Source organism: Antribacter gilvus (genome assembly GCF_003946865.1).
GTDB classification, from domain to species: domain Bacteria; phylum Actinomycetota; class Actinomycetes; order Actinomycetales; family Cellulomonadaceae; genus Antribacter; species Antribacter gilvus.
The window spans coordinates 1-111,716 of sequence record NZ_QXTH01000004.1 but is presented as its reverse complement, the minus strand read 5'-3'; the positions used below and the strand labels follow the sequence as shown (position 1 = coordinate 111,716).

At 72.8% G+C, this 111,716-nt stretch carries 106 protein-coding genes and 4 tRNA genes (1 of these 110 running past the window's edge); 76 read left to right on the top strand and 34 right to left on the bottom strand.

All coding sequences use genetic code 11. The annotated features are described in order from the left end of the window. The 3 genes from D1350_RS08245 to D1350_RS24735 all read left to right on the top strand — a co-directional run. Positions 1–25, top strand: partial view of a VIT1/CCC1 transporter family protein gene (locus D1350_RS08245; protein WP_125775519.1) — the final stretch only. It extends 1,103 nt beyond the left edge of the window; the window shows 25 of its 1,128 coding nt (coding positions 1,104–1,128); its start codon lies off the left edge, out of view; it ends in the stop codon at positions 23–25. Positions 26–220: 195 nt separating this feature from the next. Next, positions 221–1,558, top strand: a complete 1,338-nt coding sequence (locus tag D1350_RS08240) for a hypothetical protein (protein WP_125775518.1) — start codon at positions 221–223, stop codon at positions 1,556–1,558. A gap of 126 nt (positions 1,559–1,684) precedes the next feature. After that, positions 1,685–1,816, top strand: a complete 132-nt coding sequence (locus tag D1350_RS24735) for a hypothetical protein (RefSeq protein WP_276313719.1) — start codon at positions 1,685–1,687, stop codon at positions 1,814–1,816. Positions 1,817–2,065: 249 nt separating this feature from the next. Here the strand turns inward: D1350_RS24735 and D1350_RS08235 are convergent, their stop codons facing one another. After that, positions 2,066–2,587 carry a gluconokinase gene (locus D1350_RS08235; RefSeq protein ID WP_125775517.1) on the bottom strand — a complete coding sequence of 174 codons (522 nt, stop codon included), beginning with the start codon at positions 2,585–2,587 and terminating at the stop codon, positions 2,066–2,068. 247 nt (positions 2,588–2,834) lie between these two features. On the opposite strand from D1350_RS08235, the gene D1350_RS24730 reads away from it, so the two are divergent. Beyond that, positions 2,835–4,877: an HNH endonuclease gene (locus D1350_RS24730; RefSeq protein WP_125775516.1), complete on the top strand. Its 2,043-nt coding sequence runs from the start codon at positions 2,835–2,837 to the stop codon at positions 4,875–4,877. 110 nt (positions 4,878–4,987) lie between these two features. Next, a complete protein-coding gene (locus tag D1350_RS08225; RefSeq protein ID WP_125775515.1) occupies positions 4,988–6,355 on the top strand; it encodes an MFS transporter in 1,368 nt (455 codons plus the stop codon). An 82-nt stretch (positions 6,356–6,437) separates the two neighbouring features. Here D1350_RS08225 and D1350_RS08220 read toward each other — a convergent pair whose 3' ends face one another. From D1350_RS08220 to D1350_RS08210, 3 genes are all read right to left on the bottom strand, one after another. Continuing rightward, the gene (locus D1350_RS08220) at positions 6,438–7,895 is read right to left on the bottom strand and encodes a flotillin family protein (RefSeq protein ID WP_125775514.1); all 1,458 of its coding nucleotides are present in this window, start codon (positions 7,893–7,895) and stop codon (positions 6,438–6,440) included. Positions 7,896–7,994: 99 nt separating this feature from the next. After that, positions 7,995–8,456 (bottom strand): NfeD family protein, encoded by a 462-nt coding sequence (locus D1350_RS08215; protein ID WP_125775513.1) that lies wholly within the window; start codon positions 8,454–8,456, stop codon positions 7,995–7,997. A gap of 68 nt (positions 8,457–8,524) precedes the next feature. Further along, positions 8,525–9,739, bottom strand: a complete 1,215-nt coding sequence (locus tag D1350_RS08210) for an MFS transporter (protein WP_240643962.1) — start codon at positions 9,737–9,739, stop codon at positions 8,525–8,527. 81 nt (positions 9,740–9,820) lie between these two features. On the opposite strand from D1350_RS08210, the gene D1350_RS08205 reads away from it, so the two are divergent. Both D1350_RS08205 and D1350_RS08200 read left to right on the top strand, forming a co-directional pair. Further along, on the top strand, positions 9,821–10,120 hold the full coding sequence (locus tag D1350_RS08205) for a GNAT family N-acetyltransferase (protein WP_125775512.1): 300 nt from the start codon (positions 9,821–9,823) through the stop codon (positions 10,118–10,120). A 39-nt stretch (positions 10,121–10,159) separates the two neighbouring features. After that, a complete protein-coding gene (locus D1350_RS08200; RefSeq protein ID WP_125775511.1) occupies positions 10,160–10,471 on the top strand; it encodes a GNAT family N-acetyltransferase in 312 nt (103 codons plus the stop codon). Positions 10,472–10,489: 18 nt separating this feature from the next. Here D1350_RS08200 and D1350_RS08195 read toward each other — a convergent pair whose 3' ends face one another. Beyond that, complete coding sequence (locus D1350_RS08195; RefSeq protein ID WP_125775510.1) at positions 10,490–10,825, bottom strand: rhodanese-like domain-containing protein; 336 nt, start codon at positions 10,823–10,825, stop codon at positions 10,490–10,492. Between the two features lie 71 nt (positions 10,826–10,896). Between D1350_RS08195 and pgm the strand changes: the two genes are divergently transcribed. After that, positions 10,897–12,573 carry a phosphoglucomutase (alpha-D-glucose-1,6-bisphosphate-dependent) gene (gene pgm / locus D1350_RS08190; protein ID WP_125775509.1) on the top strand — a complete coding sequence of 559 codons (1,677 nt, stop codon included), beginning with the start codon at positions 10,897–10,899 and terminating at the stop codon, positions 12,571–12,573. Positions 12,574–12,679: 106 nt separating this feature from the next. On the opposite strand, the gene D1350_RS08185 is transcribed toward pgm, so the two are convergent. Beyond that, complete coding sequence (locus tag D1350_RS08185; protein WP_125775508.1) at positions 12,680–12,871, bottom strand: hypothetical protein; 192 nt, start codon at positions 12,869–12,871, stop codon at positions 12,680–12,682. Between the two features lie 246 nt (positions 12,872–13,117). Here D1350_RS08185 and D1350_RS08180 point away from each other — a divergent pair, with 246 nt between their 5' ends. The 3 genes from D1350_RS08180 to D1350_RS08170 all read left to right on the top strand — a co-directional run bounded on the left by D1350_RS08180 (position 13,118) and on the right by D1350_RS08170 (position 16,260). Next, the gene (locus D1350_RS08180) at positions 13,118–13,687 is read left to right on the top strand and encodes a SigE family RNA polymerase sigma factor (protein ID WP_338068147.1); all 570 of its coding nucleotides are present in this window, start codon (positions 13,118–13,120) and stop codon (positions 13,685–13,687) included. After that, the gene (locus D1350_RS08175; RefSeq protein ID WP_125775506.1) at positions 13,684–14,745 is read left to right on the top strand and encodes a hypothetical protein; all 1,062 of its coding nucleotides are present in this window, start codon (positions 13,684–13,686) and stop codon (positions 14,743–14,745) included. Before D1350_RS08180 ends, D1350_RS08175 begins: the two co-directional genes overlap by 4 nt. A gap of 120 nt (positions 14,746–14,865) precedes the next feature. Further along, the gene (locus tag D1350_RS08170; RefSeq protein ID WP_125775505.1) at positions 14,866–16,260 is read left to right on the top strand and encodes a glycoside hydrolase family 6 protein; all 1,395 of its coding nucleotides are present in this window, start codon (positions 14,866–14,868) and stop codon (positions 16,258–16,260) included. A gap of 86 nt (positions 16,261–16,346) precedes the next feature. Here D1350_RS08170 and D1350_RS08165 read toward each other — a convergent pair whose 3' ends face one another. Together D1350_RS08165 and purB are read right to left on the bottom strand one after the other, a co-directional pair. Then, positions 16,347–16,724: a hypothetical protein gene (locus D1350_RS08165; RefSeq protein WP_125775504.1), complete on the bottom strand. Its 378-nt coding sequence runs from the start codon at positions 16,722–16,724 to the stop codon at positions 16,347–16,349. 53 nt (positions 16,725–16,777) lie between these two features. Further along, on the bottom strand, positions 16,778–18,271 hold the full coding sequence (purB, locus tag D1350_RS08160; protein ID WP_125775503.1) for an adenylosuccinate lyase: 1,494 nt from the start codon (positions 18,269–18,271) through the stop codon (positions 16,778–16,780). Between the two features lie 224 nt (positions 18,272–18,495). Here purB and D1350_RS08155 point away from each other — a divergent pair, with 224 nt between their 5' ends. After that, the gene (locus D1350_RS08155; protein WP_125775502.1) at positions 18,496–18,801 is read left to right on the top strand and encodes a hypothetical protein; all 306 of its coding nucleotides are present in this window, start codon (positions 18,496–18,498) and stop codon (positions 18,799–18,801) included. Continuing rightward, entirely contained in the window at positions 18,798–20,270 is a 1,473-nt protein-coding gene (locus D1350_RS08150) for a hypothetical protein (RefSeq protein WP_125775501.1), read from the top strand. Before D1350_RS08155 ends, D1350_RS08150 begins: the two co-directional genes overlap by 4 nt. Here D1350_RS08150 and D1350_RS08145 read toward each other — a convergent pair. After that, complete coding sequence (locus D1350_RS08145; protein WP_125775500.1) at positions 20,260–20,664, bottom strand: phage holin family protein; 405 nt, start codon at positions 20,662–20,664, stop codon at positions 20,260–20,262. The two genes, D1350_RS08150 and D1350_RS08145, sit on opposite strands and share 11 nt — an antisense overlap. Positions 20,665–20,678: 14 nt before the next feature. Here D1350_RS08145 and hisC point away from each other — a divergent pair, with 14 nt between their 5' ends. Continuing rightward, a complete protein-coding gene (gene hisC / locus D1350_RS08140) occupies positions 20,679–21,800 on the top strand; it encodes a histidinol-phosphate transaminase (RefSeq protein ID WP_125775499.1) in 1,122 nt (373 codons plus the stop codon). Here hisC and D1350_RS08135 read toward each other — a convergent pair. Then, entirely contained in the window at positions 21,797–22,723 is a 927-nt protein-coding gene (locus D1350_RS08135; RefSeq protein ID WP_125775498.1) for a DMT family transporter, read from the bottom strand. The two genes, hisC and D1350_RS08135, sit on opposite strands and share 4 nt — an antisense overlap. A 68-nt stretch (positions 22,724–22,791) precedes the next feature. Between D1350_RS08135 and pdxR the strand changes: the two genes are divergently transcribed. The 5 genes from pdxR to D1350_RS08110 all read left to right on the top strand — a co-directional run bounded on the left by pdxR (position 22,792) and on the right by D1350_RS08110 (position 29,480). Next, positions 22,792–24,279: a MocR-like pyridoxine biosynthesis transcription factor PdxR gene (pdxR, locus tag D1350_RS08130; protein WP_125775497.1), complete on the top strand. Its 1,488-nt coding sequence runs from the start codon at positions 22,792–22,794 to the stop codon at positions 24,277–24,279. Positions 24,280–24,433: 154 nt separating this feature from the next. After that, entirely contained in the window at positions 24,434–25,615 is a 1,182-nt protein-coding gene (gene pdhA / locus D1350_RS08125; protein ID WP_125775496.1) for a pyruvate dehydrogenase (acetyl-transferring) E1 component subunit alpha, read from the top strand. Next, the gene (locus D1350_RS08120) at positions 25,612–26,637 is read left to right on the top strand and encodes an alpha-ketoacid dehydrogenase subunit beta (RefSeq protein ID WP_125775495.1); all 1,026 of its coding nucleotides are present in this window, start codon (positions 25,612–25,614) and stop codon (positions 26,635–26,637) included. Before pdhA ends, D1350_RS08120 begins: the two co-directional genes overlap by 4 nt. A 10-nt stretch (positions 26,638–26,647) precedes the next feature. Continuing rightward, positions 26,648–28,111, top strand: a complete 1,464-nt coding sequence (locus tag D1350_RS08115) for a dihydrolipoamide acetyltransferase family protein (protein ID WP_125775494.1) — start codon at positions 26,648–26,650, stop codon at positions 28,109–28,111. Positions 28,112–28,262: 151 nt separating this feature from the next. Then, entirely contained in the window at positions 28,263–29,480 is a 1,218-nt protein-coding gene (locus D1350_RS08110) for a serine hydrolase domain-containing protein (RefSeq protein WP_125775493.1), read from the top strand. 38 nt (positions 29,481–29,518) lie between these two features. Here the strand turns inward: D1350_RS08110 and D1350_RS08105 are convergent, their stop codons facing one another. The 7 genes from D1350_RS08105 to D1350_RS08075 all read right to left on the bottom strand — a co-directional run bounded on the left by D1350_RS08105 (position 29,519) and on the right by D1350_RS08075 (position 37,114). Beyond that, positions 29,519–30,487 carry a hypothetical protein gene (locus D1350_RS08105; RefSeq protein WP_125775492.1) on the bottom strand — a complete coding sequence of 323 codons (969 nt, stop codon included), beginning with the start codon at positions 30,485–30,487 and terminating at the stop codon, positions 29,519–29,521. Then, entirely contained in the window at positions 30,484–31,515 is a 1,032-nt protein-coding gene (locus tag D1350_RS08100) for a VWA domain-containing protein (RefSeq protein ID WP_125775491.1), read from the bottom strand. Before D1350_RS08100 ends, D1350_RS08105 begins: the two co-directional genes overlap by 4 nt. Next, positions 31,512–32,558, bottom strand: a complete 1,047-nt coding sequence (locus D1350_RS08095; RefSeq protein WP_125775490.1) for a VWA domain-containing protein — start codon at positions 32,556–32,558, stop codon at positions 31,512–31,514. Before D1350_RS08095 ends, D1350_RS08100 begins: the two co-directional genes overlap by 4 nt. Continuing rightward, entirely contained in the window at positions 32,552–33,061 is a 510-nt protein-coding gene (locus D1350_RS08090) for a hypothetical protein (protein ID WP_125775489.1), read from the bottom strand. Before D1350_RS08090 ends, D1350_RS08095 begins: the two co-directional genes overlap by 7 nt. Next, positions 33,048–33,944: a DUF58 domain-containing protein gene (locus D1350_RS08085; protein ID WP_125775488.1), complete on the bottom strand. Its 897-nt coding sequence runs from the start codon at positions 33,942–33,944 to the stop codon at positions 33,048–33,050. The genes D1350_RS08090 and D1350_RS08085 overlap by 14 nt, the downstream gene beginning before the upstream one ends. A 29-nt stretch (positions 33,945–33,973) precedes the next feature. Then, positions 33,974–34,969, bottom strand: a complete 996-nt coding sequence (locus D1350_RS08080; protein ID WP_206074467.1) for an AAA family ATPase — start codon at positions 34,967–34,969, stop codon at positions 33,974–33,976. 102 nt (positions 34,970–35,071) lie between these two features. Continuing rightward, complete coding sequence (locus D1350_RS08075) at positions 35,072–37,114, bottom strand: bifunctional copper resistance protein CopD/cytochrome c oxidase assembly protein (RefSeq protein WP_240643961.1); 2,043 nt, start codon at positions 37,112–37,114, stop codon at positions 35,072–35,074. 104 nt (positions 37,115–37,218) lie between these two features. Between D1350_RS08075 and D1350_RS08070 the strand changes: the two genes are divergently transcribed. Further along, positions 37,219–39,378, top strand: coding sequence for a S9 family peptidase (locus D1350_RS08070; RefSeq protein ID WP_125775486.1), 2,160 nt, complete (start codon positions 37,219–37,221; stop codon positions 39,376–39,378). Positions 39,379–39,386: 8 nt separating this feature from the next. Here the strand turns inward: D1350_RS08070 and D1350_RS08065 are convergent, their stop codons facing one another. After that, complete coding sequence (locus D1350_RS08065; RefSeq protein ID WP_125775485.1) at positions 39,387–39,596, bottom strand: hypothetical protein; 210 nt, start codon at positions 39,594–39,596, stop codon at positions 39,387–39,389. A gap of 267 nt (positions 39,597–39,863) precedes the next feature. Here D1350_RS08065 and D1350_RS08060 point away from each other — a divergent pair, with 267 nt between their 5' ends. From D1350_RS08060 to D1350_RS08045, 4 genes are all read left to right on the top strand, one after another. After that, positions 39,864–40,955, top strand: a complete 1,092-nt coding sequence (locus tag D1350_RS08060) for a chymotrypsin family serine protease (RefSeq protein ID WP_125775484.1) — start codon at positions 39,864–39,866, stop codon at positions 40,953–40,955. A 221-nt stretch (positions 40,956–41,176) separates the two neighbouring features. Continuing rightward, entirely contained in the window at positions 41,177–41,572 is a 396-nt protein-coding gene (locus D1350_RS08055) for a hypothetical protein (RefSeq protein WP_125775483.1), read from the top strand. 77 nt (positions 41,573–41,649) lie between these two features. Continuing rightward, on the top strand, positions 41,650–43,776 hold the full coding sequence (locus D1350_RS08050) for an NHL domain-containing thioredoxin family protein (protein ID WP_125775482.1): 2,127 nt from the start codon (positions 41,650–41,652) through the stop codon (positions 43,774–43,776). 333 nt (positions 43,777–44,109) lie between these two features. After that, positions 44,110–45,261: a magnesium and cobalt transport protein CorA gene (locus tag D1350_RS08045; protein ID WP_125775481.1), complete on the top strand. Its 1,152-nt coding sequence runs from the start codon at positions 44,110–44,112 to the stop codon at positions 45,259–45,261. Between the two features lie 6 nt (positions 45,262–45,267). Here the strand turns inward: D1350_RS08045 and D1350_RS08040 are convergent, their stop codons facing one another. Next, on the bottom strand, positions 45,268–46,146 hold the full coding sequence (locus D1350_RS08040; protein ID WP_125775480.1) for a sugar phosphate isomerase/epimerase family protein: 879 nt from the start codon (positions 46,144–46,146) through the stop codon (positions 45,268–45,270). 40 nt (positions 46,147–46,186) lie between these two features. Next, the gene (ptsP, locus tag D1350_RS08035) at positions 46,187–47,854 is read right to left on the bottom strand and encodes a phosphoenolpyruvate--protein phosphotransferase (protein ID WP_125775479.1); all 1,668 of its coding nucleotides are present in this window, start codon (positions 47,852–47,854) and stop codon (positions 46,187–46,189) included. 138 nt (positions 47,855–47,992) lie between these two features. On the opposite strand from ptsP, the gene D1350_RS08030 reads away from it, so the two are divergent. Together D1350_RS08030 and D1350_RS08025 are read left to right on the top strand one after the other, a co-directional pair. Beyond that, the gene (locus D1350_RS08030; protein WP_125775478.1) at positions 47,993–48,496 is read left to right on the top strand and encodes a PTS sugar transporter subunit IIA; all 504 of its coding nucleotides are present in this window, start codon (positions 47,993–47,995) and stop codon (positions 48,494–48,496) included. A gap of 59 nt (positions 48,497–48,555) precedes the next feature. Then, on the top strand, positions 48,556–48,924 hold the full coding sequence (locus D1350_RS08025) for a hypothetical protein (RefSeq protein ID WP_125775477.1): 369 nt from the start codon (positions 48,556–48,558) through the stop codon (positions 48,922–48,924). Between the two features lie 10 nt (positions 48,925–48,934). Here D1350_RS08025 and D1350_RS08020 read toward each other — a convergent pair whose 3' ends face one another. Together D1350_RS08020 and D1350_RS08015 are read right to left on the bottom strand one after the other, a co-directional pair. Next, positions 48,935–50,233: an MFS transporter gene (locus D1350_RS08020; RefSeq protein WP_125775476.1), complete on the bottom strand. Its 1,299-nt coding sequence runs from the start codon at positions 50,231–50,233 to the stop codon at positions 48,935–48,937. Positions 50,234–50,259: 26 nt separating this feature from the next. Further along, positions 50,260–50,880: a TetR/AcrR family transcriptional regulator gene (locus tag D1350_RS08015; protein ID WP_125775475.1), complete on the bottom strand. Its 621-nt coding sequence runs from the start codon at positions 50,878–50,880 to the stop codon at positions 50,260–50,262. A 98-nt stretch (positions 50,881–50,978) separates the two neighbouring features. Here D1350_RS08015 and D1350_RS08010 point away from each other — a divergent pair, with 98 nt between their 5' ends. From D1350_RS08010 to D1350_RS08000, 3 genes are all read left to right on the top strand, one after another. Next, the gene (locus tag D1350_RS08010) at positions 50,979–51,521 is read left to right on the top strand and encodes a DinB family protein (RefSeq protein WP_125775474.1); all 543 of its coding nucleotides are present in this window, start codon (positions 50,979–50,981) and stop codon (positions 51,519–51,521) included. A gap of 114 nt (positions 51,522–51,635) precedes the next feature. Beyond that, the gene (locus D1350_RS08005) at positions 51,636–52,646 is read left to right on the top strand and encodes a hypothetical protein (RefSeq protein ID WP_240643960.1); all 1,011 of its coding nucleotides are present in this window, start codon (positions 51,636–51,638) and stop codon (positions 52,644–52,646) included. Between the two features lie 576 nt (positions 52,647–53,222). Further along, the gene (locus tag D1350_RS08000; protein ID WP_125775473.1) at positions 53,223–54,260 is read left to right on the top strand and encodes a pirin family protein; all 1,038 of its coding nucleotides are present in this window, start codon (positions 53,223–53,225) and stop codon (positions 54,258–54,260) included. Positions 54,261–54,282: 22 nt separating this feature from the next. On the opposite strand, the gene D1350_RS07995 is transcribed toward D1350_RS08000, so the two are convergent. After that, positions 54,283–55,287, bottom strand: a complete 1,005-nt coding sequence (locus D1350_RS07995; protein ID WP_125775472.1) for a LacI family DNA-binding transcriptional regulator — start codon at positions 55,285–55,287, stop codon at positions 54,283–54,285. Between the two features lie 166 nt (positions 55,288–55,453). Here D1350_RS07995 and D1350_RS07990 point away from each other — a divergent pair, with 166 nt between their 5' ends. From D1350_RS07990 to D1350_RS07975, 4 genes are read left to right on the top strand one after another with little or no spacing between them, the layout of a single operon-like run. Next, complete coding sequence (locus D1350_RS07990; RefSeq protein ID WP_206074466.1) at positions 55,454–57,160, top strand: HAD family hydrolase; 1,707 nt, start codon at positions 55,454–55,456, stop codon at positions 57,158–57,160. A gap of 32 nt (positions 57,161–57,192) precedes the next feature. After that, complete coding sequence (locus D1350_RS07985; protein ID WP_125775470.1) at positions 57,193–58,182, top strand: DUF8171 family membrane protein; 990 nt, start codon at positions 57,193–57,195, stop codon at positions 58,180–58,182. Beyond that, the gene (locus D1350_RS07980) at positions 58,182–59,963 is read left to right on the top strand and encodes an ABC transporter ATP-binding protein (protein WP_125775469.1); all 1,782 of its coding nucleotides are present in this window, start codon (positions 58,182–58,184) and stop codon (positions 59,961–59,963) included. The genes D1350_RS07985 and D1350_RS07980 overlap by 1 nt, the downstream gene beginning before the upstream one ends. Further along, complete coding sequence (locus tag D1350_RS07975; RefSeq protein ID WP_125775468.1) at positions 59,960–60,808, top strand: energy-coupling factor transporter transmembrane component T family protein; 849 nt, start codon at positions 59,960–59,962, stop codon at positions 60,806–60,808. The genes D1350_RS07980 and D1350_RS07975 overlap by 4 nt, the downstream gene beginning before the upstream one ends. Positions 60,809–60,908: 100 nt before the next feature. On the opposite strand, the gene D1350_RS07970 is transcribed toward D1350_RS07975, so the two are convergent. After that, positions 60,909–61,688 carry an NUDIX hydrolase gene (locus D1350_RS07970; RefSeq protein ID WP_125775467.1) on the bottom strand — a complete coding sequence of 260 codons (780 nt, stop codon included), beginning with the start codon at positions 61,686–61,688 and terminating at the stop codon, positions 60,909–60,911. Between the two features lie 90 nt (positions 61,689–61,778). On the opposite strand from D1350_RS07970, the gene D1350_RS07965 reads away from it, so the two are divergent. Next, positions 61,779–62,831 carry an SPFH domain-containing protein gene (locus D1350_RS07965; RefSeq protein WP_125775466.1) on the top strand — a complete coding sequence of 351 codons (1,053 nt, stop codon included), beginning with the start codon at positions 61,779–61,781 and terminating at the stop codon, positions 62,829–62,831. A gap of 1 nt (position 62,832) precedes the next feature. Continuing rightward, entirely contained in the window at positions 62,833–63,726 is an 894-nt protein-coding gene (locus D1350_RS07960) for a hypothetical protein (RefSeq protein WP_125775465.1), read from the top strand. Positions 63,727–63,776: 50 nt separating this feature from the next. On the opposite strand, the gene D1350_RS07955 is transcribed toward D1350_RS07960, so the two are convergent. Next, entirely contained in the window at positions 63,777–64,502 is a 726-nt protein-coding gene (locus tag D1350_RS07955) for a GntR family transcriptional regulator (RefSeq protein WP_206074465.1), read from the bottom strand. Positions 64,503–64,627: 125 nt separating this feature from the next. Between D1350_RS07955 and D1350_RS07950 the strand changes: the two genes are divergently transcribed. Continuing rightward, positions 64,628–64,939, top strand: a complete 312-nt coding sequence (locus D1350_RS07950; RefSeq protein ID WP_125775464.1) for a hypothetical protein — start codon at positions 64,628–64,630, stop codon at positions 64,937–64,939. A 105-nt stretch (positions 64,940–65,044) separates the two neighbouring features. Next, complete coding sequence (locus D1350_RS07945; protein WP_125775463.1) at positions 65,045–65,947, top strand: VOC family protein; 903 nt, start codon at positions 65,045–65,047, stop codon at positions 65,945–65,947. A 33-nt stretch (positions 65,948–65,980) separates the two neighbouring features. On the opposite strand, the gene D1350_RS07940 is transcribed toward D1350_RS07945, so the two are convergent. Both D1350_RS07940 and D1350_RS07935 read right to left on the bottom strand, forming a co-directional pair. Further along, on the bottom strand, positions 65,981–66,760 hold the full coding sequence (locus tag D1350_RS07940; protein ID WP_125775462.1) for a class I SAM-dependent methyltransferase: 780 nt from the start codon (positions 66,758–66,760) through the stop codon (positions 65,981–65,983). Continuing rightward, the gene (locus tag D1350_RS07935; RefSeq protein WP_125775461.1) at positions 66,685–67,188 is read right to left on the bottom strand and encodes a DUF6584 family protein; all 504 of its coding nucleotides are present in this window, start codon (positions 67,186–67,188) and stop codon (positions 66,685–66,687) included. The genes D1350_RS07940 and D1350_RS07935 overlap by 76 nt, the downstream gene beginning before the upstream one ends. A 478-nt stretch (positions 67,189–67,666) precedes the next feature. Here D1350_RS07935 and D1350_RS24870 point away from each other — a divergent pair, with 478 nt between their 5' ends. Continuing rightward, a complete protein-coding gene (locus D1350_RS24870; RefSeq protein ID WP_420807801.1) occupies positions 67,667–68,287 on the top strand; it encodes a Pycsar system effector family protein in 621 nt (206 codons plus the stop codon). Then, complete coding sequence (locus tag D1350_RS07930) at positions 68,221–68,973, top strand: adenylate/guanylate cyclase domain-containing protein (protein ID WP_125775460.1); 753 nt, start codon at positions 68,221–68,223, stop codon at positions 68,971–68,973. Before D1350_RS24870 ends, D1350_RS07930 begins: the two co-directional genes overlap by 67 nt. 115 nt (positions 68,974–69,088) lie before the next feature. On the opposite strand, the gene D1350_RS07925 is transcribed toward D1350_RS07930, so the two are convergent. Both D1350_RS07925 and D1350_RS07920 read right to left on the bottom strand, forming a co-directional pair. Beyond that, the gene (locus D1350_RS07925; RefSeq protein WP_125775459.1) at positions 69,089–69,709 is read right to left on the bottom strand and encodes a bifunctional 4-hydroxy-2-oxoglutarate aldolase/2-dehydro-3-deoxy-phosphogluconate aldolase; all 621 of its coding nucleotides are present in this window, start codon (positions 69,707–69,709) and stop codon (positions 69,089–69,091) included. Further along, positions 69,706–70,317: a P-loop nucleotide/nucleoside kinase family protein gene (locus D1350_RS07920; RefSeq protein WP_206074464.1), complete on the bottom strand. Its 612-nt coding sequence runs from the start codon at positions 70,315–70,317 to the stop codon at positions 69,706–69,708. The genes D1350_RS07925 and D1350_RS07920 overlap by 4 nt, the downstream gene beginning before the upstream one ends. A gap of 686 nt (positions 70,318–71,003) precedes the next feature. On the opposite strand from D1350_RS07920, the gene D1350_RS07915 reads away from it, so the two are divergent. Then, positions 71,004–71,465, top strand: a complete 462-nt coding sequence (locus tag D1350_RS07915; protein ID WP_125775458.1) for a hypothetical protein — start codon at positions 71,004–71,006, stop codon at positions 71,463–71,465. 398 nt (positions 71,466–71,863) lie between these two features. Here the strand turns inward: D1350_RS07915 and D1350_RS07910 are convergent. Continuing rightward, positions 71,864–71,937: transfer RNA gene (locus tag D1350_RS07910), tRNA-Gly, on the bottom strand. A 164-nt stretch (positions 71,938–72,101) separates the two neighbouring features. Here D1350_RS07910 and D1350_RS24360 point away from each other — a divergent pair. From D1350_RS24360 to D1350_RS07850, 10 genes are all read left to right on the top strand, one after another. Beyond that, a complete protein-coding gene (locus tag D1350_RS24360; protein ID WP_240643959.1) occupies positions 72,102–72,851 on the top strand; it encodes a TM2 domain-containing protein in 750 nt (249 codons plus the stop codon). 38 nt (positions 72,852–72,889) lie between these two features. Further along, positions 72,890–73,465, top strand: a complete 576-nt coding sequence (dcd, locus tag D1350_RS07890) for a dCTP deaminase (RefSeq protein WP_125775454.1) — start codon at positions 72,890–72,892, stop codon at positions 73,463–73,465. Positions 73,466–73,560: 95 nt separating this feature from the next. Next, positions 73,561–74,676 (top strand): hypothetical protein, encoded by a 1,116-nt coding sequence (locus D1350_RS07885; protein ID WP_125775453.1) that lies wholly within the window; start codon positions 73,561–73,563, stop codon positions 74,674–74,676. A 77-nt stretch (positions 74,677–74,753) separates the two neighbouring features. Next, positions 74,754–77,819: a Na+/H+ antiporter subunit A gene (locus D1350_RS07880; RefSeq protein WP_125775452.1), complete on the top strand. Its 3,066-nt coding sequence runs from the start codon at positions 74,754–74,756 to the stop codon at positions 77,817–77,819. Further along, on the top strand, positions 77,816–78,316 hold the full coding sequence (locus D1350_RS07875) for a Na(+)/H(+) antiporter subunit C (protein WP_240643958.1): 501 nt from the start codon (positions 77,816–77,818) through the stop codon (positions 78,314–78,316). The genes D1350_RS07880 and D1350_RS07875 overlap by 4 nt, the downstream gene beginning before the upstream one ends. Beyond that, positions 78,313–79,893, top strand: coding sequence for a Na+/H+ antiporter subunit D (locus D1350_RS07870; protein WP_125775451.1), 1,581 nt, complete (start codon positions 78,313–78,315; stop codon positions 79,891–79,893). The genes D1350_RS07875 and D1350_RS07870 overlap by 4 nt, the downstream gene beginning before the upstream one ends. Continuing rightward, complete coding sequence (locus D1350_RS07865; protein ID WP_125775450.1) at positions 79,890–80,408, top strand: Na+/H+ antiporter subunit E; 519 nt, start codon at positions 79,890–79,892, stop codon at positions 80,406–80,408. The genes D1350_RS07870 and D1350_RS07865 overlap by 4 nt, the downstream gene beginning before the upstream one ends. Then, on the top strand, positions 80,405–80,785 hold the full coding sequence (locus D1350_RS07860; protein WP_125775449.1) for an MrpF/PhaF family protein: 381 nt from the start codon (positions 80,405–80,407) through the stop codon (positions 80,783–80,785). Before D1350_RS07865 ends, D1350_RS07860 begins: the two co-directional genes overlap by 4 nt. After that, positions 80,782–81,183: a monovalent cation/H(+) antiporter subunit G gene (gene mnhG / locus D1350_RS07855; protein WP_125775448.1), complete on the top strand. Its 402-nt coding sequence runs from the start codon at positions 80,782–80,784 to the stop codon at positions 81,181–81,183. The genes D1350_RS07860 and mnhG overlap by 4 nt, the downstream gene beginning before the upstream one ends. 103 nt (positions 81,184–81,286) lie before the next feature. Next, positions 81,287–82,174 (top strand): EamA family transporter, encoded by an 888-nt coding sequence (locus tag D1350_RS07850; protein WP_125775447.1) that lies wholly within the window; start codon positions 81,287–81,289, stop codon positions 82,172–82,174. Here D1350_RS07850 and D1350_RS07845 read toward each other — a convergent pair whose 3' ends face one another. Further along, entirely contained in the window at positions 82,175–82,819 is a 645-nt protein-coding gene (locus D1350_RS07845; protein ID WP_125775446.1) for a GntR family transcriptional regulator, read from the bottom strand. Positions 82,820–82,900: 81 nt separating this feature from the next. Here D1350_RS07845 and D1350_RS07840 point away from each other — a divergent pair, with 81 nt between their 5' ends. The 4 genes from D1350_RS07840 to D1350_RS07825 are packed head-to-tail and all read left to right on the top strand — an operon-like array spanning position 82,901 to position 86,533. Further along, positions 82,901–83,650 carry a PIG-L deacetylase family protein gene (locus D1350_RS07840; protein WP_125775445.1) on the top strand — a complete coding sequence of 250 codons (750 nt, stop codon included), beginning with the start codon at positions 82,901–82,903 and terminating at the stop codon, positions 83,648–83,650. Between the two features lie 2 nt (positions 83,651–83,652). Next, positions 83,653–84,360 (top strand): 4-carboxy-4-hydroxy-2-oxoadipate aldolase/oxaloacetate decarboxylase, encoded by a 708-nt coding sequence (locus D1350_RS07835; RefSeq protein ID WP_125775444.1) that lies wholly within the window; start codon positions 83,653–83,655, stop codon positions 84,358–84,360. Next, positions 84,357–85,562 (top strand): PrpF domain-containing protein, encoded by a 1,206-nt coding sequence (locus tag D1350_RS07830; RefSeq protein ID WP_276313717.1) that lies wholly within the window; start codon positions 84,357–84,359, stop codon positions 85,560–85,562. Before D1350_RS07835 ends, D1350_RS07830 begins: the two co-directional genes overlap by 4 nt. Continuing rightward, positions 85,559–86,533, top strand: coding sequence for a VOC family protein (locus D1350_RS07825; protein ID WP_125775443.1), 975 nt, complete (start codon positions 85,559–85,561; stop codon positions 86,531–86,533). The genes D1350_RS07830 and D1350_RS07825 overlap by 4 nt, the downstream gene beginning before the upstream one ends. 61 nt (positions 86,534–86,594) lie before the next feature. Here the strand turns inward: D1350_RS07825 and D1350_RS07820 are convergent, their stop codons facing one another. Together D1350_RS07820 and D1350_RS07815 are read right to left on the bottom strand one after the other, a co-directional pair. Continuing rightward, a complete protein-coding gene (locus D1350_RS07820; RefSeq protein WP_276313716.1) occupies positions 86,595–87,230 on the bottom strand; it encodes a bacterial proteasome activator family protein in 636 nt (211 codons plus the stop codon). A 70-nt stretch (positions 87,231–87,300) separates the two neighbouring features. Continuing rightward, positions 87,301–88,278, bottom strand: a complete 978-nt coding sequence (locus D1350_RS07815; RefSeq protein ID WP_125775442.1) for an NAD(P)H-quinone oxidoreductase — start codon at positions 88,276–88,278, stop codon at positions 87,301–87,303. A 138-nt stretch (positions 88,279–88,416) separates the two neighbouring features. On the opposite strand from D1350_RS07815, the gene D1350_RS07810 reads away from it, so the two are divergent. The 5 genes from D1350_RS07810 (at position 88,417) to D1350_RS07790 (ending at position 94,421) form a co-directional block, all read left to right on the top strand. Further along, positions 88,417–92,517 carry a HAMP domain-containing sensor histidine kinase gene (locus D1350_RS07810; RefSeq protein WP_125775441.1) on the top strand — a complete coding sequence of 1,367 codons (4,101 nt, stop codon included), beginning with the start codon at positions 88,417–88,419 and terminating at the stop codon, positions 92,515–92,517. A 38-nt stretch (positions 92,518–92,555) separates the two neighbouring features. Further along, the gene (locus D1350_RS07805; RefSeq protein WP_125775440.1) at positions 92,556–93,005 is read left to right on the top strand and encodes a roadblock/LC7 domain-containing protein; all 450 of its coding nucleotides are present in this window, start codon (positions 92,556–92,558) and stop codon (positions 93,003–93,005) included. Positions 93,006–93,015: 10 nt separating this feature from the next. Further along, positions 93,016–93,432, top strand: coding sequence for a DUF742 domain-containing protein (locus D1350_RS07800; RefSeq protein WP_125775439.1), 417 nt, complete (start codon positions 93,016–93,018; stop codon positions 93,430–93,432). Positions 93,433–93,598: 166 nt separating this feature from the next. Further along, positions 93,599–94,240 (top strand): GTP-binding protein, encoded by a 642-nt coding sequence (locus D1350_RS07795; protein ID WP_420807804.1) that lies wholly within the window; start codon positions 93,599–93,601, stop codon positions 94,238–94,240. A 96-nt stretch (positions 94,241–94,336) separates the two neighbouring features. Continuing rightward, positions 94,337–94,421 (top strand) — tRNA-Ser (locus D1350_RS07790). 74 nt (positions 94,422–94,495) lie between these two features. Here the strand turns inward: D1350_RS07790 and D1350_RS07785 are convergent. Beyond that, positions 94,496–96,190, bottom strand: coding sequence for a GMC oxidoreductase (locus D1350_RS07785; protein ID WP_125775438.1), 1,695 nt, complete (start codon positions 96,188–96,190; stop codon positions 94,496–94,498). A 117-nt stretch (positions 96,191–96,307) separates the two neighbouring features. Here D1350_RS07785 and D1350_RS07780 point away from each other — a divergent pair. The 17 genes from D1350_RS07780 to pcaDC all read left to right on the top strand — a co-directional run bounded on the left by D1350_RS07780 (position 96,308) and on the right by pcaDC (position 111,396). Further along, a tRNA-Ser gene (locus D1350_RS07780) sits at positions 96,308–96,399 on the top strand. Between the two features lie 159 nt (positions 96,400–96,558). Then, positions 96,559–96,631: transfer RNA gene (locus tag D1350_RS07775), tRNA-Arg, on the top strand. A gap of 222 nt (positions 96,632–96,853) precedes the next feature. Beyond that, positions 96,854–97,876 (top strand): ABC transporter substrate-binding protein, encoded by a 1,023-nt coding sequence (locus D1350_RS07770; protein ID WP_125775437.1) that lies wholly within the window; start codon positions 96,854–96,856, stop codon positions 97,874–97,876. 369 nt (positions 97,877–98,245) lie between these two features. Next, a complete protein-coding gene (locus tag D1350_RS07765; RefSeq protein WP_164545074.1) occupies positions 98,246–99,244 on the top strand; it encodes an ABC transporter substrate-binding protein in 999 nt (332 codons plus the stop codon). Then, positions 99,241–100,032, top strand: a complete 792-nt coding sequence (locus tag D1350_RS07760) for an ABC transporter permease (protein WP_125775435.1) — start codon at positions 99,241–99,243, stop codon at positions 100,030–100,032. Before D1350_RS07765 ends, D1350_RS07760 begins: the two co-directional genes overlap by 4 nt. Beyond that, on the top strand, positions 100,029–100,871 hold the full coding sequence (locus D1350_RS07755) for an ABC transporter permease (protein ID WP_125775434.1): 843 nt from the start codon (positions 100,029–100,031) through the stop codon (positions 100,869–100,871). The genes D1350_RS07760 and D1350_RS07755 overlap by 4 nt, the downstream gene beginning before the upstream one ends. Next, a complete protein-coding gene (locus tag D1350_RS07750; protein WP_125775433.1) occupies positions 100,871–101,695 on the top strand; it encodes an ABC transporter ATP-binding protein in 825 nt (274 codons plus the stop codon). The genes D1350_RS07755 and D1350_RS07750 overlap by 1 nt, the downstream gene beginning before the upstream one ends. Before the next feature lie 23 nt (positions 101,696–101,718). Next, entirely contained in the window at positions 101,719–102,552 is an 834-nt protein-coding gene (locus tag D1350_RS07745) for a phosphoribosylaminoimidazolesuccinocarboxamide synthase (RefSeq protein WP_125775432.1), read from the top strand. A gap of 193 nt (positions 102,553–102,745) precedes the next feature. Further along, the gene (locus D1350_RS07740; RefSeq protein ID WP_125775431.1) at positions 102,746–103,555 is read left to right on the top strand and encodes an IclR family transcriptional regulator; all 810 of its coding nucleotides are present in this window, start codon (positions 102,746–102,748) and stop codon (positions 103,553–103,555) included. A 154-nt stretch (positions 103,556–103,709) separates the two neighbouring features. After that, entirely contained in the window at positions 103,710–104,915 is a 1,206-nt protein-coding gene (locus tag D1350_RS07735; protein WP_125775430.1) for a thiolase family protein, read from the top strand. After that, the gene (locus D1350_RS07730; RefSeq protein ID WP_125775429.1) at positions 104,912–105,625 is read left to right on the top strand and encodes a 3-oxoacid CoA-transferase subunit A; all 714 of its coding nucleotides are present in this window, start codon (positions 104,912–104,914) and stop codon (positions 105,623–105,625) included. The genes D1350_RS07735 and D1350_RS07730 overlap by 4 nt, the downstream gene beginning before the upstream one ends. Next, a complete protein-coding gene (locus D1350_RS07725; RefSeq protein ID WP_125775428.1) occupies positions 105,622–106,290 on the top strand; it encodes a 3-oxoacid CoA-transferase subunit B in 669 nt (222 codons plus the stop codon). The genes D1350_RS07730 and D1350_RS07725 overlap by 4 nt, the downstream gene beginning before the upstream one ends. After that, positions 106,290–107,498 carry a 4-hydroxybenzoate 3-monooxygenase gene (locus tag D1350_RS07720; RefSeq protein ID WP_125775427.1) on the top strand — a complete coding sequence of 403 codons (1,209 nt, stop codon included), beginning with the start codon at positions 106,290–106,292 and terminating at the stop codon, positions 107,496–107,498. Before D1350_RS07725 ends, D1350_RS07720 begins: the two co-directional genes overlap by 1 nt. Then, on the top strand, positions 107,495–108,349 hold the full coding sequence (gene pcaH, locus D1350_RS07715) for a protocatechuate 3,4-dioxygenase subunit beta (protein ID WP_206074463.1): 855 nt from the start codon (positions 107,495–107,497) through the stop codon (positions 108,347–108,349). Before D1350_RS07720 ends, pcaH begins: the two co-directional genes overlap by 4 nt. After that, positions 108,342–108,899, top strand: coding sequence for a protocatechuate 3,4-dioxygenase subunit alpha (pcaG, locus tag D1350_RS07710; RefSeq protein ID WP_125775426.1), 558 nt, complete (start codon positions 108,342–108,344; stop codon positions 108,897–108,899). Before pcaH ends, pcaG begins: the two co-directional genes overlap by 8 nt. Next, positions 108,892–110,211, top strand: coding sequence for a lyase family protein (locus D1350_RS07705; protein ID WP_125775425.1), 1,320 nt, complete (start codon positions 108,892–108,894; stop codon positions 110,209–110,211). The genes pcaG and D1350_RS07705 overlap by 8 nt, the downstream gene beginning before the upstream one ends. A 3-nt stretch (positions 110,212–110,214) precedes the next feature. Beyond that, complete coding sequence (pcaDC, locus tag D1350_RS24965; RefSeq protein WP_125775424.1) at positions 110,215–111,396, top strand: bifunctional 3-oxoadipate enol-lactonase/4-carboxymuconolactone decarboxylase PcaDC; 1,182 nt, start codon at positions 110,215–110,217, stop codon at positions 111,394–111,396. Positions 111,397–111,716 lie beyond the last annotated feature (320 nt).

Genomic DNA, 111,716 nt, shown 5'->3' with positions numbered 1-111,716 from the left:
GGCCTTCGGCGCGACGGTCTCATAGCCGGACCCGGCTACGGCGTGTCCCGGCGGGCGCGCCGATACGGCGTCTCACGTGCCGATTGCGCCTGCGACCAGGCGTGTCGTCTGGCGAGTTTCACCCCGAGAAACCCCGGTTCATCAGTTGCGCTCGCGGCGCGACGAGCGCAGATTGAGACCTGTTAACTTTTGTGTCCGGCGTCACAGTGCAGGGGGGCACATGGCGAGCAGCACGAGCCGCGAGGTGGGGCGTTCGCGCCTTCGCCGCTGGTTCGTGCGTGCGGCCGGCACTGCCCTCCTGTCGGCCTGCGGGCTTGGCGTCGGGATGGGCCTCGCGGCGGCCCATGGCCCTGGCGACCCGGCAGGTAGCACCACGGGTGCGGTGACGTCTCCGGTGGCCACCGCGTCGGCCCGGGCGGCTCAGCCCGCGGCGCCGACGGAACCCCAGACCGCTGCTCCGGCAGCTCTGGCTCCCGCTCCCGCTCCGGCGCCGGCGCCGGCGCCGCAGCCCGCGGATCCGGCGAACCAGGCCGCGGCGCCCGCTGCTCCTGCGGCGCCCGCTGCGCCCGTGCCCGCCGCGCCCGCGGTCGAGACGGTGATCCAGCCCGCCGTCGACCAGGTGCCGCAGACCGCGGCGCCGGTCACCGAGCCACTCGCCCCTGTCCTCGAGGATGTCGTCGCGCCGGTCGCCGAGCTCGCCGAGCCGCTTGCTCGCGCGGCCGGTCGGCTCGCCAGTCCTGTGGCGGACGGCGTACGGCCAGTCACCGACCCCGTCGTCGGCGTGGTGGAGCCGGTGGTGGCGCCCGCCGTCGGGAAGGCCCTGAAGCCGGTGCTGGATCCGGTTCTTCGTCCGGTGGGCGATGCTGTCCGCCCGGTCACCGCTCCGCTTGCCCCGGTCGTCCGGACTGCCCTAGGCCTCGTCGACGGGCTGGGCGCGCCGCAGCCGGGGCGCCCGTCTGCGCCCGGCGTAGGCGGTGGGCCGCCCGCCAGTGGGCCGCCCGCCAGTGGTGCCCCCGGCAGCGGGCGACCCGCGTCCGGCGCTCCGGTCGCGCCCGGAGTCGGCGTCGTGCCCGGAGTCGGGGTCGGGAGCCGGGCGGTGCCCGGAGTCGGGGCCGGGGCCGGAGTCGGAGTGCGAGGCGTCGCGGCAGATGTCGTCGACCGGCAGGCCCCAGCCGCTCCTGCCACCCGGACGACAGACGCCGTCGTCGCTCCCGCGAGGGAGGTCTCGACCGTTGCCGGGGCCGCCGCGGACAGCGGCACGGCAGAGCGGATGCGGGCCGCTCTCCTGGCGGCCGCCACGGTGGTCGCGAACCCGGCAGGGGAGGGGGGGCTCGGGGCCGCCAGGTACCCCGGCCCGCTGTCCTTCCCCCACGACTCGGGCGAGGTGCCCAGCAGCGGCACGTCGAGCGGTTCTCCGCTCCGTGCCGCAGGCCTCGACGTCCCGGCAGTCCTCGCGGGCCTCGCAGAGGCCGCCTCGCGCTCCTGGCTCGTCGCCTCGGCCGAGTCGCGCGCCGAGCACCCTTGCACCTTCTTCGAGGTTCCTGTCTCTCCTGCCTGACCCGGCTGGCCCGCGTCCACGGGACGCGGCACGCGGCCGACGGCAACTGCCGTCGGCCGACGCCCGAGCCGGAGCAGGAGAACCACATGTGCACATGTGCTCGACGCGCGCTGCAGGACAGCGCTCGTGGCGGGTGGCCTGCCGGCCGTGACGGCGGAGACCAGCACTCAGAGCTCGGGGCTGCCCGCCCTGGCCCTCGCCCTCGTGGCGCCGGGCCTGGCGGCGCTCCGGTTGCGCCACCGGTGGCTGCGCGCGTGACCGCGCAGGCGCCGGTCGGCATCTGACGCAGCCTTCCGGCTGCCTGCCACGGGACATCACTGGGGGGTGGCCCGCGGTCTCGGTCGGAAGGCTGCGTCAGAGGGATCTGATCGTCAGGACATCGCTGGGGGATGGCCTGACAGGAGGATCCCACCGGGAGCGGGACGGAGGTCGCCCTCGTAGGAGGACGGCCCACGTCTCTCCCGGACTGCACCGGGTGTGGTCCTGGTCCGTGGGGGCGGACCGGGATCACACTGCGGTGACGCGTTCCAGGATCTGCGCGACGATCTCCTCGGGGGTCAGTGCCAGGTCCACGACGAACCCGTCCTCGTCCGGCTCCAGCGGCTCGAGGGCCGCGAGCTGGCTGGTAAGCATCTCCGGCTTCATGAAGTGCCCGCTGCGGCCGGTGATGCGCTGCTGGAGGATCTCGCGTGCGCCGTCGAGGTGGACGAAGACCACCCGCCCCCGTGCGGTCCGCAGCAGGTCGCGGTAGGGCCGGCGCAACGCCGAGCACGTCATCACGGTGGACCTGCCGGCGTCGCTCTGCGCGTCGAGCCAGGCGCGGAGGGCCTCGAGCCAGGGCCAGCGTTCGGCGTCGGTCAGCGGCGTGCCCGCGGCCATGAGGGCGACGTTCTTCGGGGGATGGAAGTCGTCCGCCTCGGCGTAGGGGCGTCCGGTGCGTTCGGCGAGAAGCAGCGCGACGGTGGTCTTCCCCGAGCCCGCGACGCCTATGACGACGATATGGACGACTTCGTCGGTCATTGCGGTCATGCGGTCCTGCTGAGCTGATCGGTCACAGGGCCAAGCGTGTCAGATCAGAGCGCAGTCCTTGAGTAGTGCCCGGCCTGGTCGAAGTTCGGTGTCCCGGGAGGGCTCTGCTGTCGGCAGAATAGTTGTGCACAGTGCCGCATATATGTTGTCGTGGTACGGGTGTTCGACTAGGGTTGGGGGTGTCGGGCAGGGGGTCCGGCGCTGGGCCGCGTGGCGGCCCGGGTGCGGCCGGTCGGGGGTGGTCTTGGTGGGGTTCGCGACGCGTGCTGTGGTGCCCGACGGCGGCCGCCCGTCCGCCCGGGCCGGTGTGCTGGACGGTGTGCCCGCGGGGGTGCTGGACGGAGTCCCGGCGGGGCCGGGGCTGGCGGCGCTGCTGGAGTCGCTGACCGGCCCGGTGCTCGGCACGGTGGCTGGCGCTGGCGCTGGCGCGAGCCCCAGCAGCGGCACGGGCGGTGGTGCCGACGCAAGTCCCGCGCTCGGCGCCGGCGTGGGCCCGGTCGCTGGCGCTGGCCCCGTCGCTGGCCCGGTCGCTGGCGGTGGCGCCGGCGCTGGCGCGGGTGTGGGTGGCCGGGCGGTGCTGGCGGGGGTGGACGAGGGGGCGCTGCTGGACGTGGCGGCCGGGTGGGCCCGGTTGGTGGGGTGGGCGCAGGCGGCGCAGGCCACGGTCGCCGCGGAGCTCGGCCGGCGTCGGGGCTGGTCGGCCGGCCAGGCGCACGCCGCGGTCGAGCTCGGTGCCCGGTTGCGGGTCCCCACGGGTGAGGCCGACCGGGTCATGGCCCGGGGCGCGGGACTGGCCCGTCACCCGCAGGTCGCCGCCGCGCTGGTGGGCGGTGACATCGACGCGGTCAAGGCGGACCTGGTCCTGACCGCGGGCCCGACCCTGACCGTCGAGCAGCGGGCCGAGGCGATCGCCGAGGTCCTACCCCAGGCCGGTGCCCGGTCGAGGTCCTGGGTGCGGGACCGGATGCGGGCCCACGCCCGCCGTCACCTGACCCCGGTCGAGGTCGTCCGGGCCGAGCGGGACCGGCGGGCGGTGTACCTGGACCCGGTCGAGGGCGGCACCATGGCCTGGCTGTCCGCGCTGCTCCCGGCCGCCGAGGCGACCGCGGTGTGGGACACCCTGGACACCGCCGGACGCGCCCTGAAGCGCACCGGGAAGGACCGCACCCTGCCCCAGGCCCGAGCCGACGTCCTGACCGGCATCCTGACCGGCCACCTCATCCTCCCCACCGAGCCCACCGAGCCCACCGAGCCCACCGAGCCCACCGAGCCCACCGAGCCCACCGAGCCCACCGAGCCCGCCGAGCCCGCCGAGCCCGCCGAGCCCGCCGAGCCCGCCGAGCCCACCAACCCGGCCGCAGTGCGCGAGCCGACCACGGAGTCCGAACCCGTCCCGGTAATGCCGGGCGTCTCGGCAGCACCGGGCGTCCCGGCAACGCCAGTAGCGCCGGGTGTCTCGGTGGAGCCGGTCGCCCCAGGTGTGCCGGGGGCCGAGCCCGGTCCGGGCGCGGTGCGGGTGACGGTCCTGCCGGTACGTCCCGTGATCCGGGTGACCGTGGCCGCCTCGACCCTGCTCGGGCGGGACGACGAGCCCGGGTCCCTGGACGGGTACGGGCCCGTGGACGCGGACACCGCCGCCCTGCTCGCCGCCGGGACGGGCACCGCCGTCGGGACGGGCGGTGGGGGTGGGACGTGGCAGCGGCTCGTCACGGACCCCGTGACCGGGATCCTGACCGACTACTCCACCCACGCCTACGTCCCGGGCCCTGTGCTGCGCGCTGCGGTCGTCGCCCGGGACCGCACCTGCCAGTTCCTGCAGTGCGACCGACCCGGCGCCACCGCGGACCTGGACCACATCGACACGTTCGACCACACCGTCGATCCCACTACCCTGCCACCCGGAGCCCCGGGGCAGACCCGCGCCGCCAACCTGCAGGTCCTGTGCCGCCGGCATCACAACGCCAAGACCCACCACGGCTGGACCGCCCACCGCGACGAGGCGACCGGGGCCACGGTCTGGACCGCGCCGACCGGCCACACCTACACCCGCCCACCCACCCAGCCCGGCACCCCCACGACCGGCACCCCCACGACCGGCACCCCCACGACCGGCACCCCCACGACCCCCGGCACCACCACGACCGGGACCCACGCGCCCTCGAACCGCACCACCGCGAGCCTGCGCGCCCACGACAACGCCCGCCTCAACGGCCCCGCCACCAACCCCACCCACGGCCCCACCAGCGCCACGGCCCCACCACCACCGGACCCAGGCGAACCACCCTTCTAGGGACCCCGCCTCGGCCGCCGCGCAGGCACGAGCACGACCACACCGGGAGAGGCGTACATCACGCCTGGGGCGCGCGGACGGCGTCGGGCGCGGACGTAGGCTCGGTGATCATGCCTCGCCTGCTCGCCGACACCACGCCGCTGCGCGTGTCGCCCGAGTACCGGCGGCTGTGGTGGGGGCTCGGGGTGTCGAACCTGGGGGCTCAGCTCACCGTCGTGGCGGTAGGGCTCCAGGTCTACGCGCTGACCGGTTCCACGCTCGCGGTCGGGGTCCTGGGGCTCTGCTCCCTCATCCCGCTCGTGGCCCTCGGCCTCTACGGCGGTGCGCTCGTCGACGCCTACGACAGGCGGCGGGTCTCGCTCGTCGCGTCCGGTGCACTGTGGGTCGTGACCGGGGCCATCGCCGCCCAGGCGTGGGCCGGGATGAGCTCCGTGCAGCTGCTGTACGGCCTCGTGGCGTTGCAGAGCGCGGCGTTCGCGATCAACAACCCCGCTCGCTCGGCGATCATCCCGAGGCTCCTGCCCGCGACCCTGATGCCCGCAGCGAACGCACTGCAGACCCTCGCCATGAACGTGGCGCTCACCGGAGGGCCGCTCCTCGGCGCGCTGCTCGTGGCGCAGTGGGGCTATGCCTGGGCGTACACGATCGACACGGTGCTCTTCGCAGCCGCGCTGTGGGCCGTGTGGCGCCTCCCGGCGATGCCGCCGATCGCCCCCGGGCCACCGACCGACCCCGAGCGCTCCACCGACCCTGAGCGCTCCACCGACCCCGAGCGCTCCGCACCCCCCGAACATCCCACCATCTCGACCCGGAGGGTCGTGGGCCTGCGATCGGTCCTCGACGGCCTGTGCTATCTCGCCACACAGCCGAACGTCCGCACCACGTTCCTCGTAGACCTGGCGGCGATGATCCTCGCCTTCCCGCGCGTGCTGTGGCCGGCCGCGGGAGTGATCTACCTCGGCGGCGGCGAGACCACGACAGGCATCCTGGCGGCGTCGTTCGCGGTGGGCGGCATCCTCGCCGCCCTCTTCTCCGGCGGGCTGTCTCGGGTACGGCACCAGGGCCGCGTGATCGCGTGGGCGATCACGGCCTGGGGCCTCTCGGTCGCGGCCTTCGGGCTGGTGCTCGTGGTGCTCGGCCGGACGGAGCCGGACGGAATGCTCCTGGGCGGAGTGATCGCCGCCGGGGTGGCGCTGGCCTTCGCGGGCGGTACGGATGCGGTGGCGTCGGTCTTCCGGCAGAGCATCCTGCAGACCGCTACCCCCGACCACATGCGCGGGCGCCTGCAGGGCGTCTTCATCGTCGTGGTCGCGGGCGGGCCACGCCTCGGGGAGCTCGTGCTCGGCGCCGAGGCGACGTGGTTCGGCGAAGGGTGGGCCGCGGTGATCGGCGGCCTGGCCTGTGTGGTGGTGCTGTGGCTGATCGTGCGGGCCACGCCGCGGTTCTGGGCCTACGACTCGCACCACCCGGAACCCTGAGCACACCGAACCGGGTTGCCAGAAGCTCACCGGCGAATACACCGGTGAGCTTCTGACAACCCGGTTCGGGTGAGCTCAGACGTCAGACCTTGTCGGCCGGCGTCCCGTTCGTCCGGGCCGAGCCGCCCGCCAGGTTCGAGATCAGCTGGTGGATGTCCACGCCGGTGAGCTGCTTGATCACACCCTGACCCTCGCCCAGCACCGCTGCGACGTTCTTCGTGATCGCGGAGGCGCCGTCCGTCGAGATCACCGTCATGCCCTGGATCGAGGCGATGGGCTCGGCGGCGGCACGCACGATGTCGGGCAGACGCTCGATGAGCTCCTGCACCAGCGCGGCCTCGCCGTACTTCTTGAGGGCCTCGGCCTTGGCGTCGGTCGCGGCGGCCTCGGCGAGACCGGAGGCCTCGATCGCGATGGCCCGCGCCCGGCCGTCGGCCTCGATACCCGCGGCGAGCGCGACCGCGCGGTCGCGCTCGGCCTCGCCGGAGCGCCGCACGGCCTCTGCGGAGGCCTCGGCGTCCTGGAGCGCGGCGCGCTTGTTGGCCTCGGCGATCGTGGTGCGCTTGAACGCCTCGGCCTCGGTCGCGGCGTTCGAGGCGTCACGGCGAGCGTTGGCGTCCTGCACCTGCGCGTAGGCCTGAGCCTCGGCGGGCTTGCGGACCTCGATGTCGAGGCGCTCCTGCTCCACGCGCGCCTTCTCGGCGAGGGCCTCGCGCTCCAGCTGCGCCACGAGCCGGTCCTGCTGCGCCCGGGCGAGCTGGCCGGCGGCCTCGGCCTCGGCGTTCGCCGTGTCCGTCTCGGCCTTGATGACGGCCTTCTTGAGGTCGAGCGCCTTCTGGCGCTCGGCGATCTGCTCGGCGGCCTCGATCACCGCGAACTCGGACGCCCGGCGGGCCTCCGCCTCGGAGACCTCGGCGAGCTGCTTGGCGTTGGCGGCCTCGGCACGGCCGAGGTTCGCCAGATAGTCCGAGCCGGGCGTCGAGATGTCGGAGATGTTGAGCAGGTCGACCTGCAGACCCTGCTCCGAGAGGTCGGTCTTGGTGGACTGCACCACGCGGTCGGAGAGGCCCTTGCGGTCCGAGATGATCTGCTCGATCGTCATGTCGCCCACGATGGAGCGCAGCGAGCCCTCGAGGGACTCCTTGATGATCTCGGTGAGCAGGTGCTGCTGGGACAGGAAGCGCTGTGCGGCACGCCGCACGCCCTCCTCGTCACCGCGGACCTTGAAGTTGATCGACGCCTTGATCGCGATCTTGATGCGGTTCTTGTCCACACCCTCGACCGTGATGCCGATCTGGCGCTGCTCGAGCGAGATCGCGAAGCCCTGCTGCAGCACGGGCCACACCCAGGCACGCCCGCCCACCACGACGCGCTGACCGGAGGTGTCGGCCTCGGTCTTGCCGGCGCCGCGGCCGACGATGATCAGTGCCTCGTTCGGCGGCACCCGACGGATCCGGCTCGCCACGAAGGCGAGGATGATGACGATCGCGAGGATCGCCGCGACGACGGCGATCACTCCCACCAGCTCTGCGGGGAACACGGGTCCTCCATCGGTTGCATCGGTGCCCGACGGCGGAGCTCGCCCCGGGCGGTGCTCTCACCTCTCCCGGGGTTCACCCAGGAGAGGTGCCGGGCGCTGTCAGCGCGCCGGCTCGACCTTCACACGGCTCCCGTGGTGTTCGACCACGACGATCCGCATGCCCTGCTCGATGGGCTCCTCCGAGAACGCGAGGCGGTTCTCCAGCTCGGTGGCGGCGTCGAGCCGCACCTCGCCGTGACCCGGCGCCACGTCCGACGTGACGATGCCCTGCACGCCCACGAGGGAGACGGGCTCGCCGTCGTCGGACGCACCGAGGCGGCGCAGCAGGAGCTGGACGCCGAGGACCACAAGAACGCCCACGACGATCGCTACGGGGTACGAGGCGGCCACGGGCAGGCCGTTGGCCGTCACGACGGCGCCCGAGGCGCCGAAGAGCATGAGGCCCGCGCCCAGCGCGGTGCCCGACAGGGCGCCGTCCCCGAGGTCGAGGAAGTCACCGACAGTGAGGGTCAGCAGCGCGAGCGCGAGGCCGACGATCCCGATGACGACAAAGACGAGCATGCGAGCCCCGTTCATGGAGATCCTGCGAAGGTGTGCCGCAATCTACCAGCAGGGACCCACACGACATCTCAGGCGGGGCGCCGGCGCAGGGTCCGGACCGCCGTGAGGGTGACCACCGTCGCGACCCAGCCCGCGACCATGGCGACGAAGAAGCCCGCGTGCGCTCCGCCGTCGTCCACCCGGGCTCCCGCCAGGGAGGCGCCCAGCGAGGTGCCCACGCCGATGGCCGTGCCGACCCAGGCGAGGCCCTCGGTGAGCTGCTGCGGCGCCATGAGGTTCTGCACGAGCTGGTTGCCGGTGATGATCGTGGGCGCGATGGCCATCCCCGCGACGAACATGACGGCGGCGAGCATCCACAGGGAGTCGACGAACCAGAAGAGGGCGACGCCCGCGGCCAGCGCGCACATGCCGATCGCGAACCGCCGGGGCGCGGGGGAGAGCCAGTGCCGCGCACCGTACGCGAGACCGGAGATCAGGGAGCCCGCGGCGAACACGGCGAGGACCACGCCCGCCATCGCCTTGGAGCCCTGCTCCTCGGCGAAGGCGACGGTCGAGACCTCGGTCGCGCCGAAGATGACGCCGGTCGCCGCGAAGGCGACCATCAGGACCGGGACTCCCGGGACGAACACCGCCGACCGGTGCCGCCCCTCGTGCGGCGTGGCCGACACGGGCGGCTCGGTGGCGCGCTGCGCGCAGAACCAGAGTCCGCCCAGCACGGTCGCCACGGCGGCCACCACGAGGCCGGACGCCGGAGCGACCGCGGTGGCGAGCGTCGTGGCGAGGATGGGGCCCGCGATGAAGACGAGCTCGTCCACCGCCGACTCCAGCGAGTACGCCGTGTGCAGCCGGCGCGGCTCGGGGACGGCGTGCGACCAGCGGGTCCGCACCATGGAGCCGTAGGAGCCCTGGCTGGCGCCGGCCACCGCGGCGAACAGCCACAGGACGGCCTCGGGGGCGTGCAGCACCGCCGAGACCACGAGGCCTGCGAGACCCACCGCCGTGACCGCCAGCGCGGGGAGCAGCACGCCCCGCTGACCGCGGCGGTCGACGAGCCGGGCCAGCTGCGGCGAGACGAACGCCTGCGCCAGGCCCAGCACCGCGGCCACGCGTCCGGCCATCCCGTAGGAGCCGTACAGGGTCTGCACCATCAGCACGGTGCCGATGCCGATCATCGACATGGGAAGACGGGCGATGGCGGCCGCGCTCGAGAACGCGGCGGCACCGGGGGTGCTCAGGACGTCGACGTAGGGATTTCTGCGTGCTGGTGCGATGTCCTGGGCCACGGGTTCGAGTGTCGCACCAGAGGGTTGCCTGGGACGACGGATAGACGGTGATGCTGACCACCGGACGCCTACGCTGGACCGATGACGACCCCTACCGACTACACCGTCGCCGACAACACCCAGGAGTCGCGCTACGAGGCGCGCTCCGCGGAGGGGGAGGTGATGGGGGTGCTCGAGTACCGACGCGACGCGGCGGACACCTGGGTCCTGCCGTCCACCCGGACCGACCCCGCCTTCCGCGGCAGGGGGGTTGCGGGCACGCTCACCCGCCGGGCCCTCGACGACGCCCGAGCCGCCGGTGCGAGCGTGGTCCCGGTGTGCTGGTACGTGGCCGAGTGGATCGAGTCGCACCCCGAGTACGCGGACCTCGTCCGCGACTGACCGGTGGCGCCGTCCCGGCGCTGCGGCGACGATGAGCCCATGAGCGACGAGACGCAGCTGACGGTGGTGGACAACCCCGGCGAGAGCCGGTTCGACGTGCGGCTTGCTGACGGGACGGTCGTCGGCAGCGCCTACTACGAGCGCGAGCCCGGAGTCGTCATCTTCACGCACACCGAGGTGGACCCGTCGATGGAGGGCAAGGGCGTGGGCTCTCGCCTCGCGGCCGGAGCGCTGGGTCTGGCCCGGGAGGCGGGCGACCGCATCGTGCCGTTGTGCCCGTTCATCCGCGCGTACGTGAAGAAGCACCCCGAGTACGAGGATCTTGTGCTGCACCCGCACGCGGGGACGTGAACGGTCCCGGCCGGGCCGTCAGGCCTCGATGGGGAGGCCCGCCCGGGCCCAGGCGACGATGCCGCCGTCGAGGTTGACGGCGTCGAACCCCGCGGCCTCGGTGAGCCACTGGGTGGCGCGAGCCGACCGGGCGCCCGAGTGGCAGATCACGAGGACCCGCAGGTCCGGGTCGAGCTCGCCGTAGCGGGCGGGCAGGTCACCCAGGGGGATGTGCACGGAGCCCGGCACGTGCGCCGAGTCCCACTCGTCCTGCTCCCGTACATCGAGCAGCGTGGTGCCGGGCGGCACCGGCGCGGCCGCGTCGAGCTCGGTCGGGGCGATCGCCGGGACACCGGGGAACATGGGCTGGAACATACGTCCAGGGTAGGCGACGGGGTGCCGAGCCGTTCCGGCGACGGTCCACCAGACCTGGCACTATCGGTCCTATGCACCCTCGTGCCGGCACCCTTGCCCTCGAAGAAGACCTGATCGACGTCGACCGGGTGGTCGGCGCCTACTACGACCTGACACCCGATCCCGAGGACCCGGCCCAGCAGGTCGTCTTCGGCACCTCCGGGCACCGCGGCTCGTCCCTCGACCACGCCTTCAACGAGGCGCACATCGTCGCCATCACGGCGGCGATCGTCGAGTACCGGCGCTCGCAGGGCACGGACGGGCCCCTGTACATCGGCCGGGACACGCACGCACTGTCCCTCCCGGCCTGGCAGACCGCCCTCGAGGTCCTGGCCGCCGCCGAGGTGACGGTCATGATCGACGCCCGCGACTCGTACACGCCCACGCCCGCGGTGTCGCAGTCGATCCTGCTGCACAACGGCGCGGTCGCAGAGGGCGGTACCCGGGTCTCGGGGCCCGGGCTCGCGGACGGGATCGTCGTGACGCCGTCGCACAACCCCCCGCGGGACGGCGGCTTCAAGTACAACCCGCCCCACGGCGGGCCCGCCGACTCGGACGCGACCGGCTGGATCGCAGATCGCGCCAACGAGCTGCTGCGCACGGGCGGCGTGGGCGCGGTGCGCCGCCTGTCGCTCGACGAGGCGCTCGCGGCCGGGACGACGCACCGGCACGACTTTCTGACCACCTACGTCGACGACCTGTCGAACGTCGTGGACCTCGAGGCGATCCGCGCCTCCGGCGTGCGCATCGGCGCCGACCCGCTGGGCGGGGCGTCCGTGGAGTACTGGGGCGCGATCGGCGAGCGGTACGACCTCGACCTGACGGTCGTCAACCCGCAGGTGGACCCGCGGTGGGCGTTCATGACGCTCGACTGGGACGGCAAGATCCGCATGGACTGCTCCTCGCCCTACGCGATGGCGTCGCTGGTGGAGCGAATGTCCGGCGGCTCCGCGCCTTTCGACGTGGCCACCGGGAACGACGCCGACTCCGACCGGCACGGCATCGTCACGTCCGACGGGCTCATGAACCCGAACCACTACCTGGCCGTCGCCATCCAGTACCTGTACGGCGGGGCGCGGCCCTCCTGGCCGTCCGGTGCGGCGATCGGCAAGACGCTCGTGTCGTCGGCACTCATCGACCGGGTCGCCGACGGGCTCGGCCGGCGGCTGATCGAGGTGCCCGTGGGCTTCAAGTGGTTCGTCCCGGGCTTGCTGTCCGGCGAGGTGGGCTTCGGCGGGGAGGAGTCGGCGGGGGCGTCGTTCCTGCGTCGCGACGGGCGCGTCTGGTCCACGGACAAGGACGGCCTGCTGCTGGCGCTGCTGGCGTCGGAGATCCTCGCGACCACGGGCACCTCGCCGTCCGAGCATCACCGGGCGCTCGCCGAGAAGTACGGCGAGAGCTGGTACGCGAGGGTCGACGCCGCGGCGTCCCGGGAGGAGAAGTCCAAGCTGGGCAAGCTGTCGCCCGAGGCGGTCACTTCCACGTCCCTCGCGGGGCAGGAGATCACGGCGACCCTGACGAAGGCGCCGGGCAACGACGCGAAGATCGGCGGGCTCAAGGTGACGACGGCGGACGCGTGGTTCGCCGCCCGCCCGTCCGGGACCGAGGACGTGTACAAGATCTACGCCGAGTCGTTCGTGTCGGCCGATCACCTGGCCGAGGTGCAGGCCGCGGCCAAGGACCTCGTGGGGGAGGCGCTCGGAGGCTGAACCAGCCCGGAGGCTGGACGAGTGAGGGCCGGGACCGAGGCCACCACGCCTCGGTCCCGGCCCTGTGCCCGGGCGGCGCGGGGGCGCCTGACGTGTGCCCGGGGGCTTACGCGGACAGCGCGAACGCGGCTGCCGGGTCCAGGAAGGCGATCGAGAGGCTGATCGTGAGGGCGACCAGTCCGAGCGCCACGAGGATGACGATCTCTCGCCGGGTGTGCCGGGGAGAGATGGCGCGGATTCGCTCCGCGAGCAGGCCGTGCTGCGGGTGAGCGGTCGTCGCTGCGTTGCGGTGCGTCACGTCGGTCCTCCGGGGGCTGGGGTGCTCGGGGGTGATGCGTGGTGCTGGGGGTTTGGTCGCTTGTGGCCGGCGCCGCGCGCGGTGGATCGATGGTGCAGAATGCCGCCGCGCGGCGCCGTGGGGAAACTCTTCCACACTTTGCGCGACTTGTGAAGCGTTTGCCAAATGAGCGGAATCCTGGCACTTATTTTCACAAGCGTCGCCGGGCAACCCTCTCAACAGGCTGGACGTGTTCAGGGCGTGACAGTGACAGCACGAGAGCCGGCGGCGGACGACGTCGTCCTTCGGATCCTCCCGGTCCACGACCCGACGCTGGGCGGTCGTGACGCGGAGTTCACCGCCTTCATGCAGGAGGCCGAGCCGCTCCTCGCGCGCATGGCCTGGCTGCTGTGCGGTGACACGCACCGGGCCGAGGAGCTCGTGCAGCAGGCCCTCGTCCGTACCTACGTCGCCTGGCCCCGCGCCCGCGACGGCGACCCCGTCGCCTATGCACGGCGCATCCTCGCGAACGCGCGGATCGACACCTGGCGCAGACGCCGTCGCGAGGTCCTCGTCGACCCGGGGGCGCTTCGCGGTGCGCACGTCGAGTCCGCCGCCGCCGCGCACGCGGACCGCGACCGGCTGACCCGGGCGCTCGCTCAGCTGGCTCCGCGGCGTCGCCGCGTGGTGGTGCTCCGCTACCTCATGGACCTCTCCGAGCGGCAGGTCGCCGACGAGCTCCACATCTCTCCCGGAGCCGTGAAGTCGGCCGCCTCCCGCGGCCTCGCGCAGCTGCGCACCCTGCTCGCCACCGCCGACACCGAGGAGTCCCGATGAACGACACCGAGCTCGTCGACCGCCTGCGCTCGCTCGCCCAGGATCCGCCGACGATCCGCGTGGACCGCGCGGCGATCCTGACCAGTGGCCGACGCCGGCACGTCGCCAGGGCGGCGGCCGTCACCACAGGCGTGGGCGCGGTGTGTGTCGCGGCCATGGTGGGTGCCACGGCGCTGCAGCCCGGTACCGGACCCGCGGAGGTGGTGCCCGGGGGAGACCTGATGGGTGGTATGACAGCGTCGCCGCCATCCTCCCCGGCGCCGAGCCTCCCCGCGGGGCCGCCTCGCGCCGTGGTCGACGTCGAGAACGGGACCATCGGCATGCCGCTCGACCCGTGGCGGATCAGCCCCGAGGACGCTGCCGTGCTCGGCACGGCCCAGGACCACCTGCGCTACACCTGCCTGGCCGAAGCGGGGGTCGAGGGTGCGGGGTATGCCGCGCCCCGGCCCGTGGTGCCGTGGATCGACTGGACCTACGGCTATGGGGTCTGGCGCGCGGAGCAGCTGGAGGACGTCGCCCGGTACGGCTACCTCGGTGAGCCGTCCCGCGACGACGAAGCCGCGTACCCGGGGAGCCGAGGGCGCATCACAGACAGCAACCGCGCCGCCTTCGAAGCGTGCGGGCAGGCGGTGGTCGACGCGGGGCTGGCCACAGGCCAGGCCGAGGCTGACGCCCAGGAGGCCGGGACGGTGGAGGATCCAGGCCGGGTCGAGAAGGCGAGTGAGGTGGCAGCGAGGGGCGCGGCGATGGACGAGTGGCGCGCGTGCCTCCGGGTCGGGGGCGTCTCTGCGCCCGGCGAGGACGAGGGGCTGCTGCCGGGCGGGACCGATGTCTACGCAGAACCACTCGAGGGCCAGGTCCGGATCGCGGAGATCGACCTCGCCTGCAAGGAGCAGCTCGGCACGGTGCAGAAGCTCGCCGACATCGACGCCCGCCTCCAGCAGGAGTACCTCGACCGCGGCGGCCGCGAGCAGGCGGAGCGGCGGTTCGCCGCCCAGCGCCGGCAGGTGGAGTCGGCCCGGGCCTATCTCGCTCAGCACGGCATCACGGTGCCCTGACCAGGGCCGACGGCGGCTCAGCCGGGCCGCCGTCGGCCCCCTAAACGTTTCATGCGCTTTGACGTCGATGACGGGCCTTCTTAGCGTGACCGAGACATTCCCCACGAGAAGGAGCCAGTCATGCCCCAGGTACGACGACGTGCCCGCTGGGCGGCACTCGCCGCGATCGCGAGCCTGTTCACCGCCGGAGCCGTCGGCGTCAGCGTCACTACCGCGACGAGTGCCACCGCGGCCGAGGGCTGCACGGTGAGCTACCGGGTGTCGAGCCAGTGGAGCGGTGGTTTCCAGGGGGACGTGACGGTCACGAATCTCGGTGCGCCGATGTCGTCCTGGCAGCTGCGGTGGACCGCCGCGCCGGGCCAGACGGTGAACCAGGCCTGGAACGCCACCGTGTCCCAGTCGGGCACCACGGTGACGGCGTCGAGCCTGTCGTGGAACGGTGCGCTCGGTACTGGTGCCTCGGCGTCGTTCGGCTTCATCGCGTCGTGGAGCGGGACCAACCCGGTGCCCGGGTCGTTCACGCTGAACGGCGTGGCGTGCACGGGCGGCGTCGTGAACCCGACGCCTACGCCGACCGCGACTCCCCGGCCGACGCCGACCCCGACCCCGACCCCGACGCCCACCCCCAGCCCGACCCCCTCCCCGACCCCGTCGCCGACGCCCCCGGTGTCGGCGTCCAGCTTCTACGTCGACACGACCACGCAGGCGTACGCGGCCTGGACGGCGGCGAGCGGCACCGACAAGGCGCTGCTGGCGAAGATCGCGCTCAACCCGGCGTCGTACTGGGTGGGCAACTGGGCCGACGCCTCGCACGCCCGCCAGGAGGTCAGCGACTACACCTCGCGGGCCGTCGCTGCGGGCAAGACCGGCATCATCACCGTCTACGCGATCCCCGGCCGTGACTGCGGCTCGCACTCGGGTGGCGGCGTCGCCGAGAGCGAGTACGCCCGCTGGATCGACACGGTCGCGTCCGGCATCCAGGGCAACCCGTACATCATCCTGGAGCCCGACGCCCTCGCCATGCTCGGCGACTGCAGCGGCCAGGGTGACCGTGTCGGGTTCCTGAGGTACGCCGCGCAGAAGCTCACCGAGGCGGGCGGCCGCGTCTATATCGACGCCGGTCACGCGTCGTGGCTGACCCCGTCCGAGGCGGCGCGCCGGCTCAACCTGATCGGCTTCAACCACGCGGTCGGCTTCGCGATCAACACGTCGAACTACCAGACGACCGCCGCGTCCAAGTCGTGGGGCGAGCAGGTCTCGTCGATGACCGGCGGCTCGAGCTACGTGATCGACACGTCGCGCAACGGCAACGGCTCCAACGGTGAGTGGTGCAACCCGCGCGGCCGGGCCCTCGGTGAGCGGTCCACCGCCGTGAACGACTCCAGCCACCTGGACGCCCTGCTCTGGGTCAAGCTGCCCGGCGAGTCCGACGGCGCCTGCAACGGCGGCCCGGCGGCCGGCCAGTGGTGGCAGACGATCGCGCTCGAGCTGGCCCGTAACGCGTCCTGGTCGTAACCGTCCGGAGTGAGTGTGCGCGCCAGACTGCCTCCAGATCGCTCAAGCAGGGGTTGAAGCGACCTGGAGGCAGTCTGGCGCGCACCTCACGACGCGCGGCGCAGCCGCCCGCCCGTGTCCGGCCAGCCCACCGTGTACCTGTCCGTGAGGATCAGGGCCTTGCTGGCGAACGCGTTGCTCAGCACGATCCCCGAGGGGGACAGCTCGATGATCGTGAGCGGCTCGTCGGACCCGTCGAGCAGCCAGGGCTCGGCCAGCTCGCGCAGTCCGCGGTCGAGGACCAGCTCCTCCGCCTCATGAAAGCCCAGCACGCCGCCGACGGCGTGCCCGAGGCGGTTCCGGGGGACCACCTCGCCGTAGTCCTCGGTGACCGGCTCGAGGTAGCCCACGGTCTCGCCGTCCTCTCGTGTGACGGCGAGCCAGCGGTCGGTGGGCACGGCGGGCGGCGTCTCGGCGGGCGTCATGCCGTCACGGTAGCCGGGCGGGGCTGACGCGCCACCTGCATTTGCGCAGGTCCTCAGGCCAGGTGGTCCCTGACGAGCTGCTCGGCCAGGCCCGTGTAGCCGGCGGGCGTGAGCTCGCTCAGGCGCGCGGCGACGTCGTCGGGCAGGCCGAGGCCCGCGACGAACTCGCGCATGCGGGCGGCGTCCACACGCTGTCCGCGCGTGAGGTCCTTGAGCCGCTCGTACGGGTTCTCCATGCCGGGCACGCCGGCGACCGACGCCGCGCGCATCGCCGACTGCACGGGCTCGCCCAGCACCTCCCAGTTCTGGTCGAGGTCGTCGCGGAGGAGCGTCTCGTTCACGGCCAGGGCCCGGAGGCCGCGTGACACGTTGTCCAGCGCCAGCAGACCGTGGCCGAACGCCGGGCCGATGTTCCGCTGCGTCGTCGAGTCGGTGAGGTCGCGCTGCATGCGGCTGGTCACGAGCGTGGCCGACAGCGTGTCGAGCAGCGCGCACGCGATCTCGAGGTTGGCCTCGGCGTTCTCGAAGCGGATCGGGTTGATCTTGTGCGGCATCGTGGACGAGCCCGTGGCGCCCGCGACCGGGATCTGCGTGAAGAACCCGAGCGAGATGTACGTCCACACGTCGGTGGCGAGGTTGTGGAGGATCCGGTTGAAGCGGGCCATGTCGGCGTAGATCTCGGCCTGCCAGTCGTGCGACTCGATCTGCGTGGTCAGCGGGTTCCAGGTGAGGCCGAGACCCTCGACGAACGTCTTCGACACGGCCTGCCAGTCGGCCCCCGGCACGGCCACGACGTGCGCGCCGTAGGTGCCCGTGGCCCCGTTGAGCTTGCCCAGGTACTCGCCGGTCTCGATGCGGCGGAGCTGGCGGCGCAGGCGGTGAGCCAGGACGGCGAGCTCCTTGCCGAGCGTGGACGGGGTGGCCGGCTGCCCGTGCGTGCGGCTGAGCAGCGGGACGGCGGCATGGTCGCGGGCCATGTCGGCGAGCTGGTCGGCGAGTGCGGTGGCGGCGGGCAGCCAGACCTCGCGCACCGCACCCTGGACCATGAGCGCGTACGACAGGTTGTTGATGTCCTCGCTGGTGCAGGCGAAGTGCACGAGCTCGCTCACGGCCGGGAGGTTGCTGGTGCCCAGGGCCTCGGGGGCCGCGGCGATGCGGCGCTTGATGAAGTACTCGACGGCCTTGACGTCGTGGACCGTCTCCCGCTCGATCGCGGCGAGCTCCGCGATCTCGTCCGCGCCGAAGGTGGCGGGGATCCGGCGCAGGTACTCCTGCTCGTCGGCCGTCAGCGCGGTGGCCCCGGGGACCACCGGGGCGGCGACGCCCGGCGCGCCGTTGCACAGCATGATCAGCCACTCCACCTCGACGTGGATCCGCGCCCGGTTCAGCGCGGCCTCGCTGAGGTGGTCCACCAGCGGGGCGACGGCGGCCCGGTAGCGGCCGTCCAGCGGCCCGAGGGCGATGGGCGGCGTCACCTCGGCGAGGGAGATCCGGGCGGCGGTGGGGGCGGCGGTGGCGGGGGCGCTGGTCTCGGGCACGTCCTGCATTCTCCCACGGCAGGTCGCGGGACCGCCGGGAAAGACCATCCTGCAGGCGTTCCGCGGCTGCGACCCCGACCACAGGCGGCCATCCCGCCGATCCGTGCACAGGCCAGCCCCGCTGCCCGTCGGCGGCGCTCGCCTCCGGTCTAGCGTCGTCGGTGCGGGGTCGGTGCGGGGTCGGTGCGGGGGTCGGTGCAGGGTCGGGGCGGGCGAGCGGAGGGCGGACCAGGATGGGTGCGGGACAGATCGACGAGTGCCTGGCGACACTGGCGGGCCTGCGCGACCCGGTGGGACTGCTCGCCGCGGCGGGCGCCGCTGCGCTGTCGGCGCACGACGCGGGCCGGGCGGCGTCCGCCGTGGCGTGGGAGTCGCCAGGCGCCCAGGTGTTCCGCGAGGCGATGGCCGACGCTCAGGCGGCGGTGGCGCGAGACCTGGACCACCTGGACGAGGCGCTGCGGCTCGCCGCTACGTACCTGCTCGCCGTCGACGACGCCCGGCGTGCAGCCGCGGCCCGTATCGCGGGGGCTGCCGCATGAGCGACGCGGCCGACGCCATCGTGGTGACCGGCGGAACCCGCGTCACGTCGGTCGTCGCCGAGGAGGTGCGGCTCGCCGCGGCCCGGGTCACCACCGCCGCCGACCACCTTCGTACGGCGGCGGGACGGTGCTCGGAGGCGCGCACCGTCGTCGCACAGGACGTGCTGCTCTGGGCCGGGCCGCAGCCCGGGCTCCACCGGGCCAGGGCCGCGGCGCTCGAGGTGGTCGACGAGGTGGCGCGACGGCTCTGGGCCGCTGCGGAGCTGTACGACCTCCTGGGATGGCGGCTCCTCCGGGCTGCCGGTCTGTACGAGGAGGCCGAGTCCGTGGCCACCCGGATCGTGGGGGCCCTCGTGACGGCGGAGGGTTTCGTGCAGGGCGCGTTCTGGTCCGGCGGGAACCGGTGGCTCGCGGCCGCAGCAGCCGGCGGCGTGCTCGCCACGCTCGCCCGCCGCACAGGCACCCCCGCGGTGCTGTTCGACGGGGTCGCGCCGTGGGCCACACGGGCTGCGGCGCCGTGGTCGGACGAGCTGGTGGCCGGCCTCGGTGCCGGGGTGGCCTGGTCCCACCCGCGTGCCGCGGGCGGCGACCTGAGCACCAGCGGTGGCGCCAGGGTGCTCGCCGACGCCGTGCGACGCGCGCCCATCGTCGACGTACCGGCCGGGCTGACCGTGACCCAGCTCCAGGCCGGCGACTTCGGCTCGGGCGGGCTGCCGGAGTGGGCGGATTCGGGCGGGTCCCTTGCCGACTCCCTGCGCCGCGTGGCCGACCTCTATCCGTGGGCAGGCGACGCGCCCTACGCCACCGTCGCCGTCCAGCGCGTGGCCGCACCTGATGGCGGGGTCTCGTGGACGGTGCTGATCCCCGGCACGGAGTCGGTCCTTCCGGCGGACCACCCCTGGGACGCAGTCACCGACCTCGACCTCATGGCCCGGCAGCAGGACGGCGCGTCCGCCACGGTGCAGGCCGCCCTGGCGGCCGCAGGCGCCGGACCCGACGAGCCGGTCACGCTCGTGGGTCACAGCCTGGGTGGTATCGCCGCCATGGCCCTCGCCTCGGCGCCCGCGTTCACGGACCGGTACCGGCTCGGGGGAGTGGTGACCGCCGGTGCTCCCGTGGCGCAGCTCGCGTCCCCGCCCGGTGTCCCCGCGCTGCACCTGGAGACCCCCCAGGAGCTGGTCTCGAACACCGACGGACGCAGCAGCGCCGAGAACCCACGCACCGCCGACCGCGTGACCGTCGCCCGGGACCTCGCCGGGTCGCAGGACCCCGGCGACCGGGCCGCCTCGGGGAACCTGGCCGCGGCGCACGGAGTGGCCACGCACGCGCGCACGCTCGATCTGGCCATGGCGTCCGGTGACGTGCGGGTCGCCGGCGTCGTCGCCCGGATCGAGCCGCTGCTCGACGGGAAGGAGGTCACGACGACCTTCTACCGCGCCGAGCGAGCGCCCGTCGGGATCAGTCCTTGAGCTTCTTCGGCAGCAGGGCGGTCAGGACCATCTGGATGATCGAGATCACCAGTGCGCCCAGCACGAACCACCAGAAGCCGCCGTTCACCTCGAGGCCGATCTGGTTCCCGAAGAACCAGTCGGCGTTCGAGATGAGCGTGGTGATCCACAGCATCAGCGCGTTCACCAGCAGGGTGAACAGGCCCAGCGTCAGGATGTAGAGGGGGAGGGACAGGAGCTGCACGATCGGCTTGATGATCATGTTCACCAGCCCGTAGATCACGGCGACCACGAGCGTCGAGAGGACCATGCCCCCGGTGGAGCCGTCGCTCACGACATTGAGGTAGTTGCTGAGGAGCCAGGCGGACAGCCCGATCGCGGCGGCTGTGATGACGATACGGACCAGGATCTTCATGAAGGCATCGTGGCATGCTGAGGCCCGTGGAAACACCCTTGTCGTCGGCCGGTCGCGAGACCGTCGCCGCTTCCGTGCCGCTCCGTCCCGCCGTCTCCGCCCTGCCGGCCTACGTCCCGGGCGCGCGGGTCGCGCCCGGAGGCCGAGCGTGGAAGCTCTCGTCGAACGAGAACCCGTACCAGCCGCTGCCCTCGGTCATCGCCGCCATCACGGCCGCTGCGGGGGAGATCAACCGGTACCCCGACATGTACGCGTCCGAGCTCGTCGAGGCGCTCGCGGGCCACGTGGGCGTGCCGCCCGAGCAGGTCGTCGTGGGCAACGGCTCCGTGGCCGTGCTCTCGCACGTGCTGCAGGCCGTGGTCGACGCGGGCGACGAGGTCGTCTACCCGTGGCGTTCCTTCGAGGCCTACCCGATCGCGGTGGCCGTGGCGGGCGGCACGAGCGTGACGGTCCCGCTCGAGCCCGGGACCGGTCGGCTCGACCTGGCGGCCATGGCCGCAGCGGTGACGCCTCGCACCCGCGTGGTGCTGGTCTGCACCCCCAACAACCCCACCGGCCCGGTGGTGCGCGCGGACGAGCTGTCGGCCTTCCTCGCCGCCGTGCCGTCGGACGTGCTCGTCGTGGTGGACGAGGCGTACCTGGAGTTCGTGCGGGACCCGGCGGCGCCGTCGGGCACCGAGGTTCTCGCGGCGCACGCCAACGTGGTGCTCCTGCGCACCCTGTCCAAGGCGTACGGGCTCGCCGGGCTGCGTGTCGGCTACGCGGTGGCTGAGCCCCGGCTCGCCGCGGGCATCCGCGCGGTGTCCACGCCCTTCGGCGTCTCCCACGTGGCGCAGGCCGCGGCGCTCGCCTCGCTGGCCCAGCCGGCGCAGACCGAGCTGATGGAACGGGTCGACGCGCTCGTGGCCGAGCGCACCCGCGTGCAGGACGCGCTGCGCGAGCAGGGCTGGGAGCTGCCGGAGTCGCAGGCCAACTTCGTGTGGTTCGGACTGGGCCAGGCCACGCTGGAGTGCGCGGCCCAGGCCTCCGCCGCGGGCGTGCTGGTCCGGCCGTTCGCTGGCGACGGACTGCGGGTGAGCATCGGCGAGCCGGCGGCGAACGACGCGTTCCTGGCGGTCGCGAAGTCCTGGGTCTAGCGGCGACCGGAGGCGCCGGCCCGGACCCCGAGCGTCACCCCCGCGACGACCACCGCGACCCCCAGCCAGACGACGGGCCCGGGGGCCGGCTCGCCCAGGGCGATCCCGCCGACCGCTGACACCACCGGGACCACGCCGGTGAACAGCCCGGCCCGGCCCGGGCCGATCCGGCCGACAGCGGTGTACCAGAGCAGGAAGGCGACGACCGTGACGCCGAGGGCGAGGTGCAGCGTGGCGAGCAGGTGCTCGACGCGCAGCGCCGCCACAGCCCCCGGCCCCTCCGTCGCCAGGCTGAGGACCCACAGGCCCGCGGCGGCGATCCAGGCGGCGTGCAGCGACACCCCGTGCGGACCGAGCCTGCCCAGCACCGGCACGGCGAGCAGCGTGAACCCCGCCTCGCAGACCAGCGTCAGCAGCGCGTAACCGAGGCCCGCCGCGTCCGTGCGCCCGCCGCCGGTCACGAGGACGGCCCCCACGGTCACCACGACCGCGGCGGCCACGACGACAGGCGAGGGCCGAGCACCACCGAGCAGCGGGCCCACCAGCGCCAGGAGCACCGGCACCGTCGCCACGGCCACCCCGATCACGGCGGGCTCGGCGTGCGCCACGCCCCGCACCACTCCCACGTTGAACAGCACGAGCCCCGTCAGCGCGACGCCCGACACCCAGGCCCACTCCCTCCCCCGCGGGACGGGGAGCTGTCGTCCGGTGAGCCGGACCACCACGACGAGCACCAGGGCTGCCAGCGTGTACCGGACGGCCTGCACGGCGAACAGGGGAGCGTCGGCGAGCACCCCCGACACGGCGACCTGGCTGCCGACCAGCGACATGCCGAGCGCCGCGAACAGGGGTCCGGTCCAGGGGCGCTGGTGCTGGACGGACTGCGTCGGGTCGTCGGTCACGGTGGCGCTTCGCGTGGGCATGCTTCTCAGCCTGGTCGCGCTTTGGTATATCTGACAGCACCAAGCACCGGCCGAAGGAGGGGTCCAAGATGCTAGGGTCCGACTTCCTCCAGCTCGACCGCGGGCAGGCGGCGCCCGGCGGTCTCGCGACCTGGCTCGCCGACGCGTTGCGCGCGGCCGTGTCGGACGGCCGGGTCACCCCGGGGGACCGGCTCCCCGCCACACGCTCGCTCGCCGAGGAGCTCGGCTGCTCGCGGGGTGTGGTGGTCGACGCCTACCAGCGGCTCACGGACGAGGGTCTCCTGACGGGGCGACGTGCGGGAGGCACCGTCGTCCGGGCCGGGTGGGCGCCCGGGTTCGGCCCGGACGCCGTCGGCCCGGACGCCGTCGGCCCTCTGCCGACGTCGGTCCCCGTCCGGGCGCCCCGAGGTGCCCGGATCGACCTCGCTCCCGGCGTCCCCGACCTGTCGGCGTTCCCCCGCTCCGCCTGGGCCCGCGCGGAACGGACGGCGTTGAACGACCTGGCGTCGAGCGACCTCGGCTACGGCGACCCGAGGGGGCTCCCCGCTCTGCGTGAGGCCCTGGTGGGGTGGCTCGCCCGCACTCGTGGGTTCCGGGCGCACCCCGACGACATCCTCGTGGTCAACGGCGTCTCGCAGGGCCTGATGCTGCTCGCCCGCGTCCTGCGGGCCCGCGGCGTGACCCAGGTCGGCTTCGAGGATCCCGGCTCGCGGGGCGCTCGGGAGCATCTGCGCCGCTGGGACCTGGAACCCGTCCCGGTCCCGGTGGACGAGGGTGGTCTCGACGTGGGGGCGCTCGCCAGGACAGGGCTCGACGCCGTCCTGGTCACGCCGGCGCACCAGTTCCCCACGGGGGTGGTGCTCGCGCCGGACCGCCGTCGGGAGCTCGTCGCCTGGGCCCGCGCGCCGGGCCGCCTGGTCCTGGAGGACGACTACGACGCCGAGCACCGCTACGACCGGCCACCCGTGCCCGCGCTGCGTGCTCTCGCCCCCGACCACGTGGTGCACCTCGGCAGCGTCTCGAAGTCGCTCGCGCCGGCGGTCCGGCTCGGCTGGCTGCTGGCCCCCGCGGCTCTCCGGGACGAGCTGGTCGAGGCGCGGTACTGGACCGACCTGGGATCCCCTGCGCTGCCACAGCTCGCGCTGGCCCGCTTCATCACGTCGGGCGGCTTCGAGCGCCACCTGCGCCAGGTCCGACGACGTCACCGAGCCCGTCGTGACGCGCTCCTCCAGGCGCTCGCGTCTCACCTGCCGGACGCCACCGTGCACGGTGTGGCGGCGGGGCTGCATCTTCTGGTGACCCTGCCCGAGGGGATCGACGACGTCGCCGTGTCCCGTCGCGCCGCGGACGAGGCCGGGGTGGCGGTGCAGGCGCTGTCGTCGCACAGGGTGGGCGACGGACCGCCCGGGCTGGTGATCGGATATGCGGCGAACGCCCCTGACCGGCTGGATGACGCCGTTCGTGGGATCGCGTACGTTGTTGGGGAGGAGCGACGGCGTGGGTCCGTCGCGCCGCGTCGGCGGGATGCGATTCCCGTGCGAGAGCCGCAAGATTGAGGTTTCCTCCAAAGAGGAGACCGACACCTTGGGTGACACGGAGACTGCTTAACCTACGGAGCCGTAGCCTACGCTTGCGTAGGCTACGAGGACGTAGGTTGCGGCGGTCCAGCAACGGGGGCCGGCGTCCGGAAGTTGCAGCGAAGGAGACCGCGTGAAGCACGAGATCGACGGGGGCGACGTGCCCCTCCTGCAGCTCCTGACCCCCGAGGGCACGCGAGTGACGTCCCGGGGAACGAAGCCTTACCGCGAGCTGGCGGCGGGCCTCACCACGGAGCGGCTGCGCGAGATATACCGAGACATGGTCCTGACGCGCCGCTTCGACGACGAGGCGACGTCCCTCCAGCGGCAGGGCGAGCTCGCGCTCTACGCGCCCGCCCGCGGCCAGGAGGCGGCGCAGGTGGGCAGCGCCCACGCCCTGCGCCCTCAGGACTACGTGTTCCCCTCGTACCGCGAGCACGGCGTGCTGCAGGTGCGCGGCGTCGACCCCGTGGACCGCCTGCGGTTCTACCGCGCCTCGGACCACGGTGGCTGGGACCCGAACGAGCACAACGTGCACCTGTACACCGTCGTCATCGGGTCGCAGGCGCTGCATGCCGCGGGCTACGCCATGGGCATCCAGCGCGACGGCGCGGTCGGCACCGGGGACGACGACGTCGACGCCGCCGTCGTCGCGTACTTCGGCGACGGCGCCACCTCCCAGGGCGACGTCAACGAGGCGCTCGTGTTCGCCTCGGTGAACGAGTCGCCGGTGGTGTTCTTCTGCCAGAACAACCAGTGGGCCATCTCGGTACCGACGTCGAAGCAGTCGAAGGTACCGATCTACAAGCGCGGCGAGGGCTTCGGTGTCCCGAGCCTCCGCGTCGACGGCAACGACGTGCTGGCCGTCTACGCCGCCACGACCGAGGCGTTGCAGCGTGCCCGCAGCGGCGGCGGCCCGACCTTCATCGAGGCGTACACGTACCGGATGGGTGCGCACACCACCTCGGACGACCCGACCCGTTACCGCACCACCGAGCAGGAGGAGATGTGGGGCCGTCGTGACCCGATCGCCCGCCTCGAGACCCTGCTGCGCTCCGAGGGCGCCCTCGACGACGAGTTCCTGACCGAGCTCGACGCCGACGCCGAAGCCCTCGCCGAGCGCGTCCGTACCGAGACGCGAGAGCTCCACCCCGGCTCCGCGACCACCATCTTCGACGACGTCTACGGAACCCCGCACAGCATCGTCGCCGAGGATCGCGCCTGGTTCGAGGCCTTCGAGGCGGGCGAACCGCCCGCAGGCCCCGCAGCCGGCGCGACGACCCCTGCCGCACACCCCCAGGGAGGGACCCGATGACCACCACCGCCGAGCACCGGGAGACGACGACGATGTCGAGCACCCGGACCCTCACCCTTGCGAAGGCGATCAACGAGGGACTGCGCCAGTCCCTCAAGGACGACCCGAAGGTCCTGCTCATGGGCGAGGACATCGGCCCGCTGGGCGGCGTCTTCCGCGTGACCGACGGGCTGCAGAAGGAGTTCGGCGAGGACCGGGTCGTCGACACGCCGCTCGCCGAGTCGGGCATCCTCGGTACCGCGATCGGCCTTGCGCTGCGCGGCTACCGGCCCGTCTGCGAGATCCAGTTCGACGGCTTCGTGTTCCCCGCCTACAACCAGATCACGACCCAGCTCGCCAAGCTGCGCTACCGCTCCCGCGGCGCCGTGAGCGTGCCCGTCGTGGTGCGCATCCCCTACGGCGGCGGCATCGGCGCGGTGGAGCACCACAGCGAGAGCCCGGAGGCGCTGTTCGCCCACACCCCGGGTCTGCGCATCGTCACGCCCGCCACCCCGCAGGACGCGTACACGATGATCCAGGAGGCCATCACCTCCCCGGACCCCGTGATCTTCTTCGAGCCCAAGGGCCGCTACTGGTCCAAGGGCGACGTCGACCTCGACGCGCCCGTCGGCGCCGCCACGCTCAACGCGGCCCAGGTGGTCCGGGCAGGCACCGACGTCACCCTCGTGGCCTACGGGCCCACCGTCGCCACGGCCCTGAAGAGCGCGGACGCGCTCGCCGCCGAGGGCCGGTCGGCCGAGGTGATCGACCTGCGCGCCATCTCGCCGATCGACACCAGCACCATCGCGGCGAGCGTCCGCAAGACGGGCCGTTGCATCGTCATCCACGAGGCGCCCGTGTTCTTCGGCGCCGGCGCTGAGATCGCTGCGCGGGTGACCGAGGAATGCTTCTACGCTCTGGAGGCGCCGGTGCTCCGGGTGGGCGGTTTCCACACGCCGTACCCGGTGGCCAAGCTCGAGCACGACTACCTGCCGAGCGTCGATCGCGTGCTCGACGCCGTCGACCGCGCCTTCGCGCACTGAGAGGCTGTAGATGTCGAACCAGCGCTTCCTCCTGCCTGATGTGGGGGAGGGCCTGACCGAGGCCGAGATCGTCGAGTGGAAGGTCGCTGTCGGCGACCGGGTCGAGGTCAACCAGACGATCGTCGAGATCGAGACCGCGAAGTCCCTGGTCGAGCTGCCCTCGCCCTGGGCCGGCACGGTCATGGGCATCCTTGTCAGCCCGGGTATCACGGTGGACGTCGGCACCCCGATCATCGAGATCGCCACGGGCGTCTCGGCGTCGGCCCCCGCTCCGTCGGCCCCCGCCCCGGCACACGCTCCGGTGGCCGACGCCGGCGGGTCGGCCCCGGCGGCCCTGGAGACCTCCGGCTCGGTGCTCGTGGGTTACGGCACCGCCGAGGCGGCGGCCTCGGGCCGTCGCCGCCGGTACGCGGCGGCCTCGGACGCGCCGGCGGCCCCCGCCCCGGCTCTCGTCGCGGCGCCTCCGCCGCCTGCCCCGGCCGCCCCCGCCCCGGCCGCCCACCCGGCACCCGCCCTGGCGAGCGTGCCTGCCCAGGCCGACCGTCCGGCGTCGGGCACCGACACCGCCGCCCGCGCCCGCGTGCTGGCCAAGCCGCCCGTGCGCAAGCTGGCCAAGGACCTGGGCGTCGACCTGGCGAGCGTCCCCGCGAGCGGGCCGGGCGGGATCGTCACGCGGGAGGACGTCCTCGCGAAGTCGAAGGCCGCCGAGCCGCAGCAGCTGGCGAGCTGGTCGGACGAGCCGTGGCTGGCGTCGGGCACGGTGACGGCCGACGGGCGCCAGACCCGCGTCCCCGTGAAGTCCGTGCGCAAGCGCACGGCGGAGGCGATGGTCCACAGCGCGTTCACCGCGCCGCACGTGACCGTCTTCCACACCGTCGACGTGACGCGGACCATGCGCCTCGTCGAGGACCTGAAGAAGGACCGCGACTTCGCGGACGTGCGGGTCACGCCGCTGCTCATCGCTGCCAAGGCGGTGCTGCTCGCCATCCGGCGGCACCCGCAGATCAACGCGACCTGGGACGACGTCGCGCAGGAGATCGTCTACAAGCACTACATCAACCTCGGGATCGCCGCCGCGACGCCGCGAGGGCTCGTGGTGCCCAACATCAAGGACGCGCACGCCCTCGACCTGCTGGGGCTGGCCCAGGCCATCTCCGGCCTCACGGGAACGGCCCGCGCGGGGCGCACCAGCCCGGCGGACATGTCGGACGGCACGTTCACGATCACGAACGTGGGCGTGTTCGGCATCGACTCGGGGACACCGATCCTCAACCCGGGCGAGGCCGGGATCCTGGCGTTCGGCGCGATCCGCCAGCAGCCGTGGGTGCACAAGGGCAAGATCAAGCCGCGCTGGGTGACCCAGCTCGCGCTGAGCTTCGACCACCGGCTCGTCGACGGTGAGCTGGGGGCGCGGTTCCTCTCCGACGTCGCCCGGGTCCTCCAGGACCCGGCGGTCGGGCTGGTCTGGCGCTGACCAAGGCCTGCCCCCGCCGCCGAGATAGTCACCTCGTCGGACCAGGTGACTATCTCGGCGAGGCCGAGGTGCCGAGATAGTCACTTCGTCCGACGACCCGTGTCAGCGGCGTGACGGCACCGTGTCAGGACCGCCGACCAGAGTGGTGGTCATGACGAACACACCGCGAAACTCCCTGGTCACCCTCCTCACCGCGGCCCTCGTGGCCGCCGCGGCCGGCCCGGTCGGCGCAGCGCCGGCGGCTGCCCCGCTCCCGGCTCCGGACCGTCCGGAGCTGCGGCAGACGATGCACGACGTGCTCGACGTCGGCCTCACCGGCATCCAGCTCCGCGTGAACGACGACGCGGGCGAGTGGGTCGCCAGCGCCGGCGCCCGGAAGCTGGGTAGCTCCCAGGCACCGCCGACGGACGGCGTGTTCATGGCCGGCAGCGTCAGCAAGACGGTTACGGCGACCGTGGTGCTGCAGCTCGTGGCCGAGGGGCGCCTCGGGCTCGACGACCGGGTGGCCGACCACCTGCCCGGTTACGGCCTGGACCCGCGCATCACCGTCCGGATGCTCCTGCAGCACACGAGCGGCGTGCCCAGCTACACGGGCAACCTCACACCCGACGGCGCCCTGGTGCCGGGCATCCCCATCCTCACCGGGGAGTGGGCGGAGGACTATCTGGACGAGGAGTACGAGGCCGGGTGGCTGGTCCGCTACGCGCTGGGTATGCCGGCCCTGTTCGAGCCCGGGACCCGTTTCAGCTATTCGAACACCAACTACACGCTTGCGACCCTCGTCGTGGAAGAGGTGACCGGCCGGCCGTTCGTGACCGAGGCCGAGGAGCGAATCTTCGAGCGGCTGGGCATGCGGCGTACCTCCCTCCCGGACGCCTCCGTGCCGCTCGCCGGACCGCACGCGCACGGCTACTTCCGGTACGACGACGACGGCGTGGACCGTGTCGTCGACGTCTCCGGGCAGAACCTGTCGTGGGCGCCGGGCGCCGGCGACCTGGTCACCTCGACGGCGGACCTGCACCGGTTCGTCTCCGCGCTGGCCTCCGGCGACCTGGTCCCCGCACCGCTGCTGGCGGAGATGACCACGGTCCACGCCCTGCCCGCGTACCCCGACGCGACCCAGTACCTCCCGTACGGTCTCGGGATCCAGGTGATGGACCTCGGGCCGCTCGACCCGACGTGCGAGGGCGTGACAGTCCTCAACCACAACGGTGGCGCGCCCGGCTACGCGGCCCTGATGTACAGCTCGCTGGACGGCGGCACCACCCTGACGGCCTCCCTCACCCACGTGGAGGACCCCACCGCCCCCGTCGGCGGGGCCTTGGGCCCGGCGATGCTGCCGCTCCTCACCGAGGTGTTCTGCGGCTGATCCCGGCGGACGGGGGCACTACCTCGGCGGACGGCGGCTCACCAGTTCTTCGTGCCGCCCCCGCCGGACTCCTCGCCGTCCTCGTTCCCCCAGGTGTCGCGGTTCTCCTGCTGCTCCTGGTCGGCGGTCTCGGCCGCCTCCTCGTTGGACTCCTGCAGCCGCTGCTGCCGCTCGGCCTCGGCCTGCTCCTCGGCGGTCTGCCCCTCGGCCGGCGACGGAGTGGGGGAGGGCGCCGGCTCCTCGTGGTCCGGCTGGCTCCGCTCCGCCTGGGCCGCCTTCTCCTGCAGCCGCTGCTGCGCCCCCGCGTTCTGCTCCTGCTGCTCCGGCGACTGCTCCGCCGTCGAGCAGTCCGGCCAGGTGCGCACGCTCTCGGCGTACGCGTACGACTCCTCGGCCCACTCGAACCACGACTGGACGTCCTCCCGCACCTCGACGGGGTCGAGCTCGTCGCCGTCGCCGTAGGGGTCGATCGCCTCCTCGTCGTAGGGCTCGCCCGCCTCGCGGGCGGCCAGGGCGGTCTCGAGGGCTGCCAGCTCCGCGGCGTACTCCTCGGCGGTGCGCGACTCGTCGTCGCCCATGGCCTCGTACGCCAGGGCGAGGTTGGTCTGGATCATGCACCGCACCTCGGGGGACTCCTCCTCCGCGAGGTCGTACGCCTCGTGGAGCGCGTCCGTGGCGCTGTAGGGCGACGACCAGCCCTCCGCGAAGACGTCGGCCGCGCGGGCCGTGCCCGCGTTGAAGTGCGCCTTCCAGGGCTCGACGAGGTTGAGCGTCCGCTGGCCCTCGTAGGTCTCGGCGGCGTCCACGAACCTCTCGGCGTCGTAGTCACCGCGAGCGGCCGCCGCGACCGGCGCCGTGGCGGCGAGCCGGACGCCGAGCACCAGCCCGACGATCGCGAGCGGGATCGCGACCAGAAGCATCCACTGCCGCCGCCGGAGGCGGGCCAGCCGCAGCCGCGTCGCCTCGGCGGACCGGTCGCCACGCGGGACGAAGTACGGGTTCGTCATCGCCGCACCCCCGCCAGCCGACGGCGCTCCAGCGCCAGGGACCCCGCGAACGCGAACGTCTCCCAGGCGAGCAGCCCGGCGAGCACCAGACCCAGCGGCCACACGACGGGACGGTAGGACGTGACGGTGCGGCGGCCGTCGTCGGCCATCTGCTCCGGGTCGAACCCGGCCACCAGGTGCTCCACCGGCGTGGGCGCCGTCCGGCGCTCGTAGGGGACGCCGAGCTGGTCGGCGAGCCCGCGTAGCACGCCCTCGTCGATGCGCGACAGGGCGTCCGGCACGACGCCGTCGGCGGTCGTCTCCGTGGAGTCCGTCAGGTACTCCGCCTCCTCGGGCGGCACGTCCGGGTCGTACTCCTTCATGCGGCCGCCCTCCTCGGTGCCGTAGCCGAGAACGGCCCCGCCGTCGATCAGCGGCGCCAGGTCGGCGAACGAGCGGGGCTCGCCCTCCGCGGTCTGCTCGCCGTCGGACAGGAAGAACACGAGCCGCAGGCTCGCCGGGTGCTGCTCCGCCGACCCCACCAGGGCCGACGACAGCTCGTCCAGCGGCCGGTCCGTCAGGGAGCCCTGGGAGTACAGCGTGATCTCCCGCCGGAACGTCTGGGCCCAGGCGTTGATCGCCCGGGCGTCGGTGGTGAGCGGCAGCTGGCGGGTGGCCTGCGAGTCGAACGCGATCACCGAGTAGCGCGCCCCCGGGACCGCGGTGGTCAGCGCCACGACGTCGTTCCGCACGCCGACGAGCCGCTCCTGGTTCCCCTCCGGCCCGTAGTCCTCGGCGGCCATGGAGCCCGTGCGGTCCACGACGAAGAACACGTCCACGGCCGTGACCGTCGTGTCCCGCGAGGTCTCCACGACTGACGGCCCCAGGCCGGCGACGAGCAGGACGAGGCACAGCGCGGTACGCCGGAGCCAGGGCAGGCGTGAGGCGCCGCCCGACGCCGCCCCGCGGGCGAGGCACCACCCGGACAGGGCGAGCAGCGCCGCCACGACGACGAGGACGTACCAGGGGGCGATCGGTTGGAACGTCATTCGCGCAGCCTCCAGGCCGCCAGGACCAGTGCGGTCACGCCCGCCACGATCACGAGGTACCACTCACGCGGCAGGTCGGTGACGATGACCTCGGGCGCGGCGTCGAGCTCGACCGCCTGCTGGGCCACGACGTCGTCGACCATGCTCCGCACCAGGGCCGGGTCGTCCGTGCGGAAGTAGAGGCCGTCGCCCGCCTCGACCACACCCTTGTACTCCAGCTCCTCCGGGCCGCCCCAGTACTCGCGGTCGCCGCCGAAGATCCCGTACAGCGTGATGTCGCGCGACCGCACGAGGTCCGCGGCCTGGCCCAGCGAGTAGATCGGCTCGCCGGACACGTAGTTGTCGGTGGCGAGGACGATCGAGCGGGAGCGCTCGGTGTCCGCCTCGTCGAACAGGAGGCCGCAGGACGCCAGACCGTCGCCGATGAGGCTCGCCCCGTCCTGGTTGACCCAGGTGCCGGCCGTGAACTGGAGGTATTCGAGGATGTCCTCGGCGTCGCCCTCGTCCTCCGGGTCGAGCGAGTCCACCGACTCCAGCGCCTCGATGCCGCGCTGCAGCTCCTCCTGGACGAGCGTGTAGTCGTCAGTGAGCGGGAACACCGTGCGCGACGTCGAGTTGAACACCGACAGCGCGATCCGCTCGCCCTGGAAGCTGTCCACCATGCGCTGGAAGACTTCGAGCACCGCCCCGTCGTAGTCGGTCATGGACCCGGACACGTCCAGGCAGAGCACGATGTCGCGCGTGCCGAGGCGCTCCACGACGGTGTCGGTCCGGGCCGGGCGGGCAGCCAGCGCCCCGGCGCCGAGCACCGCGACCAGGAGACCCGCCGCGAGCAGGGCGCGCCACAGCCGGTAGCGGCGCAACCACGCGCGGAACGCGGGCACCTTCGCCAGGTAGGCGGAGTTGGCCACCCAGGTGGCCTCCTGCCGCGATGCCCGACGCCGGCCGCTCACCACCCAGCCCGCCGCACCCACGGCGAGGATCACCACCCCGACGGCCACCCACACCCAGGGCCACAGGATCACCGGGTCGCCTGTCACCATTCCCGGACCACCTCCTGCGCGCGGTCGAACGACGTGTCCACCTTCATGCGGCGCACGCTCGGGTCGTCGTCCTCCGCGAACTCCGGCCGGTAGTAGCGGGAGATCAGGTCCGTGAGCTTCTTGGCGCCGTCCAGCTCGGCGATCTGGGCGAGCGTGAGCGTCGAGACGTCGCGGTCCAGCCGCTCGGCAGCGAAGGCGCGCATCTCGCGTGCCAGCGCGTGGTGCACGGCGCGGCGGTCCAGCTCGCCCGACTCGTAGCGCTGCCGGAGCTCGGACAGGGTCCGGGTGTACTTGTCCCGGATCCCGGCATGGGGGTCCAGGTGGTGGCGCCCGCCCGCGGCCGGCGGGACGGCGAACCGCTGGGCCTCCTTCTCCGCCGCGGACGCGCGCGTGAACCAGATGACGGCCGCGACCAGCGCGAGGGACAGCAGGATCAGGCCCAGGCCGGCGGCCGTCCACCAGCCCGAGTAGCCCACCGGGGGCAGCAGCTCATCGCCCGGCACGCTTCTGCCTCCCCAGGAGCTCGACGAAACGGTGCACCACGTCGTCCGTCCCGTCCACCACGGTGCTCTCGACCTGGCGGCGGCGCAACGTGGCGGCGACCTCGGCCCGGCGACGGGCCACCTCGTCGGCGGCGGCCCGGGCGATCTCGGGCCGCGAGGCGAGGAACGGCGGGAGGAACAGGGTGCCGTCGACGTCGGCCACGGGGGCGGCTGTGCCCGCCGGGGACAGGTCCGCGACCTGCAGCGCCATGACCTCGTGCCGCACGCGGAGCCGCCGGAGCAGCGGCTCGTGCTCGGGCGCGGGGCGCGCCTCGTCCGTGACCACGACCATGAGCGACCGCCGGGTGAAGGCGTGCAGCGCGCGGTCGAGGAGGCGGGCGAGGTCGTTGGCGGGCGCGGCCGCCGGGTCGTCGGTGGTCCACATCCGGCTCAGCAGCCGCAGCAGCGTCTCCAGGTCCTGGGTCGAGGCCCGTGGCGGCAGCTGCTCCAGGCGCTCCGCGTCGCCGGCGACGAGCGCGACCCGGTCGCCGCGGTCGCGCGCCAGGTAGGCGACGAGCGCGCAGCAGAACGCGGCGACCTCGTGCTTCGGCTCGCCGCTCGGGGCGGTGGCCGTCATGCTCCGGCCGGTGTCGACGATCAGCACGAGGTTGAGGTTCGACTCGCTGACGAACCGCCGCACCACCGGGATGCCGGCGCGGGCGCTCGACTTCCAGTCGATGTCGCCCACGTCCTCGCCCGGGCTGTACAGGTGCAGGTCGTCGAAGTCCTGGCCGTGCCCCTTGTAGATGGAGCGGTGCCGTCCTTCGAGCAGGCCGGTGGCGCGCCGGGCGACCGGGAGGTCGAGCCGGGCGCGGACCTGGGAGAGGCGGGAGACGTCGGGCACGTGGCCGGATCCGGTGATGGTCGGCCCGGTCAGGGCGCCGGGACGGCGTCGAACACGGCGTCGACGAGCTGCTCGGGCGGGACGTTGTCGGCGAGGGCGTCGAACGTGCGGACCAGGCGGTGGCGCAGCACCGGGTACCGTACCGCGCGGACGTCGTCGGGCACCACGAAGCTTCGGCCCGACTGCAGCGCCAGCGCCTGGCCGAGCCGCATCAGCGCGATGCCGCCGCGCGGCGAGGCGCCCACCCGGACGTGCCGGCCGAGGCCCTGCACCGGGCGGGGGCCGGACAGGCGGGTCGTGTTGATGATGTCCACCACGTAGCGCTTCACCGCGTCGTCCACGTACACGTCGTCCACGAGGCGGCGGAGGAAGCGCACGTCGTCCAGGCTGACGGGCTCGGTGGCGACCGGGCGGTCCATCTGGCCGTTCGCGACGCGGCGGAGGATCTCCAGCTCCTGGTCGGGAGTGGGGTACGTGATCACCTCCTTCATGAGGAAGCGGTCCATCTGGGCCTCGGGCAGCACGTAGGTGCCCTCCTCCTCGATGGGGTTCTGCGTGGCGAGCACCATGAAGGGGTCGGGCAGCTTGTAGTTCACGCCGCCGATCGACGTCTGCTTCTCCTGCATCGCCTCGAGCATCGCGCTCTGCGTCTTCGCGGAGGAGCGGTTGATCTCGTCGAGGAGGACGAGGTTGGCGTGGACCGGGCCCAGCTGGGTGGTGAACTCGCCGGTGGCGTAGTTGAAGATCTGGGTGCCCACGATGTCGTTGGGCATCAGGTCCGGCGTGCACTGGATGCGCCGGAACTCGCCGCTCACGGCAGCCGCGAGGGTGTGGGCGGCGGTGGTCTTCGCCAGGCCCGGGACCGACTCGAGGAGCACGTGCCCGCCCGCGAGGAGGCAGCTCACGAGCGCTGTGCGGAGGGCCTCCTGGCCGACGACCTTCTCGTCGAAGACCTGGTGGATCCGCTTGACGATCGCCGCCGCCCGGTCGAGGTCCGACGCGCTGATGTCGTTGTGCTCCGGCACGTGGCAACCCCCTGGTGATCTGCGACCGTGTCGGTGGATCAGTATGCCGCGTCGGGCCGGGGCCCGCCGATGGGGAGCCCTCCCCGACGCCTGGACGTGCCCTCAGTCCTTGCGGTCCGCCATCTTCGCCAGCATCGCGTTGTACGCCTCGAGCTCCGCGTCGCCGTCACGGTCGGCGGCGCGGTCGAGCCGCTTCGCGTCGCGCGTGTCGGACCGGGTCCACTGGATCGCGACGCCGATCGCCAGCAGCAGCGTGGGAATCTCGCCGACGCCCCAGGCCACGGCGCCGCCGCGCTGCTGGTCCTCGATGGCGCTCTGCCCCCACGGCCGCCCCAGCAGCCCGAACCACTCGGGCACCAGCAGGGCGTTGCCGCTGGTGAGCGCCACGCCGAAGAACGCGTGGAACGCCATCGTGGCGAAGAGCAGGACGAGCCGCATCGGGTAGCCCGGCCGCGAGGGCCCGGGGTCCACGCCGACGAGAGCGTTCGCGAACAGGTACCCCGCGAGGGTGAAGTGCGCCAGCATCGCGAGGTGCCCGGCGTACGTGGTGAGGGAGTACTCGAACGCCGGCGTGTAGTAGAAGACGATCATCGAGCCGGCGAAGTTCGCCGCCGCCACGATCGGGTGGGCGAAGAAGCGTCCCCAGCGCGAGTGCACCAGCGCGAGCACCCACTCGCGCGGCCCGCGGGACCCGTCCTTGCGCGGCGGGACGGCACGGGCCAGCAGCGTGACGGGGGCCGCCAGCACGAGGAGCAGCGGCACCACCATCGCCAGGATCATGTGCTGCACCATGTGGGCGCTGAACAGGATGTGCCCGTAGAGGGCGGCACCGCCGTTGGTGACCCAGAACAGCACGATCATCCCGGTGCACCAGCTGACGGTGCGGACCAGGGGCCACCGGTCGCCGCGCCGGGTCAGCCGCACCACCCACGCGAGGTACACGAGCAGCCCGGCCGCGCAGCCGAAGGCGGGCAGGAGGTCCCACTGGAACTCCGTGAGCCAGCGGGCGGCCGTCGGCTCGGGCGGGAGCGGGTGCCCGGTGACCTGCTCGGCGGGCGTGAGCGGGCCGGAGGGCACCTCGGGCACGGGCGGCGCCGTCGACCCGAGGGCCACCGCCACGCCGGAGACGGCGCCCATGACCGCCAGCTCCACGGCGGCCAGCCGCCAGAACAGCCCCACCACGCTGCCCGACGTCTCGGGCAGGCGGCGCACCACCGAGGTGCGGTGCAGCCAGCCGAGACCGCCCAGCACGGCCAGGAGCAGCACCTTCACCAGGAGGAGCACCCCATAGTCGGTGGAGAGCGCCGCGAGGTCGCCGAGCCGGATCCAGCCGCTGACGAGGCCGGACACGCCCACCGCGGCGAAGCACCAGCCGGCGATCTCCGAGTAGCGCCGGATCACGGCGGGCGTCGCCGTGTTGCGCAGGCCGAGGAGGGCGATCGCCCCCAGCCCGCCGACCCAGAGCGCGGCCCCCGCCAGGTGCAGGAACATGGCGGAGATGGCGAGGTCGTGGCTGGCCGCGCCGGCCGCGTGCCCCGTGCTGGCCTGCATCGCGACGGCGACCAGCGCCAGCGCCGCGGTCCAGGCCGCACCCAGGGGTCCGCGGACCGCCAGGGCGGCCGCGGAGGTCAGCGCGGCGACGATCACGATGCCGAGGTACGTGCGGCCCAGGGTGATGGTGGTGACGAACTCGCCGAAGCCGGGCCCGAACGCAGGCGAGCTCAGCGGGAGGTAGGTGGACCATGAGTACCGCAGCACCAGCTGCGCCACGGCGGCGAACGCCCACACCCCGGACGCCGCGCCCGCGATGCCGAGGGTGCGCTGCACCGCGGAGCCGGCCGGTACGGCGAACGCGGCGAGCACGAGCGCACCGAGCGTCACGGCCAGCGACAGCTCCGTGAGCACCGTCGCCACCGGCAGGCCCCAGCGCACGACGGCGCCGGGGTCGGCGAAGTAGGAGAGGGCGTCGAACGCGCCGGAGAACGACCCGGCGGCCAGGACCGCGCTGATCGCGACCAGCACCCCGGCCGGTGCGGCGCCGACGAGCCACCACGGCCGCGCGGGACCGCCTGCGCCCCGGCCGGGGGCAGGCTTGCGGCCCTCCCCGGAGGGCTCTTGCGGCTGTCGCACGGCTGTCGAGGTCACCTGACCAGCCTAGGGGGAGGAACGGGCCGTCCGGCAGGCCCGGGGCGTGGCGTTCGTCGCCAGGTGTACCCGCACGCGGAGGGGGGCGTGATAGTACGGACCCCGTGAGCGAACCAGCGCAGCAGACTCCCTTCCATGACCTCGACCGGTATGTCGCCATCCCGCGCCTCGCCGGACTAGCCCTCAGCCCGGACGGGAAGCGCCTGGTGGCGACCGTCCAGACGCTCGACCCCGAGCGCACCGGCTACCGCACGGCGCTGTGGGAGGTGGACCCGGAGGGCAAGGCTCCGGCCCGTCGCCTGACCCGCTCCTCGAAGGGCGAGTCGTCAGCGGTGTTCACGAGCCGCGGCGACGTCCTGTTCACGTCCGCCCGCCCCGACCCGGACGCCGGGAAGGACGCGGGCGAGCCCGAGTCCGCGCTGTGGCTTCTGCCCGCCGCGGGCGGGGAGGCACGCGTCGTGGCGACCACGGCGGGCGGCATCTCGGGCCCGCTCGCTGCCCGGGCGGCCGACGTGGTGAGCGTCGCGTCGAGCCTGCTGCCGAGCGCCCGTGATCTGGCGCACGAGAAGGAGCTCCGCAAGGCCCGCAAGGACCTCAAGGTGAACGCGATCCTCCACGACTCGTACCCGGTCCGGCTCTGGGACCACGACCTCGGCCCGGACCAGGAGCGCCGGTTCGTGGCCGACCTCGCGCTGCTCGCCGAGCAGCCCTCCGCCCCCCTGCCGAAGCCGGAGGGCGACGACGACGCGGAAGGCGACCGGTCGCCGTCGGGCACCCTCGAGCTGCGGGACCTGACCGGGCCGGGCCGCCACCTGCTGGAGCACCATGCGGACCTGTCCGCCGACGGTTCCACGCTCGTCACGTCCTGGGATGTGGCCGAGGGGGTTGCCACCCGCGAGACGCTCGTGGCGATCGACACGGCGACCGCCGAGCGGCGCACGCTCGTCGACGACCCGGACGCCAACGCGAGCGACCCCGCGATCTCGCCCGACGGCGCCTGGGTCGCGTACCTGACGGAGACCATCACCACCCCGCAGGACGCGCCCGTGGTCCGCCTGGGCCTCGTGCCGGCGGCGGGCGGCGACCCGGTCATCCTCGCGGACGACTGGGACCGCTGGCCCACCTCCGTCGCCTGGCTCCCGGACGGCTCGGGCCTGGTGGTGACGGCCGACGACGACGGTCGCGGCCCGGTCTTCCTCCTCACCTTCGCCGGCGGCCCGGCGGGCGGCGAGGTGGTCGTCGAGAAGGTGACCGCCGACGACGCCGTGCTCACCGACGTGCGCGTGGCCCCCGACGGTTCGGCGCTGTTCGCGCTCCGCGCCTCCTACGCCGCGCCGGCCGAGCCGGTGCGGGTCGACCTGGGGGCGTTCGTCGCGTCGGGCCCGGCGGGCGAGCGTGAGCCGGTGGCGGCCACGGCGCTGCTGTCGCCCGTGCCGCCGGTGGAGCTGCCGGGGGTCCTCCGCGAGGTCGAGACCGTGGCGGCCGACGGCGCGCGTGTCCGTGCGTGGCTCGCGCTGCCGTCGGACGCGTCCGCCGACGCCCCGGCGCCGCTCCTGCTGTGGATCCACGGCGGCCCGCTCGGCTCCTGGAACGTCTGGTCCTGGCGCTGGAACCCCTGGCTGATGGTGGCCCAGGGCTATGCCGTGCTGCTGCCCGACCCGGCGCTGTCCACCGGCTACGGGCAGGCGTTCGTGCAGCGCGGCTGGGGCGCGTGGGGTGCGGCGCCGTACACGGACCTCATGGCTATCACCGACGCCACGGAGGCGCTCCCGGAGATCGACGAGTCGCGGACCGCGGCGATGGGTGGCTCGTTCGGCGGGTACATGGCCAACTGGGTGGCCGGCCACACCGACCGGTTCACGGCGATCGTCACGCACGCGTCCCTGTGGGCGCTGGACCAGTTCGGCCCCACGACCGACGCCTCCTTCTACTGGGCGCGCGAGATGACCGACGAGATGGCGCTGGAGAACAGCCCGCACCGGTTCGTGGGTGAGATCCGCACGCCGATGCTCGTGGTGCACGGCGACAAGGACTACCGGGTGCCCGTGGGCGAAGGCCTGCGGCTCTGGTACGAGCTGCTGTCGGCCTCGGGCCTGCCGGCGGCCGACGACGGCTCCACCGTCCACAGGTTCCTGTTCTTCCCGGACGAGAACCACTGGGTGCTCACGCCGCAGCACGCCAAGGTCTGGTACCAGGTGGTGCTGGCGTTCCTGGCCGAGCGCGTCCTCGGCGAGAAGCAGAAGCTGCCGACGACGCTGGGCTGAGCGTCCGATCAGGAGGCCGGGGCCGCACCCCGGCCTCCTGTGGCGTCCAGCCAGCGCTGGACGAGCGCGGCGTCGGCACGGCGGCGGGTGAACTCGCTCGGGTACGTGTGCGCGACGGAGCGGTGGGCGAGCAGCGCGACATGGTCGTGCTCGATCGCCCACATCAGGGCGGCCTGCACGTCTGCCCGGCTCAGCCGCGTGCTCCGCGTCTCTTCCATCGTCCCGATCACTGGTCTCGCTCACGTTCCTGAAAATGAGCCTCCTGACCGGAGACTCTGTGGTGTGGAGAGGGAAGACCGGGTGATTTGTGACACCGGCCGTACTCTCGGCATGCGCCAGCCCAACTTTTGGGGTAGCCGACGGACGCTATCGCGTCCAGGGGCCAGCGGGATATCCCCTTTTTGGATGACTTTCCCTTACGAAACGGCGTGTCGCTCCCCGCGCGCCTGCAGACCCGTGTCGGTGAGGTCGGCAAGGATCGTCGTATGGAACACGACGAGGCCAGGAAGATGAAGGAGCAGCTCGCCGGCTTCGCCCGGGAGCTCGCGGAGCGGCACGGGGTCGCCCGTCCGCACCACGCGCCTTCAGAGGGGGCTTCCGCGGCGGAGGTGGTGCGAGCGCCCACCCTCGCCATCGGCCTGGCGGCGCAGCCAGGGGGCGGCTACGGCATCGCCGTGCGCTACCGGCTGGGGGTGCCGCGGGCGCGGAGCATCGTGCGGCAGATCGAGGCCGAGGCGGGTCCGGACGTGGACGTGCGCCGCACGGGCCGGATCAGGCCCATCAGCGACCTGGGCCCGCGCCCGCCTGCGCCCACCTCGCAGTCGGCAGGGGAGACGGGACGGGTGCGCCCGCTGCGGCCCGGCATCTCGATCGGGCACGTCGACGTGACGGCAGGGACCCTCGGCGCGTTCGTCACCCGCAGGTCCGACCGGACCACGCCCGGGCGGCCGGGCACCACCACGACCAACCTCTACGCGCTGTCGAACTACCACGTGCTCGCCGGGTCCCCGGAGGCTGTCCCGGGCGACGTGGTGCTGCAGCCCGGCCCCGCCGACGGCGGTGATACCGCGCAGGACAGGGTCGGCGCGCTGGCCGAGGTGGTGAACCTCGACCCCGAGGTGGTGTCGTACACCGACGCGGCGCTGGCACGCCTGGACGACGCCGCGGTGGACTACACCTATCCGGTGGGCCGCGTGACGAAGACCGCGCGCGCCCTGGGCGGCGAGGTGGTGGCCAAGGTGGGGCGCACGACGGCGCTCACCCGCGGCCGGGTCACCGCGATCGAGCTCGACGACGTGATCGTGGGCTACGACGACCTCGGCGCCCTGAGCTTCGACGACCAGATCGAGATCGAGGGCCTGGACGGCGGCCCGTTCTCGCGTGGCGGCGACTCCGGCGCGCTCGTCTACCGGGAGGACGGCGTGGCGCTCGGCCTGCTGTTCGCGGGCTCGGAGACCGGTGGGGGCAGCGGCCGTGGGCTCACCTACGCCAACCCGATCGACGTGGTGCTGGACGTGCTGGGCATCGACCTGGCGGGGGAGCTGACCGACGAGGACGCGGACTCGTCCGGACGGTGAACGGCGCGGCCGGGGGCGCCGTCGTCGTTCGTGAAGCGCGTATCGAGCGGCCGGAGTGTCGAGGGGTGGGCGTGTCGCCGCGGGGAGCGGCGCGCCGCACTCCTGACTCGCCGTCCGCTGTTGTCGGATCATCGCGCTGACCTGCGGTGTCACGTCGCGAGTGGAATCGCTTCCACACCGTGCCCCTGTAGCGCGTGTGAGGGCTGGACAAGGGGCGCACAATGGATGACCAGGAGGTGATCGGGATGGCAACACTCGACGAGGCGCGGGCCGCCAAGTCCGCGCTGCGCGAGTCCGTCGCGGGAATCGGAGGGGTGGTCGGTATCGGCGTCGCACCCGAGTTCACCACTCCGCTGGGGCGCGGCAGGATGCTCGAGTACCCCGAACCTGGGGTGGCCGTCGCGGAGGTGATCGACGCCGCCGGCTCGCCCGAGCGGCACACGTCGCCGGTCGAGGTGCTCGCTGCCGAGATGGGCATGGAGAGTGTCGCGGGCGACAGCGACGGCTGGGTCCTCCAGGTCAACGTGACCGACCCGTCGGTGGTCGACGCCGTGCCGGAGGAGATCGACGACGTGGCAGTACGAGTCCGCGTCGTGGGGAAGGTCCGCGCGGGCTGAGGCGCTCCCTCATCGACGGGTCGGTCCCCGATCCGTCGCGGCTGAACCCCCCTGACGCGGTGCCGCACAATGGGGCGGTGACTACTGCACTGCCCCGGGTCCGCGCCTCCGAGCTCGTCGGCCGCGGCTGGCTCAACACCGGTGGCCGTACGGTCACGCTCGGCGAGCTGCGCGGAAAAGTTGTCCTGCTCGATTTTTGGACCTTTTGCTGCGTGAACTGCTTGCACGTCCTCGACGAGCTGCGCGAGCTCGAGGAACGGCACCGCGACGTCCTCGTCATCGTGGGCGTCCACTCGCCCAAGTTCGAGCACGAGGCGGACCCGGTGGCGCTCGCGGCGGCGGTCGAGCGCTACGAGGTGCACCACCCGGTCCTCGACGACCCGGACCTCGTCACCTGGGGCGCCTACACCGCCCGTGCCTGGCCCACGCTCGTCGTGATCGACCCCGAGGGCTACGTCGTCGCGCAGATGGCGGGCGAGGGCCACGGCTCCGCGATCGCCGCGCTCGTCGAGGAGCTCGTCACCGAGCACGACGCCAAGGGCACGCTGCACCGGGGCGACGGTCCGTACGTGGCGCCCGCGCCGACGTCGGGCACGCTGCGTTTTCCCGCCAAGGCGATCGCGCTGCCGAACGGGAACCTCCTCGTCGCCGACGCCGGCCACCACTCGCTCGCCGAGCTGGCCCCCGACGGCGAGACCCTCGTGCGCCGCATCGGCTCGGGTGAGCGCGGGCTGTCCGACGGCGACCCGGACGACGCCCGGTTCAGCGAGCCGAACGGGCTCTGCCTGCTGCCGGAGGCCGTCCGGGACCTCGTCGGGTACGACGTGGTGGTTGCCGACACCGTCAACCACGCGCTGCGCGGCGTCCGGCTGTCCGACGGCGCCGTCGTCACCGTCGCGGGGACCGGCCAGCAGTTCATGGTGGGCGGCCAGGAGAACGTGCTGCGGTCGGGCCATCTCGACGACGGTGCAGTCGTTCCGGCAACCCGCATGGTGCCTGACCTGGACGGACCGTTCGAGCCACACGACGCCACCGCCGACTACCCGGCCCGAATCATCCGACTGTCGTCGCCGTGGGACGTCGAGTGGTCGCCCGAGCTGGCGGCCGTCGTCGTGGCCATGGCAGGGAATCACACGCTGTGGGCTTTCGATCCGGCAGGTCGCGGAGGGCACGGCAGCGTCCGGCCTCTCGCCGGGACCATGAACGAAGGTCTCGAGGACGGGCCGGGCGCGACTGCCTGGTTCGCGCAGCCGTCCGGTCTCGCCCGCGCGGCCGACGGCACGATCTGGCTCGCCGACTCCGAGACCTCGGCCCTGCGCCGGATCGAGGCGCTCGCGGGTGGAGTCGCGTCGGGCGCCGAGGAGGTGGGGATCCGGACCGCCGTCGGCAAGGGGCTCTTCGACTTCGGGCACCGTGACGGCGCCGCCGACGAGGCGCTGTTCCAGCACCCGCTGGGCGTCGCGGTGCTCCCGGACGGATCGGTCGTCGTGGCCGACACGTACAACGGCGCCGTGCGCCGGTTCGCCCCGGCTCCCGCCTCGGAGGCCTCAGGAGAGCCCGTCGGCGACCACGCCGGCACGCGCATCCCCGGCGTGGTCACGACCGTGGCGACGGGGCTCGCGGAGCCGAGCGACATTGTCGTCCTCGTGGACGGCGCGCCCTGGACCCCTGGCGGCGCGCTCCCCGAGGGCGACGCCCGCGTCGAGCTCGTGGTCGTGGAGTCCGCGGCGCACCGCCTCACCCGGATCGCGCTCCCGGCGACCCTTGCGGGCGAGGTGCTCGACTCCGGCGCCCGGCGCACGCAGCGGCCGGTCACGGAGATCCCGTCCGGCCCGCTGCGGCTCGACGTCCCGTTCCTCCCGGCCCCCGGCCAGAAGCTCGACGACCGCTGGGGCCCGTCCACCCAGCTCCAGGTCACCGCCACCCCGCCGGAGCTCCTCCTCGGCGGCACGGGCGGCGGCGCCGACCTGTTCCGCGACCTCGTGATCAACCCGGAGGTCGCGGAGGGCGTGCTGCACGTGACGGCGAAGGCGGCGTCGTGCGACGTCGTCCCGCTCGGGCCCGACGGCGAGCCGGACCCCGACGTGTTCCCCGCCTGCCACCTGGCCCAGCAGGACTGGGGCGTTCCCGTCCGCGTGGTGGCACCGGCCGCAGCCGGCGCGCCCGGCCCCGACGGGACGCTGACCCTGCCGCTGCGCGGCTGAGCGGCAGAGGGGTGTGACGTACGCCTCGAAAGGGTTCGAATCCACGGCCCACGCAGGTAGACTGCCCCTTGCCCGCCGACCCAAGTTCGGGCGGGCGACTGAGCGATCAGGCCGCGGCGGGATGCCGCAGGGACGAAAGGGGGTGTGGCGCGCGATGACTCGCAGCGAGCCCCCGAGTAGTACCGGCCAGCGCTGACGCCCACCTGAGCACACTCCGCACCGACGCGACGTCTCGCGCCGGGTGGTCGTCGGCACTCTGCAGGTCCTCTTGCGACCGCAGGGTCCGGCCGAGCCCCCGTGCCCGACGTCCACGCGTTCACCTGCGGAGTCATCATGGCCACCTTCCTTCCCGCACGCCCGCCGCGTCAGTTCCTCGGCGCGCTGCGCCGTCGTCCCGACGTGCCCGTCACCCCGTTCGCGATGCCCGACGACGCCTCGCCGGACTCGGGCGCGCCCGCCCGCCGCAGCACGGTGGTCGCCGCCGCGATCTACGACGACGGCCGCCGCACCGCCTCGTACACCCGCCTCGCCGAGGCCTTCCGCGCCCTGCGGGAGCGCCCCGGCGGCATGGCCTGGATCGGGCTGGAACGGCCGGACGAGACCGAGCTGATGTCCCTGGCCCGGGAGTTCGACCTCCACCCCCTGGCCGTCGAGGACGCGATCCAGGCCCACCAGCGGCCCAAGATCGAGCGCTACGGCGACACGCTGTTCGTGGTGCTGCGCGCCGCGACGTACCTGGACGCGGAGGAGACCGTCGAGTTCGGCGAGCTGCACCTCTTCGTCGGCCCCGACTTCGTGGTGACCGTGCGCCACGGCGCGTCCCCGGACCTGGCGGCGGTCCGTGGTCGGCTCGAGGAGGACCGGCAGATGCTGGCCCGCGGCACCGAGGCGGTGCTGTACGCGGTCCTCGACGCGGTCGTGGACGGCTACGCGCCGGTGGTCGCCGGCCTCGAGAACGACGTCGACGAGATCGAGTCGGAGGTGTTCGGCGGCGACCCCGAGGTGTCGCGGCGCATCTACGAGCTGTCCCGCGAGGTCGTGGACTTCCAGCGCGCGGTGCGGCCGCTGCAGGGCGTCCTGGCGTCGCTCACCAAGGGGTCGGCGCGGTACGACGTCGACCCGGAGCTGCAGGCGAGCCTGCGCGACGTCACGGACCACCTCACCGAGGTGGCCGACCGCGTCGAGTCGTTCCGCGCCGCCCTGCGCGACATCCTCACCGTCAACGCCACCCTCGTGGCGCAGCGCCAGAACGAGGAGATGAAGCACCTGTCCGAGGTGAGCATCCAGCAGGGCGAGGAGGTCAAGAAGATTTCCGGCTGGGCCGCGATCCTCTTCGCCCCCACGCTGGTGGGGACGGTGTACGGCATGAACTTCGACCAGATGCCGGAGCTGCACTGGGCGTACGGCTACCCGGCCGCCCTCGTGGCGATGGCCGGCGTGAGCGTGGGGCTGTTCCGCGTCTTCCGCTGGAAGCGCTGGATCTGACTCCGCCTACCAGGCGTCGTGGACGCGGTGCGGCACTCCCGGCGGCGTGGAGTACTCACCGGGCTCCGGGGAGAGGTACGTGCGCGCGAACTTCAGGGCGGCCGTGAGGTCGTCCAGCCGCTCACCGGCGGTCCGGGCACGACGGGTCGAGATCTCGAGGCAGACGTCGCCGGTGAAGCCGCGCCGCACCAGGTCCTGCAGCACCTTGTCGCACTCCATCCCCCCACGGCCGGGCACGAGGTGCTCGTCCCGGGCCGCCCCGGTGCCGTCGGCGAGGTGCAGGTGCTTCAGCCGGTCGCCGAACGACTCGACGAGCGCCAGGCCGTCCTGCTGCGCCACGCTGGCGTGCGAGAGGTCGAGCGTCACGGACTCGTAGCTGTGCTCCGCGGGGTCCCAGCCGGGCAGGTACGCCTGCATCTCGCGGCGGGCCCCGCGCCACGGGTACATGTTCTCGACGGCGAGGGTGACGCCGGTGTCCTCGTTGAGCGTCCGCACCTGCTCCTCGAACAGCCGCGCGTACTTGTACTGCCAGCGGAAGGGCGGGTGCACGACGACGGTGGTGGCGCCCAGCTCCTGCGCCAGCTCCACCGCGCGCTGCAGCTTGGGCGCCGGTGAACGGCCCCACACCCGCTGGCTCACGAGGAGCGTGGGGGCGTGGATCGACCGGATGGGCATGCCCGTGTCGGCGGAGAGGTGCGCGAGGGTCAGCGGGTTCTGGGTGGTCTCCTCGGACCACACCATCACCTCGACGCCGTCGTACCCCAGCTCGGCGGCGGTCTCGAAGGCGAACGCCGTGCGGCGTGGGTATACCGACGCCGTGGAGAGGGTCACCTGGATCTCGGAGGTTGATGAACCGGCCACTTCGCTCCCGTTCGTGTCGAGCATGCGGGCCACCCTAGGCGCCGTACGTGTCCTTCTCGTGAACCTATGGGGTCACGATCCGTAGACGTACCGCTTCCCGTGCGGCCCGGGCGGTGGGCTGGTCGAGCGCCAGCCGTGCCAGGTCCGCGCACTCCTCGCTGGTCACGGTCGCGAGCACCGCGGCCACCTCCGCGAGTGCGCGCGGGGTCATGGACAACGACGTTACCCCCAGCCCGACGAGCACGGGCGCGAGCCACGGATCCGCAGCGGCCTCTCCGCACACGCCCACCGGACGACCATGCACCGCCCCGCCGGAGCACGCCACCCGGACCAGCTCCAGCACGGCCGGCTGCCACGGTGTCGACAGCGCGGCGACCCCGGCGAGGTCGCGGTCGGCGGCCATCGTGTACTGCGTGAGGTCGTTGGTCCCGAGGCTCGCGAAGTCCGCCACCCCCATGATCCACCGGGACTGGAGCGCGGCGGCGGGCGTCTCGATCATGACCCCGGCGTGGTCCAGCCCGTGGGACGCGCACGCCGCCACGAAGTCCCGGGTCTCGTCCACGGTGGCGATCATCGGTGCCATCACCCAGACGTCGGCGGACTCGGCGGCCGAGGCCGCGGCGATCGCGGCGAGCTGCCGGTCGAGCACCCCCGGGTGGTCCACAGCGGTCCGGAGCCCTCGCACGCCGAGGGCGGGGTTGTCCTCGTGGCCGGGGGCGAGGAAGCGGAGCGGCTTGTCGGCCCCGGCGTCGAGGGTGCGGACCACCACGCGGCGACCCGGGAACCGCGCGAGCACCGCGCGGTACTCGCGCACCTGCTCGTCCACGGTGGGCTCCTCGCCTCGGCCGAGGAAGCAGAACTCGGTGCGGAACAGCCCCACGCCGAGCGCCCCGGCCTCGGCGGCGGTGACCGCCCCGGCGGGGTCGGCAACGTTTGCCAGCAGCTCGATCTCCGCCCCGTCCTTGGTTCTCCCGTGCCCGCTGAAGACGGGGGCCGACGCCGCGCTCCGGCGTCGGGCGTCCTCGACCGCGGACTCCGACGGCGACCGCGAGACCGTGCCGAGCGTGCCGTCGACGAGGACCTTCTCGCCCTCGGTCAGCGAGGAGGCGCCGGGCAGGGCGACCACGGCGGGGATGCCGAGGGTTCGCGCCAGGATGGCGGTGTGGGACGTGGGGCCGCCGCGGGTGGTGACCAGGGCGAGGACCGTGTCCGGGTCGAGCATCGCGGTGTCGGCGGGCGCCAGGTCGGCGCCCACGAGCACGAAGGGGTGGCCGGGGGAGGGGACGCCGGGCGGCGTGACGCCGGTGAGCGCGGCGACGATGCGGTCGCGCACGTCGCGGACGTCGCGCGCCCGCTCCGCCATCGGCCCGCCGAGGGACTCGAGCTGGCTCGCTACTGCGCCCGCGGCGTCCCAGACGGCCCGCTCGGGGGTGAGCCGGTCCTCGCGGACGCGACGGACGGCGTCGGCGGCCAGAGTGGGGTCGGCGGCCATGGCCGCCGTGACGGACAGGACGTCCGACGCCGTCCCGGACGCGCGCGTGGCCCTCTCGGCGAGATCCCGCTCCACGCGGGACGCGGCCTCGGTGACCGCGGCGGCGGCGGCGTCCTCGGTGCCCCGCGGGAGCCGAGTGGTGGGCGGTTCCGGCACGCGCGGCGGCATACGGACGACGGGCCCCACGGCGCGGCCCGGACTTGCTGCGACGCCGATGAGCGTGTCGTTCTCGGTGGACATGCGGCCGCTCCCGTCAGTCTCGTCGTCGAGGCGCGCGAGCGAACGTAACACGGCCGGTCACGGGCCCGCGAGGGGTCGGGGCGGTGCAGTCCCGGACGGATCCCGGCCGCAGCGCCCCAGGTCTGGGACGATGACCCCATGGCTGAGGCGCTGACAGTCCTCTCTCCCGTCGCGGGACGCGTCGTCGCGATGCGCGACGTGCCCGACCCTGTCTTTGCCGAGAGCCTCGTCGGGCCGGGCCTCGCGGTCGACCCGGACCGGATGCTGGGCCGTGACGTGGTGGCCCCGTGCGACGGCGTCGTGGTCAAGCTGCACGCCCACGCGTTCGTCGTGGCGGCGGACGGCGGGTCGTCGGACGGCGGGTCGTCCGCCGGCCCGGTCGGGGGCCGCGGCGTGCTGGTCCACCTCGGCATCGACACGGTCCAGCTCCGCGGGGAGGGCTTCACCCTCCACGTCGCCGAGGGCGACCGGGTCCGCGCGGGGGAGACCCTCGTGTCCTGGTCTCCGGCCACGGTGTCCGACGGCGGCCGCTCGCCCCTCGTCCCGGTCGTCGCCCTGGACCTGGGCCCGGCGGGCCTGACCGAGCTGGTGCGGCCCGGGACTGTCGTCGCCGCTGGTGACCCGCTGTTCCGCCTGCCCTGACACGCCGCGCGCCACGCCATCGTTTGCCCCCGCGCGCGGATCGGATCACGATGAGCGGTATGCCCCACCATGGCGCCGGTCACGGCGACCCCAGCCCGAGCGGCTCCGGGGAAGGTCCCGGCGAGGACGTGCCGAGTCCCGCCGAGGACCCACCAAGTCCCGGCGGCGCGTGGACGATGTCGGCGATCGTGCTCGGCGCGGTGCTCCTCGTGCTGACGGCCTGGCTCGTGTCGCGGCCCGTGGCCGTGGAGTTCGGCTGGTTCGCCTACGCGCCGCTGTCCGAGACGACGTTCAGCGCGCCCGAGGTCCCGGCGCCCTGGGCGCACTACCGCTGGGCGGTGCTCACCGGGGTGGCCGGGGCGCTGTCCGTGGGGCTCGGGATGGGCTTCCGGCTCGCCCGCCCGACGATGTCCGCCGGGGAGTCCTGAGCCCGCCGCCTCAGTGGGGCGGCAGGTCCTCGGGGTTCGGCAGCCTCGCCACGGTCCGGTAGCCCACCGCCGCGATCACCAGCCCGGCAGCGCCTCCCACCACGAGCGGGAGGCTGAGCCCGCCGCGGGCGAGCAGCCCGCCCAGCAGCGAGCCGATCGGCATCGCGCCCCAGAGCAGGGTGCGCCAGGTGCCGTGCACGCGGCCCAGCAGCGCGCTCGGGATCGCCGCCTGGCGCAGCGACATCACCAGCACGTTCCACACCACCGTGCAGCCGAACGTCACGAACAGGCAGGCGGCGGCCAGCGGCACGCTCGGCAGGGCGCCCGCGACGATCCACGCGACGAGCCCGAGGATGTTGGCCCAGGCCATGGTGCGGCCGGTGCCGAACCGCTCCTTGAGCCGCCCGGCGACCGTGGTGGCGAAGAGCGCGCCGGCGGCGCCCGAGAGGATGAAGGTGCCGTACCAGGCCTCCGGGACGACGAGCTGGTCGAGCACGAACAGCACCAGGGTGGACGTCACGGCGGCGTGGCAGATCCCGATCGCGATGCTCAGGATCCACAGGGGCCGCAGCATGTCGCTGGACCAGATGAAGCGGAGGCCCGCGGCGGTCTCCTCGCGCCACGAGGTCTTCGGTCGCGGAGGTGAGGCCTCCTGCGCGGGGAGGGCGGACCGGCGTCGGACATGGGCGCCCGCTGCCGCTGCCGGAAGGAAGAGCGCGAGGCCGCCGGCGAGGGCGTACGCGCCCGCGTTGAGCCCGAGCGCCCACACGGCGGAGGCCGCCAGGAGCCACGACGTGAGCGGCTGGGAGAGGAACTGCTGCACCACGATCTCGCCCGCCTCGATGCGGGAGTTGGCGCGGGGCAGGTCCGGCCGGTCGACGATGGAGGGGACCACGGCGCGGATGGCGCCGTCGTACACCGTCTCGAGGGCTCCGTAGACGAGGACCACCGCGTAGAGCCACCAGATGGTGAGGCCGTCCGCGAGGTGGAGGGCCAGCAGGCCGACGGCCACGAGGGTGCGGAGGCCGTTCGCCGCGGCGAGGGCCTGGCGGCGGTCGATGCGGTCGAGCAGGATCCCGGCGGGCAGGGCGAAGAAGAGCCAGGGCAGCATCGCGACCACGGCGATGCCGGAGATCAGGAGCGGGTCGTCGGTGAGGCGCACCGCGAGGAGCGGGGCGGCCACCCGCGCGATGCCGTCACCGAGGCTCGAGCTGAGGTTGGCGGTGAAGAGGTTGCCGAAGGCGGCGCCGAGCCCTGCGCGGCGGGGAGTGGCGGCCTGCGTGTTGTTGCTCGGGGCGATCGGTGGCACGAGCCGAGGCTACCTGCGCCCGCCGGTCAGGCCGGGACGAGCACCGGTACGGCGTCGGACCGGGCGCCCACCGCGCGGAGGACGAACGCCTCGGCGGCACGGATGGCGCGCTCCCGGGCCACCGGCTCGTCCGGGATGAGGCGGCCGGACAGGCACGCGTTGACGAGGTGCACGGTGGGCCCGATGTCCTGCGGGGGGAACACGCCGGACTCGATCCCCGACATGAGGATGCGGCGCAGGATCGTCTCCACGATGTCCGCGTGCTCGCGCAGCCGCTGCTGCGTGGCGCGGGACAGCACGGACCGCAGGTCGGGACCCGGGGCGAGGTGGAACACCCGCGCGAGCTGGGCCTGCTGCCGGATGTACGTGCGCAGCTGCTCCACCGGGTCCTGGACCCCGTCCAGCGCGCGCTCCAGCGTGTGGGCGTACTGCTCGGTCTCGTGCGTGATGAAACCGAGGAGCAGCGCTTCCTTGTCGTGGAAGTGGTTGTAGACGGCGGTGCGTCCCACGCCCGCGGCGGCGGCGATGTCGGCGAGCGTGATGGTGTCGAACCCGCGCTCGGTCATGAGGGTGGAGAGCGCGTTGAACAGCTTGTGCCGGGTCATCTGGCGGTGTTCGTGAAGGCTCTTGCCGATGATCTTGGGCATGCTGACATCATAGGGCTCGTCCGTCAGGAACGAGCCGCCCCGGACCGTGACGTGGGACGCTCTGGCTCGCATGCCGGGCACCGCCCTAGGCTCAGGGCATGACGCAGCCTGACGGGATCGTGCCGGACGACAAGGACTGGACCTGGGTGCTGGAGCGACCCTGCCCGGAGTGCGGGTTCGACCCGTCGGCCGCGGACGCGGACGCCGCACGGCTGGGCGACGTGGTGCGCGCCACGCTCCCGCGCTGGACCGAGGCGCTCGCCCGGCCCGACGCCACCGTCCGGCCCGAGCCGGCGACCTGGTCGGTCCTGGAGTACGGGGCGCACGTCCGGGACGTGTTCCGCATCTTCGACGTCCGCCTCGCGTCGATGATCGAGACGGACGACCCGCTGTTCGCCAACTGGGACCAGGACGCCACCGCGCTCGAGGACGACTACGCCCACCAGGACCCGGCGGTCGTGTCCGGCGAGCTGGTGGCGGCCGGCGAGGCGATCGCCGCCCGGTTCGACACGGTGGCGGCCGCCGGCGACCTGTGGGAGCGGCCCGGTCGGCGCTCGAACGGCTCCGTCTTCACGGTGCGGACGCTCGGCGTCTACTTCCTGCACGACCTGCTCCATCACCTGTGTGATGTGAAAGCGTAGTTTCAACGCTCGTCCATTTATCCGCGTATTTGCGCGGAACGTGATACACGGACGTTTCCTCCCTGTAACGCGTTGGCATTCTCCGGGTTTCAGGGCGGGCGTAGGGTGCCGCGCATGACTTATCTGGCCGGTGCGATTCCCGTGGAACACGCGTCCGGGCACATCCTGGTCCTGCCGGTGGCCGACGACGGCCGGCCCGCGTCCGTGAGCGACCTCGCGTCCGCCTGGTTCTCCGACGTGGCCTGGCTCCGTGAACCGTCGCGCGTGAGCGGCGGACGGCCCATCGCGGGCTCCCGCTTCCGCGGCATCCAGCAGGCGGACGCCATCACGCCCGGGGTCCTCCGGGTGGGCGACGAGCACGTCGCCACGGGACCGTACGAGCTCACCCCGGCGCACCTGCAGGAGCTGGGGCTGCGGGTCGCGAAGGCGGAGGCGTACTCGCTGGCGCGGAGCGACGGTCTGCGCGACCTGCGCGGGCCGGCGCCCTCGTCGTTCGACGACCGGGACGGCATCGCCCGCACCTTCCCCCATTCCCTGCCGCAGGGCGAGGAGCTCCGCCTCATCCAGTGGGCCGTGGCGGCAGCCCGGAAGTCGGGCGGCGTGGTGCTGGCCGACGGCCGGTCCCTCCTGGCTCCTGACCCGGGCGGGTCCGTGAACCTCGGCCTCTACAGCGCGCACGCGCTGACGCCCGGGGACGTGCTGCCCATGCTGCGCGCGCTGATCGCCACGGCCGACGTCGCGGCCGACCAGCCCACGGCCGACGGGTCGCCCCGGTTCACTCTCGTGGGCAGCAGCTCGTACGACGGCTCCCTGGTGATCGAGGTCGAGCGGGTCGACCGCGTGCCCCGGGCGCTCGGCGCCCTCGACTGGCGCATGTACGGACCCTTCGCCTACCGGATGAGCTGGGTCCCCGCCGAGCAGTACGAGCTCGAGCTCGAGCAGCCGTCCGGCCTGCACCTGATCGCGCGGGCCCGGATGCGGGCCTCGCTCGCACGCCTCGCGACGTCCCTCCAGAGCCGGATCGCGGGGGTCATCGTGGACGAGGGCGGGTTCATCGCCACGCCGGCCGAGGTGGAGGAGCGGAACGACCCCTCGGGGGCGGGCGGCGCCCGCGTCTGGGTCTAGCTCCGCTGGGTGGAACCGCCCGGCTCGCCGGAACACGCCCGACTCGGTGGATCGTGGAAACGCGCCCTGCGTGTCGTCCACAGATTTGATCCACAGCCCTGTGGAACGAGCGGTGTCATCCCCGGTGCCGCTGTGGACAACCGTTTTTGGTGTCAGAGGTGGACATTCTGGTGCCCCCGACCGCTTGCCGTGATGAGGACACGCGGATAGAAACGTGGCTAACGGTCTGAAGGCGGCAGGCCGGTCGGAGCACCTGCAACAGCCCCGGCGAACCTGCAGCCCACGACAGTTCTGGTTGACCGGAGAACGACAGGACGTCCCGTACCGCGGTACGGGCTGCGGGTGACGACGCAGGTGCCTGAACGGGGCCGGAAGACCACCCGCGTCCGACACGTCCGTGGAGAACAGGCCTGGCGATCCGGGTCTGACGGGCGTCAATCGGGGCCGTGACGTCGACACGGCACCTCTGATCCCCGGGATTCGTCGACCAGGGGTACGCGGTTTGCGAGGGCCCCCCGGCCTGCCCCGGGGGGCCCTGGCCTGTCCAGGAGGCCGCGACCTCTTACGCTCGGAACCATGAGCAACCTGGAGACGCGGCCGGCCGAGCAGGTGTGCAGCGCGGGCGAGCTCCGCGAAGGCGTGGAGCTCCTCACGCCGCGGGACGTGCCGCTCGGTGGCCCCCGGGCGATGTCCGTCCGCCGCACCATCCCGCAGCGGGCACGCTCGCTGGTCGGTGCCTGGTGCTTCAGCGACCACTACGGGCCGGACGACGTGTCGTCGTCCGCCGGGATGCAGGTGCCGCCCCACCCGCACACCGGGCTCCAGACCGTGAGCTGGCTCTTCCAGGGCGAGATCCTGCACCGCGACTCCGTGGGCTCGCTGCAGACGGTCCGGCCCGGCGAGCTCAACCTCATGACGGCCGGCCGGGGCATCTCCCACTCGGAGGAGTCGCCGGCCCAGGGGCGCCCGCCGCTGCTCCACGGCGTCCAGCTGTGGACAGCGCTGCCGGGCTCGGCCCTCGACTCCGACCCGCACTTCGAGCACCACGGCGACCTGCCGGTCGCGACCGTCGACGGCGCCCGGGTCGAGGTCTTCATGGGCGGGCTGTCCGCCGGGGGCGGGGAGCTCGTCTCGCCCGCCCGCACCTACACGCCGCTGGTCGGCGCGCAGCTCGACCTCGAACCGGGCGCGGAGGTGTGGCTCGACGTCGACCCGGCGTTCGAGCACGCCCTCCTGGTGGACTCCGGGGACGTGGCCCTCGAGGGGGAGACGGTGCCGGTCGCCGGCCTCGGCTACGTCTCGCCGGGGCGCTCGCGGCTGGTCGTCCGCGCAGGCGCGTCCGGCCCCGTCCGTGCCGTGCTGATCGGCGGGACGCCCTTCGAGGAGGACGTCATCATGTGGTGGAACTTCATGGGGCGCACCCACGAGGAGGTGGCCCGCGCCCGCGCGGACTGGATGGCCCAGGTGGCCGACGCCGGCGGCGACGCCACCGCGTACACCCCCGGGGCGGCCGGGCGCAGGTTCGGCCGGGTCGAGGGCTACCCCACCGGGCCGCTGCGGGCGCCCGCCCTGCCGGACGTGCGGCTCAAGCCGAGGACCCGCCCCCACCCCTGAAACCGTGCCGGGGGGCGGCGGGTCAGGTGCTACCCCGCACCACCAGGCTCGGTGCCAGCACCTCGTGGCGGTCTCCCGCCCGCCCACCGATCCGCTCGGCCAGCAGCGCGACGGCCCGCTCGCCCATGAGCTCGCGCGGCTGGTGCACGCTCGTGAGGCGCGGGCGGGCGCGCAGGGCGAGCGCGGAGTCGTCGTAGCCGACGACGGCAAGGTCGCCGGGGACGGACAGCCCGTGGTCCCAGGCGTGGTCGAGCACGTCGAACGCCTCGACGTCGTTCCGGGCGAAGACGGCGTCGTGCCCGGCGGCGAGGGCCGCCCCGATCCCGGCAGGGTCTGTCACGCGGGCGAACCGCTCGAGGCCGTGGGCGCGCATGGCGGCCTGGTAGCCGTCGCGCCGGGCGAGGCCGGCGGGCCGGCGCGACGACGACACGTGCAGGATCCGCTCCCGCCCCCGGCCGACGAGATGGTCGACGACGAGCCGTGCGCCGAGCTCGTCGTCGTTGTTCACGGAGTCGATGCCGGAGACCGGCTCGAGCGTGCGGCCCACCATGACGACCGGCGCACGCCGGGCCGCGGCCTGGAGCGTGGCGGCGTCCACCCACGAGGACACGACGACGAGCCCGTCGACGTGCAGGTCCAGCAGGGCCTCGACCCGTCCGGCGAGCCGCCCCCGCTCCCGCGACCCGTGAGCCAGGAGCACCGAGAGCCCGGCGGCCTCGGCGGCACGCTCCACGGACGTGACGATCTCCGTGTGGTACGGGTTGGAGAGGCTCGAGATGACCACGCCGACGAGCATCGTGCGGCGCTCCCGCAGCGCCCTGGCCAGGGCGTTCGACCGGTAGCCGAGCTCGTCCGCGGTCTGCAGGATCCGCTCCCGCGTGGCCGCGCCCACCCCGGGGGCGCCCCGGAGCGCGAGCGACACGAGCGACTTGGAGACCCCCGCCCGCGCGGCGACGTCGAGGATCGTCGGGCGGTGGCCGACCCTTGCCCGCCCCGGCTCGTCCGTCTCCTGCGCGCTCTGTGGCACCCGTCCCCCTCCATCCGTCCGACCTTCGGAAGTGTACGTTTCGGGACCCCGTCGGGTGCCCCGTATGGAAGGTTCCACTGGAACGTTCCAGAAGTTCCGTGGTCGTTCACCTGCGGTCCATCTGCCCGACGCCGGGACGCCCCGCCCCGTCCCTACGTTCGCCACCGTGACCCGCAGCACGCACCTCTTCGCCACCCCGTCCGCCACCCCGTCCCCCGCGACCGGCCTCGACGCCGTCCCCGACGCGCTGCTCCTCGACTTCGGCGGCGTCGTCTTCCAGACGCGCAAGCGCCCCGAGGCCTGGGCCGAGGTGGCCGTCCACGTCTCCGAGGTGCTGGCGCGCGCGGGTCACCGCATCGGCGCGCAGGAGCTGGAGCCGGTGCTGCGCGGCGGCAACAAGGCGCTCAAGGACTGGAAGAACGCGTCGAGCCGACGGCTGGAGCCGCGCGAGCTCACGCACCGTGAGATCTGGCGCGACTTCTACGGCTCGCCCCTTCCCGCAGCGGCCCGCGAGGTGCTGGTCGGCAGCGCGGGCGCGCTCCAGGCGTACCTGACGGCCACCGTGGCGGAGCACGTCGTGCGCCCCGGCGTGCGCGAGCTCCTCGCGCTCGCGGCCGAGCGGGGCGTCCGGCTCGGCATCGTCTCGAACGCGCACGCGGGCCGCGCGCACCGCGAGCTGCTCGCCGCCCACTGCCTGGACGACGCGTTCGGCGTGCAGGTCTACTCCGACGAGGTCGGGATCCGTAAGCCGCACCCGGGCATGATCGAGCTGGCCGCTGCCGCCCTCGGCACCACGCCGGCCCGCTCCTGGTACGTGGGCGACACGTTCGACCGCGACGTCGTGGCGGGCCGGCGGGCGGGCGTCGGCGCCGTCGTGCTGACCCGCCACCACCACACCGACTCGCCGCCCTTCCCCGTGACCGAGACCGCCGACGCGGTCTTCGACACCCCGGAGGGCCTGGTCGAGGTGCTGGCCGCGGCGGGCCGCGAGCCCGCGCCGGCGGACCCGACCCCGGGAGAGGTACCTGTCGCCGCGGAGGCGGGTGCCGCCGTCGGGCGCCCGTCCGCTCTGCTCCTCGACCATGGCGGCGTCATCGCCGTGTCCGTGCCCGACGTCGGAGCCCGCCTCGCGTTCGCGGCCCACCTCGCGCGGCGGCTGGGTCGCGCGGGGTACTACGTGACCTTCGAGGAGGCGGGCGAGGTGGTCGCGGCCGCCCGGCGGCGGCACAAGGAGTGGAAGGCCGCGCGTGAGGCGGACGTCTCCGCCTTGGCCGACCCCGGTGCCCCGCCCGTCGTGCCCGAGATCGACGCGACGACGTTCTGGACCGGGCTCGCCGCCCCCGGCCTGCTGGCCCTCCTGCCGCCCGAGCAGCACGCGGGGGCCACCACCTGGCTGCGCGTCGAGGCCCACGCCCTCATGGTCGGGTTCGCCCGGTCCAAGTCGCTGCCGACCGTGCGCCCGGGCCTGCGGGAGGTGCTCGAGGCGGCGCGGGCGCTGGGCGTGCCGGTCGCGGTGGTGTCGAACACGGTGAACGGCCGCGCCGTGCGCGAGGAGCTCGACGAGGCGGGCCTGACCCACCTGGTCGGCGTGCACGTCTACTCCGACGAGCTCGGCCGCCGCAAGCCCGACCCCCTCATGCCCGGGACCGCGCTGCACGCCCTCGGCGCCGACCCCGCGCGCGCCTGGTTCGTGGGCGACAAGCCCCGGCGCGACGTCGCCGCGGCCCGCGCGGCGGGCGTCGGCACCGTCGTGCTGGTCCGTGGCGGGTCGTCCAGCGACGCCGAGATCGACCAGGCCCCCGCGCACCTGCGTCCCGACCACGTGATCGCGCACCTCGGCGAGCTCGTCGGGCTCGCCCTCGACCACCCCTGACACACCATCCCCACCACAAGGAAGGCACCCTGATGTCCACGCTGTCCCGCACGGACGCGCTCCGCGCCCGGTTCCACGACCCGGACGGGATCTCCGGCTCGCAGAAGCTGATGATCCTCGTCCTGTCCATGACGCTGTACGGCGTCGCCGACATCGTCGCCGACCTGGTCCCCCAGTGGGAGGTGGGCGGCCTCCAGATCGAGGTCGCGTACTTCGCGTTCATCCCGGTCGCGCTCGCCGCGCTCCTCACGCCGTTCTGGGTGGCGCTCGGCTGCGCCATCGGCGAGGCGATGATCGCCGACATGCTGCTCGGCAGCTTCGGCGGCCTGGGCGAGATCGAGGGTTTCCTGCAGATCTTCGTCGGTGCCTACGTGGCCGGCTGCCTCGTGCGCGACCCGCGCAACCGCCGCCAGCTCTTCGTGGCGGGGCTCGCCCTCGTCGCCATCGACAAGGTGACCTCCGGCGTGATCGACGTCGCCAAGGTCGCCATCGGCATCGACCCCGACGCGCAGGAGGAGGCCGCAGAGGCGTTCGGCCTGAGCGACGCGCTGTCCACGGTGGTCGTCTCCGAGGGTCTCGAGCTCCTCCTGGCGATGGTGGTGACCGGCGTCGTCTTCGGTGGCCTGGTCGCCATGTGGCTCGCCCCGCGCCTCTACGGCAAGATCGAGCCGCTCATGGGCCTCCGCCCGCGCGACCCGGCCAACCCGCCGCGCCTCGTCGGGCCGTGGGGCGTCCCGTTCTGGCTGGTCGGCGCGCTGGGCATCCTCGCCGCCGCGGCGGTGGGCATCTTCTCCCAGTGGGAGGAGCACTTCGAGGTGGCGAACCCGGTCACCACGCTGGCCGAGTTCGAGGCCGAGGGGGCCGAGGAGTTCGCCGAGTCGCTCGCCTGGGTGGGCGGCCTCGTCGGCCTCGTCGTGGGCCTGGGCGCCGTCGTGCTGGTGGCGGCGCTGCGCGCCCGCTCGGCGGCGCAGGCCGAGTCCGCCCGGGCCGAGGCGGCCGCCGACGGCGAGGACGAGGACTGATGCCGACGCCGCCGACCGCCGCACCGACCGCCGCACCGGGACCCGCGTGCGCCCCCGGACCCGTGCCCGCGATCGAGGTGACGGGACTGACTTTCCGGTACCCGGGCGCGACGTCGGACACCCTCCGCGGCGTGGACCTGCGCATCGAGGCGGGCGACTTCGTGGCGGTGGTCGGCGGCAACGGCTCGGGCAAGACGACCCTCTGCAAGACGTTCAACGGCCTGGTGCCGCACTTCTGGAACGGCGACCTGACCGGTCGCGTCCGCGTGCACGGCCGCTCCACGCGCAAGCGCAGCGTCGCCGACCTCGCCGGGGAGGTCGGGTACGTGTTCCAGGACTTCGGCAACCAGCTCGTGCGCCCCACTGTGCGCGACGACGTCGCCTTCGCCCCGCTCAACCTCGGCCTCGAGGACTGGGCAGAGCGGGCCGACGAGGCGCTGGCAGCCCTCGGGATCGAGGACCTGGCGGACGCGTACACGTGGCAGCTGTCGGGCGGGCAGCAGCACCTCACGGCGCTCGCCGGGTCGCTCGCCCTCCGCCCGCGGGTGCTCGTGGTGGACGAGCCCGCCGCCGAGGTGGACCCCGCGCGGGCCGCCGCGATCTACGAGCGCCTCACGCGGCTCAACCGGGAGGGCGTCACGGTGGTGGTGATCGAGCACCACGCCGACCTGGTCGCCCGGTACGCGCGGTCGGTGGTGCTCATGGCCGGCGGCCGCGTCCGCTGGCACCTCCCCGTGCAGGAGGCGCTCGCCCGCACCGCCGACCTGGAGGAGGCCGACATCCCCGTGCCGCAGGTCGTCGCGCTCGCCCGCGCGCTGGACCCGGCCGTCGCCGCGGGCCGAGCGCCCGTGCCGCTCACGGCCGAGGCGTGCACGGACCTCCTCGCGCCGCGGTTCGCCGGCCACCCCGCAGGGCTTGCCGCCGGTCCGGGGGGCCTGGAGCCGGGCGCCGCCGTCGGCCCGACGACGGAGGTGGTGGCCCGCGCGCACGACGTCACCGCGGGCTACCTCAGCGTCTCCGGCCCGCGCAGCACCGTGCTCGACGGGCTGTCCCTGACGCTCCGCGACCGCGAGCGGGTGGCGCTCGTGGGGTCCAACGGCGCCGGGAAGTCCACGCTCCTGGCGCTCCTCGCCGGGCTCACCCTCCCGCAGGCGGGCACCGTCGAGGTGGGCGGGCGCGACACGCGCTCGGTCTCCGCCGCGGAGCTGGCCGGCACCGTCTGCTACCTGGTGCAGCGCCCCGAGGAGATGTTCCTCCAGGACTCGGTGCGCGCCGACGTCGCGATGTTCCCTCGCGGCCGGGGGCTCCCGGACACCGACGAGCTGGTCGAGGGCGTCCTCGACCGGATGCAGCTCACCGAGGTGGCCGACCGGGACGGGCGGCTCCTGTCCGGCGGGCAGCAGCGGCGGGCCACCCTGGCGATCGCCCTTGCGATGCGTCCCCGCCTCCTCCTTCTCGACGAGCCGACGTCGAGCCTCGACCTCCGCTCCCGGGACGACGTGATCGGGCTGCTCGCCGACCTGGCCGAGTACATCCGGTGCACCGTCGTCGCCACGCACGACATGCACCTCGTGGCCGAGTGGGCCACCCGCGTCGTGGTCCTCGACCAGGGGCGCGTCCTCGCCGACACCGATCCCGCGACCCTGTTCGCGTCGCCCGGCGTGCTGCGTCGCGCCCGGCTGGTGCCGCCCCAGGTGGCGCAGGTGGGGGCGGGGCTGGGGCTCGACCCCGTGCCGCTGTCGGTCGAGGAGCTGGTGGAGCGCGCGGAGGGCGAGCGATGAGCGCGCCCGCCGCCGGCAGGTCCCGCTCCGGGCTCGACCGTGCCTCGGTCGAGTGGGTCAAGCTCGAGCTGATGCGCGTCGCGTACGCCACCCGCGGCGGCTTCCTCTCCCGCCGCGACCCGCGCGCCGTCATCGCCTGGTACGTCGTCGGGGCGATCGCACCCTGGTTCACGTACGACCTGACGGTCCTCGCGATCCTCTTCGGGCTGGCGGTCGTCGGGGCGCTCGCGGCCCGGATCGGCCCCCTGCTGCTGGGTCTGTTCGTGCTCGGCCTGCTCGGCGAGCTCGTGTACCTGCTGATCCTCGTGCTGGTGCTCGGGCACGACTGGTCGACCGTGCTCGACCTCGTCATGCCCACCCTCAAGCTCGGCACCGTGTCGCTCGTCAGCATGGCGGCGTTCGTGTCGCTCGACCCGGAGAAGATCTCCGACGCGCTCCTCGCGCTGCGGGCACCGGCCATGATCGGTTTCGCGGTGTCGTACGGGTACCGGATGATCCCCGTGCTGATCGACGAGTACCAGACCGTCGTGGACGGCCACCGGCTCCGGGGTGCCCCACCCGGGCCCGTCGGGTTCCTCGGCCGGCGGGCCGTGGTGCGGGTGTGCTGGATCGCCGTCCAGGCGTTCTACCCGCTCGTCCTCAACACCGCCAAGCGCACGCGCACCACCGTCGAGGCGCTGGAGACGCGGGGCTTCACCGCGGCGACCGCGGCCGGGTCGGGCGGCCTGGCCCGGAGCCTGCGGCTCGCGCGGCTGCGCTTCACGGCGGCCGACGGCGTCCTGCTGGCCGGGACCGTCCTCGCCGTCGCGGGAGCGTTCGCGGCGGGGGCGGTGCTGCCGAAGTAGTGCCTTCGTCGGACGGGCTGACTATCTCGGCGCTGGGGGAGTGCCGAGGTAGTGCCTTCGTCGGACGGAGGCGCTACCTCGGCGGGTGCGTGGGGGTGGCTCAAGTGGGGGGAGCGGGCGTGGCGGGCGGGCGGAGCAGCGGCGGGTGCAGCACCGCCGCCGCCGGGTCCACCGACGGGGCGAGCCGGTAGAGCTCGGCGGGGCGGCCGGGCCCCTCGGCGCGCAGTCGGCCGGTGGCCTCCAGGAAGCCCGGTGTGCCGGTCGCCTTGCGGTGGAAGTTCCGCGCGTCGAGGTGCGTACCCCACACGGCCTCGTAGACGGCGCGCAGCTCGCCGATCGTGAACTCGTCGGCACAGAACGCCGTCGCCAGCGGCGAGTACTCGAGCTTGGCGCGGGCCCGCTCGACGCCGTCCGCGAGGATGCGGTCGTGGTCGAAGGCGAGCGCGCCGAGGGGTGCCGTGCCCGCCGGACCCGGTTCTTCGGCGTCGGGCACCGGGAACCATGCCGCCTCCGCCGCGTCCCCGCCCGGCGCGGGCAGCCCGAAAGCCGGCGCCAGCAGCAGGTACGCCACCGACAGGACCGGGCCGCGCGGGTCCCGGCCCTGCGGGCCGTAGGTCCGCAGCTGCTCCAGGTGCCAGGGGTGCCCCGGTCCCGGCCCGTTGCCCGACGGCGCCACCACCCCCGTCTCCTCCGCGAGCTCGCGGGCGGCGGCGTCCTCGAGCGACTCGTCGGGCAGCACGAAGCCGCCGGGCAGGGCGCGGGTGCCGCGGAACGGCTCCAGCAGGCGGTCGACGAGGAGCACCTGCAGCGCGCCGTCACGGACGGTGAGCGCGACGACGTCGACGGTGACGGGGAACGCGGCGGCCGAGTCGGGGATCATGAGCCGATCGTACGTTCTCGTCACCTTGACGGAAACCCGGGAACCTGGATATCGTCATCCTGACGACAACATCGACGAAAGGAGATCGTGATGGCCACGATCAAGCGATACCCCCTGGTGCAGCGGTTCCTCGGCTCGGCCGGCGAGTACGTCGTGCACCTCGACCGGGGCGCGGTGCGCCACCAGGGCGTGGGGCAGGCGTTCTGGTTCCGGCCCGACCGGTCCGTCCTCAGCGAGGTCCCGGCCACCGACCAGGAGCTGCCCGTCCTGTTCCACGCGGTGACCCGCGACCAGCAGGACGTGACGGTACAGGCGAACGTCACCTACCGCTTCGCCGACCCGGTGCTCGCGTCGCAGCGCCTGGACTTCGGGATCTTCCCGCTCCGAGGCGCCGGGGGAGGCGACGCCGCCGGCGGCCGACAGCAGGTCGGGGCCATCGTGGGGCAGCTCGCGCAGAGCGTCACCGTCGACCTCGTCGCGACGCTGACGCTCGCCGAGGCGCTCGAGACCGGCGTCGGCCGGGTGCGGCAGGCGCTCGGCGGGTCCCTCACCGAGGACGCACGCCTCGCCGCCACCGGCATCGAGGTGCTCGGCGTGCGGGTCCTGGCCCTGCGGCCCGAGGCCGACGTCGAGAAGGCGCTCCGCACCCCGGTGCGCGAACGGCTGCAGGCCGAGGCGGACCGGTCGACGTACGAGCGTCGCGCGCTGGCCGTCGAGCGGGAGCGCACGATCTCCGAGAACGAGCTCGCCAGCCAGATCGAGCTCGCCACGCGCCGCGAGCAGCTCGTCGCGCAGGAGGGCGCCAACAAGCGCCGCGAGGCCGAGGAGGCCGCGGCTGCCGCGCTCGTGGCCGCGCGGGCCACCGCCGAGCGGCGCGAGATCGACTCCATCGCCCGGGCCGCGGAGCTCGAGCGGATCGGCGCTGCCGAGGCGACCAAGGAGGCGGCGCTCATGCAGGTCTACGCGTCGGTCGGCAAGGACGTGCTCCTCGCGCTCGCACTGCGCGACGCCGCGCCGAACCTGCCCGCCGTCGGTTCCGTGACCATCACCCCCGACCTCCTGACCGGTCTGGTGGGCGCGTTCACCGGGCGGGGAACCGAGGTCGCGCGGGTCACCGGCGCCCGCGGCGGCGAGGCGGTCTGACATGGCACTGCGGCGACGGGCGGTGCTCGTGCACCGCCGCACCGAGCTCGACGAGCTCCTCGACAGGCACGCGACCCGCGGCCAGGCGGAGTTCTTCCTGCGCACCCGCGGGCGCACGCTCGCCGACGTCCAGACCCGGCACGACGCCGTGGCCGCCGCCCGGCGAGCGGTCGTCGCCGCGGTGCCGACGGACTGGGCGCTCGCGGAGGTGGAACGGGCCGACCTCGACCGGTTCCTGTTCGCGCCCGAGGACGTGGTGGTCGTCGTCGGGCAGGACGGGCTGGTCGCCAACGTGGCCAAGTACGTCGGCCCGCAGCTCGTCGTGGGCGTGGACCCGGAGCCCGGCGCCAACGCCGGGGTGCTCGTGCGGCACGACGTCGCCGGGGCTCGCCGTGTGCTCACGGCGCTCGCCCGGGGAGCGGGCGAGGTCCCCTGCGACGAGCTCACGATGGTGCGCGCCCGGCTCGACGACGGCCAGGAGCTGTACGCGCTCAACGAGGTGTTCCTGGGGCACGGGAGCCACCAGTCGGCGCGCTACGTGCTCGCGGCGGGCGGCCGGTCGGAGCGGCAGTCGTCGTCGGGCCTCATCGTGGGGACAGGGACCGGGGCGACCGGCTGGTGCGCCTCCCTCGCCCACGACCGCGGCGGGCGCCGCCTGCCCGGCCCTGCCGACCGCGCGCTCGCGTGGTTCGTCCGGGAGGCCTGGCCGTCGCCCGTGACGGGCGCGACCCTCCTGGACGGCACGCTCGCGGCGGGCGAGGAGGTGCTGGTCACCGTGCAGTCCGACAGGCTGGTCGTCTTCGGCGACGGCATCGAGGCGGACCGGCTCGAGGTGGGCTGGGGGCAGGAGGTCCGGGTCGGCGTGGCCGACCGGACGCTGCGTCTGGCGGTCTGAGCGCGGTCTGAGGGCGGTCTGAGGGCGGTCCGGCGGCCGCGCCGGGAGGGTCAGACCTCGAAGTCGTACCGGACCACGAACTCGCCGGCGTCGAGCACGATCTCCGCGACCTCGACGGCGGTTCCCTCGGCGTCGTACGCCGTGCGGGTGACCGCGAGGACCGGCGTGCCCGGCTCGATCCGCAGCTCGCGGATCTCCTCGATCGTCGGCATGCGGCCCACGACGTCCTCGCGGAACCGCACCGGCGCGTGGCCGGCGTCGGCCAGACGGGCGTGCGTGCCACCGGGGCCCGACTCGGGGTCGACGATGGGCGTGCCGGCCGCGATGGTGACCGGCACCGACGAGGTGGCGAGCAGCACGGGCTTCCGGTCGCGCACGTGGCGGAACTCGCGGACCGCCACCTTCTCGCCGTCGGCCAGGCCGAGGAGCTCCCGCACCTCGGGCGTCGGATCAGCCTCCGGCGTCACGTTCCGGACCTCGGCGCGGAGCGCGGCGGGGTCCACCGGCACGTCGTCAGGCGCGGACTGCGCGGTGCTGTCCCGGACCATCGGCTCGAAGGCCCGGACGAAGACGCCCGACCCGTGGCGCGTGACCGTGAGCCCCTCGTCCTTGAGCATGGACAGGCCGTGCCGGGCGGTCATCCTGGCAACCCCGTAGCTGGCCATGAGCGCGGCCTCGCTGGGGAGCCGGTCGCCGGGCTGGTACGTCCCCGAACGAATGGCTGCACGCAGATCGGTGGCGATGCTGGCGGCGGTAACTCGGCCCTCTCTAGACACGCCTCCCACCTAACTAGGGACTGTGGCATATACGCAACTTTTGAGGGTTCCGAGTTGCGCGCTCTAGGGGACGGAGAGACCCTGTCTATGCGCCTAGAGGAAGGGCCTCGGCGAAGGGGGTAAGCATGGGGACGACCACGCTCGCAGACTCGGCGGAGGCGGCGTCGACGCTGCTGGCGGAACTCGGGGACGACCGCGTCAAGTGTGTGGAGGTGTATCGCGACCGGCTGATGGTTCACCCGCTCCGGCTGCCGGACGGAGCCTCGCTCGCGGAGGCGCTGAGCCTGCCGCACTACCTGGACGTGCCCGGCACCACGCCCGGCTACTCGATGTGGCGGGGTGCCTGGAACGGATGGGACGTGCACGTGTTCGGCGAGCTGCGCACGCCCGCCGGCGCCGTGGCGGTGGGTCGCGGGGTGCGGAGCTGGCCGGTCTGAGGCCCGGCGGTGGCAGCGGTGGCCCAGGTTGCCAGCGTGCGAACTTCAGCGGATGTCGGTGGTCCGGGGCAGCATCGGAGTACCGGAACCGATCTGGAGGACGTCATGACCGACACACCCACCACTCCCCGGACGTACCCGCACGGCGTGCTGAGCTGGATCGACCTGGAGGTGCACGACGTCGGCGCGGCGCTCACCTTCTACGGTGACCTGTTCGGCTGGCGCTTCACCGAGAAGCTGCCGCCCGGAGCGGCGGGACGCTACGTCGTCGCCTCCCAGAACGGGTCGGACACCACGGCGGTCGCCGGGATCGCCACGCCGGACCCGGGCTTCGACGGCGAGGTCGCGTGGCACACCTACCTCGCTGTGGACGACGTCGACGCGGCGGTCGCGCAGGCCGCCGAGCTCGGCGGCGTCGTGAGCTCTCCGCCGGAGGACGTGGGTCCGCCGGGGCGTCTGGCGGGACGGATGGCGCGGATCGTCGACACGCAGGGCGCGCCCGGCAGGCTGTGGCAGGCGGCGACGCGACTGGGTGCGCAGGTCGTGAACGTGCCGGGCACGTGGAACTTCAGCAACCTGCTCACGCCCGATGTAGACGCCGCGCTGGCGTTCTACGGCCCGCTGCTCGGCTGGGAGCTCAGCGACGACCTCGGGGCCGGTATGGCCCGCGTCCCGGGGTACGGCGACCACCTTGCCCGCACCTCAGACCCGGGCATCTACGAGCGGCAGGCGTTCGTGCCGCCCGGTTTCGCCGACGTCGTCGCGGGGGTTTTGCGGGCCGACGGACCGGCGCACTGGTCGGTGGCCTTCGCCGTCGCCGACCGGGACCAGTCCGCCGCGCTGGCGGAGAGTGCGGGTGCGACCGTGCTGGCGACCGAGGACGGGGAGTGGACCAAGGAGGCGACGGTCCGCGACCCGTTCGGCGCCCAGCTCGTGCTCGCTCAGTTCGACCCGCCGGAGTCGGCCGTCCGGGCCGAGGCCGAGGCGCGGGGCGAGGCGCCGGCCTGACGGCGCACCAGGTGATTCCGCCGAGGCCGGAGCTCAGGCCCGGCGGAACTCCGCACGCCAGAGGCCGGCCCGGCCGGGGGAGCCCGGGACCATGAGTTGCTCGATCGTCACGGGCGACAGCCCGTCCTTGCCGAACGCCTCCATCTCCGCCCGGGTCAGCGGCCAGGGCGGGCCGTCGTCGTCGCCGTCCACCGCGATGGCCTGGACCGCCAGCAGCGTCCCGCCCGGCGCCACCAGCGAGCGGACGCCGGCGGTGAGCTCGTCGCGGACGCTGCGGTTCACCGCCTGGACGGTGTAGATCTCGACCACGAGGTCGAAGGCGCCGACCCACTCGCTGGGCAGGTCGAGCAGGTCCCCGACCGCGTAGGTCACCCGTGAGCCGGAGTGCCGGTCGCGCGCGGCGGCGACCGCGGTGGGAGAGATGTCGAACGCCGTCGTCGTGTAGCCGAGCCGGGACAGGTGCTCGGCGTCGGCCCCGAGCCCGCACCCGACGACGACGGCGGTGCTGCTCGCGGTGCTGCTCGCGGTACCGCTCGCCGTGCCGGGAGCGGGCGCGCCGACCCACGAGGCCAGTGCCGGGTGCGGGTCGTCACGGTCCCAGGGCGTCGTGATGTCGCCGTCCTTGGCTGACGCCCAGAGCCGCTCGAACCAGCCCGTCGGGTCGGACGAGTCGGCGTTGCCGAGTCGGGCGGTCTCGGACTGCCAGGTACGGGGCTGGGAAATGGCGTCGACTCCTTCTAGAAGATCCAGCCGAACACTGTCACCGCGCCGACAATCACCAGGAAGGCGAGGACGAGGCCGGTGAGCAGGCATCCGACGGCGAAGGCGTCATCCCACCAGGGTCCCCCGACATCACGCCCGCGGTCCGACCAGTCGAGCTTCCTGCCGGCGGCGGCTTCCGCCCGTGCGCGAACGTCGAGCAGCCGATGCCGCGCGAGGTCGGTCGTCGCGTCTTTCTCGGAGCCGCTCCAGCGCAGTCCCCGCATGATCCGGACCGGGTCGCGGCCGCAGGCGCGTTCAAATGCGGCCTCCTCATCAGGGTCGGGCTGCTCGCTGAGATACGACCAGCGCCCTGCCTCCACGCGATCACCCTCGAGGCGGCAGACGTCCGCCAGTCGCTCACGCGCGTCGAGCCGCTGCGGCAGGCTCTCGACGAGACTCTTCAAACGAGTGCGGGCCATCCCGACGTCACCCTTGTCGAGGTCGGCTTCGACTCTTGCCAGAGTCCTCTCCACGGTCACGGGCGCCACTCTAGCGGCCGCTCTTACGGCCGCGACGCGCACTCGTTGCCCTCAGGGGACGCGTGATCGGTAGTTCGGTGCGTGTTCGGCAGTTCGAACTGCCGAACACGCACCGAACTACCGAACACCTGGTGCGTCGGTGCTCCGCGGCCTGGGTCCAGGCGTGCGGGGGAACGACGAACGCCCCAGGTCTGTGACCAGGGGCGTTCGTGCTGGAGCGGGTGACGGGAATCGAACCCGCGCTATCAGCTTGGGAACAGTGCGCAACTACCCCTGACCTGCGGGGACTGGCCGATCCGTATGGCCAGGAGCGGCCAGGAGCGGCCAGGTGCGGCACCGAGTTGGGCGCGGTTGGGGCCGCGGACCACCGTGCCCGCCGGATGGCATACCCAGCTTGGACGGACTTTCGGGTTGCCCCGACAGGATGATCCCCGGTCGGTGACCTTGAGAGCCTGCAAGCGACGTGGGACGATCGGCCATGCTCGGTTCAAAGCCCGGCCCCAACGCCCGCCGACTCCGGCGTCGGGCGCGTCAAACCACATCGGCGCCCGATCTGGAGTTCGCGTGGCGCCTTCACGACGGCATTGGCGAATGGACAGCGCGTGTTGACACGAAGGCTTCGATCTCTCTCGCAATCGAAGCGGCGGTCCTCGGATTCGTGGTTGCTCTGGCGTCGGGCGACGGGGTCTTGTCAGGAGCGAGAGGTTGGGTCGCACTCCTATTGCGCATTGGAATCGTTGCGCTGTTGCTGAGTACCACGCTTTCGGTTCTCGTAGTGTTTCCACAGTTGCGCGGCAGGGCTACCCGCAAAGAATACCCTGAGAATGTCATTTATTTCGGGCACTTGCGTCACTGGGACCCTGTAGCGTTGGAGAACCGTCTCTCTACTCCGGTTGCAGACTTAGGGCAACTTTCGCGGCAACTAGTGAACATGTCGCGTATCGTCTGGCGAAAGCACATCTGGCTGCAGTGGTCCCTAGCTCTCTTCGTTGTTGGCGTCGCACTATTCGGCGCCTCACTGATCGTTAGCGAATGGCAATCCGGTACATACCGATCCGCAATTCCATACCTTTTCAAGATGGGGGAGATGTGGCGCTGAGGCAGGAACTTGAGGATTATGTAGCAAAGACGCTTGCTGAGGCCTGGGTGAGCCGGAATGGACAGAAGGTGCCCGAGGCCGAAGGCCTCGGATTGAACAATGTCGGAGTGGATCTTGACGCTACCGTTCTCTATGCCGATCTGGCGGAGTCGACCGCGCTCGTAAAGCAATATTCCGCGTTCTTTGCGGCTGAGGTGTACAAGACGTACTTGTATACCGCGGCCCGGGTGATTCGCAAGAACGGCGGAGTGATCACCGCGTACGACGGTGACCGTGTGATGGCGATCTACATCGGAGACAACAAGAACACGAGCGCAGCGAAGACGGCACTGCAGATCAACTGGGTTGTGACTAAGATTCTTAACCCAAAGATCGCGGCGCAGTACCCGAACATGAACTATAAACTCCAGCAGAAGGTCGGTATTGACACGTCAGCGATCATGGCTGCTCGAACAGGGATTCGCGGAAGCAACGATATTGTTTGGGTAGGAACCGCGGCCAATAATGCCGCAAAGCTTGCCGCGCGAGACAGTGGCTACGCTACCTATATCTCTGGGGACACGTACAGCAAGTTGCACCGCTCTGCCAAGTACGGCGGAGATGACGACTCTCACATGTGGGCTGACCTGGGTGTCGGTACTGAGGGTATTCGGGTTTACGGCTCCACTTGGCATTGGTCGATCTGACGGGCGCGGATCGCGTCATCGTTTAGATTCGCCTCTGGAGCGGGCAGGAAGCGCCGCCGGTCCGGAGCCTCGAATCCTTCGGCCTTCGTGGATCCAAGTCGTGGCGCGGGCGACTTCACCCGATGCGTTCGAGCCAAGCCCGTGTATTGGACCTGGCGGTATCGAGCATTCCGGTCGCCAGGCTGTCGCCGACGATGGGCGAGCCGATGCCGAGCGCGACCGCCCCGGCATCGAGCCACGCCCGCGCGTCGTCGAGGGTGATCCCGCCCATGGGGATCAGGCCGGCGTCGGGTAGTGGAGCGCGGAGCTGCCGCACGTACTCAGGACTGTGCGAGTTCGCCGGGAAGAGCTTCACGAGCTCGGCGCCGCTCCGGGCCGCCGTGTCTACCTCGGTGGGCGTGAACGCGCCAGGAATTAGGAGCACGCCGCGTTTCTGCGCGTAGTCGAGGACTGGCAGCGATAGGCCGGGCGCGACGAGGAACGCTGCGCCGGCGTCGATCGCTCGCCGAGCGTCGTCCACGGTCCGCACGGTGCCGGCGCCCACATATGCACGCTCGCCGAGCTGCTTGGTGGTGTCCGTGATCGCCGTCAGACTCTCGGCGCTGGTCAGTGGGATTTCGAGGACGTGGACGCCCTCAGACGCCAGCACCTCGGCAACCGCGACAATGTGCGCGGTTACCGAGGTGCGGAGGATCGCGATCAGGCGTGACTCGCGGATCGCGCGGGCCGGAGTCATGCTGGCTTCACCTCGGTGCTGATCGCTGCGAGCATCCGTGCCGCCTGGTTCTTCAGTGGTTCGCTGGATTCCGAGTTCTCGACGATGACGTGGTCGGCTACGGGCTGGTAGTCGAGGTTGACGCCGACGAGGTAGTCGGCCCAGCCTGTGAGCTTGGCTGAGTCTCGTGCCGCGCCTCGGCGCTTCAGGTAGGTGAGCATCGTGCTGGTGTCGCACCGGACCCACACGAGGGTGAGCCCGACGCCGGCTTCCTGCAGCCGGGTGCGAACGCGGTCGATCCACGCCCCGTCCTGGAACTCTCGGATGAACGGCGCCGACCCGATCGTTCCGAGGCCGACCTCGGCGTTCTCCTGGATCGTGCTGAGCAGAGCCTCGTATTCGAGCGGCCGGACCTGGTCCAGATAGGTCTGAGACTCGCGGTCGAAGGCCGGCTGCCCGAGCTCTTCGAGAAGCCGCTCCACGGCCGGCCGCGTGATCGTGTCCTTGTCGATGATCGCGGACCCCGTGAGCCGCGACAGGACGCGACTGAACTCCGACTTGCCGCTACCGGCGTAGCCACCGATCAGGAACGTGCGCGGCATGCGCGGCGTGCTGCTCGCTGTCTGCACGATGAGACCGCTGCGGACGATGCGACGCGACGCTGCGCCTTCGAGGGATTTCCGGAGATTCCCGCCATCTCGTGGAGATGAAGTCCCGCTGTTATGACTTCACTGCGGGAGACGAAGGTCGACGCGGGCGGGTAGCCGGCGATCTCACCAAACATACTGGGCACGACCATCGATCCCGCCTCTCCATCTGCTCGCTGAACGAGCGTCACCTAGGCGAGCGAGCCTATCGGTCGGCGTGCTTTGAAATGCCGACTACCAGCTCCGGTGTCCGGCCGGTGGCGGACCCACCTCGGGAGCGGGCCGCGGATTGGGGCCAGGCCCGGGCCGCTAACGCCCAGGCCCCGCCCCAACGCCCCCGCAAGCGGCTCCGCCCCAGGTCAGGAAACATCTTCTGAGCTGGGGCGGAGCCCCGTGGAGCGGGTGACGGGAATCGAACCCGCGCTATCAGCTTGGGAACCGTTTGTCGGCTCACCGACGTGCGAGAACAGGCCGATTCACGATGCCTCCTGCGGCCAGCGCAGGCCGGAGGTGGTCGTGGTTCAGGCTGCGCGGAGGGCACGCCTTGGAGGCATAGGTGGAGGCCGGGGTGGGGCGGTGGTTGGTCGGGGTGCCGTCGGTAGCATCGTCGGCGAGCAGGGCCTGCCTGATCAACGGGATCTCCTACCGGTGGAGCGTGAACCATCAGCATGCCGACGAGCCAGCATCAAGTCGACGAGTTTTTCCGTGCGAACGCGCCCGCAGATGTCCAGCACACCGTCGCCTGGCTGTTGTCGAGCGGCTATGTGCTCGTCCCACACGAGGGCGCGAGCACGTTCGGCGCTGTGTTCGTCTTCGAGGGCGATTCGGTGGTGCGGATCGTCGTCGACCACTCGCAGTGGTCGCTCGACGTCGCTGCGGCGTCCGCGGCGAAGCTCTGGCAATACGACCTGCTCCTCGCGGCGCAGAGCAGCCAGGGATATGCACGACGGTTCCCGGGGGTCGGCGCCGGCACGTCGGACGCGCCCGTCCCGGAGCAGCTTCCGGAAGGCGTGAGCTGGCGTGACACGCTGCCGGGCATCCTCCGCTGGATCCGGGCGAGCGACGTCACCGAGTCGGTCACTGAGGCGCAGCGTCAGCGATCGATGCTCATGTGGCCTCGAAACCGCTAGAGCGGCCGCGGCGAGTCGGTGTGGAGGCCCCTCGCGACGCGGGTTGCTCCCGCCCATGGGTGGGGTTCTCGGTCCCTGTCTCCCTCCGGCCCTCGGCGCGGTGCCGGCTCGCACACGGGTAGACACGCCGGCGGGTTCCGTGTGAGGCTCCGCGTCGGTCGAGGGCCGGAGGGTGGCGGCGGGTGCCGACCCCCTGTCTCTTTTCGGTTCCGGTTGCCCCGAGCGGAGCGGCATTTGGGCGCGCAGCTCGCCGACGCCCAAGAGGGTGAAGAACAAGGGTGAGATGCCGGCGACGGGGGCAGCGTCACCAGTGTCTAGGGGCACGCTCGGGGCGCGGAACCCGGGAAAGACAAACGGCCCAGGTCTCAGACTTAGCATCTGACCTGGGCCGTTCCTCGTGGAGCGGGTGACGGGAATCGAACCCGCGCTATCAGCTTGGGAAGCTGAAGTTCTACCATTGAACTACACCCGCATCGTCCGGTTCGTGCCCGTGTGGGCATCCTATCCGGTTCCGTCCGCGTCCCGATAAGGTGTGCGTCCGGCGCCTCGAATCTGGCGCGCCCCGATCATAACCGACGCTGCCCGGGATCCCAGAACCGGCGGCGTACGTGTCGTCCGACGCCCGCGGAGAGTGACGTGACCCAGCACCCCATCGAGCAGCCGACGCAACCCTGGTACGACCCGGACGGCCCACCGCCGCCGCCCCCGGCGGGCGCTGACCCCGCAGCCAAGCCCAAGAGCAAGGGCAAGAAGAAGCCCAAGGCCGCCACCGAGCAGAAGTCCGGTGCCGCACCAGAGGCCGAGCACGAGGCCCATCCGATCGAGCACCCGACCGTCCCGTACAGCCCTGGCCCCGGGGGCGGGACCAGCCCAAGCACCAACCCGGGCACCAACCCCGGGGACACCGCCCCCCTCCCCAGCCTCGACGCGTACCACCCGAACGAGCAGGTCACCGTCAACTACGGCAGCAAGCACCCGGACGAGAACGCCACCGAGCGCATCACCGCGCCCGACAGCCACCTCACCCGCCCGCTGAACGCCGCAGCCCGGGCAGCGGCGACCCGGACGCCCAAGGCGCCCGGTCCGGCGTCGGGCATCCGGACGCCCACGCCGCCCACGGCCAGGGTGGCGCCCGGATCGAAGTCCCGCCTCATGGCGGGCCTGCTGGCGATCTTCCTGGGCGGCCTCGGCGTCCACAGGTTCTACCTCGGCTACCCCGGGGTGGGCCTGGCGATGCTGGTCGGCTCGGTGTTCCTCAGCATCCTCAGTGGCGGGTTCCTCGCCTGGATGGCGCCCGCCTGGGGTGTCGTCGAGGGGATCCTGTACCTCACGGCGCGCAAGGGCTACTGGTCCATCGACGCCAAGCGCGTCCCGTTGCACGACTGACCACGCGGCGCCCGGCGCGGACGTCGTACGGTGAGGCCGTGCTTCTCTCCGACCGCGACATCCGCGCCGAGCTCGACGCCGGCCGGGTCGTCCTCGACCCGTACGAGCCCGCGATGCTCCAGCCGTCCAGCATCGACGTGCGCCTCGACAAGTTCTTCCGTCTGTTCGACAACCACAAGTACCCCTTCATCGACCCGGCCCAGGAGCAGCCTGAGCTGACCCGCCTGGTCGAGGTGGAGCCGGGCGAGCCGATGGTCCTGCACCCGGGCGAGTTCGTGCTCGGCTCCACCTTCGAGTCGGTCTCGCTGCCCGACGACGTCGCCGCTCGCCTCGAGGGGAAGTCCTCCCTCGGTCGTCTGGGCCTCCTCACGCACAGCACCGCCGGCTTCATCGACCCGGGGTTCAGCGGGCACGTCACGCTCGAGCTGAGCAACGTCGCGACGCTGCCGATCACACTGTGGCCGGGCATGAAGATCGGGCAGATGTGCTTCTTCCGCCTGTCCTCGCCGGCGGAGAACCCGTACGGCTCCGGGGTGTACGGGTCGCGCTACCAGAACCAGCGCGGGCCTACGGCCTCGCGGTCCTGGCAGAGCTTCCACCGCAGCGAGGTCTGAGCCGCCGCGGCCCGGGGCCGCACCCAGCGGCCCGGGGCCCCGCCCCGGTACGCTCGCCCCGCATTCACGCAGATCCGAGCAGAGAAGGGTCACCCATGGCGCAACCGGCACCGATGCCGCCTGTCCCCCGTACGTCGGCGCAGCCCCACCAGGCGCGCCACCTCCTGGCCGTCCCGGCCGACGTGCTGACGGACGAGATCGAGGTGCTGGCGCTGTCCCGGTTCTCGGCGACCCGCTGGGACGTGGTCCCGGCCGACGTGGACCCGAACGAGAGCGGCGCCCCGCAGGGCCGTCCGGCCGGGAAGGGCGAGCCCGGCGTGCTGCGCACGTCGCGCCACACCACGGTGACCGGCCCGTACCTGCCGCAGGGTGACGGGTTCGACCTGGGGCTCCCGCCGGGGACCGCGATGGTGTTCGACGTGGTGTCCCCCCGGGAGCGCGGCGAGCCGCCGTACCCCGGCGGGGGCGATCGCGACGGCCTGGGCCGCTCGTTCCCGGCCGGCATGCCGGAGCGCGAGGAGGGCCGCGTGCTGTCGTGGCTGATCGCCGTCGCGCGGAGGCTCGGCGGCTCCCTGCGCCTGGACGTGGCCGGTCTCTGGGACGCGTCCGGAAGCACGGCCCGGGGCGCGGGGGTCACGCTGACGCCCGACCCCGGCGTCACGATCGACATGTCCGTGTACTCCGACGTGTGGCTGGACCCGCAGGCGGCGTTCGCGATCCTGCAGCCGGTCCACGTGCGGACCGTCCTGGCGACGCAGGGCACGGACTGGCAGGGCCCGCCCCGGGGGATCGCGGACCGGCCCCTGTTCCCGGGCGAGAAGATGGACCCCGAGGAGCGCAAGGCGATCCACGCGGCTGCCGACGACTTCGACATCGCGGCCCTCCAGGCGCCGCACGTCCTCGACGGGTACGGCCTCACGATCGACCTCCAGCACGACGGGATCGTCGCCGTCGAGATCGGCGGCGAGGAGCAGCTGCCCCTCCTGCTGCGCGGCCTGCCGTGGACGGCCAACGGTGCCGTCTGCTACCGGGTCCGCTGGGAGCCGCCGGACCTCGACGACTGGCACAGCGAGTTCCCGTCGATGGAGCACCGGATCGCACGCAAGCGGGCCGCAGAGCTGGTGTCTCAGGTCGCCCTGGCGATCTACCGGGCGGTGGGTGGCGAGATCGCCGACGAGGACGGCTTCCTCGTGGACCCTGACGACCTGTGATCCCTGTCTCGCCCACCCCGCCGCAGAAGGTAGGGTAGAGGTGATCGCCCACCCGCCCCCGACAGGACGGAGCGGACGTGCTAGCCATGCTCGTTGCCCACATCGTCGCGGCAGCGAGCGCGCCCGCACTGGTGTCCCGTCTCGGCCGCCGCGCGTTCTGGGTCCTGGCCCTCGCACCGGCCTCAGCGGTGGTCTACGCGCTGGTCCACACGGGCGACGTCCTCGGCGGCACAGGCCCGGTGCAGGTCGTCGAATGGGTGCCGGCCCTCGGCCTGCAGCTCGCGTTCCGGCTCGACGCGCTGTCGTGGCTGATGCTGCTCGCCGTGGGCGGCGTCGGCGCCCTGGTCCTCCTCTACTGCTCCGCGTACTTCTCCCGCAACGCGCACGGCCTGGGCCGGTTCGCCGGGGTCCTGACGGCGTTCGCGGGCACCATGGTGGGCCTCGTCACCGCTGACGACCTGCTCCTGCTCTTCGTGTTCTGGGAGCTCACCACGGTCTTCTCCTACCTGCTGATCGGGCACTACGCGGACCGCAAGCAGAGCCGCCGGGCGGCGATGCAGGCGATCGTCCTCACCACCGCGGGCGGCCTCACGATGCTGGTGGGCCTGGTCGTCCTCGGCATGTCGGGCACGTGGCGCCTCTCCGAGCTGGTCGCCGACCCGCCGCGCGGCCCCGCCGTGACCGTCGCCGTGGTCTGCCTCCTCGTGGGCGCGGCGACCAAGTCCGCCCTGATCCCGTTCCACTTCTGGCTGCCCGCCGCGATGGCCGCGCCCACCCCGGTCAGCGCCTACCTCCACGCGGCCGCGATGGTGAAGGCGGGCGTCTACCTCGTCGCGCGCTTCGCCCCGGGGTTCGCCGACGTCCCCGCCTGGCAGGTGATGATCCTCGCCCTGGGGGGCGGCACCCTGCTGGTCGGCGCCTACCGCGCCCTGCGGCAGAACGACCTGAAGCTCCTCCTGGCGTTCGGCACGGTGAGCCAGCTCGGCTTCCTCGTCCTCCTTCTCGGGTTCGGCACGCGGGCGGCGGCGCTCGCGGGCCTCGCCCTCCTCGGCGCGCACGCGATGTGCAAGGCCGCCCTGTTCCTGGCGGTGGGCGTCATCGACTCGGCCGCCGGCACCCGCGACCTGCGCCGCCTCACCGGCCTCGCCCGGGCCCTGCCCGGCACAGCGGTCGCGTCGGTCCTCGCCGTCGCGTCGATGGCGGGCCTGCCGCCCACGGCCGGCTTCGTCGCCAAGGAGGCGGCGCTCGCGGCCGTTCTGCCCGACGCCGGTCACGCACCTCCCACGGGGGTCCTCGCCGCGGGCGGGGGTGCGGTCGGGTGGATGGTGCTCGTCGTCGTGGTGCTGGGCTCGGCGCTGACCGTGGCGTACGGGCTGCGGTTCCTCTGGGGCGCGTTCGCGAACCGGGGGCCGGTGTCCCCGGCGGGGGCCGAGCCGCCGTCGGGCCGCGGGCCGGACCCTGAGGACGCACCGCAGCTGATCGACCCGGCCGAGGTGCGCCGTCAGCCGGTGCTGCTGACCTGGCCGCCCCTGGTCCTGGCGCTGCTGGGACTCGCGGTCGCGGCGACCGGCGCGCTGGGGGAGTCCGTCCTGGGCCTGCACGCGGACGGGCTGCCGGGGGAGCCGGGTCACCTGGCCCTGTGGTCGGGCCTGACGCCCGCCCTCGGCCTCACGGTGGTGGCTGTCGCGCTGGGGGTGGCGGTCTTCTGGTGGCGTGACGCGGTGGAGCGCACGCAGGAGCGGTTCCGGACGCCGTCGGCCGACGGGCTGTACCGGCGGACGATGCGCGCCCTCGACGACCTCGCCGCCGACGTCACGGCGTTCACCCAACGTGGTTCGCTGCCGGTCTACCTGGGCGTGGTGCTGGTGGTCCTGGCCGTCGGGCCAGGGCTGTTCCTCGGGATCCGGCTCCTGTCGGGCGGCCCGGAAGGCTCGGCGCCGATCGCCCTCGTGCCGTGGGACCGGCCCGCCCAGGTCGCCGCCGTCGCGGTGGTCGTGGCGTCGGCGGTGCTCGCCGCGCGGGCCCGCCGCCGTCTCAAGGCCGTGATCCTCGTGGGGGTGGCCGGGTACGGCAACGCCGTCCTGTTCCTGCTGCACGGCGCCCCCGACCTCGCGCTGACCCAGATCCTGGCCGAGACGTTGACGCTCGTGATCATGGTGCTGGTGCTGCGCCGGCTGCCCCCGTACTTCTCCGACCGGCCCCTGGCGGCGGACCGCTGGGGCCGCCTCGCCGTCGGTGCCCTCACGGGCGTGGTGATGATGGGGGTGGCCGTGGTGGCGCCGTCGGCCCGGGTGTTCCGGCCGGTGGCGGCTGACTTCCCCGAGGAGGCGGTGTCGTTCGGCGGCGGGCACAACATCGTGAACGTGACGCTCGTGGACATCCGGGCGTGGGACACGGTGGGCGAGATCTCCGTGCTCCTCGTCGCGGCGACGGGCGTGGCGTCCCTCGTGTTCCTCCGGGTGCGCAGCGGTGAGGTGCTGCGGCTGCCGCGCGGGCAGCGCACCCACGCCACGGTGCGGGACGGCGACCCGGCGGCCGGCGAGGTGCGGGAGGGCGCCGTCGGCCAGGGGGCGACGGGTGCGCTCAGCGCAGGCCGTACCCTCACGCCGCACCGTCGGTCGGTGCTGCTCGAGGTGATCACCCGGACGGTCTTCCACGCGATGATCGTGTTCGCGGTCTTCCTGCTGTTCACGGGCCACGACCGGCCGGGCGGTGGCTTCGCGGCCGGGCTCGTGGTCGGCATCGCGCTGGCCGTGCGCTACCTGGCGGGCGGACGCTACGAGCTGGGGGAGGCGGCCCCCGTGCACCCGGGCCTCCTGCTCGGCACGGGCCTGTTCCTGTCGGCGGGCGTGGGGCTGCTCGCGCTCCTGTTCGGCGGCGAGGTGCTGCAGAGCTGGATCCTCGACTTCGAGGTGCCGGTCCTCGGGCACGTGCACCTCGTGACGTCGCTGTTCTTCGACGTCGGCGTGATGCTGGTCGTGATCGGGCTCGCCCTGGACGTGCTGCGCACGCTCGGTGCGGAGCTGGACCGTCACGCCGACGAGGAGGGCGAGACCATGGCGCCGGGATCGACCGTCGGCATGGCCGGCGCCACCGGGGAGAAGCGGGGCGACGGCGTCGTCGATCAGGGGGTGCGCCCATGAACCCGGAGATGGTCCCGAGCGCCGTCCTGGTCGTCGCGATCGGCGTGCTCTTCACCGCGGGCGTGTACCTCCTGCTGGAGCGGTCGCTCACCCGGGTGCTCCTCGGCTTCGTGCTGATCGGGAACGGGGCGAACCTCCTGATGCTCGTGGCGGGGGGCCGCGCCGGGGGTGCCCCGATCGCGGGCATCACGCCGGAGGCCGAGATGAGTGACCCTCTCGTGCAGGTGATGGTGCTCACCTCGATCGTCATCACGCTCGCGCTCACCGCCTTCGTGCTCGCCATGGCGTACCGGTCCTGGCAGCTCAACGGGCACGACGAGGTCGCGGACGACGTCGAGGACCGCCGCATCGCGCGCCTCGCCGCCCGCAACGCGCCGTCGTACCTCGACAGGGACGACGGCGAGCCGGGAACGCTCGACGAGGACGCGGCGGCGGCCCGGGACGACATGGTCCGCGGTGACACCGACCGCACGGACGAGACGGGGGAGGCGCGGTGACGCACGACCTGACCACCCTCGTCCCGCTCCCGGTGCTCATCCCGCTCTGCGCGGCGGGCCTCGCCCTCGCGCTGCACCGCCACCCGCGGGCGCAGCGGATCATCAGCGTCGTGGCGCTGTCGCTCATGCTGGCGGCGTCGCTCGGGCTGCTGGTCGCCGCAGACGGTGGCCCCCTCGTGGTCGACGTCGGCGGCTGGGCCGCGCCCGTGGGCATCCCCCTCGTGGCCGACCGGCTCACCGCCCTCATGCTCAGCGTCTCCGGCGTGGTGCTGCTCTGCGTCCTGCTCTACTCCATCAGCGAGGGCATCTCGGAGAGCCCTGACGGGCTGGCGGGCGACGAGGACCCCATCCCCGTCGCGATCTACCACCCCACGTTCCTCGTGCTGGCGGCGGGCGTGGCGAACGCCTTCCTCTCGGGCGATCTGTTCAACCTGTACGTGGGCTTCGAGATCCTGCTGGCCGCGTCGTACGTGCTGCTCACGCTCGGGGGCACGGGGGAGCGCATCCGGGCCGGCGCCGTGTACGTGGTGGTGTCGCTCCTCAGCTCCATCCTGTTCTTCGTCGCGATCGCGCTCGCCTACGCGTCGACCGGCACCGTCAACCTGGCGCAGCTCGCGCAGCGGCTCCCGGAGACCGACCCCGGCGTGGTCGTGGTGCTGGAGCTCCTGCTCCTGCTCGCGTTCGGGATCAAGGCGGCGATCTTCCCGCTCTCCGCCTGGCTCCCCGACTCCTACCCGACCGCACCCGCGCCCGTCACGGCCGTGTTCGCCGGCCTGCTCACCAAGGTGGGCGTCTACGCGATCATCCGCACGCAGACGCTCCTCTTCCCCGACTCCCCGGAGGTGGACCGCGTCCTCATGGTGCTGGCGCTGCTCACGATGGTGGTGGGCATCCTCGGCGCGGTCGCGCAGGACGACCTCAAGCGGCTCCTGTCGTTCACCCTCGTGAGCCACATCGGCTTCATGGTCTTCGGCATCGCGCTGGGGTCCGAGGCGGGCCTGGCCGCTGCCGTGTTCTACGTGGCGCACCACATCACCGTGCAGACCACGCTCTTCCTCGTCACCGGGCTCGTCGAACGCCGGGCGGGCACCACGTCGCTCGACCGCCTCGGCGGCCTGGCGCGCGTGGCGCCCTGGCTCGCCCTGCTCTTCTTCGTCCCCGCGATGAACCTCGCGGGCATCCCGCCGCTGTCCGGCTTCCTCGGCAAGGTGGGCCTCCTCGAAGCGGGCGTGGCCGACGGCGGCCCGCTCGCCTGGGCCCTCGTGGCCGGCTCGGTCGTCACCTCCCTCCTCACGCTGTACGCGGTGGTCAAGGCCTGGAACAAGGCCTTCTGGCAAGAGGTGCCCGAGGGAGTCGCCCGCGACGTCCGCCTCCCGCGCGGCATGACCGGGCCGACGACGGCGCTGGTCGCCTTCGGCCTCCTCCTCACCGTCGCCGCCGGGCCGCTGTACGGATACACCACACGCGCCGCCGAGACCGCGATGGACGGGCACACGTACGTGGACGCGGTCTTCCCCGACGGTGCGGACCGTGGCCGCGGCGAGTCGCCCGACGCCGTGGACGAGGGCGCCCCGTGAACCGCCGCACGTCGTGGGGCCAGTGGCGGGGCATCGTCGTGCTCACCGCCACCTGGGTGCTGCTGTGGGGCTCGCTCTCACCGGGGGTGGTCCTCACCGGGCTGCTCGTCGCCCTCGGCGTGCTGTGGCTGTTCCCCCTGCCCGACATCAGCCGGGTCGCCACCGTGCGCCTCTGGCCCCTCTGCGTGCTCGTCACGCGGTTCGCCACCGACCTGTTCGTCGCGTCGTTCCAGGTGGCGTGGCTCGCGGTGCGGCCCGGGCCCACGCCCCGCGGCGGCGTCGTCGGGGTACGGCTCACCAGCCCGTCCGTCGCGTTCGAGGTCGCCACCGCCGAGCTGGCGTCCCTCATCCCCGGCTCCGTCGTCGTCGAGATCCGGGTGCAGGAGCAGATGCTCTACCTGCACGTGCTCGACCTCGCCGGCAGCGGCGGGCCCGACGGCGTCCGGGCGTCCGTGCTGGCGCTCGAGCGCAGGATCCTGCGCGCGTTCGCAGCGAAGGAGGGGGAAACGGCATGAGCACCGTGCTCGGGACAGTCGTCGTGATCGCCGCCGTGCTGCTCCTCGCGGGGGCGGCGCTCGCGGTGGTGCGCATCGAGAGGGGCCCGTCCATGCTGGACCGCACGATCGGCCTCGACGTGCTGACCACCACGATCGTCGGGGCGGGCGCCCTGGAGGCCGCCTGGTCGCGCCGCGCCGAGATGCTGCCGATCCTGGTCGTGCTGTCGCTGGTCGGCTTCGTCGGGTCGGTGGTGGTCGCGCGGTTCGCGGCGGTCGAGCCGGAGGGTGAGGCGCTGGTGCGGACGCCGCGCGCGCTGCGGGAGGACGGCGACGACGACGTGGACGACGCTCCCGCCGTCGAACCGCGGGCTGACCGGGAAGGGGCGGACGAATGAGCGCCGGCGAGATCGTGCTCGACGTCCTGGCCGGGATCTGCCTGCTGCTCGGAGCGTTCCTCGCGTTCTCGGCGGGGGTGGGCGTGCTCCGGTTCGGGCACCTGCTCGCCCGGATGCATGCCGTGACGAAGCCGCAGGTGCTGGGGCTGATCCTGCTGATGACCGGAGTGGCGCTGCGCCTGCGGAGCGGGCCGGCGGTCGCGGTGCTCGCGCTGGTCGTGGCCTTCCAGCTGCTCACGTCGCCCGTCGCGGCACACATGGTGGGCCGGGCCGGGTTCCGCACCGGAAAGGTGCGGCCGGAGGACCTCGACGTCGACGACCTGTCGGACGCGCCGCCGACCCCGCCGACCCCGCAGCCGCCCACCCCGCCGACCCCCACCCCGCCCCCGCCGAGATAGTGACTTCGTCGGACGAAGTCACTACCTCGGCGAGGGATCTTGGCCGAGATAGTGCCTTCGTCCGGCCGAGTGTCCGACCGTAGCCCCGGGATACTCTCGCCGGGTGCTCGATCGTGTCCCGGCTCCCGCCCTGTTCGTCGTCTCCGGGCTGACCCAGTACGCCGGGGCGGCGGTGGCGGTCGGGCTCTTCGCACGGCTCGGCGCGCCGGAGATCGGGTGGTGGCGCATCGCGCTCGCAGCCCTCGTGCTTGTGCTCTGGCGCCGTCCGTGGCGCCGCACCTGGACCGTTCGCGACCTGGCGTGGTCGGCGGTCTTCGGGATCGTCCTCGCCGCGATGAACATCGTGTTCTACGTGGCGATCGACCACCTGCCGCTCGGGACGGCCGTCGCGATCGAGTTCTGCGGCCCGGTCGCGGTGGCCGCGGTGACCGGCCGGGCCTGGCGGGAGCGGGTCGCGATCGTCGTCGCGGCCGGGGGAGTGGTGCTCCTCGCGGGAGTCACCCTCGACTCCGGCCTGCCGCGGGACGACGTCGTCCTCGGTCTCGCGGCCATCCTCGCGGCGGCCGCGTGCTGGGCCGGCTACATCGTGCTCGGCCGCCGGGTCGCCCGCGACGGCGCAGGGATCGACGGGCTCGCTGTCGGCATGGCGGTGGGGTCGCTGCTCTTCGCGCCGTTCTTCGCGCACGGCGGCGGGGAGGTCCTGACGGACCCGGCGCTGGTGGCGCTGCTGGTCGTGGTCGCCGTCTGCTCGTCGGTGGTGCCGTACGGGCTCGAGCAGTCCGTGCTGCGGCGGGTCAGCTCGGCCACGTTCGCGGTGCTCCTTGCCCTGCTGCCCGCCACGGCGGCAGTGATCGGCGCGGTCATGCTCCAGCAGCTGCCGACCTGGCCGGAGCTCGTCGGCCTCGTGCTGGTCTCCGGCGCGATCGCCATGACGGCCCGCCCGTCCGTGCCCCGAGCCCAGCCGCCCACAGCGCCTGTCCCACCCGCGTGATCACGCCCGCCGTCCGCTGCCGTCCTCCAGCGCCGCCAGCGTCGTCAGCACGCTGCCGAGGTGCGCGGCCATCGCGGCGCGAGCGCCCTCGGCGTCCCGCGCGCGCACCGCGTCGATGATCGCCAGGTGCTCGGGCAGCGACCGACCTGGCCGGCCCGGCAGCATCGCGAGCCGGAACTGGTGCCGCACCAGCTGACCGTTGAGCTGCTCCACGATCCGCGTCGCCGTCTCGTGCCCCGCGATCTCCCGCAGCCGGGCGTGCAGCGCGGCGTTGAGGTCCGAGTACGCGACGAGCTCGCCGCGCACTACGGCGTCGGACATCCGCTCGCCGAGCTCCCGCAGCTCCTCGGCCTGCTCGTCAGTGACCCGCTCCGCCGCCCGCGCCGCGACCAGGCTCTCGATGCCCTGCCGCACCTCGGTGATCTCGACGGCCTCGGCGAGCGAGATCTCGCGGACCCGTGCCCCGCGGTTCAGCTGCATCTCGACGAGCCCCTCGGCTGCGAGCTGCAGCAGGGCGTTGCGGACCGCCGAACGGCTGACGCTCAGGTCGGCGGCCAGCTCTGTCTCGATGAGCCGCTGGCGCGGGGCGTACTGCCCGGCCAGGAGCGCGGTGCGCAGCCGGTCCGTGACGACGTCGCTGGACATGGGGCCTCCGTAGGATTGCTGACACGATTGTTGACAATCTTGTCACCGATTAGCAAGGATGCAGAAAACTCAGGAGGCATCATGTCGAACCGCTCACCGTTGCTCGTCATCACGGCGCACCCCGGCGACTTCGTCTGGCGGGCCGGCGGCGCCATCGCGCTCGCCGCGTCCCGGGGGCAGCGCGCCGTGATCGCGTGCCTGAGCTTCGGCGAGCGCGGCGAGTCGGCGGGCGCCTGGCGAGCCGGCAAGACCCTCGAGGAGATCAAGGAGCTCCGCCGCGCGGAGGGTCAGACCGCCGCCGACGCGCTGGGCGGCGAGGTCCGCTTCTTCGACGCCGGGGACTACCCGCTGCGCGCCACGGACGAGCTCCTGGAGCAGCTCGTCGCCCTGTACCGCGAGGTCCAGCCGGGCGTGGTGCTCACGCACGCGCCGGAGGACCCGTACAACATGGACCACCCGGAGGCCGGCCGGATCGCCCGCCACGCACGCGTCCTCGCCCAGGCTCCCGGCGTGCACACCGCCGGCCAGGACCCGAGCACCCTCGACGTCATCGGAGCCCCGCCGGTCTTCTGCTTCGAGCCGCACCAGAGCGAGGTCTCCGGCTTCGTCCCCGACGTGCTGCTCGACATCACCGAGGTCTGGGACCGCAAGGTCGCCGCGATGCGGGCCATGGGCGCGCAGAGCCACCTCGTCGAGTACTACACGGACCTCGGCAGGCGCCGCGGCGTCCAGGCCAAGCGGAACAGCGGCCCCAACCTCGGTCTGCCCGCCGGCACGTTCGCCGAGGCGTACATGCGGGTGTACCCGCAGGTCACGTCGGAGCTGAGCTGATCATGGCGCTGGAGCACGTCGTCGTCCGGGAGATCGACCGGGCGCCCGCCGAGGTGATCGAGCGGCTCCGGCAGGCCGGGGTCGCCACCGCGCACGAGGCGGCCGGGCGCACCGGCCTCGTCGGACCGCGGGTCCTGCCTCGCCAGGACGGGGTGACGATCGCGGGCTCGGCGGTCACCGTCCTCTCCCACCCCGGCGACAACCTGATGATCCATGCGGCGGTCGAGGTATGCCGCCCCGGGGACGTCCTCGTCGTCGCCACGACGGCGGAGTCCGCGCACGGCATGTTCGGCGACCTCCTCGCCACCTCGCTGGCGGCCCACGGCGTGATCGGCCTCGTCACGGACGCGGGCGTGCGCGACCTCGCGACCCTCCGCGAGCTGGGCTTCCCCGTCTGGTCCCGGGCGGTCCACGCCCAGGGCTGCGTCAAGGCGACGCCCGGATCGGTGAACGTGCCGGTGGTCGTGGCCGGGCAGCGCGTCCGGCCGGGCGACGTGATCGTGGCCGACGACGACGGCGTGCTCGCCCTGGCAGCGTCCGTCGCCCCCGCGGTGGCCGACGCCGCGGACGAGCGCAGGGCGAACGAGGAGGCCAAGCGGGCCCGGTTCGAGGCCGGCGAGCTCGGGCTCGACATGTACGACCTGCGGCCGCTGCTCGCGCGGCTCGGTGTCGAGTACGTGGACCGGCTCCCCGACGGGGACCCGCGGTGAGCGCGGGAGTTCCCTGCCTGCTGATGCGGGGCGGTACCTCGAAGGGAGCCTACTTCCTGGCCGACGACCTCCCCGCGGACCCGGCCGAGCGCGACGACCTGCTGCTGCGGATCATGGGCACTTCGAGGGACCCTGCGGGAGGCGTTCCTCTGTCGTCTTCTGGCTTCCGCGCGGCCTCGTCTCGCTCGGACCCTGCGGGAGGCGTTCCTCTGTCGTCTTCTGGCTTCCGCGCGGCCTCGTCTCGCTCCGACCCTGCGGGAGGCGTTCCTCAAGTGGACGGGATCGGTGGCGGGCACCCGCTGACCAGCAAGGTCGCCGTCGTGTCGCCGTCGGCGGACGACGGGGCCGACGTCGACTACCTGTTCCTCCAGGTGGTCCCCGACCAGCCCGTCGTGACGGATCGCCAGACCTGCGGCAACCTGCTCGCGGGGGTGGGGCCGTTCGCCGTCGAGCGTGGCCTGGTCCCCGCGACCGGCGATGTCACCCGGGTGAAGATCCGGATGCTGAACCCGCAGGTGGCCTACGCGGTCGCCCAGGTCCCGACCCCCGGCGGCGTCGTGCGGTACGACGGCGACCAGCGGATGCCGGGCACGCCGTTCCCGGCGGCGCCGATCGTGCTCTCGTTCCCAGGGACGGGCCGGCCGGTGTTCCCGACCGGGCGGCTCGCCGACACGTTCGCCGGGGTCGAGGTGACCTGCGTCGACGCAGGCATGCCCGTGGTGCTGCTCCGCGCCGCGGACCTGGGCCTGGAGGGCACGGAGTCCCCGGCAGAGCTGGAGTCCGACGACGTGCTGCGCGCCCGGCTCGAGGAGGTGCGCGCGGAGGCCGGCCCCGCGATGGGCCTGGGCGACGTCGGCGGCACCACCGTGCCGAAGCTGTGCCTCGTCTCCCCGCCCAGGAGCGGCGGCATGATCACCGCGCGCACGTTCATCCCGCACCGGGTGCACGAGTCGATCGGGGTCCTGGCCGCGGTGTCCGTCGCCGCAGGGGTCCTCGTCGACGGCACCGTCGCGTCCGACCCCGCCGCTCGCGAGTGGCCGTACCGCATCGAGCACCCCACAGGCTCGTTCGAGCTCGGCCTGGAGCTGACCGGATCCGGCCCTGGCACCGCCGTCGTGCTCAGCACGGTGGTCCGCACGGCACGCAAGCTCTTCGACGGCCGGACCTGGCCGCGTCCCGTACAGGAGAGGACCCACGCATGACCCTCGGCGACCCGCTGCTCACCCACGACCCCGAGCGCCGGCGCGACATCGCCCACGTCGGGCCCGTCGAGCTGTACACCCCGGTCCTGGAGGAGACGCGCGACTTCTTCGTGAACCTCATGGCGCTGCGCGAGGTGGGCCGGGACGACACCTCGGTCTACCTGCACGCGTGGGACGACTACCAGTCGTACACGCTGCGCGTGATCCAGCGGGAGCAGGCCGGCATCGGCCGCACGTACCTGCGGGCCGCGAGCCCGCAGGCGCTGGAGCGCCTCCGCTCCCAGATCGAGCCGACGCCGTACCACCGGGGCACCGATGCCACGGTGCGGGGGCTCGGCGAGGTGCTGCTGTTCGACGACCCGGACGGACATCCGATGGGTCTGTACTGGGACGCCGACTGGTACGAGGCGGGCGAGGAGGACGCTCCGTCGCTGAAGAACCAGGCGTCGGCGTTCCCCGGCCGGGGAGCCAACGTGCGCCGCCTGGACCACGTCAACTACCTCACGGGCGACGTCCCCGAGGTCTCCGACTTCCTGTCCGAGATCGGTGCGCGCTGCACGGAGCGCATCGTCACCGACGAGGGCGCACCGGCCGCGATCTGGTTCTCGCTCGGCAACAAGTCGTACGACCTGGTCTACACGAGCGACTGGACGGGGTCGCACGGCCGGCTGCACCACCTCGCGTTCGCGACCGACACCCGCGAGGACATCCTCCGCGCCGCCGACGTCTTCCTCGAGGCCGGAATCCACATCGAGACCGGCCCGCACAAGCACGCCATCCAGCAGACGTTCTTCCTCTATGTCTGGGAGCCGGGCGGCAACCGCATCGAGCTGTGCAACGCGGGCGCGCGTCTCATCCTCGCGCCCGACTGGAAGACGGTGAACTGGACGGCCGCCGAACGGGCCAAGGGTCAGGCCTGGGGGCTGAAGACGATCGACTCGTTCCACACGCACGGCACGCCGGTCGTCTGAGCGAGGAAGTGCCCAGGAGAAGCGCGGCCGACGTCGGCCGCGCTTCTCCTGGGCGTCTTTGTCAGAGGTACTGGCCCGGGGCCCGGCCCTGCTGCTCCTCGCCCTGCTGGCCAGGACCGCCCGGCCCGCCCGGGCCGAAGGCGACGGCCCCCGGAGGCAGCGCGCGGCGCATCTGCGTGAGCTGAGCCTGGGCGGCCATCTGCTGCGCCACCAGGGCTGTCTGGATCCCGTGGAACAGGCCCTCCAGCCACCCGACGAGCTGGGCCTGTGCGACCCGCAGCTCGGCGTCCGACGGCGTGCCCTCGTCCGAGAAGGGCAGCGTGATGCGGTGCAGCTCCTCCATGAGCTCGGGCGAGAGCCCGTCCTCGAGCTCCTTGATGGACCGCTCGTGGATCCCCGCGAGCCTGCTGCGGGCGGCCTCGTCGAGCGGGGCGTCGCGCACCTCGTCGAGGAGCCGCTTGATCATGCTGCCGATGCGCATGACCTTTGCCGGCTCCTCCACCTGAGACACCAGACGCTCGGTCTCCTCCGCCTCGCGGTCGCCCTCTTCGCCGTCGACCTCACGGCCGTCGGGGGTCACCACGTGGGGGCGGATGACGGGGCGGTCGGGGCCCGCCTCGGCGGTGGGGCCGTTGGGGCTGGTGTCCTGGTCGGTGGGCACCTCGGGAGCGTTCTCGGGTCCGTTGTCCTGGGTCATACCTACAGTCTTGCGTGAACGGCCGCCGGTGGATACCGCGCGTCCATTCCGCACAACCAGGAAATATTGATCACAGAACAAGAAGGACTTTGCCGAAAACTTCCCCGGATTCGAGCAACGTGTGCGCATTCTCCGCTTCTGCAAGCGGTAGACGTGCGTGAATGACGGGTCGCACCCGGCCGTCCTCGACCATGGGCCACACGTGCTCCCGCACGGCGGCAACGACCGCTGCCTTCTCCGCGGCCGGCCGCGACCGCAGGGTGGTCCCGGTGATCGTCGCCCGCTTGGTCAGGAGGGCGGCCAGGTCGAGCTCCGCCCGGCGGCCCTTCTGGAGCCCGATGACCACGAGCCGCCCGCCCTGCGCGAGCACCCGCACGTTGTCAGCCAGGTAGGCCGCGCCCACCACGTCGAGCACCACGTCGGCGCCATGACCGCCGGAGGCGTCGTGGACTGCCGCGACGAAATCCTCGGAACGGTGGTCGACCCCGGCTTCCGCGCCGAGGTCCAGGCACCGCGACACCCGCTCGGGGCCGCCTGCTGTCACGACCACGCGGGCCCCCAGGGCGGCCGCGATCTGGGTGGCGACCGTGCCGACCCCGCCGGATCCGCCGTGGAGGAGCAGCCACTCGCCGGCGCGGAGCCGGCCGACCTCGACGAGGTTGTCCCAGGCGGTGCAGACGGCCTCCGGCAGCCCGGCCGCGTCGACGAGGTCGAGACCGTCCGGGACGGGGAGAACCTGCGTCTCCCGCACCGCGACGAACTCGGCATATCCGCCGCCCTCGAGCAGTGCCGCGACCCTGTCGCCGACCCGAAATCGCGACACGCCGGGCCCGACACTCGCGACGGTCCCCGAGATTTCCAGGCCTGGCCAGTCAGGCGCCCCCTCTGGGGCAGGGTAGTATCCGGCCCGTTGTAGCAGGTCAGCTCGGTTCACGCCCGCTGCGGCCACCTCGACGAGAATCTCGTCGTGCCGCGGATTCGGGTCGTTCAGGGAGGAAACGGAAAGTTTCCCTGAGGGGCCTGATCCGGATATCGTGACGGCTCGCACATCGATGGAGCCTACTCACGCGTCCCCGGAAGGGTCGTTCGTGAGTCGCCGTCGCCTGTAACTTGTACGCATTGCCGAGGAATGCGGTCGCTGTCAGGACCGGCCTCGTCCACGGATCAGTGATGGAGAGAGGTACCCATGCTCCGCAGGTTGGGTGTCCGCGGGAAAATCCTTGCGACCCTTGCCACGCCTGTCCTCGTCCTGGTCATGCTGGCCGTCTACATCGTCGGGGAGTCAGTCCTCGTAGCGCGGACCGCGGCTCAGACCGCGACGATCGTGGAGGCGCTGAAGTACCAGGATGAGGCCGGTACGGCCTTTGCACAGGAACGCGCGCTCGCCATCGCGGCACGCGCCGGCAGCGAGGAAGCGCTGGCGATGCTCACGCAGGGCATCCCGGAGCTGGACGACGAGGGCAACCCCACGGGGAAGATGCTGCCGTCGGCCCAGGACCAGACGAACGCTGCCATCGAAGCACGCGACGACGCGTTCCGCGGGATGGACGTCTCGGGTCTCGACCCGCTGGTCGGCGAGTCCGTCGAGGCCACGATGGCCGACGCCGACAAGCGCGACAGGCTTCAGGAGCTCGCGGCGAACCGGCAGCTGACGGAGGGCGCCATCGCCAAGGAGTACTCGGCCTACATCGAGGGTGCGCTCAACGTCGCCCGGCAGCTGTCCGACACGTCGGACGACCGCAAGCTGGCGCTGCGCCTCGACGCGTTCATCACGCTCGAGGAGGCGATGCTCACCAACACGCTCGAGCGTCCGTTCGCCACGATCTACATCACGAAGATGATGCAAGGGGCGACCGCCGAGAACGGCGGGATCTCGACGTCGGACATCACCAACCTCGCGACCCTGGCCAACACGCTCAACCTGCAGGTCGAGCAGGCCCAGCGGTTCATGGACCGCCTCGACTACGGCTTCAACGTGGCTCCGCTCACCGGTGACTACCTGACCGGCCACACCGCGTTCGCCGAGTCCGCGGCCGCCCCCAACTCGGTCTGGTTCCCGGGCTTCCGCGCCGGCTCTGACCAGTGGATCATCGAGAACCGCGAGGTTCGCGACGAGCTCCGCGAGGACGCGTTCGCCTGGGCCCAGGCCGAGGCCGACCTGGCCTCGCAGCGTGCCCTCGCCACGGCCGTCGGCGCCCTCGTCGTCGTCGTGATCTCCGTGATGACGGCCCTCGTGATCGCCCGTGGTCTGGTCAGCCCGCTCCGCCGCCTGACCGAGGCCGCCGGTGACGTCCGAGACCGCCTGCCCACCCTGGTGGAGCAGGTGTCGGTCCCGGGCCAGGGCCCGAGCCTGGACCTCGAGCCGATCGCCATCGAGTCGTTCGACGAAGTCGGGCAGCTGGCCGCCGCGTTCAACGACGTCAACCGCACCACCATCGAGGTCGCCCGCGAGCAGGCAGCCCTCCGTGGCTCCATCGCGGAGATGTTCGTCAACGTCGCCCGTCGCGACCAGGTGCTGCTCAACCGGCAGCTCGCGTTCCTGGACGACCTCGAGCGGTCGGAGGAGGACGCGACCACGCTGTCGAACCTCTTCCGCCTCGACCACCTCGCGACCCGTATGCGCCGCAACGCGGAGTCCCTCCTCGTCCTGGCGGGTATCGACTCGGGCCGCCGCGTGCGCCAGCCGATGCCGGTCTCCGACGTCATCCGTACCGCGTCCTCCGAGATCGAGCTGTACGACCGCGTGCGCCTCAACCTCGTGGTGGACCCGATGATGCTGGGTCACAACGCGCTGAACGCCGCGCACCTGCTCGCCGAGCTCCTCGAGAACGCCACGATGTTCTCCGAGCCGCACACCCCGGTCGAGGTCATCACGGCGCGCGACGACTACGGCGTCACCATCGCGGTCCGCGACCACGGTCTGGGCATGACGCCCGACGAGATCGCGGAGGCCACCCGCAAGGTCGCCTCCCACTCCGCCTCGGACGCCGTGGGCGCGCAGCGCCTCGGCCTCTTCGTGGTCGGACGCCTCGCGGACCGCCTCGGCGCCCGCGTCGACTTCGGCCCGGGTATCGACGGCTCCGGCACCCAGGTGTCGGTGCACTTCCCGGCCGTCCTGTTCGTGCCCGACTCGGCAGTCCCGCTGCCGCAGCCGACGGACCCGCTGGAGGCGACCACGCAGGCCGCCGCCTCCCGCTACGGCAGCTCGCCGGTTCCCGCGAGCCTCCCCGGATCCAGCCCGGTCGCGACCATCACGGCGTCGTCGACCACGACGATGCCGATGCAGAGCTCGGGCCAGCCGCTCGCCGGCGGGTCCATGCGGACGCCGATCTCGCCCTACGCCACCTCAGCCACGCCGATGGTCGCGCCGGAGCCTCCGGTCGCGGTCCCGGTCGACCTGGACGCGCTCACGGACGGCACCACCGCGCTCGGCATGCCGCGCCGCAGGCCGTCCCGCGGCCCGGAGACGTCGGCGACGCCGAGCCAGTCGGGTCCGATGCAGACCGCTACGGGCTCCATCGTGCTCCCGCCCCTGGTCACGCCGGACCTCCAGTCCGACCCGGGCGAGGACACGTGGTCCCCGCCGGCGCAGGTCTCCCCGGCCCCGGCGTCGCTGCCGAGCCGGAGCCGGAGCGCCTCGCCGCAGGAGTCCGTCGCGCCCCTCTTCGAGGACACCACCCCGGTGGCGCCCGTCCTCGACGTGGACCAGCGCAGCGCGCTCTTCTCGAGCTTCCGGTCGCTGAACACGATCGCCGTGGACGAGTCGCCGCAGTCGCTGCAGCTCGACCCGGTCACGCAGGACCCGGGCTCGCTCCCGGGTGCCGGCCCCGACACGGACGTCATGCGCTTCCCGTCGGGAGGCGACCAGCCCCGCGCCCAGCAGCAGGGCGGCGGCTACAGCCAGCCCCCGCAGGGTTACCCCCGGGCGCAGGAGAGCTACGTCCGCCCGCAGGACGGGTACGGAGCAGGTGCCCAGGGGTTCTCTCCCCAGAGCTCCGGCTTCGGCTCCGAGGGCAGGCCGGACGAGGACGTGCCGGACGACCTCCGGTTCGAGGCCCTGCCGGCCTTCGAGGAGCTCATGGAGAACCTGCCGACCCGTCGGTCGGTCCGGGAGAGCACCAAGACGGGCAGCATCCCCAAGCGCGGGGTCTTCGGGCGCAAGCCCAACGGACAGCCGCTGACCGGTGAGCTGCAGGCCTACCGGCCCACGGAGCCCACCCCGGTTTCGCAGCCGGTGCCCGCTGTGGAGCTGCCGACGGTCTCGTACCCGCAGGCAGACGGCCGTCCGGCCACGGGCTACCAGCAGCAGGTGCGGCCGCCCGCGGCCACGCAGGCCCAGCACCAGGTCCAGCAGCCGGCCCAGCCGGCCCTGGCGTTCCAGTCCGCGCCGGCCCCGCAGCCTGCCGCGACCGGCATCTCGGACCCCGTGTACCAGCAGGGCTTCCACGAGGGCTACCAGAAGGCCCTCGTGGAGGCGCAGCGCCAGCCGTCGTCATCGCCCTACACCTCGGCCGTCCCGGTCGCGGAGCCCGCGATGAGCCCGCTGCCTGTCGCCGAGCCGGTGCAGGACGCGTACTCGTTCGTCCCGGCCCAGCCGCAGGAGCCGCAGCCCTTCGCTCCGGCACCTGCTCCGGTCCCGGCCCGATACTCCTCGCCGGTCACGGAGATCGTGCCGATCGCCCCGCAGCCGACGGCGCCGCTCCCGACCGGTCCTGCACCGGACCGGACGGTCGCCGCACAGCAGCCGGACGTGTACCGGGAGCCGTACCCCACCGGGGCGGTCTACGACCCGGGCTACGCCGAGCCTGCGCCTCTCACGCGGCGTGCGCCGGCGGAGGAGTCCCTCGACCCTCTCGACCCGGGATACATCCGTGACTCGGTCGAGGCACGGTCCGAGTGGATGGCGTCAGCCGTCCTCTACGAGGAGATGACGAGCCTGCTGCGGCGGGGGGCTTATCAGGAAGACGACGTGGTACCCGAGAACGACACCTACCGCCCCGCCTCCCTGACCCCCGAGGTGTCCGCTGGGCTGACCCGCCGCACCCGTGGTGCCTCCGGCACCGGCGTGAGCGAGTCCGTCGACCGGCTCTCGGCCCGCATCGAGCGTGATCCCGAGCAGCTCCGAGCTCGTCTGTCGGCCTTCCAGTCCGCCACTGTTCGTGGCCGGACGGAGGCCCAGGACGGGCCCGGGACGGAGCACGAATCCGGAAACCAGGACGGGGGGGCCTCGACGTGGGCACCCTCGACGATGAATCATGTCCCTGACTCAGCGCCGCAGTCGCGGTGACCAGCGCGTCTGTGGATTCTGACTAGGAGGAACAGAGAGTGACCCTCAGCACCGAAGCAACGAATTTCGGGTGGCTGCTCGACAACTTCGTGCGTACCGTCCCCGGCAGCCGCCACACACTCGTGGTGTCCGCCGACGGCCTGCTCATGGCGATGTCGGACCAGCTCGAACGCACCAGTGCCGACCAGCTCGCGGCGATCGTCTCGGGCATGTCGAGCCTGACCCGTGGGGCTGCTCGTCAGCTCAACGGCGGGAACGTCCGTCAGGCCATCGTCGAGATGGACAACGGCTTCCTCTTCCTGATGAACGTCTCGAACGGGTCGGTTCTCGGCGTGGTCGCGGAGGCCACCTGCGACATCGGCCTCATCGGCTACGAGATGGCCCTGCTGGTGTCCCGCACCGAGGCCACGCTCACGCCGCAGCTGATCGCGGAGATGCGCGGCAACCTCCCGGTTGACGGCCACCCCCGAGCCGCCAACGTGGGATGAGGACTCGACGATGACGTACGCACCTTTCGGTTCCCAGGGCGGGCACGGCGACGTCCACGAGACGTCGACCGTGCGGCCTTACGCGGTCACCGGAGGCCGGGTGCGGTCGGCGATGTCCGACCTGCCGCTCGAGGCCCTCGTCGAGGTTATGCCCGGGGGAGCGGTCAGCAGCTACGGGCTGCCCCCGGAGCGGCGTGCGATCCTCCAGCACGCCGCGCACACGTACGTGTCCATCGCCGAGCTCTCGGCCCTTCTTCGCCTGCCGCTGGGTGTCGTCCGGATCCTTGTGGCGGACATGCAGGAGGAGGGGCACATCACTGTGCACACCTCGACCCCGGTCAACGTCCACACAGGCCACGGCAGCTCGAACTCGGGCCTGTCGCTGAGCGTCTTGGAGAGTGTTCTCAATGGCATTTCCGCCCTCTGACCGTCAGGGCTCCGGCGGGCCCAGCTGGTCCCCGGTCGCCGGTGGCGCTACGGCAGGTGTGACGGCGCCCGCACGCCAGAGCGTGCTCGGTGGCGGCCAGTCGCAGGCCGCGCCCGCCGCTCAGGCGGCTCAGGCGCGTCCGGTGCAGACCAAGCCGGCGCCGCCGGTGGTCCAGCAGCCGCCGAGCTCCGGCGGGCCCTCCGGGCAGCCGACGGCCGCGCCCGCCGAGGCCCGCGTGGCCCCGACGGTCGTCAAGATCGTCGTCGCCGGTGGCTTCGCGGTCGGCAAGACCACGTTCATCGGTTCCATCTCTGACGTGGAGCCGCTCAACACCGAGGCTGCCATGACGGAGCACTCGGTCGGCGTCGACGACGCCGGTGGCGTGAGCGACCGCAAGACGACCACCACCGTCGCGATGGACTTCGGTCGCGTCGAGCTCCCGGGCAACCTGTGGCTGTACCTGTTCGGTACGCCGGGCCAGGACCGCTTCCTCTTCATGTGGGACGACCTGGTCCGTGGTGCCATCGGTGCCGTCGTGCTCGTGGACACCGACCGCCTGGAGCAGTGCTTCCCGGCGATCGACTACTTCGAGTCGCGCAACATCCCGTTCGTCGTCGGCGTGAACTGCTTCGACGGCGTGGCCAAGCACCGGCTCGAGGACGTGCGTGAGGCCCTGCAGGTCCCCGCACACGTGCCGATGCTCTACACGGACGCCCGCTCGCGCGCGGCGACCAAGCAGACGCTCATCTCGCTGGTCCAGCTCGCCATGCGCCAGCTGCGTGCCGGCAAGCAGGCGGTGCAGGGCTAGAGATTCCTCGGCGGCGGGGCGTCCACGTGCGGACGCTCCGCCGCAGTGTGTCGGTAGACTTGGCCGTCGCGCCTCCGGGCGCGCGCTGCTGTGCCGGGAGGGTTGACAGAGCGGCCTAATGTGACGGTCTTGAAAACCGTTGTGCGGCAACGCACCGGGGGTTCGAATCCCTCACCCTCCGCGTCCTGATCGGTGCCCGACGCCGGTGGCGCGCCTTCTCGCGAAGGCGCGCCACCGGCGTCGGGCAGCTGTGCCTTACGTGATGCCGACGATCCGGAGCCGCAGCGCGCCGGGCGCCGAGGCCGGGACCACCGGTGAGACGGGCGTGACGGGAGCCAGGGGCTCGTAGGGCGCCCCGAGGGCGGGCCGGGGGTCCTGCCGTCCTGCGTTGGGCCACAGGGCGCAGGCGCGCTCTGCCTGGGCCGTGATCGTGAGCGAGGGGTTGACGCCGAGGTTGGCGCTGACGGCCGACCCGTCCATCACGTGCAGCCCCGGGTGCCCGAACACCCGCAGGTACGGGTCGACGACGCCCGACTCCGGCGAGCTGCCGATGGCGCAGCCGCCGAGGATGTGGGCCGTCATCGGGATGTTGAACGGGTCGCCGATCGACCCGCCCGCGATGCCGTTCATCTTGGTGGCCATGCGGCGCACCGCCTCGTGCGCGACGGGGATCCAGGTCGGGTTCGGCTCGCCCGTGCCCTGGCGCGACGTGAGCCGGCGACCGGCGACGCCCCGGCGGGTAAAGGTCGTGAGCGAGTTGTCCCGGCTCTGCATGACGAGCGCGATGATCGTGCGCTCCGACCAGCCCCTCCAGCTGACGAGGCGCCCCCACCACCGGGGGTGCCGCGCGAGCTCACCGAGCCACCGCCAGAACCGCGCCGGTCCGCCGTCCACCAGCACCGTCTGGAGCGCCGCCATGGCGTTGGACCCCCGGCCGTAGCGGACGGGCTCCACGTGCGTGTCCTCGTCGGGGTGGAACGACGACGTGATGGCGACGCCACGGGTGTAGTCGGCGTCGCGGGTCCGCGCCATCGCTCCGAGCAGCGCCTCGGAGTTGGTCCTCGTGAGGTGGCCGAGGCGGTCAGAGAGCCGGGGGAGCCGGCCCGAGTCCTTCATGCCGTGCAGGAGGCGCTGGGTGCCCAGCGTGCCCGCGGCGAAGACCACCTGGCCGGCCGTCCAGCGGCGGCGCCCGGTCCAGGGCCGCCCGGTGCGGTGGGTGCGCACCTCGTAGCCGCCGTCGGGCAGCGGGGAGACGACGTCGGCGGTGGTGAGCGGGTGCACCACGGCGCCCGCCCGCTCGGCGAGGTGGAGGTAGTTCTTGACCAGGGTGTTCTTGGCGCCGTGGCGGCAGCCGGTCATGCACTCGCCGCACTCGGTGCAGCCCGCGCGTTCGGGGCCCAGGCCGCCGAAGTACGGGTCGGGGACCGCCTCGCCGGGCGTGCGGGCGCCGTCGGCCCCGAAGAGGATGCCCACCCGCGTGTGGCGGAACGTGTGGCCAACGCCCATCTCCTCGGCGACCTCGCGCATCACCGCGTCGGCGGGCGAGCCGCCGTGGTACTCGACGACCCCGAGCATGCGCTCGGCCTGGTCGTAGTAGGGAGCGAGCTCGGCCCGCCAGTCGGTGACGCGGGACCAGGAGGGGTCGGCGTAGAACGGGTCGAGCGGCCGGTAGAGGGTGTTGGCGTAGACGAGCGACCCGCCGCCCACGCCGGCGCCTGCGAGGCAGATGACGTTGCGCAGGAGGTGGACGCGCTGGATGCCGAAGCAGCCCAGGGCGGGCGCCCAGAGAAACTCCCGCAGGTGCCAGGAGGAGCGCGCGAACTCGTGGTCGGAGAACCGGCGGCCGGCCTCGAGGACGCCGACGCGGTAGCCCTTCTCCGTCAGGCGGAGGGCGGCGACGCTGCCACCGAAGCCCGATCCGATCACCAGGACGTCGTAGTCGTGGACCATGCGGCGACGGTACCCCGTATTGAGATCGGCTCCAATAGGGGGCGCGGGGGCCGCTTTGCTCGCGACGGCATGGTCCGGGTACCCTGGGCCGCGCGGCACCCGTGTAGGGTGCCGCATGGAGACGTCGCATAGTCCGGTCTAGTGCGCCACCCTGCTAAGGTGGTAACGGAGCAATCCGTTCGAGGGTTCAAATCCCTCCGTCTCCGCCAGGAAGGCTCCGGCTGCGCGCGACGCCCGGAGTCTTTTCTGTGGCCGCCGCATGACGGGCGGCGTGCTCTGCGTCACGAACCGAGATTCCAGTTTGGGAACCCGGCCGGTACGCGGTAGTGTTTCCGTCGGCCGGTCACGCAGACCGGTAAGCAGCACCTGCGCCCGTAGCTCAACGGATAGAGCATCTGACTACGGATCAGAAGGTTGGGGGTTCGAATCCCTTCGGGCGCACATTCACTGTCAAGAGCCCTGACCGGCGGCAATGCCGGTCAGGGCTCTTTGCTGTACCTGCCGCGTTGACCCGGGTAGCCACTTCTCGCTACCTTCTCCCGGGCGCATCCGTCCACCAGACCGTTGCCCGCCGGGGCAAGCGGGGCGACAGGATCGCGCTCTGACGCCGAACGGTCGCACGCTGCGCCGACCGGCACACCACTGCCTGAAGGAGCCCCTCTCGTGCGTCGCCGAATGTCCCTGTCCGTGGCCGCCATGACGGCAGCGATGACGTTCCTCCTGGCGGGCTGCGCCAGCACCTACGCCCCGCCCGTGGCGCCGTCGGTGGGCGCGGCCGGCGAGGGTGCGGGGGACCACCTCTCTCCGGTCACCGTGGGCATCCTCCCCATCGTGGACGTCGCTCCGATCTACCTCGGGCTCGACAAGGGCGTCTTCGAGAAGCACGGGATCGCCCTGACGATCGACAAGGCGGCCAACGGCCGCGACATCATCAACAACGTCCTGTCGCGCCGCTGGCAGTTCGGGTTCTCGAACGTCACCTCGGTGGTCGAGGAGGGGACCAAGACGAGCAACGTCAAGATCGTCGCGGCCGGGAACTTCTCGAGCGGCGACCCCGCGCGGGACTTCGGCGCGATGGTCGCCATGCCCGGCTCGCAGATCGGGTCGATCGAGGACCTCGAGGGCAAGACCGTCGCGGTGAACGCTCCCAAGGGCATCAACCAGTCCATGGTGATGGAGTTCATGGAGCGCGCAGGCGGTGACCCGGCGTCGATCGGCTTCACGGCGATCGGCTTCGGCGCGATGCCGGCGGCGATCTTTGCGGGTCAGACGGAGGGCGAGGCTCCCGTCCCGATCCAGGCTGCCTTCCTCGTGGAGCCTCACCTGTCCAAGGCGAAGGCGCTCGGCGCGGTGGAGATCCCGGGCACCTCGTACGGTGCTCTCGACCCGGGCCTCATGGTCGCCTGCTACTTCGCGTCGAACGACCTGCTGGTCACCGACCCCGAGCTGGTCGCGAACTTCCGCGCCGCGATGACCGAGTCTCTCGAGATCGCGCAGGCCGACCCGGAGGCTGCCCGGGCGATCCTCGACGAGTACACGACGATCCCGCCGGAGGTCGACAAGAGCACCATGGTGCTGCCGCAGTGGAAGCCCGGTATCCACAAGGAGTCCGCGATCCTGCTCGGCGGGCTCGCGACCAAGTTCTACGGGTCGCAGGCCAACCCGGACTCCGTCCTCACGGACTGACGCCCTTCTGCGGTAGCCACCGGCGCCGTGCTCACCGTTCTCCGATCAGAGGCGGCGGGCGCGGCGCTGTTGTCTTGCGGTTGTCGCTTGGTGAGGGTGAAAAACCCGGGACGGTCCGGTTCGGCGGCCCGGCCTACGGCGAAAAGTGTCCAGAAATGAGACGCAAGGTCGCGAAACTGTCACGTTCTGTGGGGGCGCTCACAGCGACGTTGACCCCGAGGTCTCCTTGTCGCTACGTTCTCCCTCGGCACATCCGTTCGCAGAGCGAATGGGCCTTCGGTGGCATATCCGGATACAATTCGCGCTCGACTTCGCCAGGCGCTGCGGAACCGCCGAATCCGGCTGATCACCTCCAGAAGGAGTCTTTTCGTGCGACACGCCAAGTCGATCGCGGTGGCTGCGGCCGCTGCGGCCCTGACGTTCACCCTCACTGCTTGCGGCAGCGAGGCCCCCGTCCTGGAGCCCTCCGCTTCACCTTCCCCCGAGGCCGCCGGTGCCGAGGGCGAGCTCACCCCGATCACGGTCGGCGTCCTGCCGATCATCGACGTCGCCCCCCTGTACCTGGGTGTCGAGGAGGGCGTCTTCGAGGCGCACGGCCTCGAGGTCGAGATCGTCAAGGCCGAGTCCGGCCCCGCGATCGTCCCCGCCGTCGCCTCGGGCGAGTACGAGTTCGGCTTCTCCAACGTCACGTCGCTCCTGCTCGCGCAGGCCGGCGGCGAAGAGCTGCAGATCGTGGCTCCGGGTAACTACACGACCGAGGACCCGGCTGCCGACTTCGGCAACACGGTGGTCCCGGCCGGCTCGGCCATTGCCGGTGCCGCGGACCTGGCGGGCAAGAAGGTCGCCGTCAACGCACCGAAGAGCCTGCTCCAGGCCACGATCATGAGCGAGGTCGAGAAGGCGGGCGGCGACCCGGAGTCGGTCACGTTCGTCCCGATGCCCTTCGGCGACATGCCGGCCGCCCTTGCCGGTGGCGACGTCGACGCCGCGATGGTCATGGAGCCGTTCCTGACGCTCTCGAAGGAGCAGGGCGCCACGCCGCTCGACATCTCGTTCGCCTCGAACCAGGCCGAGCTCCTGGTGGCCGGCTACTTCGCGACGGACGAGTACGCCGCGGAGAACCCCGAGGTCGTCGAGGCGTTCATCGCAGCCCTGACCGAGTCCTTCGAGCTCGCCTCTGACGAGGCCACCGCTCGCGAGGCCCTCGGCCTCTACACCACGCTCGAGCCCGCCGTCCGGGACGCCATCACGTTGCCCGTGTGGAAGGCCGAGCTGGACGACACCTCGGTCGAGCTCCAGGCGGAGCTCGCCCAGAAGTTCAACTTCTCCGAGGGCGCTGAGCTCGACGCCGCCGGTCTGCTCCCGTGACCTCTCGCTCCACCACTCGCGTCCCCGGCTGGGCCCTTGGCCTGGCCGGGGTCGCGGTGTTCCTCCTTCTGCTGCAGATCCTGCCGACGGCAGGGGTCATCGACCGGCGGTTCTTCCCGCCCGCGTCGGAGATGTTCGGGGCCCTGAGCTCGTGGCTCGTGGCGCCCCAGTTCTGGACGGCCCTCGGCCAGACCCTCACCACCTGGATCACAGGCCTGGCCATCGCGTTCGTCGCGGGCTCGGTCCTGGGCATCCTGATCGGTGAGATCCCCGGTATGCGGGCGCTGACGGCATCCACCATCGAGTTCCTGCGCCCGGTGCCCTCGGTGGCCCTCGTGCCCCTCGTCGTGATGCTGTACGGCCCCACCATGCAGTCGACCCTGATCCTCGTGGTGTACGCGAGCATCTGGCAGGTCCTGCTCCAGGTGCTGGCCGGCGTCGGCAGCGTCGACCCCGTCGCGGACGACACCGCGCGGTCGTACCGCTTCAGCCTCTGGACCCGGGTCCGCACGGTCACCCTGCCTTCCGCTCTGCCCTACGTCATGACGGGCCTGCGCCTCGCGGCGTCGGTCGCGCTCATCCTCACGCTCACGGGTGAGCTGCTCATCGGTACGCCCGGCCTGGGCAGCCTGCTGATCGATGCCCGCGCCTCCGGGCAGTACCCGCTGATCTACGCGCTGGTCCTCGTGGCCGGTGCCCTGGGTCTCGCCGTGAACCTGATCTTCCGCCAGATCGAGCGACGCACGATGTTCTGGCACCCGTCGATCCGAGGGGAGGTCGCAGCATGAGCGCCCCCAGCACCCCCGCGCCGGCTCGCGTCCTCGCGGCCACCGGCGGCGGCCTGTGGCGCATCGTCCTGGCCCTCCTGCTGCCCGCCGTCCTCGTCACCGTCTGGTGGTTCGCCAGCGCGGACAGCACCGACCCGCAGGTGCCGCCCCTCGCGACGGTCCTGGACAAGTTCCCCACCGTGTGGTTCGCCGGGGACGACCTCGGCAGCAGCCTGTTCGTCGAGACCGTCGGCCAGAGCGTGAGCCGTGTGCTCATCGGGTACGCGATCGCCATGGTCATCGGCATCGTGCTCGGGGTCCTCATCGGGACCTTCCGCCCGCTGCGCGACTTCTGCGAGCCGGTGCTGGAGTTCTTCCGCGCGATCCCGCCGCCCATCCTGACGCCGATCCTCATGCTCTTCATGGGGATCGACCACGCGCTGAAGATCTCGCTGATCGTGGTGGGCGCGCTGTGGCCCATCCTGCTCAACACGATCGAGGGTGTGCGCGGCATCGACCCGGTGCTCAAGGACACGGCCCGGGCCTACGGCCTCGGCCCGGTGCGCCGGCTGTTCTCGCTGACGCTCCCCGGCGCCTCGCCCCAGATCTACACCGGCGGCCGCCAGGCCCTGTCGATCGCCCTGATCATGATGGTCATCGGTGAGATGTTCGCGGCGTTCGACGGGATCGGCAGCGCGATCGCCCAGTTCCAGGCGACTTTCTCCACCGCCTCGATGTGGAGCGCCGTCCTCATCCTGGGCTGCATCGGTTCGGTGCTGGCCCTCATCTTCGGCGCGGTCGAACGCGTCGGTCTCACGTGGTACCGCGGGTACCTGCGATCTCAGCGTGGAGGTGCCTGATGGTTCAGAAGTCGCACGGGGCGGACCTGTCGGTCCGCAGTGTCCGCAAGGTCTACACAGGTCGCGGTCAGGCGGTCGAGGCGATCCAGGACCTCAGCTTCGACGTCAACGCGGGCGAGCTGGTCTGCGTCGTCGGCCCCTCGGGCGCCGGCAAGACGACGCTGCTGCGCATCCTGGCAGGCCTGCTGCCGGCCACCAGCGGCGAGGTGACCCTCGGCGGCACCGTCGTCAAGGGCCCGCCGCCCGGCATGGCCGTGGTGCTCCAGGAGTACGGCCGGTCGCTCTTCCCCTGGATGACGGTGGAGAAGAACGTCGAGCTGCCGCTCAAGGAGAAGGGCGTCGCCAAGGCGGAGCGCAAGCGCCTGGTCCAGGAGGCGCTGGAGGCGGTCAGCCTGGCCGACGCCGGCAAGTCCTACCCCTGGCAGCTGTCCGGCGGTATGCAGCAGCGCGTGGCGATCGCCCGTGCTGTCGCGTACGAGCCGCAGGTGCTCCTCATGGACGAGCCGTTCGCCGCGGTGGACGCCCAGACACGCCTCGAGCTCGAGGACCTGGTGCGTGCGCTCTGGCGCCGGCTCGGGGTCACGGTCATCTTCGTGACCCACGACATCGACGAGGCGGTCTACCTCGGCGAGCGGGTCTTCGTGCTGTCGAACCGGCCGACGATCCTGCTCGAGGAGGTCAAGATCGACCTGGGGGCCGAGCGCGACCAGATCGAGACCCGGACCCACCCGGCGTTCGGGCGCCTGCGCAACCACGTGTACGAGCTCGTGCAGCAGGCCAAGAAAGGCTTGCGCTCGATCGAGGACGCGCGGCTCACGCACTGAGCCCGACGGTTAGCCTTGCTCCCGTGGAGCTGATCAAGAAGGGCAAGGTCCGCGACGTCTACGCGGACGGCGACGACGTCATCCTGGTGGCGTCCGACAGGGTGTCGGTCTACGACGTGGTGCTGCCCACGCCGGTGCCCGACAAGGGGGCGATCCTCACCCAGCTGTCGCTGTGGTGGTTCCGCCAGTTCGCCGACCTGGTCCCGAACCATGTCATCAGCGAGGACGTGCCCGAGGAGTGGGCCGGCCGGGCGATCCGCTGCCGCCGCCTCGACATCGTGCCGGTCGAGTGCATCGCGCGCGGGTACCTGGCGGGCCTGGGCCTGGAGAGCTACCGGGAGACCGGGACCATCTCCGGGGTGGTGCTGCCGCCCGGCCTCGTCGAGGCCGACCGGCTGCCGGAGCCGGTCTTCACGCCCACCACCAAGGCGGACGAGGGCCACGACGAGTTCATGACGGTGGACGAGGTGCGGGCGCTCGTCGGTGACGAGACCGCGGGGCGGCTCGCGGACCTCACGCTGAAGATCTACGGTCGTGGGGCCGAGATCGCGCGTGAGCGCGGCGTCATCATCGCGGACACCAAGATCGAGCTGGGGTTCGACGCCGACGGCGTGCTGACTCTCGGTGACGAGGTCCTCACGCCCGACTCGTCGCGGTTCTGGAAGGTCTCGGAGTACGAGCCGGGCCGCGGCCAGTGGTCGTACGACAAGCAGTTCGTCCGTGACTGGTCCTCGTCGCTCACGACGTGGGACCGCACGTACCCGGGCCCCGAGGTGCCCGCGGACGTGGTCACGGAGACCCGTGCGCGGTACGTGGAGATCTACGAACAGCTCACGGGCGAGAAGTGGGTCTCCTGACGGCTCCCGCCTGCCGGTGACCCTGGCGCCACCGGCCCTTCGTTGACCGGGCCAGCCGCGCCTCGCTATGTTCTCAGAAAGCACAAGCGTTCGGTAGGCGACCAGTCGCCTCTCCCGACGACGGTGTGCCCGCGCGGCACACCGCCGTCGGGTGACGCGCGTGCTCAGGCTGCTCGACGACGAGAGGAATCGCGTGAGCGACGACGTGGTGGACGGGTCCGGACCGGGTGCGCACTCGGGTGAGTTCGTGCAGTCCCTGGAGCGCGGCCTGGCAGTGATCCGCGCCTTCGGTGCGGAACGGCCGTCCCTCACGCTCAGCGAGGTGGCTCGCGAGACCGGGCTCAGCCGGGCGTCAGCCCGCCGGTTCCTGCACACGCTGGTGGACCTGGGCTACGTGTCGAGCGACGGACGGGCGTTCGCGCTGCGGCCGCGTGTCCTCGACCTCGGGTACGCCTACCTCTCGAGCCTCACGCTGCCGGAGGTGGCCCAGCCGCACCTGGAGCGCCTCGCCGAGGTGGTGACCGAGTCGTCCTCCGTCGCGGTGCTCGACGGCACCGAGATCGTCTACGTGGCCAGGGTCGCGACCCACCGGATCATGTCGGCGTCGATCCGGGTGGGGACCAGGTTCCCCGCGTCGGCGACCTCGATGGGCCGCGTCCTGCTGGCCAGCCTGCCGGCAGAGCGCCTGGACGCGTTCCTCTCCGAGGCCCCCCTCGCGCCGCTGACGTCGCGGACCATCACCGACCCGGCCGTGCTGCGGGCGGAGCTCGGCCGGGTGCGCGAGCAGGGCTGGGCGCTCGTGGACCAGGAGCTCGAGGAGGGCCTGCGGTCCGTCGCGGCGCCCCTGCGCGACACCTCGGGCCGGGTCGTCGCCGCGGTGAACGTGTCGGCACCCGTGCGGCGTGGCGGCGTGGACGACATCGTCGCGGACATCCTCCCGGCTCTGCTCCAGGCCGCGAAGGACATCGAGGAGGACCTGGTCCTGACCGGGTCCCGCGTCTGACGCCCCAGCGTCCCCAGCACCCCCAGCGCCCCGCAGGGCCTGCGCCCGCTTACACAGGCCGGGCCCCGAGTGCTAGCGTTGCCGTGCGCACAATGAACGTGCGTTCGGTAAGCGAACACTCTCCTCACGAGGGAGCGGACGGGGTGAAGGACACATGAGGCACGCATACGTCTACGACGCGGTCCGGACGCCGTTCGGCCGGTACGGCGGGGCGCTGTCCGGCGCCCGGCCCGACGACCTGGCGGCCTTCGTGGTGGGCGAGCAGGTGCGCCGCGCCCCCTCGCTCGACCCGGCGCTGATCGACGACGTGATCCTCGGCAACGCCAACGGCGCCGGTGAGGAGAACCGCGACGTGGCACGGATGGCTGTGCTGCTCGCGGGCCTCCCGCTCAGCGTGCCGGGGGCCACCGTGAACCGGCTGTGCGGCTCCTCCCTCGAGGCGGCGGTGCAGGCGGCGCGTGCCGTGGAGTCGGGCGACGCCGACGTGCTGATCGCCGGCGGCGTCGAGTCCATGAGCCGGGCACCCTGGGTCATGCTCAAGCCGGAGCGCGCCTTCCCCGCGGTCAACGCGGAGCTGGCCTCCACCACCCTGGGCTGGCGCCTGGTCAACCCGAGCATGGAGCCCGAGTGGACGGTGTCCCTCGGGGAGGCGACCGAGCGCCTGCGCGAGAAGCACGGCATCACCCGCGAGCGGCAGGACGACTTCGCCGTCCGCAGCCACCTCCTCGCCCACGAGGCGTGGGAAGCGGGGCACTACGCCAACCTCGTCTCCCCCTACGAGGGACCCGGGGCCGGCCGTGAGCCGCTCGCGCGGGACGAGCCGGTGCGCCCGGGCACCAGCGTGGAGCTCCTCGCCGAGCTGCGCCCCTCCTTCCGTCCGGACGGCACCATCACGGCGGGCAACGCCTCGCCCCTGACCGACGGCGCGAGCGCCGCCCTGATCGGTTCCGAGGCCGCTGCCGACCTCACCGGCCTGGCACCCCTGGCACGCATCGCCGGGCGTGCCACCGTCGCAGGCGAGCCGCAGTACTTCGGCTTCGCACCGGTCGCCGCGGCCGAGCGCGCCCTCGAGCGCAGCGGCATCACGTGGGCCGACGTCGCCGCGGTCGAGCTCAACGAGGCCTTCGCCGCGCAGTCGCTCGCGTGCGTCGACGCGTGGGGGATCGACCTCTGCATCGTCAACGCCTGGGGCGGGGCCACCGCGCTGGGCCACCCGCTCGGGGCATCCGGCACCCGCATCCTCGGCACGCTCGCGCGCCGCCTCCGGTCGACCGGCGAGCGCTGGGGCGTGGCCGCGATCTGCATCGGCGTGGGCCAGGGTATGGCGGTCGTCCTCGAGAACGTCGAGGCGCAGGCGTGACCGCCCAGGTCTACGGGACGGCCCGGGAGGCGCTGGGCGACATCGCCGACGGCGCCATCGTGATGATCGGCGGGTTCGGTCCCGCGGGGCAGCCGGTCGAGCTCGTCGAGGCCCTGCTGGAGCAGGGCGCCGCCGACCTCGTGGTGGTCAGCAACAACGCCGGCAACGGCGAGGACGCCCTGGCTCGGCTGATCCAGCTCGGCCGCGTGCGCAAGATCGTCTGCTCGTTCCCGCGCCAGGTGGACTCCTGGCACTTCGACGCCGCGTACCGGGCGGGGTCGATCGAGCTCGAGCTGGTGCCCCAGGGAAACCTGGCCGAGCGGATCCGCGCGGGCGGCGCGGGCATCGGCGCCTTCTTCACCCCGACGGGCTACGGGACGCCTCTTGCCGAGGGCAAGGAGACGCGCGTCCTCGACGGCGTCCCCATGGTCCTCGAGACGGCGATCCGTGCGGACGTCGCCCTGGTCAAGGCGTACCGGGCCGACGGCGCGGGCAACCTCGTCTACCGCAGGACCGCCCGGAACTTCGGGCCGGTGATGGCCACCGCCGCGACCCGCACCGTGGTCCAGGTCAGCGAGGTGCTGCCGGTCGGGGCGATCGACCCGGAGACCGTCGTGACCCCGGGGATCTACGTGGACTCCGTGGTGCGGCTCGACAGTACGACCACGCTCGCGGGCGCCAGGCCCGCAGCCGGGAGGGCGACATCATGACGACGACGTCGGCGGCGCAGCGCCTCGACAAGGCGGCGATGGCGGCCCGGGTGGCCGCGGACATCGCGCCCGGCTCCTACGTGAACCTCGGCATCGGCCTGCCCACGCTCGTGGCGGACCACCTGCCCGTCGGCTCGGGCATCACGCTGCACACCGAGAACGGCCTGCTCGGCATGGGTCCGTCCCCGGCCCCCGGGCGGGAGGACCCCGAGCTCATCAACGCGGGCAAGATCCCGGTCACGGAGCTCCCGGGCGCCTCGTACTTCCACCAGGCGGACTCCTTCGCGATGATGCGGGGCGGCCACATCGACGTCTGCGTCCTGGGTGCGTTCCAGGTGTCCGCCCGCGGCGACCTCGCGAACTGGTCCACCGGCTCGCCCGACGCCGTGCCCGCCGTGGGCGGGGCGATGGACCTCGCGGTGGGCGCTCGCCGCACGGTCGTCATGATGACCCTGCTGGCCAAGGACGGCACTCCCAAGCTCGTGGCAGACTGCACGCTGCCGCTCACCGGCATGGGCTGCGTCTCGCGGGTCTACACCGACCTCGCGGTGATCGACGTCGGTCCGGGGGGCGCGCGCGTCGTGGAGACCTACGGGGTCACGCACGCCGCGCTGGAGGACCTGCTCGGGCTGGAGCTCGGGCTCACGGACACAGGAGAAGACTGATGGACACCGTGCGGGACGCCGAGCGCACGCGGGTGGCGATCGTCGGAGGGGGACCGGCAGGGCTGCTCCTCTCTCTGCTGCTCGCCCGCGACGGCATCGACCACGTCGTGCTGGAGTCCCGGTCGCGCGAGGAGATCGAGAACACGCACCGCGCGGGCATCCTCGAAGCGGGCTCCGTCTCGACGCTCGTCGACGCGGGCCTGGACCGCGTGGTGCGCGAGGGCGACCGGCACGACGGCATCGATCTCCGGTTCGACGGCGAGATGCACCGCATCGACCTCGCGGGGCTGACGGGCTCGGCGGTCTGGCTGTATCCCCAGACCGCCGTCTTCAAGGACCTCGCAGACCGTCGCGCCGCGGACGGCGGCGACGTCCGCTACAGCGCCACGGTCACCGAGGTGCTCGACCTGGACACGGACACCCCGGCCGTCCGGTACGAGCTCGACGGTGTGGTCCGGGAGCTGCGCGCCGACCTCGTCGTCGGCGCGGACGGGTCCCGGTCGGTCTGCCGCCACGTGCTGCCCGAGGCGGTGCGCCGGTCCTACTCCTACGAGTACCCGTACGCCTGGTTCGGCGTCATCGTCGAGGCACCCCGGTCGGCCGAGGAGCTCGTCTACACCGCCTCGGAGCACGGCTTCGCGCTCGTCTCGCAGCGCACGCCCACCCACCAGCGCCTCTACTTCCAGTGCGACCCGGACGAGGACCCGGCCGGCTGGGACGACGAGCGCATCTGGGCCGAGCTGCAGCGCCGCGTCGCGGGCGCCGACGGGTTCACCCTGAAGGAGGGCCACGTCGAGGAGAAGACCGTGCTGCGTTTCCGGTCCTCCGTGGTGGAGCCCGTGCGGCACGGCCGCATGGTGCTCGTCGGCGACGCCGCCCACACCGTCCCGCCGACTGGCGCGAAGGGGCTCAACCTGGCCCTGGCCGACGTCGTGCTCCTGCACGACGTCCTGGGGACCTGGCTCCGCACCCACGACGACGCGACGCTCGACGAGTACGGCCTCCGCGCCGGCCGCCGGGTGTGGCGCGCACAGAACTTCTCGGCGTGGATGAGCCGCATGCTGCACTCGCACCCCGGTGAGTCGGGCTTCGAGGCGCGGCGGCGCGTCGCGGAGCTGAGGACCGTCGTCGAGTCCGAGGCGGGCCGGCGCTTCCTCGCGGAGGGATACACGGGCTGGGGCCCGATCGTTCAGGAAGGAACCATGTGAGCAAGGCAAGCGAGGCGCCCGAGACGCCGTCGGGCACCGCGGAGGTGCCCGACACCCGGCTCGACCGGGCCGCCGAGTCCCAGGAGAAGATCACCGGCGAGATCCGCGCCGTCGAGGACGCGTACCGCGCGGGCCGCGAGGCCGGGGCGCCGGAGGAGACGGGGCCCCGCCTCGACTACCCGCCGTACCGGTCGACGCTGCTGCGGCACCCGACCAAGTCGCTGGTGCACGCCGACCCGGAGACGATCGAGCTGTTCTCGCCGGTCTTCGGCGAGCGGGACGTGCACCCGCTCGAGGCCGACCTGACCATCCAGCACAACGGGGAGCCCATCGGCGAGCGCATCACCGTGCGCGGCCGGGTCGTGGACGGCGACGGCCGTCCGGTGCGCCGCCAGCTCGTGGAGGTCTGGCAGGCCAACGCCGCCGGCCGCTACATGCACAAGCGAGACCAGCACCCCGCCCCGCTCGACCCGAACTTCACGGGCGTGGGACGCATGCTGACCGACGACGACGGCTGGTACGAGTTCCAGAGCGTCAAGCCGGGTCCGTACCCCTGGAAGAACCACTTCAAGGCGTGGCGGCCCGCGCACATCCACTTCTCGCTCTTCGGGCGCGAGTTCACGCAGCGGGTCGTCACCCAGATGTACTTCCCGGGCGACCCGCTGTTCCCGCTGGACCCGATCTTCCAGACGATCCCCGACGCCGCGGCCCGCGAGCGGCTGATCGCCACGTACGACCACGACATCACCACGCACGAGTGGGCCACCGGGTACCGCTGGGACATCGTGCTCACCGGATCGCGCCGGACGGTGTTCGAGCAGGACCGTCCCGAGGAGGGCGACGATGAGTGACCTTCGACCGACCCCAGGCCAGACGGTGGGGCCGTTCTTCGGCTACGCGCTCCCGTTCGAGCGGGGGCCGGAGCTCGTGGAGCCCGGCACGCCGGGTGCCATCCGCCTGCACGGCGTCGTGCGCGACGGCGCGGGGACGCCCATCCCGGACGCCGTCATCGAGATCTGGGGTGCCGCGCCCGACGGCTCGGTGGTGCAGCGCTCCGGCGGCCTCCTCCGGGACGGGACGTTCACCGGCTGGGGCCGGGCCGAGACCGACGCCGAGGGGAACTACTGGTTCCGCACGCTCGAGCCGGGCGCCACAGCGGAGGGCGGTGCGCCCTTCTTCGCGGTGGTCGTCTTCGCCCGCGGCCTGCCGGACCGGCTGTTCACCCGCGCCTACCTCCCCACCCCGGCCCGCGAGACGGACCCCTTCCTGAGCGGGCTGGGCGAACGGCGTCGTACGTTGGAGGTGCAGCGCGAGCCGGACGGCTCGCTGCGCTTCGACATCCGGCTCCAGGGAGAGGACGAGACGGTGTTCCTCGACTTCGTAGAGGCGGCGCGTGCCTGACGTCGGGCTCCTCACCCCGGGCGCGGACCTCGCGCCCGGGTCGGCGGCTGCGATCACCGACGACGTGGCTGTCCTCCGGGCCCTGCTCGTCGCCGAGGTCGCCTGGGTCGAGGCCCAGGCGGCCTGCGGCGTCACGACCGCAGGGGCGGTGGAGGCGGTCCGCGCGGCGGTGGAGGCGCTCCTGCCGGACGCGGTCGGTTCCGCTGGTGCTGGTGCTGGTGCTGGTGCTGGTGCTGGTGCTGGCGACGACCACGACGCGCGGCTCGCGCTCCGCCTCGTCACCGAGATCGCGCGCGAGGCCGCCGCGACGGGCAACCCCGTGATCCCCCTGTTGTCCCGCCTGCGACCCGCCGTCGCGGAGCTGGACCCGTCCGCGACCGTGGCCCTCCACGCGGGCCTCACCAGCCAGGACGTCGTGGACACGGCGCTCGTGCTGGTGCTGCGCGACGCGGCGACGTCGGTCCGCGCGGACCTCGCCCGTACGCGGGCTGCGCTCGCCCGCCTCGCGACCGAGCACCGGGAGACGCCTGTCCTCGCCCGGACTCTGGCCCAGGCCGCCGTGCCCACCACGTTCGGCGCCCGCGCCGCCGGCTGGCTGCAGGCTGTCGCCGAGGCAGACGAGCACCTCGCCGCCACGGCAGCCGTGCTGCCCCTCGCCTACGGGGGAGCGGCAGGCACGCTGGACAAGGTGCCCGCGGAGCCCGACCAGCGGCTCGCGCTCGTCGACGCCTGGGGCGCCGTCCTCGGCCTGCCCGTCACGGCCGGCCCCTGGCACGTCACCCGGTTCCCGGTGGAGCGAGCGGCCGCAGCGTTCGCGGGCGTCTGCTCGGCGCTCGGCACGGTGGCCGCCGACGTGCTGCAGGGCTCGCGCCCCGAGGTGGGCGAGCTACGGGAGCCGACGGCGGCTGGCCGCGGCACCTCCTCGACCATGGCTCACAAGCAGAACCCCGTGCTGTCGGTGCTCCTGCGCCGGTCGGCCCTCGTGACCCCGAACCTGCTCACGCAGGTCGTGACGGCGGCGGGCCTGGCCGTGGACGAGCGGCCCGACGGCGCCTGGCACGCCGAGTGGGCCGCCGTCCGCGACCTCGCCCGGCACGCCGTCGCGTCCGCGCGGACCGCCGCGGAGCTGACCGAGGGCCTGACGCTCGATGCCGCGGCCGCCGCCCGCAACCTGGCGGCGCACCTGGGTGGGACGACCGCCCGGGGCGACGCGCCGGCGTCGGGCACCGATGCGCAGCGGTGGGACACCGGGGCCGCCGCCGTGCTGGTGGACCGCGTCCTGAACCGTTACGCCCCCCGACCGGAGGAATGATCGATGCCCGCAGTCCCCGCTCTCGGCGCCGTGCGCTTCGCGCTGCGTGACGCGTCGCGTCCGCTCCTGGTGGTCGGACCGTCGCTCGGTACGTCCGTGCAGGCGCTGTGGGGCGACGCGATCGAGCTCCTCACGGACGAGCTGGACGTGGTGGGCTGGGACCTGCCGGGGCACGGGTCGTCGCCGACGCTGGACGGGCCGGGCGAGTGCGCCGGACTCACGATCGCCGACCTCGCCGGTGCCGTGCTCGACGTGGCGGAGCAGGCCCAGGCCGACCGCGGTGACCAGGGCGCGACCTTCTGGTACGCCGGGGTGTCGGCGGGCGGGGCGGTGGGGCTCCAGCTCCTGCTGGACGCGCCCGGCCGCGTCCAGGGCGCGGCGCTGCTGTGCACCGGGGCGGAGCTCGGCCCGGCCCAGGGCTGGCACGAGCGTGCCGACCTCGTCGCGGTGGCCGGCACGCCCACACAGGTGACGGGTTCGGCACAGCGGTGGTTCGCCCCCGGCTTCATCGAGCGCAGGCCCGAGGTGGTGACGCGCCTCCTCGCAGCGCTCCAGGTCACCGACCGGTTCGGCTACGCCGCCGTGTGCCGGGCCCTGGCGGCGTTCGACGTGCGTGACCGCCTCGGCGAGATCGCCGCCCCGGTCCTCGCCGTGGCCGGCCGCCACGACGTCCCTACCCCGGTGGCCTCCCTCGAGGCGATCGTCGCCGGGGTGCAGCGGGGAACCCTGACGGTGCTCGACGACGTCGCGCACCTCGCCCCGGCCGAGGCGCCCGCGGCGGTGGCCGAGATCCTGCGCGGCTTCCTCTCGGGCCGGACGCACGACAAGGGCATGGCCGTGCGACGTGCGGTGCTGGGGGACGCCCACGTCGACCGTGCGGTCGAGCGCACCACCGCCTTCACCGCCGACTTCCAGGACCTGATCACCCGGTACGCGTGGGGAGAGATCTGGACGCGTCCCGGCCTGGACCGGCGGATGCGCTCGGCGGTGACCCTGACGGCGCTCGTCGCGGGCCACCACTGGGACGAGCTGGCGATGCATGTCCGCGCGGCGCGGAGGAACGGGCTGTCGGTGGACGAGATCCGCGAGGTCCTGCTGCAGACGGCGGTCTACTGCTCGGTGCCGAGCGCGAACCATGCGTTCGCCGTGGCCAGCGCGGTGCTCTCCGAGGACGGCGAGATCTGAACCAAAAATTACCTTTGGCGGGGGTTCTTTCCGGACCCTTGGCATTTTTCGCCCTGAAGGGGCGGGTTCGGCGCCGTGGTTGAGGTGCCGGGGTGGCTCCGGAGCCGCCCCGTGGGGGCGGCTCTTGGCATTTCGGACACTTTGGGGACGGGTGTGGTGGGCGCCACTGGCCTGCGGCTTTGACCTGCGGCGTCGGCTCGGTTAATGTTCTGGATGTCAGCCCGACAGGCCGACGGACAGCCGAGTGATCGGGTGGCCGCGCCGGGGCTGGATCCCACTCCAGAGTTTCAGAGGGCTTTGTGCGCTCTGTTATGGTGTGG

What these genes read in the sequence shown, in the direction of transcription:
- D1350_RS08240 (WP_125775518.1), top strand. Translation starts at nt 221, where the DNA reads ATGGCGAGCAGCACGAGCCGCGAGGTGGGGCGTTCGCGCCTTCGCCGC.
- D1350_RS08235 (WP_125775517.1), bottom strand. Translation starts at nt 2,587, where the DNA reads ATGACCGCAATGACCGACGAAGTCGTCCATATCGTCGTCATAGGCGTC.
- D1350_RS08225 (WP_125775515.1), top strand. Translation starts at nt 4,988, where the DNA reads ATGCCTCGCCTGCTCGCCGACACCACGCCGCTGCGCGTGTCGCCCGAG.
- D1350_RS08215 (WP_125775513.1), bottom strand. Translation starts at nt 8,456, where the DNA reads ATGCTCGTCTTTGTCGTCATCGGGATCGTCGGCCTCGCGCTCGCGCTG.
- D1350_RS08205 (WP_125775512.1), top strand. Translation starts at nt 9,821, where the DNA reads ATGACGACCCCTACCGACTACACCGTCGCCGACAACACCCAGGAGTCG.
- D1350_RS08200 (WP_125775511.1), top strand. Translation starts at nt 10,160, where the DNA reads ATGAGCGACGAGACGCAGCTGACGGTGGTGGACAACCCCGGCGAGAGC.
- D1350_RS08195 (WP_125775510.1), bottom strand. Translation starts at nt 10,825, where the DNA reads ATGTTCCAGCCCATGTTCCCCGGTGTCCCGGCGATCGCCCCGACCGAG.
- pgm (WP_125775509.1), top strand. Translation starts at nt 10,897, where the DNA reads ATGCACCCTCGTGCCGGCACCCTTGCCCTCGAAGAAGACCTGATCGAC.
- D1350_RS08175 (WP_125775506.1), top strand. Translation starts at nt 13,684, where the DNA reads ATGAACGACACCGAGCTCGTCGACCGCCTGCGCTCGCTCGCCCAGGAT.
- D1350_RS08170 (WP_125775505.1), top strand. Translation starts at nt 14,866, where the DNA reads ATGCCCCAGGTACGACGACGTGCCCGCTGGGCGGCACTCGCCGCGATC.
- D1350_RS08165 (WP_125775504.1), bottom strand. Translation starts at nt 16,724, where the DNA reads ATGACGCCCGCCGAGACGCCGCCCGCCGTGCCCACCGACCGCTGGCTC.
- purB (WP_125775503.1), bottom strand. Translation starts at nt 18,271, where the DNA reads ATGCAGGACGTGCCCGAGACCAGCGCCCCCGCCACCGCCGCCCCCACC.
- D1350_RS08155 (WP_125775502.1), top strand. Translation starts at nt 18,496, where the DNA reads ATGGGTGCGGGACAGATCGACGAGTGCCTGGCGACACTGGCGGGCCTG.
- D1350_RS08150 (WP_125775501.1), top strand. Translation starts at nt 18,798, where the DNA reads ATGAGCGACGCGGCCGACGCCATCGTGGTGACCGGCGGAACCCGCGTC.
- D1350_RS08145 (WP_125775500.1), bottom strand. Translation starts at nt 20,664, where the DNA reads ATGAAGATCCTGGTCCGTATCGTCATCACAGCCGCCGCGATCGGGCTG.
- hisC (WP_125775499.1), top strand. Translation starts at nt 20,679, where the DNA reads ATGCTGAGGCCCGTGGAAACACCCTTGTCGTCGGCCGGTCGCGAGACC.
- D1350_RS08135 (WP_125775498.1), bottom strand. Translation starts at nt 22,723, where the DNA reads ATGCCCACGCGAAGCGCCACCGTGACCGACGACCCGACGCAGTCCGTC.
- pdxR (WP_125775497.1), top strand. Translation starts at nt 22,792, where the DNA reads ATGCTAGGGTCCGACTTCCTCCAGCTCGACCGCGGGCAGGCGGCGCCC.
- D1350_RS08120 (WP_125775495.1), top strand. Translation starts at nt 25,612, where the DNA reads ATGACCACCACCGCCGAGCACCGGGAGACGACGACGATGTCGAGCACC.
- D1350_RS08115 (WP_125775494.1), top strand. Translation starts at nt 26,648, where the DNA reads ATGTCGAACCAGCGCTTCCTCCTGCCTGATGTGGGGGAGGGCCTGACC.
- D1350_RS08110 (WP_125775493.1), top strand. Translation starts at nt 28,263, where the DNA reads ATGACGAACACACCGCGAAACTCCCTGGTCACCCTCCTCACCGCGGCC.
- D1350_RS08105 (WP_125775492.1), bottom strand. Translation starts at nt 30,487, where the DNA reads ATGACGAACCCGTACTTCGTCCCGCGTGGCGACCGGTCCGCCGAGGCG.
- D1350_RS08100 (WP_125775491.1), bottom strand. Translation starts at nt 31,515, where the DNA reads ATGACGTTCCAACCGATCGCCCCCTGGTACGTCCTCGTCGTCGTGGCG.
- D1350_RS08095 (WP_125775490.1), bottom strand. Translation starts at nt 32,558, where the DNA reads ATGGTGACAGGCGACCCGGTGATCCTGTGGCCCTGGGTGTGGGTGGCC.
- D1350_RS08065 (WP_125775485.1), bottom strand. Translation starts at nt 39,596, where the DNA reads ATGGAAGAGACGCGGAGCACGCGGCTGAGCCGGGCAGACGTGCAGGCC.
- D1350_RS08060 (WP_125775484.1), top strand. Translation starts at nt 39,864, where the DNA reads ATGGAACACGACGAGGCCAGGAAGATGAAGGAGCAGCTCGCCGGCTTC.
- D1350_RS08055 (WP_125775483.1), top strand. Translation starts at nt 41,177, where the DNA reads ATGGATGACCAGGAGGTGATCGGGATGGCAACACTCGACGAGGCGCGG.
- D1350_RS08045 (WP_125775481.1), top strand. Translation starts at nt 44,110, where the DNA reads ATGGCCACCTTCCTTCCCGCACGCCCGCCGCGTCAGTTCCTCGGCGCG.
- D1350_RS08040 (WP_125775480.1), bottom strand. Translation starts at nt 46,146, where the DNA reads ATGCTCGACACGAACGGGAGCGAAGTGGCCGGTTCATCAACCTCCGAG.
- ptsP (WP_125775479.1), bottom strand. Translation starts at nt 47,854, where the DNA reads ATGTCCACCGAGAACGACACGCTCATCGGCGTCGCAGCAAGTCCGGGC.
- D1350_RS08030 (WP_125775478.1), top strand. Translation starts at nt 47,993, where the DNA reads ATGGCTGAGGCGCTGACAGTCCTCTCTCCCGTCGCGGGACGCGTCGTC.
- D1350_RS08025 (WP_125775477.1), top strand. Translation starts at nt 48,556, where the DNA reads ATGCCCCACCATGGCGCCGGTCACGGCGACCCCAGCCCGAGCGGCTCC.
- D1350_RS08015 (WP_125775475.1), bottom strand. Translation starts at nt 50,880, where the DNA reads ATGCCCAAGATCATCGGCAAGAGCCTTCACGAACACCGCCAGATGACC.
- D1350_RS08010 (WP_125775474.1), top strand. Translation starts at nt 50,979, where the DNA reads ATGACGCAGCCTGACGGGATCGTGCCGGACGACAAGGACTGGACCTGG.
- D1350_RS08005 (WP_240643960.1), top strand. Translation starts at nt 51,636, where the DNA reads ATGACTTATCTGGCCGGTGCGATTCCCGTGGAACACGCGTCCGGGCAC.
- D1350_RS08000 (WP_125775473.1), top strand. Translation starts at nt 53,223, where the DNA reads ATGAGCAACCTGGAGACGCGGCCGGCCGAGCAGGTGTGCAGCGCGGGC.
- D1350_RS07985 (WP_125775470.1), top strand. Translation starts at nt 57,193, where the DNA reads ATGTCCACGCTGTCCCGCACGGACGCGCTCCGCGCCCGGTTCCACGAC.
- D1350_RS07980 (WP_125775469.1), top strand. Translation starts at nt 58,182, where the DNA reads ATGCCGACGCCGCCGACCGCCGCACCGACCGCCGCACCGGGACCCGCG.
- D1350_RS07975 (WP_125775468.1), top strand. Translation starts at nt 59,960, where the DNA reads ATGAGCGCGCCCGCCGCCGGCAGGTCCCGCTCCGGGCTCGACCGTGCC.
- D1350_RS07970 (WP_125775467.1), bottom strand. Translation starts at nt 61,688, where the DNA reads ATGATCCCCGACTCGGCCGCCGCGTTCCCCGTCACCGTCGACGTCGTC.
- D1350_RS07965 (WP_125775466.1), top strand. Translation starts at nt 61,779, where the DNA reads ATGGCCACGATCAAGCGATACCCCCTGGTGCAGCGGTTCCTCGGCTCG.
- D1350_RS07960 (WP_125775465.1), top strand. Translation starts at nt 62,833, where the DNA reads ATGGCACTGCGGCGACGGGCGGTGCTCGTGCACCGCCGCACCGAGCTC.
- D1350_RS07950 (WP_125775464.1), top strand. Translation starts at nt 64,628, where the DNA reads ATGGGGACGACCACGCTCGCAGACTCGGCGGAGGCGGCGTCGACGCTG.
- D1350_RS07945 (WP_125775463.1), top strand. Translation starts at nt 65,045, where the DNA reads ATGACCGACACACCCACCACTCCCCGGACGTACCCGCACGGCGTGCTG.
- D1350_RS07940 (WP_125775462.1), bottom strand. Translation starts at nt 66,760, where the DNA reads ATGCCTGCTCACCGGCCTCGTCCTCGCCTTCCTGGTGATTGTCGGCGC.
- D1350_RS24870 (WP_420807801.1), top strand. Translation starts at nt 67,667, where the DNA reads ATGCTCGGTTCAAAGCCCGGCCCCAACGCCCGCCGACTCCGGCGTCGG.
- D1350_RS07930 (WP_125775460.1), top strand. Translation starts at nt 68,221, where the DNA reads ATGGCAATCCGGTACATACCGATCCGCAATTCCATACCTTTTCAAGAT.
- D1350_RS07925 (WP_125775459.1), bottom strand. Translation starts at nt 69,709, where the DNA reads ATGACTCCGGCCCGCGCGATCCGCGAGTCACGCCTGATCGCGATCCTC.
- D1350_RS07915 (WP_125775458.1), top strand. Translation starts at nt 71,004, where the DNA reads ATGCCGACGAGCCAGCATCAAGTCGACGAGTTTTTCCGTGCGAACGCG.
- D1350_RS07885 (WP_125775453.1), top strand. Translation starts at nt 73,561, where the DNA reads ATGGCGCAACCGGCACCGATGCCGCCTGTCCCCCGTACGTCGGCGCAG.
- D1350_RS07875 (WP_240643958.1), top strand. Translation starts at nt 77,816, where the DNA reads ATGAACCCGGAGATGGTCCCGAGCGCCGTCCTGGTCGTCGCGATCGGC.
- D1350_RS07860 (WP_125775449.1), top strand. Translation starts at nt 80,405, where the DNA reads ATGAGCACCGTGCTCGGGACAGTCGTCGTGATCGCCGCCGTGCTGCTC.
- mnhG (WP_125775448.1), top strand. Translation starts at nt 80,782, where the DNA reads ATGAGCGCCGGCGAGATCGTGCTCGACGTCCTGGCCGGGATCTGCCTG.
- D1350_RS07845 (WP_125775446.1), bottom strand. Translation starts at nt 82,819, where the DNA reads ATGTCCAGCGACGTCGTCACGGACCGGCTGCGCACCGCGCTCCTGGCC.
- D1350_RS07840 (WP_125775445.1), top strand. Translation starts at nt 82,901, where the DNA reads ATGTCGAACCGCTCACCGTTGCTCGTCATCACGGCGCACCCCGGCGAC.
- D1350_RS07835 (WP_125775444.1), top strand. Translation starts at nt 83,653, where the DNA reads ATGGCGCTGGAGCACGTCGTCGTCCGGGAGATCGACCGGGCGCCCGCC.
- D1350_RS07825 (WP_125775443.1), top strand. Translation starts at nt 85,559, where the DNA reads ATGACCCTCGGCGACCCGCTGCTCACCCACGACCCCGAGCGCCGGCGC.
- D1350_RS07820 (WP_276313716.1), bottom strand. Translation starts at nt 87,230, where the DNA reads ATGACCCAGGACAACGGACCCGAGAACGCTCCCGAGGTGCCCACCGAC.
- D1350_RS07810 (WP_125775441.1), top strand. Translation starts at nt 88,417, where the DNA reads ATGCTCCGCAGGTTGGGTGTCCGCGGGAAAATCCTTGCGACCCTTGCC.
- D1350_RS07800 (WP_125775439.1), top strand. Translation starts at nt 93,016, where the DNA reads ATGACGTACGCACCTTTCGGTTCCCAGGGCGGGCACGGCGACGTCCAC.
- D1350_RS07785 (WP_125775438.1), bottom strand. Translation starts at nt 96,190, where the DNA reads ATGGTCCACGACTACGACGTCCTGGTGATCGGATCGGGCTTCGGTGGC.
- D1350_RS07755 (WP_125775434.1), top strand. Translation starts at nt 100,029, where the DNA reads ATGAGCGCCCCCAGCACCCCCGCGCCGGCTCGCGTCCTCGCGGCCACC.
- D1350_RS07750 (WP_125775433.1), top strand. Translation starts at nt 100,871, where the DNA reads ATGGTTCAGAAGTCGCACGGGGCGGACCTGTCGGTCCGCAGTGTCCGC.
- D1350_RS07735 (WP_125775430.1), top strand. Translation starts at nt 103,710, where the DNA reads ATGAGGCACGCATACGTCTACGACGCGGTCCGGACGCCGTTCGGCCGG.
- D1350_RS07725 (WP_125775428.1), top strand. Translation starts at nt 105,622, where the DNA reads ATGACGACGACGTCGGCGGCGCAGCGCCTCGACAAGGCGGCGATGGCG.
- D1350_RS07720 (WP_125775427.1), top strand. Translation starts at nt 106,290, where the DNA reads ATGGACACCGTGCGGGACGCCGAGCGCACGCGGGTGGCGATCGTCGGA.
- pcaG (WP_125775426.1), top strand. Translation starts at nt 108,342, where the DNA reads ATGAGTGACCTTCGACCGACCCCAGGCCAGACGGTGGGGCCGTTCTTC.
- pcaDC (WP_125775424.1), top strand. Translation starts at nt 110,215, where the DNA reads ATGCCCGCAGTCCCCGCTCTCGGCGCCGTGCGCTTCGCGCTGCGTGAC.